Here is a 114,224-nt window from a genome sequence, read left to right on the forward strand (position 1 = left end):
TCAACGTGCACACGAAGGATCACCCTTCGGGGGAAATTCGCGGCCAGGTGCAGCCACCGAAGTGAACCTCGCGCTCAATACCCCGCAGTAGCACGCAAAGACGGCAGCCCGGCTTCGGCCGGGCATGATCGCGTGCCCTGTTCTCTCGTGCAGTTCGCCGCGGGCTACCCGGCGCTCCCCCTTCTCTTTGGCCGAATACCGCACCGTCAGGCGCTTCACATCCAGCGCGCGAACGACGTCCATGTTCCTGTTGAACACCGGGTCGGCCGATTCGTCGAATACCCCCGCTTATAGCGCGTCATGACGCGCCATAAGGCGCCTTAAGGTGTCATAAGGCGCTGCTCATGCGCCGCCCCTCTGCCTGCGCCGCGCATTTCGCCTCTCCCGCTCACGCTTGATACACGTCAACACCGCGCCTTGGCCGGCACGTCATTCTGCATTGGCCAATGAGCGGTCCATGCGTTGGGCGGGATATCTGACGCGAGGCGCGACTCCGTCGCGTAACGGTGCCCCGCCTTTTCCTTCGCAGCCGCGAACGCATGTCTGGAGGTCTCTATGTCGAACATCTCTGCCCGCGTACTCGCCGCGCTGCTTCTGTCATGCGTGTTCGCGAACACCTACGCCCTGGCGCAAACGGCACAAGCGGTGCCAGCGGCACCCACGCCGGTCGAGCGTAACGGCGTGACGTACATCACGGGAGGCATCGGCGAGGACGAAGTCCGCGCGTTCCGCGAAGTCGCGCCGAAGTACAACCTGCGCGTCACGCTCGCGTCGAAGGCTGGCCACTATCTTTCCGACATCAACGTGAGCATTGCTTCCGGCAAACGGGTGGTACTCGCCGTACACACGGAAGGCCCCTTTCTGTTCGCCCGCGTGCCGCCGGGAAGCTATCGGATCACGGCGCGTGACCGGCACGTAACGATCACGAAACAGGTGGTGGTGCCACGCCAGGGCGGCATCGACGTGCACTTTTACTGGGACGACCCCGACCGCCACGACGTCATGCTGATTTGCCAGCGCTGCCCGACGCCGGCACCGAAGTGATCGTCGCACCGTTGCGGATTCGTCCTGTGGATGTTGCGAATTAGATAGTCATGCCAACCATTTTGGCCGTGCCGTCGTGCTCACGCGAGTGCACCGGCGCGCGGTCGTGAATTACCGAAGGAGGCTGGTGATGGAAATGAAGCTTCGTTATGCGTCAGTTGCGTTGATCGCGCTTTCGGTGGCGGCCTGCACGCAGCCGCCCACCAAAGAGCAAGGCGGCATGCTGATCGGTGGAGCATTGGGCGGCGTGCTCGGCTCGCAGGTTGGCGGAGGAACCGGCAAGACCGTCGCGACCATCGTCGGCGTGCTGGCGGGCGCCGCGGTTGGCGGTGCCGTGGGACGGTCGATGGACGAAACCGACCGGCTCAAAACGGCGCAGACACTCGAAGGTGTTCGGACCGGAGTCCCCTCTACCTGGCGCAATCCGGACACCGGCAATCAATACACGGTCGTGCCCACGCGCACGTTCGATGCATCGACCGGGCCATGCCGGGAATTCACGGTTGATTCGGTCGTAGGCGGCAAACGCGACAAGGTTTATGGAACAGCGTGCCGTCAATCCGATGGCAGCTGGCGGGTGACCCAATAGGCGACGCGCTAGAGCACGCTCGCGAGTAGCGTCACCCCGCCCGCGGCGACAGCCAGCAGAACGATGGCGAGCCAGAGCGGTGCGCGCCGCGGCTCGCGAACATGCGCGGGCAATGACTTGTGCCCGTCGAGCATGGGGCGCACGAGATTCTGTCCGCACACGAAGGCATAGAGCGCGACGGCGCAGACGTGCAGCGCAACGGCCACAGCAAGCGCATCCCACAGTATCGAATGCAGGGCCGTGATGGTGTTGGAGACAACGGCCGGCACGACTTCGGAGAGCGGGCCTTCGTCGGCGACATCGTTGTAGACGTAGAGCCCCGTCAACGTCTCGGCTGCCAGCAGCGCGAGCAGCAGCAACACCATCCAGCCGCCCGCGGGGTTGTGGCCCGCCTGCATATCGGGCTCGCGGCGCGCCACTGCACGCAGATGCCGGAGCGCCGCGGCGGGCGCCGCCACGAAGCTGGTGAACCGCGCGGTCTGGCTTCCCAGAAGGCCCCACAGCAGGCGAAACACCACCAGCACGAGCAGCGCCTCGCCGATGCGCACGTGCCAGTCGATCCAGTTGAGGCGGACGGTCACGTAGGCCGCCGCCACGAGCGCCGCTGTCAGCCAGTGAAAGAGACGGACGGGCCAGTCCCAGATCAATACGGTGCGGGACGAAGACGCCGCAGCAGGCGAGGCAGCCGACGCATCGCGATGGTCAGGCGCCATGCGGGGCTCCGTGCGGAACACGCTGCGTCGCGAAACCGCTTCGCGCCCCGGGGTTCGCCGCATAGTTCGCCACGCCGTTCGCCACCCGCGACGGCACGCGGCACCCGCATGGGACATGGCACCCCAACGCCGGCACGCACGCGCTTCGTCGCGCGCCGGAGGTCATTGCGCCGCGGTGCTCGGAGCCGCGGCCGGCTGCTCCGCTTCAGAAGGCGGCTGTTGCGCGGCCGGTTGTTCCGCCGTTGCCGGCTCCTCCGGCTCCTCTTTGGCAGCCGCTTGCTGTGCCGGGCCGTGATTCTGCCCCTGCCTCTGCTTCTGCCGCTCGAGCGCCCGCGTGGCGCGCGTGACGTGCGAGGCTTCCACGCCCGGCCCCGGCGAGGCCGTACCGTCCAGCTCGTAGCGCGGCCCGCCCACGGCCACGTGCTCGTGATAGCGCGGATGATTCACGTGCAGCTTCAGCACGAGGGAAATGAGGGCCTTGTCGAGTTCGGGATGTTGGGCGCAGAGATCGTCGAGCACGCCGATCTTGAGCGGGAGCCAGTCGCGAAACGCAGGATGCTGCTCCCCGAAGCGCTTGCGCACGGCCCGCAATTGCTGATCCCGCTCGATACGCGCAGCCAGCACCGGGTCTGCGGGACGCCGGGGCGCGCCGCGATCCTTCGGTTTCTGTCCCCGCGAGCCCGGCCCCGGGTTCGGATTCGGACCGCGCGGCCCTTTGGCGGCGCTGTCGGGCTTCGGGCCGCCCCGCCGCGGATGCGGCGGCTTGCCGGGCTGGCCCGCCCGCCCCTGCGGCCCGCCCGGTCGCGCGTTCTGCGCGTTGGGCTTTTTCGTATCGGCTGGCCTCGACTGGCGAGGCGCTTCGGCCGCAGCGTGTGTGGCCTGCCCCTCGTCCTGCCGTTCGGGGTTCGACGCGAGCGCCTTCTTGATTTCCTGCAGGCCTTCGCGAAAGCTCAGTGCGCGGCGCGGTTGGGATGCGGTTTTCACGAAATCTCTCTGATCCAATAATCGCCGATATGATAACCAATCGCGTGCGTTGCTCGCTGACGCGCGTATTGCCCGTTTCGGCAAGCCGCGCCGCGTTCGCGAATACCCGAGCCCCATGGAGGCAAACGGAACGTATGGCAACCGGCACGGCAGACGATACTCCGCCCCTCGGCGAACGCCGCGTCCCATGGGTTCCGCGCCCGGACGAACCCGACGGCAGGCCTCACCGCACTTTCGCCTTCAGCGCCGACGGCGCGCATTTCCTGCTCGATGGCGAGCCATTCCAGATTCGCAGCGGCGAATTGCACCCGGCACGCATTCCCGTCGAATATTGGCAGCACCGCATTCGCATGGTCCGCGCGATGGGAATGAACTGTATCGCGCTTTACGTGATGTGGAATTATCACGAGACACAGCCCGGCGTGTTCGATTTCGAAACCGGTAATCGCGACATCGAAGCGTTCATTCGGCTGTGTCAGCGCGAGCGCATGTGGGTGCTGCTGCGCCCCGGCCCATATGTCTGCGCCGAGTGGGACCTGGGCGGCCTGCCGTGGTGGCTCTTGCGCTACCCCGACATCGTGCTGAGAACCGGGTCGGCTGGCGACGCGCGCTACATGGCTGCCGTGGCACGCTACGTCGCCGAACTGGCCGCGCGCGTGAAGCCGCTCATGATTGCGGCGGGCGGGCCCATCCTCATGGTCCAGATCGAGAACGAGTTCGGCTCTTACGCGCACAACCCGCCGTACCTCGAAGAAATCCGCGCGCTCTGGCTGCAAGGCGGAATCACGGGTCCGTTCTATACCGAAGACGGCCTGACGCAGCTCCAGCAAAATCGCAGCCACGTCGAGGGCGGCGCCATCGCGCTCAGCAACGGCGACGCGGCGCAGATCGCGGCGGCACGCGCGGCGTTTCCCGGCGTGCCTGTCATGGCCGGCGAGGTGTATCCCGGCTGGCTCACGCACTGGGGCGACGCGGCATTCCAGGGCACGGCTGTCGATATCGGCGAGAAGCTCGACACATTCATGCGCGAGCGGCTCTCGTTCAACCTCTACGTGATCCACGGCGGCACCAGCTTCGCCTTCTACGCCGGCGCCAATATCGACGACCGCACGGGCGCCTACCAGCCCGACATCACCAGCTACGACTACGCGGCACCTATCAACGAGCAAGGCGCGGCCACGCCGAAGTACGCGAAGTATCGCGAGATCATCGCGCGCTACCTGCCCTCGCCGTTACCCGAGGTGCCGCCGCCGCTTCCCGCGATCGAGCGGCTGGGCCGCGCCGCGCTGATGCCCGCGGCCTGCGCGTCGATCTGGGACAACCTGCCCGAGGCATTGCCTGCAGGCGACACCATCGATCCGCAGCCGTTCGAGATGGATGGCCAGGCGTTCGGCTTCGCGCTCTATCGCACGACGTTGCCCGCCGAAGCGATGCAGGCGGACAGCCGGCTGGAAACAGGCGGCGTCCACGATTACGCCACCGTATTCGTGGACGGCGAGTATGTGGGCGGCATCTCGCGAGCCCGCATGCCCGCGCACTCCGCGAAGCGATACGGCGTGGCGAACGAGACAGAGGCCCCGCTTATGCTGCCGGCGACCGCGGGTACGCAAAACGCCACGCGGCAGGCGCAGCGCTCATCGACGCAACTCGACATCCTCGTTGAAGGCATGGGCCGCGTGAACTACGGTCACGCGATGGTGGATCGCAAGGGGATGCCCGGGCCCGTCACGCTTCGGTATGCCAACGGTAAGGGCGAAACCCTGAGAGGCTGGGAAGTCTTTCTGTTGCCCATGGACGATGCGTTCATCGCGGCCTTGCGTCCCGTCTGCACCCATCCCCACCGGCCCGGTGTGTTCTTCAAGGCGACGTTGATGCTCGACGAGATCGGCGACACGTATCTCGACATGCGCCACTGGACCAAGGGCGTGGTGTGGGTCAACGGACACAACCTGGGCCGCTATTGGCATATCGGACCGCAAACGCGGCTCTATTGTCCGGCCCCGTGGCTCGTGCGCGGCGCAAACAACGTGCTGATCTTCGATCTTCATCAGACAGAGGCGAGGCCGGTCGATCTTGTGCGCACGCTTCCTTAGCGCAACTTGCCGCGCCTCACAGCGCGCCTACCGGACGACGAACCCGACTGTCAGCACCTCGAAAGGATCGAGCTCGAACGCGAGCGGGCGGTCGGCATCCACGATGGCCGCCATCGATCGTGTGTGGGAACAGCCCCATGGTGGCTCGTGCAGTTCGAAACGCGTTGCGGCGTCGTCGGGCAAGGCCAACGCGTCGCGCAGATCCAGCACGAAGCGCTGCATACGGCGATCAGGATTGCGTAGCGTCACGACAGCGCGCTGCGGGGACCACGCCGCCCAGCCATAGACTTCGAGCGCGTCGGGCACACCGCCAATCCAGTGCGAATCGCGCAAGACCTCTGCATTGCCGCGCGCCCATCGGGCGGCTTGCGCGAGCACGTCCCAGTCGCGCTCGGCAAGCAGCGACGGCGTGAGGTAAAGCTCCTGCAATTGCGTGCCGCTCGCGAAAAACGAGCGCACCTCGTGCACGAATGCTTCGCCCTGCGGGGCATCGAGCCCTCTGCAATGCTGCGCGCAGATGATCCCGTGCAACATCAGCGAGTTGAGCGGAAAGAGCGGACTGCGCACCACGACGTGCTGATAGGTCTGCGCGTCCCGATACGTGATCCAGCGCTCCCGGTCGCAGCCTTCGCCCGCGAAGCCGTGGTCCGCGCCGTCGCGCCAGATGGTGTCGGCGAAGCGCAACCAGAACGGCGAGGGATGCGTGCCGGTGGTCAGATTGATGAAGGTCTCGGGCTTCGCCGCGCGAATGTCTTCGATCAAATGAATCGCCGCGTCCCAGTCGCTGTCGAAGCGGCTGCCCGGCACGACGCGATCCGCATTGCCCGTACCGTCGAACTTGAAGTGATTGACGCCATGCTCGCCGAGCAGCGCCATCGCTACCTCGTAGAAACGCGCGTAGTAATTCGGCCCCGAAAGCGCAAAGCCGTGATCGACCACCTCGTACCCGCTCGCGGCGCCCCGCTCCACGCGAGCATCGCGCGGCGCGCAGTAGCCGCCCCAGGGCGAGAGCCACACGCCAGGCGCCGCACCGAAGCGCGCGGCGGCATCGCGTAGCGGCACGAAACCTTGCGGAAAATCGCGGCTGAAATGCCAGCTACCGCTCAGGTCATCCCAGCCGTCGTCGAACATGAAGGAATCGATGTGGACGCCGCGCTTCGCATGCAGTTCGCGCCCCACCGTTTCAATCCGCTCTACCGCCTGCCCTGCCGTGTACGGCGTCAGGTAGCCGATGTCGTACCAGCTGTTGTAGTGGAGAAACGGACGGGACGGATGCGCCCGCTCGCGTTCGACGTACGTCGCGAAATCACGTCGCATCTGCCCGCGGCGCGCCACGCCGGCAACGGCGCTGTACTCGACGGTCTTGCTCTTGCCGAGCGGCAGCGCACGCGAAACCTTGAGCATCACGGCGCCGTTGCGCACGCGATTTTGCGCGCGCGGCAGTTCGATGCCGAGATAGACGTCACCGGCAATGACGGGCACGCCGTCGAGCCCCTCGCCGGCCTCGGCAGCATCGCCCCCATCGATGGCATCGACGCAAAGCATGGCGACGTCCACCACGTGCTCGTCCTGCTTCTCCGCCGTCAGCCACACGCGTTCGCGCAGATACGGTGAACCCTCGCGTTGCTCGATACACCAGCGAATGAGAAAGCGTGCCGCGTCATCGGTGAAAGAAGCCACGACGCGTTTGCCGGCGATTCGCGTGGCGAGGCACGAGGCCGATGCATCCGCTTCAAGCGCCTCTTCGTGCGGCGGCGCGAGCAGCATGAGGTCTCGCATGTGGAGCACGCGACCATCGGCGAGCGTGAGCGCGAACGGCGTGCTCACAGACAGCGTGCGTGCATGCAAGCGGTCGGTGAGCACGAAGTCGCATAAGCGCCTACCCGTCACACGCCAGCCCATCGCAATCGCGGCGTTGCCGAACGTCTGCCGCTCGCCCTCGGCTTGAAACGCCGGCGTGCCAGCCCATGAAGACGACGGGGACGAGGTGGCGTTCGGTGGCATGGCGTAAGCGTCCTCCAGGGCATTGAGGCGTGGCGTAAGACCGCCCGCCGATGATATCGCCCAAGGCCGCCCGAAGTGAGGCTTGCAGCGGATCGCCGGGGTAAATCGTGCGATCCGTGTGCCTCATGCCATCAATGCCGCGTCCGACTCACCTCGCCGCGTTGCCCCTGCGACGGCGTCACCGCACAGTAAGCCGGTTGCGCAGCCTGTGCGCCAGGCGCGATCGCGCAGTAAGCGGGTTTCGCTTCCACGCTCGGGGTCACCGCGCAATACGCTGCCTGCGCCTCGGCGCCCGGCGCAATCGCACAGTACGCCGGTTGTGCCTGGGCACCCGGTGTCACCGCGCAATACGCGGCAGCCTGCGCCTGTGCCCCAGCGCCAAACGTACGCTCCATCAGCGCGCCGGTAGCGGACGCGAGTTCGAACAGGCGCGCCTCATCGTCCGCGCCATCGATTCCCACATACGGGTTGTGATGCAGCACGAACCCGAAGATGCGCTCGCAGTCGTCGACATAGCGCCTCGTGTCCAGAATGTGCGCGTGCCAGAACTGGTCCACTTCCTCGTTCGGCACGATCGCCGTGTCCGGGTACTGCGCCGCGAGCTTCAGGAACTGTCGGTAGCCCGCCTCGGCACGCGCCACTGTTTCGGGCGTCCACTGCCCGTTGCGCCGGTGCAGCAGCTTGGCCTTCATCCGCGCGAAGTCGAGTGCGTCGATCGCCAGCCACATCCGTGCTACGTCTGCCTCTTGCTCATGCATGGTCCCACTCCTTTCGTCAGTAAGACGCGCCTCGGCTTTCGCTTCAGGCGCGCCGGGATTGCAGCGGCCGCACCTCGGCGCGGTCGCGATCCTGCCAGCGTTTGAGGAACAACGTCATTTCGCTCGCGGGAATGGGGCGGCTGTAGAAGTAGCCCTGCACTTCATCGCAGCCTTCCTTGCGCAGGAATTCGACGTGCGCCTCGGTCTCCACGCCTTCGGCCACCACCTCGAGGCCAAGGCCGTGACCAAGCGCGATCACCGCGCTCGTGATCTGCGCGTCGCTCCTGCTTGCGGGTATGTCGTGAATGAACGAGCGGTCGATCTTGACCGTATCGATCGGAAAGCGGTTCAGGTAGGCCAGAGACGAGTAGCCGGTGCCGAAGTCGTCGATAGAGAGGCGCACGCCGGTGCGCTTGAGGTTGGAGAGCCACGCCGCGGCCTGCTCCGCGTGGCGCATTACCATGCTTTCGGTGAGTTCGAGTTCGAGCATTTCGCCCGGCAATTGCGCGTCTGAAAGCGCCGCCATGATCTCGCGATGCAGCTCCTTGTCCGCGAACTGGCGCGCCGAGAGGTTGACCGCGACGCGTACCGGCGCGAGGCCGCTGGCGAGCCACGTGGCGTTCTGCCGGCATGCTTCGCGCAGCACCCACGCGCCGATCTGCACGATCGCGCCCGTCTGCTCGGCGAGCGGAATGAAGGCCATCGGCGCCACGAGCCCGAGCGTGGGATGACGCCAGCGCACGAGCGCCTCAACGCCCGTGCAGCGGTTGGTGCGCAACGAAATGCGCGGCTGGTAATAAAGCACGAGTTCGCCGTTTTCCACCGCGCGGCGCAGATGCGATTCCATTTCGATGCGTTGCTGCAAAGACGTGCTCATCTGCCGCGCGTACAACTGCCAGGTGTTGCGGCCCTGCTCTTTCGCGCCGTACATGGCGATGTCGGCGTGCTTGAGCAGCGTCTGCACGTCGTCGCCGTCGCCCGGATACGAAGCGATGCCGATACTTGCTGTCACCGCGAGTTGCCGCCCGCTCACGGCAAAGGGCCGTTCGAGCGTGGCATGAATGGCATCGACCGTGCACCGGATGTCGAACGGTGTGCCGGGCGGCTCTTCCACCAGCATGACGAACTCGTCGCCGCCCAGGCGCGCGATGTCGCCAGGTGCGGCCACCTGCCCGCGCAGACGCTCGGCCACCGCACGCAACAGCAGGTCGCCGGCGTTGTGGCCGAGCAGATCGTTGACGTCCTTGAACTCGTCGAGGTCGATGAACAGCACGTGAAAAGCGGTCCCGTCGTGACGGGCACGCGCGAGCACTTCTTCCAGGCGCTCGCGGAACATCAGGCGGTTCGGCAGCCCGGTGAGGACATCATGCGTGGCGAGAAAACGCAGCGTGTCTTCGGCCTGGCGGCGCTGCAGGAAATGGCTCGTCTGGATCACCACGGAAGCCGCCATGGTCAGCGCATTCGACTCGGCGGGCCGCCGTTCGCGCGCATAGAATTCCGCCACGCCAAGCATGGTGGTGCCCGCGCGGATGCCGAAGGCGAACACCGTCGTCATGCCGCCGGCGGCGAGCCACGCCGCATGCGGCAGCCGCGAAAGCGCCTTCCTGCCGGAGCGCCAGCACGGCTGGCCGCCCTCCCAGGCGCTTTGCCACCGCAAGCCCGCGGGACGCGACAACAGCCACTGCCCGGCTTGCGCCTCGCGTACATGCAAAGCGACTGAAAGCGCGTGCGTTTGCCCCGAGGTGTCCGGCCAGAACGCAGCAGCGTCCCACTCCATGCCCTCGGCCAGGGTATCGACGATCTGCTGGATGATCACGGCTTCACTCGCGGCGGTGGCGAGCATCAACGAAATCGCGTGCTCCAGTTGCCGCGCGCGCTCGGCGAGCTTGCGCGGCGTGATTTCGAGCGCGGTGCCGCGCAGCGCGCGCCGTTCCTGCACCCCGCAAGGCCGGCCGATCAGTTGCAGCCAGCCACGCCGGCCGCGCACGGACCGGTAGCGGCATTCGAGTTCGAACGGCTCGCCCGTGCGCAGCGTTTTTCTCGCATGCACGACGAGTGCGGCGCGATCATGCGGGTCGATTGCCGCGAGCAGATCGTCGACGCCCGCGCTGCCGCCGCGCCAACCGATGAGACGCGCCATTTCGGTGGACAGATGAACGGCCGCGCCGTCAGTATCGACCCGCCAGTCGCCAAGATGGGCGATGCGCTGCGCCTCGGCGCGCGCCATTTCGCTCTCGCGCAGCGTGCCCGTGATGCGTTCGGCGAGCCTCACGGCACGCACGCGCGACGTAGCGAGCGAATACGCGAGGCCAGCCAGCAGCAGACTGATGACGACGCCCGCCAGCGCGGCAAACCGCGGCAGCATCCACTGCGTGCCGGCGAGCGCGACGGGATCGGCCGTGACGACGAGCAGCCAGCGGCGGCCGCCAAAAGGTTGCACGACGCTCGTCGTCCATTCGTGGTCGATTGCGTCCGGGTTCACACCCTCAATCGGGTTCGTTGCTGAAACCGTCGCGGCGGAAGCGCCAACACTCGTCTCGCCGCGCGCACCTGCATTGGCGCTGTCGAACAGCAGCGTGGCGCTGGACGGCAGCACGGCGGGTTCGTCGAGCTGGCCCGCTTCATAGATGCGCAGACGTATGGCCGCCGACGTGTTGGCCGCCAGCAACCCGGCCATCAGATCGTTGAGCCGGATGCCCGCGCCCACGGAGCCGATGTAGGCGCGCCGCCGCTCAGGCACGGTGTCGTGCGGCATGCCGCGGCGGTACACGGGCAAACGCAATGCAATGCCGATGTGCGGATGCGTACTCTGCGCGAAGATCAGACGCCCACTGCTGACGGGCTCCCCGGTATCACGCCCCCGCGCCAACGCCGCGAGTCGCCCCGGTTCGACGCCGAGATCGAGTCCCACCGACGGCAGATTGGCCTGCAGCGGCTCGACATAGGTCAGCACGAAATACGCGGGACGCCGCCCTGGCGGACGAATCGCAAAATCCATATGAGCTGCGCGCAGCATGGGGTCGATCCGCTGCCCGGCGATGAACTCCGCTGCATCTTCGTCGGGAATGTAGGCGGCGTAATTGAGCGTCTGAAAACCGGGGTAGCGGTCCGGCAAATTCAGGCCGTTGACGAAATCACGAAATTCAGTGCGTGAAATATCGTCGCTTGCGCTAAATAGGGCCTGCATCGTAACGAGCACATCGGAATACAAGCGAACACGCGTACTGATTTTCTGCTGGATATCCGCGGTGTCGGCACTGAAACGCAAATGCGCCTCCCGCTGAATCAGATCGACGCTGATCAGATAAACCACTGCTGTAATGCCAAGGCCGGCGAGCAGCATCCCGATGGAAAGACCCACCGCACCGGCTCGTTGAAGCGGACTAAAGTAACGACCCCATAATTCGCGCACATCGGCTCCCGCTCTTTCAGCACGAACGGTCGCTTCGCGGCGCGAAGCTGCTTTTCCGCAAGGCGCTTGCGCGGCTATGCGGGAATAGCGCTGAAACAACCGTATGAAATTCCGGCGGAAATGCCTGGATGGGGGTGTGTGCGTATCAGAAGCTGACCGCGGTCCGTCTATCTACTTTCTATTCAGCACGACGGCGACGCGGGCGGATAAAACTCCTGGAGTTCATGAAGCCCGCGGTCACGAAGCGTAACGGAAAATCATCGATTTACCACTTATCGAGAACCCGTATCAAGAAACACTGAAAGTGGCCGTAAAACGAGCGCCCTCTCGTTGGAGGGAGTTTATAACGCGCAGAAGACCCAGCATCATTTGATGTAAATCAGAAAACACGGGTTCTATGCGTTATGCCCTGCAATGTCGATTATCCCCTACGCCGCGCATGGTTTATTCGCATCATTCTTTTTAAGCGGTCGTTAAACGCGGCGGCTTTTGCAGCAACATTTCCCGATCGATTCAAACCCCGATTATGGACAGCCCCCTCGGCCGTATTCAACGCATGGCTCATAGGGTCCGGCCTTGCTTCATCTGCTCCAATGCAAGATGTTGCAGCAACATGATGGTCTTGCCGTCTACGATGCGGCCCCGCTCCACGTGCTCCAGTGCTGTGCGCAGCGGCATTTCCAGCACCTCCACGTCCTCGCCTTCGTGTTCAAGGCCGCCGCCTTCGCTCACGCGCATCGAGGCGTCGTACTCGCCCACGTAGAAGTGCAGCTTTTCCGTCACGGAGCCGGGGCTCATGAACGCTTCAAAAACTTGGCGGATGTTGTGGACGCGGTAGCCGGTCTCTTCCTCCGCCTCCGCACGAATGCGCTCTTCCGGCGTGGCGCTATCGAGCAGACCGGCCGCCGCCTCGATCAGCATGCCGTCATGGCCGCTCACGAATGCGGGCATCCTGAACTGGCGCGTCAGCACGATATTGCCGGTGGCAGGGTTGTGCAGCAGGATCGTCGCGCCGTTGCCGCGATCGTATGTTTCGCGGCTCTGGCGCTGCCATCTACCGTCGCGGCGAAGGAAGTCGAACGTGATTTTCTTCAGCACGTACCAGTCATTCGACAACACCGTGGTCTCGACAATGCGAACCCGGTCATTGCCTGCTCTATCGTTCATCGACGTCATGAGTGCCCCCATTCGACAGCGGATGAGTCTCATGGTAACGTGCAGTTTCGTGCAATATCAAGAAATTTCGTGCACTGCATTATTGTGCCGGCACTTTGCTGCACGTCCTTCCGGTTCATCTCATGCTGACGAGTCAACGCAAGAAAGCCATTCTCGACGCGCTCAAACGCGACGGCCAGGTTCTGGCAGGCGAGTTGAGCGCCGCCTTTGGCGTGTCCGAAGACACGGTGCGCCGCGACCTGCGTGAACTGGCCGCTGAAGGGCTGCTCCAGCGTGTGCACGGTGGCGCGCTGCCCGCCTCGCCGGCAACGGCGCCGTTTGCCCAGCGCGAGGAAATGGAGTCCGCCGCCAAGCGCCGTATTGCAAAACGCGCCGTGCAGATGATCGCGCCGCGCCAGGTCGTGATCGTGGACGGCGGCACCACGTCCGCGCTGCTGGTCCGTAGTCTTCCCGCAGACCTGGAAGCGACGGTGGTCACGCACAGCCCCAGCGTGGCCGTGGCGTTGGTGGAGCATCCGTCAGTGGAGGTGATCCTGATCGGCGGGCGGCTCTACAAGCATTCGATCGTGAGCGTAGGCGCCGCCGCGGCCGAAGCGATATCGCAGATACAGGCGGACATTTACTTCATGGGCGTGACCGGCGTTCATCCCACCGCCGGACTCACCACCGGCGACTTCGAAGAGGCGGCGATCAAGCGCGCGCTCGCCGCGCGGGCGGCGGAAACGGTCGTACTCGCGTCCGCGGCGAAGCTCAATGCGGCTTCGCCCTACCGGATTGGCGAAATCGGTCTTGCGCAATCGGTCATTGTCGAGGCCGCTACCGACGCGAAGCTCACCGAGCCGATCGAACAGGCCGGCGTGACGGTGATACGCGCCTGACGTCGTCCGGCAGCAGGGGTTGTGCCTCGCGTCGCGGTTAGAAGAAGCGGCTGAAAAAAACCGCGAGGCGGCAAATACCCGTGCACGGCGGCGTCGAACCCCAGCGCGCGCTCAACCCGACGTCTTCAACGTAAGCGTGGCAGCCAGCCCACCCCCGTCGGAACGATTGCGCAGCGCAAGCGTGGCATCCAGCGCCAACGTGAGCTGCCGCGCAATGGCGAGCCCGAGGCCCGTGCCGCCCGTATGGCGATTGCGCGAGCTTTCCACGCGATAGAACGGCTCGAACACCTGCTCGAGCAGCGCCTCCGGAATACCCGGACCGCGGTCGAGCACCGTGATGCTCACGGCACCCTCCGCGCTCCGCGCCACGTCGATCGAAGCCGAGCCGCCGAATTTCAGCGCGTTATCGACGAGGTTGCCGATAATGCGCCGCAGCGCCTCCGGACGCGCCACGACGGCCACCGGCAAACGTCGTTCGAGCACGACCGCTTGCCCGGCATCCACGTAGTCGCAGACCAGACTGTCGAGCAACGCATCCAGATCGATACGCCGCGCCGTCTCCGTCGCGCCATGCAGCGTGCGCGCGTAGACCACGCCCTCTTTCACGAGGCTCTCCATTTCGAGCAGGTCCTGGCGCATCTTCGCGGCCTGCTCGCTCTCGTCCATCACGTCCACGCGCAGACGCAGGCGCGTAATCGGCGTCTGCAAATCGTGCGAGATGGCGGCAAGAATCTGCATGCGCTCCGCGGTGTACGTGGCGATGCGTTTTTGCATCGCGTTGAACGCGCGCGCCGCGCGCGCCACTTCCGAGGGACCGTCCTCGGGCACGGGCACGGCCTTGAGGTCGGGGCCGAGCGCGTCGGCCGCCTCGGCCAGCTGCGCGAGCGGCCGCGCCGCGTGCCGCACGGCAAACCAGCAACCCGCGCCCAGCACCGCGAACTCCAGCACGAGCACTGCCGGCAGCCACTGCGACAGCGGCGTGCCGTACATGGGATGAAGGTCGATGGTCAACGGGCTGCCGTCGCTCAACCGGAGGTGGACCTGCAGGTGTTCGGACTCGCCCGGCAACGCATTGGCGGTGACGTGATACGACTTGCCGATGCCCGCGGTAATGGTCTGCTCGACGCGCGCCGAAAGACGCGCATTCACGGGCGCACCGCTCACGCCCGGGCCCAGCACGAACTGGTAGCTGCGGCGCGCGAGGCGAGGCAGCCATTGCTCGCGTTCTTCGGGCGAAAGATGGTCGAGCAGCGCGACGGAGCTGGCCACCTCGCGCTCGATGTAACCCATCATCATGTTCGTGGTGGACTCGTCGCGCTCGGTCATGGTGAGCCAGAACGAGAGCCCCTGCGCCAGTGCGAGACCCACGCAGAGAATCAGCGCGACGCGCGCGAACAGCGTGCGAGGCCAGTGCAGCAAGCGGTCGAACATCATGGCGCCCGATCTCATGAGCGCACTTCGACCACGGTCACCGCCGCGGAGAACACGTAGCCTTCGCTGCGCAGTGTCTTGATGTAGCGCGGCTCGCGCGCCTCGTCGCGCAGACGCTGGCGCAGCCGGCTCACGAGCAGGTCGATGGAACGGTCGAACGCATTGGCCTCGCGGCCCTGCGTGAGATTGAGCAACTGGTCGCGCGTCAGCACGCGCTGCGCATGATCCAGAAACACGCGCAGCAGACGGTACTCGCCGCCGCTCAGCGCCACCATCGTGCCTTCCGCGTCGAGCAGATGGCGCGCCGTGGTGTCGAGCCGCCAGTCGCCGAACGCGAGCATTTCGGCGGCCTCGGTCACCTGCATGCCTGGCGGCAGCATGCGCGTGCGGCGCAGCACGGAGCGGATGCGCGCGAGCAGTTCGCGCACCGCAAACGGCTTGGGCAGATAGTCGTCGGCGCCCATTTCGAGGCCGATAATCCGGTCCGTTTCCTCGTTGCGCGCGGTCAGCATCAGCACCGGCACCGTACGGAATTTGCCCGCACGCAGTTCGCGGCACAGCGTAAGCCCGTCCTCGCCCGGCATCATGAGATCGAGCACGATCAGATCCGGCACGCCGTATTCGAGCGCGGCGCGCATTTCGCGTCCGTTCGCCGCGAGCGACACGCGCATGGCGTTCTTCTCGAGGTAGGTGCCAACGAGTTCGCGAATGCCGCGGTCGTCGTCCACGATCAGAATGTGGTCGGGCTTTTCGGTCATGGCGTTGTCCTCATGTCCGGCTGTCTGTGTTTTGTTCGCGCTTGCGTTCGCGCGCGGCGCTCTGCATGCTCGGCGCCAGCAGCGAACAGTACACCGGATGCGCAACTTCCGTCGCAAAGCCCCCGGCCACAAAGAGGATCATCGCCATGACGCGTTTCATGCGTCCTCCACCATCGAAAGACTCGAGCCATCGGCGACCGAATATTCGAACGCATACGGATCCACGCCGTCCAGGCACCCCAGATTGACGCGCCAGCGCCGCGGATCGAGCCGCGTCTGATGAAACGGATAAATGCCGCAATGCCGGCAGAAGTAATGCTTCGCGACGCCCGTGTTGAATTCGTAGCGCGTGAGCGCATCCTCGCCTTGCAGAATCGTCAGCCGATCGGCGTCGAACGGCGGGCTCATCAGCGCGCCCCTGCGGCGGCACAGGCTGCAATTGCAGCGTACCGCCGGCGTGATGGCGGCCCGCACCTCGAATTTCACGGCGCCGCAGTGGCAGGCGCCCTTGTAGAGACGGTCGTTCATGTCGTGCTCCGCGTGGGTGGATAGGTCAATGAGTCAGGCAACGCGTGCTTTATAACGCAACCGCCACGCAAGCACCGGGGCGTTTTGTATCGCACTGTATCTGCGCCCTACACGGACACAAGACATTGCATTCAAGGCCGCCACGCGACACAAGCGCGATACGCGCAAGCGGTCCAATGGCGCCATGTCATCAACCTGAACGCCGACCATGCACGCCCCACTCGAACCGCTGTTCGCCCTGCTCGCCGGGCTCTTCACCATCGCGTCGCCCTGCGTACTGCCCGTGATGCCCATTCTGCTCGGCACCGCTGTCGAGCGGCCGGCGGGCGCACGGCCGCTCTTCGTAATCGCAGGCTTCGTGCTCAGCTTCGCGTCGTTCGCGCTGCTGCTGGGTGCCGTTTCCAGCACGGTCCACATCGCGCAGCAGGCGCTGCGCGATACCGCCATCGCCTTGCTCGCACTGTTCGGATTCCTGCGGTTGTGGCCTCGCCCGTTCGAATGGCTGATGGCTCGCATGACGTGGCTGCAGAGCGTAGGCAGCACTCACCACGCTGCGAGCGAAGCCGGCAGCAGCAACGCCGGCGGCTTCGTGCTCGGCATGTCGCTCGGTGCAGTATGGACGCCCTGCGCCGGCCCCGTGCTCGCCTCCATTCTGGTGCTGGTCGTGAAGGCTCAGAACCTTCAGTGGTCGGCACTGCTGCTCACGCTCTACGCCGCAGGCGCGGCCATTCCAATGCTCGGCATTCTCTATGGCGGGCAGTACGCACTGCGCCAGTCGCGAGCGATCGCGCGTCACGCGCAGCGTCTGCAGCAAGTATTCGGCGTGCTCGTGATCCTCACCGCCGCCGCCATCTATTTCCAGTACGACACCCTCGTCGTGGCTTATCTCTCCAGCTTCTTCCCTTCGTTGAAAGGACTCTGACATGCTCAACCGGATCAAAACTCTCACGGCCGCGGCCGTGCTCGCGACCCTTCCCCTGCTCGGCCATGCCGCCGCGGCGGCACCCACCGCGCCCGAATTCACAGGCCTCGACAAATGGCTCAACAGCCCGCCGCTCACGCTGCAGCAGTTGCGCGGCAAGGTCGTGCTGGTGGACTTCTGGACCTACACCTGCATCAACTGCATTCACACGCTGCCCTATGTGAAGCAGTGGAACGAGAAGTACCGCAATCAGGGCCTCTCCGTGATCGGTGTGCATACGCCCGAGTATCCGTTCGAGCGCGACACGGGCAACGTGAAGACCGCGATTGCCCGCTTCGGCATCTCGTATCCGGTCGCACAGGACAACGAGTACGCCACCTGGAACGCCTGGGGCAACCAGTACTGGCCGGCGTTCTATCTGCTCGATCGCAAAGGGCGCATCGTCTATTCGCATTTCGGTGAAGGGAACTACGCGCAGACCGAAGCCGCGATCCAGCACGCGCTGGCGGAAAAGGATTGAGCAGGCGTCCGGGGCGCGCAGCCCGGGGCACGCGGCCCGGGGCACGCAGCCCGGGCCACGCAAGCCCGGGGCACGGCGCCACTTATGACGGCGACGCAAGACTGTTTGTCCATGGCGGGTGTTCGAACTTCGCGGCCATGCGCCTAGATTGAGCACCCATCGGAGCCGCGCTCCGATCAGCTTTTCCGAATCCTCATCATTGGAGAACTCATCATGGCAACGCAGCAAAAAGTGGTCGTCGTGACCGGCGCATCGCAAGGCATCGGCTCGGAAATCGTCAAGGCTTTCCGCCAGCTCGACTATCGCGTGGTCGCAACCGCCCGCTCGATCCAACCGACGGACGATCCCAACCTCGCCGCCGTGCAAGGCGACATCGCCGACCCGCAAACGGCGCGCCGCGTGGTGGCCGAAGCGCTGGCCCGGTTCGGCCGCATCGATACGCTCGTGAACAACGCAGGCGTGTTCGTCGCGAAGCCCTTCACGCAATACACGGCGGAAGATTACGCGTCGGTGATGGGCGTGAACGTGGCCGGCTTCTTTCACATCACGCAGCTCGCCGTGGCGGAAATGGAAAAGCAAGGCAGCGGTCACGTGGTGAGCATCACGACGAGCCTCGTGGACCATGCCGTTCAAGGCGTGCCCTCGGTGCTGGCGTCGCTCACGAAGGGCGGCATCAACGCCGCCACGAAGTCGCTCGCCATCGAGTACGCGAAGAAAGGCATTCGCGCCAACGCGGTGTCGCCGGGCATCATCAAGTCGCCGATGCATGCACCCGAAACGCACGAAGCGCTCGGTGCGCTGCACCCGATGGGCCACATGGGCGAGATGCGCGACATCGTCGACGCGGTGCTGTTCCTCGATGCCGCGCCGTTCGTGACGGGCGAGATCCTGCACGTGGACGGCGGCCAGAGCGCAGGCCACTGAGCCCTTTTCAGCGCCTTTTCAGCGCCTTTGCAGCATCACAGTGCGCCGCCGTGCGCGGCGCCTGTAGTTGCCCCACCTGTGGTTGCCACATTTGTTCCTACACTTCAGGAGCCCGACATGCCCATCGTCACCATCCAGGTTACGCGCGAAGGCACGAAGCCAGGCCGCGAATCCGTCACCGCGGAAGAAAAGGCCCGCCTGATCCACGGCGTGAGTCACCTGCTGCTCGACGTGCTGAACAAGCCGCTCGAATCCACCTTCGTCGTGATCGAGGAAGTCGATACCGCGAACTGGGGCTGGGGCGGTTTGCCCGTGCAAGCGTATCGCAGGCAGCGTGCAGCGCAGCAGCCGTGACGCGTGCCGGTCCGCATCGTCCGCACCGTCGCTCTCTCGCGTTCGGCCTGATATTCTTGCCCGCACGCACGCCGTGGGAGAGTCGATGCAACGTCAATTCGAAGACCTGCTGCTCGGCAGCATCGAGCTGTTCTGTCTTGCAGCGGAACTGGAGAGCTTCACGTTAGCGGCGACGGCGGCGAGCGTCACGCCTGCCGCCGTGAGCCGGTCGGTGGCGCGGCTGGAGTCGCGCCTCGGCGTGCGGCTCTTCGTGCGCACGACGCGACAGATTCGCCTCACGGACGCGGGACGCCGCTACTTCGAACAATGCCGCGAAGCGCTGGCCCGTCTCGCCGAAGCCGAACGCGAAGTGACGGGCGAGCAGAGCTCGCCTGCCGGCGTGCTGCGCATCAGCATGCCGACGCCTTACGGCCACTACCGCGTGCTGCCGCTGCTCGCCGAATTCCGCGCCCGCTTTCCGGGCGTGACCGTGGAAACGCATCTGAGCAACCGCAACATCGATTTCGCCGACGAAGGTTTCGACCTCGCCATTCGCGGCCGCGCGCCCGACGACTCCGGCCTGATCGCCCGCAAGCTCGAAGATGCGGAACTCGTGGTGGTGGCGTCGCCCGCCTATCTGAAACGCGCGGGCCAACCCGCTACGCCCGACGATCTCGTCCATCACGAATGCATCCAGTACGCGCTGCCCAGCACGGGCCGCAACCTTCCGTGGCTCTTCAGGCGTCAAGACGAAAGCGAAGCCGCGGAGACAATGACGCGCGGCGGCTACAGCACAGCCGGCGACGTGCTCGCGGGCGTCACGCTGGCGCGCCACGGCGCCGGGCTTTTCCAGACTTATCGATTCGTGGCGGCAGAGGGCCTGGCAGACGGCACGCTGCGCGAGGTGCTCAAGGATTACGGCGGCGGCTCGCGGCCGTTCGTGCTGCTCTACCCGCACGCGTGGCATCTGTCGTCGCGCGTGCGGTGTTTCGTGGACTTTCTGATGGAAAAGCTGCGCGCGTAGCGAAGCATGGCAGCTCGCAGTCGATGGATCAGGTCACCGGCGCGGGGTTGAACAGCACCAGTGCATTGGCGAGCTTCCACTGCTCCGCCCACGTCTTCTTCCGGCCGCTCGCCACGTCCAGCATGAAGTGGAACAGTTCCCAGCCGAGGTCTTCGATGCTCGCCGCGCCCGTGGCGATGCGGCCCGCGTCGATGTCCATCAGATCGTGCCAGCGTCGCGCCAGGTCGCTGCGCGTGGCCACCTTGACCACCGGCACGGCGGCAAGGCCGTAAGGCGTGCCGCGGCCGGTCGTGAATACGTGCAGGTTCATGCCCGCGGCCAGTTGCAGCGTGCCGCAGACGAAGTCGCTCGCGGGCGTGGCCGCGTAGATCAAGCCCTTCTGGCGGACCTTTTCGCCGGGCGACAGCACGCCGGCAATCGGCGCGCTGCCCGACTTCGCGATGGAGCCCATCGCCTTTTCGACGATGTTCGACAAGCCGCCCTTCTTGTTGCCCGGCGTGGTGTTGGCGCTGCGGTCCACCTGCCCGCGTTGCAGGTAGCTGTCGTACCAGGCCATTTCGCGGACGATGGCCTGCGCCACGTCGGCATTCGCGGCGCGCGCCGTGAGTTGCGCGATGCCGTCGCGCACTTCGGTCACCTCGGAGAACATCACCGTAGCGCCCGCGCGCACCAGCAGGTCGGCTGCGAAGCCCAGTGCCGGATTCGCCGTGAGCCCGGAAAACGCGTCGCTGCCGCCGCATTGCATGCCGACCACGAGTTCCGATGCCGGCACCGTTTCGCGCCGCCGCGCATTGAGCCGTTCCAGATGCGCGACGGCCGTCCGCATGATGGCGTCGATCATCGACTGGAAGCCCACGTGCGCGGGCTCCTGCAGACAGACCACCGAACCGTTCGCGTCCTGCGCCGCACCGTCGCCTTCGCCGTTCGCAGATGAGGCCGCGATGGGAATCGTGCCCGGCGGCATCAGGCGCTCGGGCTGAAGCTTCTCGCAGCCAAGGCTCACCATCATCACTTCGCCGCCGAAGTTCGGGTTCAGGCTGATGTTGCGCAGCGTGCGGATGGGCACCACGGCGTCGGGCGCGTCGATAGCCACGCCGCAGCCATACGTGTGTTCGAGCCCGACGACGTCGTCCACGTTCGGGTAGCGCGGCAGCAGTTCGGCCTTGATCCGCTGCACCGCGTGTTCGACCACACCGGAAACGCACTGCACCGTCGTCGTGATGGCCAGCACGTTGCGCGTGCCCACCGAGCCATCGGCGTTGCGATAGCCCTCGAAGGTGTAGCCCTCGAGCGGCGGCAGCGCCTCGACTCGGGTAGCGATGGGAAGGTCCGTGAGACCGGGCGGCTCAGGCATGCGCATGGTGCGTTCGTTGACCCAGCTGCCGGCCGCGAGGTCGGTGAGCGCGTAGCCGATCACCGTGTTGTAGCGCAGCACCGGGTCGCCCGCCGCCAGGTCCACGAGCGCCACCTTGTGCCCTTGCGGCACGGCTTCGCGCAACGCGAGGCCGTCGGGGAAGACCGCGCCTGGCGGCAGGCCGCCGTCGTCCACCACGACGCCCACGTTGTCGTTCGGATGCACACGGATGTAGCGCCCCACGAGGTTCAACCGCTGATTCATTGCTGCAAGCTCCCGGCTCAAGTTGTTTGGCATCTTACAACATCGCCGACAAGATTTGGGACGTTCGCGACGCTTTTGCGTCCGCGCTACCACGTGCCGTCACGCCTTGGTCTGTCGACGGAAAACGGGGACACGAGCGGCTCTACGGCGTCATAAGGCCAAAGCGGACCCGGGCAATGGATCAGGGTAAGCACCAGGTGTCCCGCCCCCATGTCGCGCGGCTAGACTTGCCAACGTTGTTTTACAACATGAGCTAACTTTCGAAGTCGTCCGATAACCGCTTCACTACCTGCCACTGATTCATGGCAGACGGCCGCGACGGACCGAGACGCCGAGACCCCACGAGCACCAGGCGGCCCCACCGCCTTTCCGGAGACAGACGTGACCCACCCAGACCGTCATGCAGCAGGCGGCCGGCACGACAGCGTGTGCCGGCAGGCCGACACGCCGGTCGCGGCGGGCCCGGTCACGGCGAGCACACCAGGCCCCGTCTACGCGTTCAACGTCAACGCCATCACGCTCGCCAACGTGCTGATCGCGGGCACGACGTGGAACACGTCGATCGTCGATACACGCTGACGCCCCTTTTTTTCAAGCCGCATCAATCAAGCCGCAACCACTCAGGAAAGAGTCATCTCATGAAAGCAGTCAAGGGCATGCGCTGGTGGATGATCAGCCTCGTTACCGTGGGGCTCATCGTCAACTATCTCGCGCGCAATACGTTGTCGGTCTCCGCAGCGACCATCATGGAACAGTTGCACGTGACCACCCAGCAGTACTCGTATGTCGTGGTGGCCTGGCAGGTGTGCTACGCGCTCGTGCAGCCGGTGGCGGGCTACGTGCTCGATGCGCTCGGCACCAAGATCGGCTTCGCGATTTTCGCGGCGGCGTGGTCGCTTGCCTGTGCGGCCACGGCGCTCGCCACGGGCTGGCAGAGCCTTGCGCTCTTTCGCGGCATTCTCGGCGTGGCCGAAGCGGCCGGCATTCCGGGCGGCGTGAAGGCGTCGTCGGAATGGTTTCCGGCGAAGGAACGGTCGGTCGCGATCGGCTGGTTCAACATCGGCTCGTCGGTGGGCGCGCTGCTCGCGCCGCCGCTCGTCGTGTGGGCGATTTTGCGCGGCAGCTGGGAATGGGCGTTCGTGATCGTCGGCGTGCTGGGACTCGTATGGACCGTGCTATGGCTCGCGTTCTACAAGCATCCGAAGCAGCAGAAGCGCCTCTCAGCAGCCGAACGCGATTACATCGTCTCCGGCCAGGAAGATCAGGGCACGTCGAACGGCACCGCGAAAAAAGCGAGCTGGAAAGAGATCGTGGTCTCGCGCAATTTCTGGTCCATTGCGATTCCGCGCTTTCTTTCCGAGCCGGCATGGCAGACCTTCAACGCCTGGATTCCGCTCTACATGGCCACCGAGCGGCACATGAACCTCAAGGAGATCGCGCTGTTCGCGTGGCTGCCGTTCCTCGCCGCCGACGTGGGCTGCGTGCTGGGCGGCTACCTGAGTCCGCTCTTCCACAAGTACTGCAACGTGTCGCTCTTCGCCTCGCGCAAGATGGTGATGGTGTTCGGCTCGCTGTGCATGATCGGACCGGCCTGCATCGGGCTGGCAGTGAGCCCGTACACGGCGATTGCGCTCTTCTGCGTGGGCGGGTTCGCGCACCAGACGCTCTCCGGCGCGCTCTACTCGATTACGTCCGACATGTTCGACCGCAACGAAGTGGCCACGGCAACGGGTCTGGGCGGCATGAGCGGTTACCTGGGCGCGACGCTCTTCACGCTGCTGTTCGGCTTCCTCGTGACGCGCATCGGCTACAACCCGCTCTTCGTGCTGCTGGCGCTGTTCGATATCGTGGGCGCGCTCGTGCTGTGCTTCGTGGCGAAGGAACGCCGCGAAACGGCGATGCCCGTCGGCCAGCTTCAGACCTCGGTCTGAACGGTCTAAAAGATCTAGGCGGCCTGCCAGGCCCAGCTTCCCTCCACATCGATCACCGTCTTCACCGAGTTCGCGAGGAAGCATTCCTCGTGAGCCCGGTGGTGCAGATGGGCAAGCGCTTCGTCTGTGGGAGCTTTGGCACCGTGAAAAACGACGTGCGGCTTGAGCACCACGCGTGTCACCACTTCCTTGCCCGCCTCGTTCTTCGCCATCGTGCCTTCGGCTTCGTCACGGTACGAGGTGACTGCGTAGCCCTCGCCCGCGGCAATCGAAAGGAACCAGAGCATGTGGCAGCTCGAGAGCGCGGCCACGTAGGCTTCTTCCGGATCGACGCCCGCCGGGTCGGAGAACGGCACGCGCACCACGTGCGGCGAACTCGATGCGCTCACCACAGCGCCGCCGTCGAACGTCCAGTGATGCGCGCGGCTGTAGCGGTTGTCTGTGAATACGCTGCCGTTGCCGCTCCATTCGATCGTGGCCGTGTGCGTTGCCATGCATGCTCCTTTTCTTCTGGTCGACGAAAAAGTTTGCGGGCCCGCTGCTGCGAGCAGCGGCCCACGATTCAGATCGGCGTCAGCAGCGCCTCGCCTGCGAAGTGCCGCGCCGCGTTTTCGATGAAGTTGCGCACCGATGCCGCGATGGCCTCCGGCGAGCGGCCGCCCACGTGCGGCGTCAGCACCACGTTCTTCAGATGCAGCAGCGCGGCAGGCGGCTGCGGTTCGCCTTCGTAGACGTCGAGCCCCGCGCCTGCGAGGCTGCCCTGCTCCAGCGCCTCGGCCAGCGCCGCCGTATTCACGACGCTGCCGCGCGACACGTTGACGAGATAGCCGTGCGGCCCGAGCGCCTGCATCACGGCGGCGTCGATCATATGCTTCGTCGCGGCGCCGCCCGGCGTGGCCACCACGAGAAAATCGCTCCATTGCGCAAGCGCGAGCACGCTGTCGAAGTAGCGATACGGCACGCCCTCGCGCGGCTGACGGTTGTGATAGCCGACTTCGATAGCGAAGCCCTCGGCACGGCGCGCCACCTTGCGCCCGATATTGCCGAGCCCCACGATGCCGAGCCGTTTGCCCGAGACCGAAGGCGTGAGCGGCAGCGCATCGCGCCATACGCCGGCGCGACACGCGGCGTCGAGTTGAACGACGTCGCGCACGGTAGCCAGCAGCAGCGCGAACGCGTGGTCGGCCACGCAGTCGTCGTTGGTGCCTGCGCCGTTGACGAGCGTGATGCCGCGCGCGCGGGCATGGTCCAGCGCGATGTTCTCGTAGCCCGCGCCCAGCGCGCTCACGAATTCGAGCGCGGGCATGCAGTCGATCTCAGCGGCGGTGAGGCCCGTGGTGCCGTTGGTCAGCACCGCGCGCACGTGGGCCCCGTGCGATTCGATGGCCTGATTGCGCTGTGCATCGTCGGGTGCGTAGAGAACGTCGAGTGGAACGGGAGCGTGTGTGTCGAACGCGGCGGTGATTTCCGCGAGACTGGCTTCGGTGAGGGCAATCAGAACCAGCAGGGAAGGTTTCATGACCTGTTTGCGGGTTGGCCTGGGGTTGGCGCAGGGTGGGCACGGAGTTGGCACCGGGTTGGCGCAAGGTTGGTACGCAATGAACCCGGCGGCACGGGATTGAACGGCGACGAAACAACAGGGAAGCGACAGAGCAACGCCAGAGAAGCGGCGGACGAACGGCAAACAGGCGCCAGTTTAACAAGCCTTTGCCCGCCCCAAACGCAACAGGCTTTCGCGCCTCACGACGCGAAAGCCTGCATGCGGTAATGCGCTTCAATCAAGCCGGTGGACGCCGCGAACGGCTCAACCGGCCCGGGTCATGCAAAGCTCAAGGCCCGGAACTCAGAACGGCCACCAGCCCTTGCCTCCGCCCGAGCCTTCGTGGCTATCGTCACCGTCGCCATGCTGGCGCGGGAACTGGAACGAATCGAACAGGTCGCCCAGCGCCGGCGCGTTGACCGGCACGTACGGATGCGCGGCCATCTGGACCGGGTTCGGCAGGTTGTCGCGGCTGCGGTCCGTGATCGGCTTCAGGTGCCAGTTACGCTCGATAAACTTCACGATGGACACGTGATCCGAGTACTGGTGCACCACGCGGCCGCCGCGCGAGTACGGCGACACGACGATGAGCGGAATGCGCGGACCGTCGCCGAAGAAGTCGACCGGCTGGATGTAGCCCGAATCGTAGTAGCCGCCGCCTTCGTCCGTGGTAATGAAGATCGCCGTGGAGGCCCACAGCGCCGGGTTGCGCTGCACCGCGTCCACGAGCTTGTGCACGAAGGCTTCATACAGGCCGAACTTCGACGACTCCGGGTGCCCGTCCAGCAGACCGCCCGGCTTCACGAACGAGACCGCCGGCAGCGTGCCGTTGGTGATGTCCGAGTAGAGGTCGCTCGTGTCCTGCAGGTGCGCCTTGACGACCGCGGGGTTCGTCATGATCGCCTTCTCGTACAGGAACGGGTTGCAGATATTGCAGTACACGCTCGTCGACGGCGAACTCACGAACGTATTCCACCCTTCGCCGTAGTACTTCCACGAGATGCTCTTCTCGAGCAGCGTGTCGCCGATGGTGCGCACGGGCGACGGCGGAATCGTGAAGGTGCTCGTATTGACCGTGCCGTCCCCGTTGTAGCCCGGGTTGTAGTTGTTCAGCAGGTAATACGTGTTCGGCGCGCACTTCGCATCCGGCTTGTACGAGAGGCTGCTCAGGTAGTGACGCAGCGTGCCCACGCCCGGTTGATGCAGGTCCGAACAGTTGCTGTAGCTGCCGCCCGAGTAGCCGTCCTGCGTGTACCAGTTGTTGGTGCCCGCCATCGGCAGCGGGTTCTCGATCTGATTGACGGGCGGTTTGGCCGGGTTGCCGTTGCTGTCCGTGTAGTAGATCGCGTCGGCCGTGCCGATCATGATGCTGTTCGCGCCCGTGCCGCCCATCACCGGCTGGTGATAGTTGTCGCTGATCGTGAACTCGCGGGCGAGATGCGTGAAGTACGGCATGTCGCCCGTCGTCGTGTTGTAGTAGCCGAGCGCCGTGGAGCCTTCATGCGTGGTCTGGTCCGTGAACGGCGTGGGCTGGGCCTTGCCGTTCGCGCCCGCGCCCACCGACGTCTCCACCCAGGCGAACAGATCCATCTTGCAGCCGCTCGGGTTGTCGGGCGTGGCGTACGCCGTGCTGCAGTCCGCCTGCTGCCAGTTCTGGTAGAAGCGGTGCACCGGGCTGTTGATGTACTGGTCGTAGTCGGGGCCCACGCGCGAGATCTGGTACGGACCGTTCGGCAGGTTGAACGTGTTGGCGCCAAAGCGCGTGTCGGGCACGTCCTTGGGCAGGCCGCTCGCGCCCGTGGTGAGCTTCACGACGTCTTGCGGCTCGAGCACGCTGCCTTCCGCGGCCTGCGCGGCGGCGAGCGTCGCGAACGGCGGCGGGTTGGTGTCGCTCGGTGCGCTTGTGGTGCCGCCCGTGTTCGGTGCGGGCAGCACGGAATACGGTTGCTTGCCGCCGGGCGCCATCTCGAACAGGTTCGGGTTGGTAGCGCTCGCCGTGTATTGCGCAGCGGCGCTGAAATTCGGACCCGGCTGACCGTCGGCCGTGATGATGCCCTTCGTGAGCAGGTTCGAAACGGTCTGGCCGGCGCGCGGCTGATACGCGCCGAACACGTGATCGAACGTGCGGTTTTCACCGACGATCACGATGACGTGCTTGATGGGCGAAGCCGTCTTCAGCGACGGATCCTGGGCCGCGGCGTTCTGCTGGCTTTCCGCAACGGCGGGCCATACGGCAGACGCCACTGCGAGCGAAACAGCGGCGCATAACAGCGAACCTCGTAACAACGGGCTGCCGACTACCTGGGCAAATCGACTCATTAACGCCTCCATGACGTGATGCGTAAAAGCACGGGTGATGTGGCGTGTGGAATGGGGATGGCCGCGTCTTCGCGTGGAGGCGCAACCTTGTTATCAAGTCTTACGGCGGTAAGAAAGATAAAGATGCGCGGTGAAGATCTCGGGACGGCCGTGTGTCGGATGCGTGTACCGCTGCTGACGGAATGCTTGCCGTGCGCTTACGTTTCGCGCTGTTGCGTCAGGTGGGCAGATGCATGAGCATGCACAGGTCCGCCCGCACGGCGGCCCGGTCTGAGAATCTCTGCGAATCGTTCAATGGAGAGACGAAGCGATGTTTTCACACGTGTTCATCGGCATCACGGACTTCGGACGCGCGTTCACGTTCTACACCGCGCTCATGGACGAGCTGGGCCACGTGCTCAAGTTCAGGGAAGACGACGTGCCATGGGCGGGATGGATGGCAACGGACGCACCACGCCCGCTGCTATTGATCGGCCAGCCCTGGAACGGACTCGCGGCGAGCCCGGGCAACGGGCAGATGACGGCGTTTCTCGCGCCCACGCGTTCGATGGTGGACCGCATGCACGCCGCGGCGCTCGCGCACGGCGGCACCTGCGAAGGACCGCCCGGGCTCAGGCCGCAGTACCACGCGCACTATTACGGCGCGTACTTTCGCGACCCGGACGGCAACAAGCTCTGTGTGTGCTGTCATGAAGACGAGCGGCCCTGAGCGGGAGCGACCCGAAGCGGAGCCACGCTGAGCACCGCCCGGCACGCTCACAAGGTCACTGCTCGCACTGCACGTCCTGCTTGCGCACCACGATGATGGCGGGATACGTGCCGTGCTCCAGTTCCACGCGCGCCACCACGGACATCGTCGTGCTGTCGATGTCGTCGTAGACGCTCACGCGTTCGCGCCGCAGGTTCGTAACGCCGGTGCAGCCCGACGTGCGGCCTTCGTCCGAGACGCGACATTGAAGCGGGTTGTCCGCGAGGTAGCGGTATTTGTCGCGGTCCGGCGTGGCGAGGTACTCGCGCATGCTGGCCGCCGCCCCGCCGATACCGCTCACCACGCCAATGGCGCAAGGCGGCTGCGACGCATCGCTGCTGCCGGCGGTCTGGGCTTGGGTTTGAGCTTGCCCCGGCGCACTGGCGGCGATGGCGATAACGGTGGCGGCCACGCAAACGATGGCCCTGGAAGCGGATGCAGCGAAAACGTTCATGGTGCGATAGCGATGGCGGTGGCCGGGTCGAAGTGCTGGATTGTAATGGCATCGCCGCGCCTGAGAACGCGAGCCGCGCAGCGCGTGCGGCGAGCGCCGCATCGCGACTTCAACCCTCAAACCACCGTCACATACTGCGGCCCCGGCGGCGCCACGCGCTGCGGCGGCGCCGCGAAGGCGTCGCGCATGCGCCGCACTTCGTCGATCGGGCTCAAGCCGAAAAGACGCTTGAATTCGCGGCTGAACTGCGACGCGCTCTCGTAACCTACGCGCGCCGCGGCGGCGCTGACGTTGAGCCCGTCCTGCGCCATCAGCAAACGCGCGTGATGCAGCCGCGTAGTCTTCACGTACTGCATCGGCGAAGTCGACGTGACCTGCTTGAACTGCGCGTGAAACACGGCGAGGCTCATGCCGGCTTCGCGTGCGAGCGTCTCTACGTCGAGGTCGCCGCGATAGTCGGTGTGAATGCGCCGCAGCGCCTTCGCGATGCGCCCGAAGTGATGCTGATGCGTGAGCGCGGCGCGAATCGCGTCGCCCTGCTCGCCCGTGAGCACGCGATAGCAGATCTCGCGCACGATAGACGGCCCGAGAATGCGCGCGTCGAACGGCGACACCAGCGACTCCAATAGCCGCAGCACCGCGTCGCTGAGCGGCCGGTCGAGCGGCGTGGCGTAGATGCCGCGCGGCTCGCTGTGCACGGCGCCGCGCGTGTCGTTGAGCGCCATCAGCAACTCGGCCACGAGCGTCAGGTCCACGCGAATCGAAATGGCGAGCAACGGCTCAGCCGCGCTCGCCTCGGTCTCGCACTCGAAGGGCAGCGGCACGGAAAGCACGAGGTACTGCTGCGCGTCGTAGACGAACGACTGCTCGGCAAGAAAGCCGCGCTTGCGGCCCTGGCAGACGATCACGATGCACGGCTCGTACATCACGGGCTGACGCGGATGCGGCCGGTTCGCGCGCATGAACTTCACGCCTTCGAGCGTGGACTGGGTCATGCCCTCGGCGGGTGCGAGCGTGGCGAGCAGTTCGACCATGCGCCGCTGGGCCGGGCCGGCGCCCGCGGCAACCTGCGCGACGGCGGTGCCCGGCGCGGCGGCGTCCCGCAGGGTTTCAGGCGAGGTCTCAAGCGAGGCCTCAAGCAAGGTCTCAAGCGGATATAAGGGAACGGTAGTCATGACGGATGTATGACGGTTCGAGAGAATCAGGCTCGAAATCTAGCACCAAACCTGGCGTCCCGCTTGCCGCCAGGAGAATCAGGCAAATGTTCCGTAGCTTCAGGTATTCCCTGGGTGGGGCCCGATGCCTAGCATGTGAACCCTGACGTCATACCTTTTTGCAGGAGCGAACATGCCGACTACCTATGCATACGCAGCACGCAGCGCCGACACCCCTCTCACACCGTTCGAATTCCAGCGCCGCGCGCTGCGCGAACTCGACGTGCAGATCGAGGTGATGTACTGCGGCGTGTGCCATTCGGACCTGCACCAGGCGCGCAACGAATGGAAGAACTCGATCTATCCGGTGGTGCCGGGCCACGAAATCGTGGGCCGCGTCACCCACGTGGGGCGCGGCGTCACGCGTTTCAAGGCCGGCGACCTCGTGGGCGTGGGCTGTCTCGTCGATTCGTGCCGCACCTGCCCGAACTGTGCCGAAGGGCTCGAACAGTATTGCGAGAACGGTTTCGTCGGCACCTATAACGGCGTGGACCGCGTGAGCGGCGAGATCACCTACGGCGGCTACTCGACCAACCTCGTGGTGGACGAAGCCTTCGTGCTGCGCGTGCCCGACAACCTCGACCCGGCCGCCACCGCGCCGCTGCTGTGCGCGGGCATCACCACCTACTCGCCGCTGCGCCAGTGGGGCGCGGGGCCCGGCAAGAAAGTGGGCATCGTGGGCCTCGGCGGTCTGGGCCACATGGGCGTGAAGCTCGCCCGCGCAATGGGCGCGCACGTGGTGCTCTTCACCACCTCGCGTTCCAAGGTGGAAGACGCGAAGCGTCTGGGCGCACACGAAGTGGTGATCTCGAAGAGCCTCGATGAAATGCAGGCGCACGCGAACAGCTTCGATTTCATCCTCAACACCGTGGCCGCGCAGCACGACCTCAATCCGTTCATCGAGCTGCTCAAGCGCGACGGCACGATGACGCTGGTGGGCGCGCCCGAGCACGATCATCCGTCGCCGCAGGTCTTCGGGCTCATCATGAAGCGGCGGCGCCTCGCGGGTTCGCTGATCGGCGGCATCGCCGAAACGCAGGAAATGCTCGATTTCTGCGGCCAGCACGGCATCACGTCGGACATCGAACTGATTCCGATGCAGAAAATCAACGATGCCTATGAACGGATGTTGAAGAGCGACGTGAAGTATCGCTTCGTGGTGGATATCGACTCGCTGCGGCAGTAACGCGGTCAGGACCTTCAGGACTTACCCGCCCTTCGCTGCGCTGAAGGGCATCACGCTCCCCCTGACCCGCCGGGTCGCGCCGGGTTACATCTTCCCGGCCGGCCCCTGCCCTGCAACGCAGCCGGTACCGCTCGCATTCACCGCCCTCGGGTGAATAGAAGAAGGCTTCCGGCTGCGAGTCCCCCTCGCCCGCCACACGTGCGCCGCCATGCGTCCGACCGCATGACCGGCACGCTGAAGCCCCGCTGAAGCCCGTATGTCGCGGCGGTTCGCGCTGTCTTTCGCTGTTTTGCTTACACCCGGCTTCGTCCGGATGACTCTCTTTCGCACAGGAGATTGCCCGTGTTCGACCGAATTCAGGCGATGCGCACCTTCATTCGCATCGTCGATACCAACAGCTTCACCAAGGCCGCCGAATCGCTCGAGATTCCCCGCGCGAGCGCGACCACCATCGTGCAGAACCTCGAAGCGCTGCTCGGCACGCAACTGCTCGTGCGCACCACGCGACGCCTGAGCCTCACTGCGGAAGGCGCGGCTTACTACGAGCGCTGCGCGCAGATTCTCGCCGACATCGACGAAATGGAAGCGAGCCTGCGCAACAGCACCGACGCGCTGAGCGGCCGCCTGCGCGTCGAGATGCCGGGCGTGGTGGCCAATGCGATCGTGCTGCCCGCGCTCGCCGACTTCCACGCGCGGTATCCGAATCTCGACGTGGCCGTGGGTGTGACGTTGCGCAACGTGGACCTCGTGGGCGAGGCCGTGGACTGCAGCATCCAGTTCGGCGAGTTGCCGGACTCGGGGCTTGCGGCACGCCGTCTCGGCGCGCTCGAACACGTGACGTGCGCGAGTCCGGCCTACGTCGAGCGCTACGGCATGCCGGCCAGCCTCGACGACCTCGCGCAGCACGTTGCCGTGAATTGCCTCGCGCCCGTTGCGTCGCGCCCGGATGCGCTCGACTTCGAAGTGGACGGCGCCGCCGCCGCCGTGAAGATGAACGGCTTCGTGCGCGTGGGCGACGAGCAGGCGTACCTCACGTGCGGGCTGCAAGGCTACGGGCTGATCCAGCCTGCGCGGCTCACGGCGCAGCCTTACCTCGATACGGGACAGCTAGTGGAAGTGCTCCCGCAATGGAAGCCGCTGCCCATGCCGGTTTCGGCGGTGTTCGTGAAGAGCCGGCGCGTGTCGCCGCGCGTGCGCGCCTTCGTGGACTGGCTTGCCGAACTGTTCGAGGGTCACAGCTTGATGGACAGCCTGATGGACAGCGACCTCTCGCACGTGCATCAACTGCTGCGGGGGTTGCAGCCGGCTTGATTGTCGGGCGCCGGGGCATCCGCCTCACCCGCGCGGCGCGTGCGCTGGGCGCGGGCGCGTGCCTCGCCCGCCACGCGCGCGAGCGCCTTCGCGCTCATGCGCGCGGCCACGTCGCGTACGTAATCGTGGTGGCGCGCTTCGAGCGGCGCCCGAAGGCGCTCCGCCAACAGATAGCGGATCAAGGCGATGCGCCGATGACCGAGCGCGATGCTCTGCTCGAGCAGCGCGAGTGCGGCGTCGGGGTCGCCCGCTTCGCAGGCGAGTCTGACAAGACGCGACGTTTCCGGGCGCGGCATGACGGGGGTCCGCTCGCGTGGGGTTCAGACGGCGGCCGCGGCAGGTTCGATGCACGAGACGTGCGCAGACGCGCCCGCTGGCACGCCTACCGCGTCGGTCACGCCGCGCGCCTGCGGTTGTCCCGCTCGCGTCGCCGTCCGCGCGCACCGCGCCTCGTAATCGGCGCGCGTCCAGTCGAGTTCCACGCCGATGCGCCGCGTGCCCTCGCGAATCTTGGGCTTGTGCAACGCGAGCGTGAGCGCGGCCAGCGCGGGCCACTCGCGAAACGACAACTCCGCGAGATCCAGCGCGAGCGTTTCGAGCAAACGCGTATGCGGCCGCGTGTCGAGGAACTGCACGACGCGCGCGCAGTAACGCTCGTAGTCGATCATCGCTCCTGCCGCTGCTTCGCTCTCGCACGGTTCGCCCGCGTAGACTAGGCTCGCGTCGATCACCACGGGCTGCGGCTTGCCATGCTCGTGCGCGTGAATGCCGACGTGTGCCTCGACCACCAGTTCGTCGATAAACACGCGCCAGCCGCGACCCGTCTCGCGCGGCAGGTCGGATGGCAGGTCGGACGACAGGCGCTTCACAGCAAGAGCGGCGCCGCGGCGTCGAGCATGATGCGGCAGAAGTAATCGGCGAAGCTGCGTCGCACGATCACCTCGAACGTATCGGCCGCCGTGGGCACGAGCACGATGGACGCCTTGAAGTAGTGGCTCTGCGCGCACTGCCCCGGCGCGAAGAGGCGCGGATGCAGGTCGAGCGGACAGCCCCGCGCGATCACGTCGCGCACCTTCTCGCCCGCCAGTTCGATCACGGTGTAGCCGCTGCCCACGTCCACGGCGGACGCGAACTGGCCCGCAAGCGCCGCGGCGAGCCGCTTTTCCAGCACCGCAGCCTGCGCTTCGCGCGAACGCACGAGCCATTCGTCGGGCCCGAGCCAGAGCACTTCGCCGCCTTCGCCCTGCGCCGCCGTGTTGGGCGTTGTGGGCAGACGGCAGCCCAGCACGCTTGCCACGGCGCTTGCGAATGCAGGGTCGTCGGCGTCGCCGCGCAGGTTCACGAGGTCGATGAACGGCCGCTCCGTGAAGCGGAATTTCTTCTGCACGTTGGCGTGCTGCGCGCGCAGAACATCGGCCGCGCCGACGAGCGGCGATTCCTGCCACGGCCCGCGTGCGGCACCCGATGCACCGCCTGCGTCGCTCGCACTTTTAGCCGCGGTATTGCTTCGTGCCTCATTCCACATTTTGACGGGCTCCTTCGGTGTCGTAGAAAACCGGGCTCGCAATCTTCGCCCCGATCTGCCGGCCGTCCGCCAGCGGAATGTTGACCTTCTCGCCCATGCGCGACAGGCCGCCCTTGATCACGGCAAGCGCAATGGAGCGCTTCAGGATAGGGCTGTAGTAGCTCGACGTGACGTGGCCCAGCATCGGCGCCGTATCGCCCTGCACCGGTCCCGCCGTGATCTGGCTGCCCTCGGGAATCACGAACTGCGCGTCCTCGGAAAGCAGGCCGACGAACTGCTTGCGGCCATCCTTGGCGGTGTCCGACCGCGTGAGCGAACGCTTGCCGAGGAAGTCTTTCGACTTCGCCACGAGCCCGCCCATGCCCAGGTCGTACGGCGTGACGGAGCCGTCCGTGTCCTGGCCGACGATGATGTAGCCCTTCTCCGCCCGCAGCACGTGCATGGTTTCCGTGCCGTACGGCGTGATGTCGAACTCGGCGCCCGCGGCCATCAGTGCTTCCCACACCGAGCGGCCCAGGTTCGCGGGCACGTTGACCTCGTACGCGAGTTCGCCCGAGAAGCTGATGCGCATCACGCGCGCCGCCACGCCCGCCACCGTGCCTTCGCGGTACGTCATGAACGGGAACGCGGCGTTCGCGAAATCGATGTCGCCGCACACCTTCTGCAAGACCTGGCGGCTCTTCGGGCCCACCACGGCGAAGGTCGCCCAGTGGTCCGTGACGGAGGCGAGCCGCACCTTCATGTCGGGCCATTCCGTCTGCAGCCAGCGTTCGAGCCACGAGAGCACGCGCGCGGCGCCGCCCGTCGTCGTGGTCATGACGTAGTGCTGGTCGGCAAGGCGCACGGTCACGCCGTCGTCGAACACCATGCCGTTCTCGTCGAGCATCAGGCCATAGCGGCATTTGCCCACTTCGAGCTTGCTCCACGGGTTCGTGTAGACCCAGTTGAGCAGCTTCGCGGCGTCGGGACCCTGAATGTCGATCTTGCCGAGCGTGGAGGCATCCAGAATGCCCACGCTCTGGCGCACCGCCAGGCTCTCGCGCGCCACGGCGGCATGCAGGTCTTCGCCGGGCTTCGGGTAGTACCACGGGCGCTTCCAGTTGCCGACGTCCTCGAACGCGGCGCCGTGCTCCACGTGCCACTCGTGAATGCAGGTCTTGCGGATCGGGTCGAGCAGGTCGCCCAGTTCCCGGCCTGCCACCAGACCGAACGTGACCGGCGTGTAGTTGGGCCGGAACGTGGTGGTGCCCGTTTCGGGAATCGACTTGCCGAGCGCGCCGGCCAGAATCGCCATGCCGTTGATGTTGCCGAGCTTGCCCTGGTCCGTGCCGAAGCCCATCGACGTATAGCGCTTCACGTGCTCCACGGACTCGAAGCCTTCGCGCGCAGCGAGCAGGATGTCGGCCGCGGTCACGTCGTTCTGGAAATCGACGAACTGCTTGGCACCGCGCGAGGCCTGCTCGCGACTGCCCACGAGCCAGAGCGGTTCGAGCGGCTGGCTTGCGACGTCGGCCGCAACCGGCGCCTGCGGACGCGGCGCATCGAAGCCCGCCGCCTTCGCGGCTTCCACGCCGGCATCCACGGCAAGACGCAGGGCACTGGCGAAGCGAAACTCGCCCGCTGCCGCGCCCACGCTGCATTCGGGCTGCACGGCCTTACCCGGCACGAAGCACGCCTTCTCGTCGCTCCAGTGCGCCTTGCCGCCCGACTGCGCGAAGAGGTGCAGCACCGGGCTGAAGCCGCCCGACATCGCGACGAGGTCGCAGGGCATGTCGGTCTGTTGCGTGCTCACCTGGCCACCCACCTGGCCGTTGGCATACGACGCCACCTGCACCGAACTCACCTTGAACTTGCCGTGCGCCGCCGTGACCACCGCCTGGTTCAGCACCTTCACGCCCTGACGGCGCGCCGCCGCCGGCAACGCGCCGTTGCCCTGGACACGCGAATCCACCACCGTCACCTTCGCGCCGCACGCCTTGAGGTCGAGCGCGCACTGGTAGCCGTCGTCGTTGTTGGTGAACACCACGGCCTCGCGGCCCGGCAGCACGCCATAGCGATGGATGTAGCCCGATACCGCCGAAGCCATCATCACCCCCGGCAGGTCGTTGTTGCCGAACACGATGGGCCGCTCGTGCGCGCCTGTCGCGAGAATCACGCGCTTCGCGCGGATCTTCCAGAGCAGTTCGCGCGAACCCTTGCGCATCGAGACCGGCAGGTGGTCGGTCAGGCGCTGCGCCACCGTCACGAGGTTGTGGTCCTGATAACCAAACGCGGTGCTGCGCGTGAGAATCTTCACGTCGGGCATGTGTGCGAGTTCGGCTTCCACTTTCTCGACCCACTGCATGGCGGGCCGTCCGTCGATTTCCGCGCGGCCCGCCAGCAGGCTGCCGCCCAGTTCTCGCTGGTCGTCCACGAGGATCACGCGCGCCCCGGCCTTCCCGGCCGCATGAGCAGCCGCGAGGCCCGTGGGGCCGCCGCCCACCACGAGCACGTCGCAGTGCGCGAAGCACTTGTCGTAGCGGTCGGCGTCGGGCGTGTCGGGCGCCTTGCCCAGACCCGCGGCTTCGCGAATCTTCTCCTCGTACTTCGGCCACCATTTGCGCGGCCACATGAAGGTCTTGTAGTAGAAGCCCGCGGGCAAAAAGCGCGAGAACTTCTGGTTCACGGCGAGGCGGTCGTGCTCGAGGCTAGGCTCCGCGTTCACGCTTGTGGCGACCAGCCCCTGATACAACTCCACTTCCGTGGCACGCGCGTTGGGCACCGTGTAGGCACCGCGCTCCAGCTGCACGACGGCATTCGGTTCCTCGACGCCCGCCGTGACGATGCCGCGCGGCCGGTGGTACTTGAAGCTGCGCGCGACGAAATGCACGCCGTTGGCGAGCAGCGCCGAGGCGAGCGTGTCGCCCTGGTAGCCCTGATACGTGCGGCCGTTGAAGGTGAAGGTGAGCGGAATGGCGCGATTGATGCGCCCGCCCGTGCCGAGGCGATCTTTCTGGCTCATTGGCTGTTGCCCCCGTTTGCGGTGTTGGCCTTCGTGTATGCCTCGCTCTGCGCGGCGCTCCGTGCCTCGCTCACGCCCGACGCAGAGGCCGTCGGCTTGCCAAACTTCTCGAAGCCGAGGAACTGGTACGTCACGGTGTCGCGCGTCGCGATGAACCAGCGGCGGCAGCCTTGCGTATGCACCCATTGCTCGCGGTGCACGCCGCGCGGGTTCTTGCGCATGAACACGTAGTCGCCCCATTCGCGGTCGGACAGTTTTTCAGGTTCGGCTGGGCGCGCGATATCGGCTTCGCCGCCGCAGTTGAATTCGCTTTCGGCGCGCGGTCCGCACCACGGGCATTCGATCAGCAGCATGGGTTTCTCCCGTCAGAAGCGGTGGCTTGTTTAGTGAGCGACGGCGGCGGCGCCGTGCTCGTCGATCAGATGGCCCGTGTAGAAGCGGTCCAGCGCAAACGGCGCGTTGAGCGGATGCGGCTCGTCGCGTGCAATGGTGTGGGCAAACACCCAGCCCGAGCCCGGCGTGGCCTTGAAGCCGCCCGTTCCCCAGCCGCAGTTGAAGTAGAGGCCCTTCACGTCGGTCTTGCTGATGATGGGGCAGGCGTCCGGCGACACGTCCACGATGCCGCCCCACTGCCGGTTCATGCGCACGCGCGAGAACACCGGGAACATCTCCACGATGGCCTCCAGCGTGCCTTCGATCACCTGATAGCTGCCGCGCTGGCCGAAGCCCGAGTACTGGTCGATGCCGGCGCCGATCACGAGGTCGCCCTTGTCGGACTGGCTGATGTACGCGTGCACCGCGTTCGACATCACCACCGTGTTGACCACGGGCTTGATGGGCTCGGACACGAGCGCCTGCAACGGATGGCTTTCCAGCGGCAGCCGCACGCCGGCCATGTCCGCAAGCGTCGTCGTATTGCCCGCCGCCACCACCGCGACTTTCTTCGCCTTGATGAAGCCCTTCACCGTGTCCACGCCGACGACGGCGCCGCCCTCGCGGCGAATGCCCGTGACCTGGCAGTTCTGGATGATGTCCACGCCGGCCTGGTCCGCGCCGCGCGCGAAGCCCCAGGCCACCGCGTCGTGCCGGGCCACGCCGCCGCGCCGCTGGATGGAGGCGCCCAGCACCGGATAGCGTGCGTTGAGGTTGATGGTGGGCTCGATTTCCTTGATCTGCGCGGGCGTGAGGAATTCGGCATCCACGCCGTTGAGGCGGTTCGCGTTCACGCGGCGCTGCGTGTCGCGCACGTCCTGCAGCGTGTGCGCGAGGTTCATGACGCCGCGCTGGCTGAACATCACGTTGTAGTTGAGGTCCTGCGCGAGCCCTTCCCAGAGCTGCATCGCTTTTTCGTAGAGCGCCGCGGACTCGTCCCACAGATAGTTGGAACGCACGATCGTGGTGTTGCGCGCCGTGTTGCCGCCGCCTATCCAGCCCTTTTCGAGCACGGCCACGTTGCGCACGCCGTGCTCCTTCGCGAGGTAGTACGCGGTGGCAAGGCCGTGGCCCCCGCCGCCCACGATCACGACGTCGTATTCGCGCTTAGGCTCCGGGCTGCGCCACTGGCGCTCCCAGTTCTCGTGATACGACAGGCCGTTGCGGAACAGGCTGAATATCGAATAGCGGCTCATCTCTGCCTCTCGGGTTAGCACTCGATGACGTTCACGGCCAAACCGCCGCGCGACGTCTCCTTGTATTTCGTCTTCATGTCGGCGCCGGTCTCGCGCATGGTCTTGATCACGCTGTCGAGCGACACGTAATGCTGGCCATCGCCCTTGAGCGCCATGCGCGAGGCGTTGAGCGCCTTGATGGCGCCCATCGCGTTGCGTTCGATGCAGGGAATCTGCACGAGCCCGCCCACCGGGTCGCAGGTCATGCCGAGGTTGTGTTCCATGCCGATCTCGGCTGCGTTCTCCACCTGGGTCGCCGTGCCGCCCATCACCGCGGCGAGCGCGGCGGCGGCCATCGAGCAGGCCACGCCCACCTCGCCCTGGCAGCCCACTTCGGCGCCGGAGATGGAGGCCGTTTCCTTGTAGATGATGCCGATGGCCGCAGCCGTCAGAAGGAAGTCGACGATGCCGGCTTCGTTCGAACCGGGCACGAACTTCACGTAGTAATGGAGCACGGCGGGAATCACGCCGGCCGCGCCGTTGGTGGGCGCCGTGACGACGCGCCCGCCCGCGGCGTTCTCTTCGTTGACGGCCATCGCATAGAGATTGACCCAGTCGAGCATGGAAAGCGGATCGCGCAGCGACTCTTCGGAGCGCGCGCGCAGCTGCGCCGAGAGTTCGGCGGCGCGCCGCTTCACCTTCATGGGGCCGGGCAGTTCGCCGTTCACCTTGCAGCCGCGCTCCACGCAGGCCGCCATCGTGCGCCAGATGGCCGCGAGGCCCTCGCGCACTTCGCGGGCCACGTCGGCGTCGTCCTTGCCCGATGCCGCGCGCAGCGCGCATTCGTTGCGAAACGCGACCTGCGCGACGGAAAGACCGCTTTCGCGGCACACGCGCATCAGGTCTTCGCCCGTGCGAAACGGGTACGGCACCTCGCCGGCCGCACGCACGCCGTTCACGCGGTCGCCGTCGCGGTTCACCACGAAGCCGCCGCCCACGGAGTAATACTCTTTCTCCACGAGCAGTTGGCCGTTCTCGTCGAAGGCCTGAAAGCGCATGCCGTTGGGGTGGACGACACTCGTGCCGCCCATCAGGCGCCGGTAGAACGCGATGTGCTCCTTCTCGTCGAAGCGCACGGTCTGCTTGCCGAGCAGCGCGAGCGCGCGGTCGCCGCGGATCTGCGCGAGACGCGGCTCGATCATGTCGGGGTCGATCGATTCGGGCAGATGCCCTTCGAGGCCGAGCAGCACGGCCTTGCCGGTGCCGTGCCCTTTGCCGGTGGCGCCGAGCGAACCATAGAGCTCCACCTTCACGCGGCGCACGAAGGCGAGCAGGTTCGCGTCCTCGATGTGCGAGGCAAAGCGGCACGCGGCGATCATCGGGCCGACCGTGTGCGAGCTGGACGGGCCGATGCCGATCTTGAACAGATCGAAGACGCTGACGTTCATGGTGCGCGGGCTTCCGTTCGGGTGGGTGGGATGCCGGTGCCGCAGCGTTTTATACGGGCTTCGCGTGCGGTTCACCAGCGTGCCGCCAGTACACCAAAGCGTAAAATCCGGCGATAGAACAAAAACGGCATGGAAATGGGACGCCACCGCCAGCGGCCCCGCAAGACGGGGGCTCCGTTCGCTTCTGCGAAGATTGGCGACGGAAAAACGCAAGCCGGGCGCGTGGGGATGGGCGACGCTAGGGTCGGTTCAGTCGCGAACCCCACCTCGCTCGTGCGCCGCACCATGCCGTCTGCCGAGACAACGCCTGCAAGCGTTCGTGCCCACGCAAACCTGGGTGCCGAACCGCCTGCCCCTACCTGCGCAGCCGACCATGAACACCGCTGAACCGCTTCCGCTCTACTCCGTCGACAGCGCACCGAAGGAACGCATCCGCTTTGCCATCGTGCTGCTGCCGAACTTCACGCTGACGGCGTTCTCCGGTTTCGTGGACATGCTGCGGCTTTCCGCCGACGAAGGCGACTACAGCAAGCCGGTGCGCTGCTCGTGGAGCGTGGTGGGCGACACGCTCGCGCCCGTGCGTGCAAGCTGCGGCATCCAGATCACGCCATGGCAGACCTTCGCCGAGGCCGAACCGTTCGACTACCTCGTGGTGGTGGGCGGCCTGCTCCATTCGGGGCCGCAGGCCAACGAGGAAACGCTGCAGTTCATCCGCAGCGCGGCGCGCGCGAACGCGACGCTCGTGGGCATCTGCACGGGCGTGTTCGCGCTGATGCGCGCGGGCGTGCTGGAGGACCATCGCATCTGCGTGAGCTGGTTCCACTACTGGGACTTCGTAGAGCGCTTTCCGGCGGTGAACGCGGATAGCCTCGTTGCGGACCGCCTGTTCGTGATCGACCGGCGACGCATCACCTGCTCGGGCGGCCGAGCCTCCATCGACGTGGCCGCCGCCATTCTGCTGCGCCACTTCGAGCACGCCACGGTGCAAAAGGCGCTGCGCATCCTGCTGGTGGGCGAGATGCAGAAGGGCAACGCGCCGCAGCCGCATCCACCAGGACTCGCGCCCGCCACGCACCCGAAGGTGAAGCGTGCCATCCTCGTGATGGAACAGCACGTGGGCCGCACGCTGCCGCTCGAAGAGCTGGCGTGCAAGCTCGACCTCTCGCCGCGCCAGCTGGAGCGGCTCTTCAAGGCGGAAACGGGACGCAGCCCGCAGGCGTTCGCCAAGCAGGTGCGCCTGCGCACCGCGGCCTGGCTGCTCACGAGTTCGGACCGTACCGTGGCCGACATCGCATCGAGCTGCGGCTTTTCCGATGCCTCGCACCTGGGGCGCGAGTTTCGCAAGCAGTTCGGCGTGCCGCCCGTCGCGTTTCGCGAGCAGCGCGCGGGCACGCCGGACGCGGGCGCCGCGGCGCTGGACGAGACGTTTCCCGGGCGGGTCGACGTTTATTGATCGTTGTTGACCGAGCGGGCACGTTTTCCGCCACGTTTTCCGCCACGTTTTCCGCCACGTTTTCCGCCACGTTTTCCGCCACGTTTTCCGCCACGTTTTCCGCCACGTTTTCCGCCACGTTTTCCGCCACGTTTTCCGCCACGTTTTCGGACCGCGCTTCGGACTGCGCTTCTCGCCACGACCGCGCTTCGGACCGCGCTTTGGACCGCGTTTCGGATCACGCTTCTAGCCACGCTTCAGACCACGTTCGGACTGCGGCGTACCGCAACCAGGCCGCCTAGCTTCAAGACGAGCGCACGATTTGTCGCCTACTCGCCGCCTACCTGCCGCCTCAGATCATGGATCGCGCCACGCGGCACGCCGCCAGGTCCCACGCGGCGCAGCCGACGCTCTTGAGCATGACCGGCTGCCCGCCCTGCACGACGGCGCATGCGCCTGACGCACCGGCCGACTGGATCGCGTCGGCGAGACTCGACACGCTCGTCCAGTCCACGCCCGCCTGGATATAGTCGCCCGCCTCGTGCGCGGCGCCGGCGAGGTCGTCCACGTAACGCACGCTGCCCAGCACGGTACGCGCGCCGATCTCGACGGCGTCGGCGGTGAAGGCCCCCACGCCGATCACAAGCCGCGCGGCGCGCGGTGCTTCGTCGTAGACGGCCGTCTTGCTCGTGGTCGCCGTTATCACGAGGTCCACCGACTCGGGCACGCCCGCCTCCAGGAGCGGCACGAGGCCGCCCGGCACGTGGGCCGCATGGGCCTCGCAGAACGCCGCGGCGCGTGCCGGCGAACTGCCCTGCACGCGCACCTTGGCCGCCGGAAAGAGTTCGCCGATCGCCTCGACGTGATTGAGCGCCTGCGTGCCCGTGCCGATCACGAGCACGTCGCGCGGCGCGGCGCGGGCAAAGAGCCGGATGCCCAGCATCGAGACCGCCGCCGTGCGGCGCCCCGTCACCGTGGGACCGTCGAGCATGAAGAGCGGCACGCCGCTGTCCGCATCGCACGCCGTCACCTGGCCGTGAATGGTCGGCCAGCCGCGCGCGCGGTTGCCGGGACACACGTTGACGAGCTTGTGAATCGCGATGTCCGGCGCCGTGGCCGGCATGGAGAGCATCACGCCGCCGCTGTTGAGCGGCACGACGAGACGCTCGGGGCTCGCGATGCGCCCGTGCGCGTAGTCGACAGCGGCAATCTGGATCGCCTCGACGAGAGCCGCGTAAGGCAGGCGCCGGGCGGTCTCGGCCGCATCGAAAGCCGGTGGCGTGTGACTGGCGGTCATGGTGGTTTCCTGGTTCATGTGGTCGTCTATGTGACAGTGAGGCAGCGGCGCCAGGCGGCACTTCGCCTGCCCTTGTTCTGTACTGGCCCGGAATGTAGACCAGCTTGGGGCCAGCATCAACCTGTCAGGGCAACGGCCGGTAGTTTCGACCGCAGCGTGCGGCGATGAGGGAAACCAACGTGAGTGGCAATGCGGATGCTGCCTGTGTTGATGTCGGGCATGTCGGGCAGCGCATTTTGCGGGTGGGATGAGAGATGGGGGAGCGTCAGAGGGGCCGCTGAAGGCGGCATTGAAGTCGATGTCAGGCGACACGCCGGAATGCGCGCCGGTTTCGGATTGCCGATCCCCGGGATATCGGGCAATCGAAACCGGCGTTTCGAATAACACGGCTTGATTCAGCCGGGATGCCTCAGCCAATCAAATCTCAGCCGGCCACACCTCGCCGGCCGCACCTCAGCCGGCCGCACCTCAGCCGGCCGCACCTAGCCGGCCGCACCGCTCACCGAACGTTCATCGTCGGGTTGGTTGCCGTGATGAACGGATCGAACGTCATATGGACGTTGTTTTCCAGCAGCATGGAAATCGAATACTGCACGTTGTTTCCGGCGCTGTTTACGCGCCCGCCCCAGACCGTGCCGTCATATTGGGGATATCGCTGCGGATTCACCATATTGGGAATGGCTTGCCCGGTGAAACCGAGAATGGCGATGGCTTCGCCCGGATTAATGGAAACCGCCGACCAGACGATCGTGTCGCCGTTTTCGCACTTCGTCCGCAATTCGTTGGTGCCTTCCGAACCATCCCCGCTGTAGCCCGTCGAATCCACCATGAATACGTATTTCGGCAGATTGTTTTCGGCAATGGCCTTGGCGACATTGACCAGTACGTTGACGTAAATCGTTGCCATGACGACTCCTGTTTTATGAAAGAAGTACTGTTTTGCGGCCTCCTGCCCATTCTGGTGGAAGATGTCCCCGTCACCTTTGAAATAACATATTAATTCATGCGATTTCCGTTAAACCGAGAGACGTCTCTCGACAATGAGCCGGAAGAATGGCACGGCAATTGAATTAACCGTGCGAAGCGGAATATAGCAGTCAGGCTTTATAAGACAACCTGCCAGAAAAGATAGGAACGTGAAATAGCATTAAAATCGGCATAAATGCCACCTTTTGCAACAACCGAAAAACGTTGACGCAAGGCAGCATAAATGCAGATTGATTCGGTGCGGATTAATTCCCGGCGTTCTGGATAATCGAAACGCCGGAAAATACCGTGTTTCGCCGCTTTGCCGGTCGGCTTCAGGCGGCTTCCACGCCCGGCGCGCGTGTCGCATCGCCCGGCAACGGTGCGCCGCTCGCCGGCCGCGCAACCGTCATCCCTCGCCCGGCAAAGAAACGCGTCATCTGGTCGAACCGCAAATACGCGTCGGCCTGATGCGGCGCCACGCCCGACGGGTTGTGGAACCACACGCCCTGCGCATCGCGCCCGTGCAGCAGCACGAGATGCCCGCCCTGCCTTGCGTTGGGCCGCTCCGGGTAACGAATCTCCGGGCTGACCGAGGCGATGGCAAGCGTGTTCTCGTCGATGCACGCCGCCAGATCCGCCAGCGTCACGGTGCCCAGCACCTCCACGCGCAGGCCGAATGCGCGCTCCACCCACGTGCCGAAGGGTCGATAGATCAGCCCGTCGACGCCCCCGTCGTCGCGCAGACGGTAGACGTCGTGACGCAGTGCTTCGTCGAGCAGATGCGCACGCGAACCATGCGCGATGGCCCAATAGTCGAGCAGCGATTCCAGGCACGTGAGCCCGCACAGGCGTTTGGCCCAGAAGCGGTAGCGCTCGGGGTCGGTAAAGCCGCTGCGCGTCCAGTCGGGATCGGCGCAAGGGTCGGCGCCGTCTTCGACGATGGGCCGCACCCACTCGGGGCTGCCCCACTGCGCGTAGTACGGCACGCGCACATGGCGATAGACGTTCTTGTTCATGTCGTTTGTCTCGAATCTCGAGGAGGGCAAGGCAGGCGCTCGCAGCAACGCCCTCCACTCCCATCAAAGCCCTTCAAAGCCCCTCAACGCCGATCCACACGCCCAAGCGCCGCGGCCACGCGCTCGCGCAACGTGGGCAGCACCTCGGCGTCGAACCACGGATTGCGCTTGAACCACGCGACGTTGCGCGGCGACGGATGCGGCAACGGCATCACCTGCGGGCCGAACTCGCGCCAGCGTAGCAGCGTGTCCGTGAGCGTGGGGCCGAAGGCGTCGCCCAGACCGAAACGCTGCGCGTACTGACCGACGAGCAAGGTCAGCTTCACGTCGCGCAATTGGGCGAGCAGCGCGTCGTGCCAGCGCGCGGCGCATTCGGGACGCGGCGGCAGATCGCCGCTCGCGCCCCGCCCCGGAAAGCAGAAACCCATGGGCACGATCGCGAACTTCGTGGCGTCGTAGAACGTGGCGTCGTCCACACCGAGCCAGGCGCGCAGACGCGTGCCGCTTGCGTCGCTCCAGGGCACGCCGGACGCATGCACGCGCGCGCCGGGCGCCTGGCCGATCAACAGGATGCGCGCCTCGGCCGCCGCAGCCAGCACCGGACGCGGCGCGTGCGGCAGCACAGGCGCGCAGATCGTGCACGCGCGGATCTCGCGCAGCAACGTATCGAGCGAGCGGGACGGCGGGGACTGCTTCTTCGCGGTCATGGCGTCATGGGGTCAGGCGGGCCGGACGCACCGGTGAACGCCACGCTGGCGGATGGCAAGGCGCCCCCGGCATTACAGCATGCTCCGCGGCCGTTGCATCGTGCCGTCGAAGAAGCGCTGCAGCCGGAACGCCGAGAGATCGAGGGAAGGCTGACCGTCGCTAATCCACTCGGCCACCAGCCGCCCCACGATGGGCCCCATCGCGAAACCGTGTCCGCAAAAGCCCGTGGCGATGACGAGGCCGGGCGTTTGCGGTGGCGCGTCGATGACGGGAATGCCGTCGGGCAGCACATCGATCAAACCGGCCCATGCCTCAACCACCTGCGCGCCGGCCAGCGCAGGGAACAACGCGCGCAGCTTCGCGAGCGCACGCGGCGCGTGCCGCGCATTCGGCTGCGGCTGCGGATCGCGCGGATGGATCACGCGTTCGCCCGCCTTCACCACGCCGGGCAAACGCTCGTAGAGATCGCGTGCGAACGCGCCGTTCAGGTGAAAACGAAATGCCTCGTGCCGCGCCCAAAGCTCGGGCAAAAACCATTTGAGCGCACGCAGATGGCCGAGCGTGATGTCGACGTCCACCTGCATGTCGTCGGCCAGATTGATGGCGCCGTTGACGCGCTGACGGATGCCGAGGCCGTGACCCCAGAACGTGGACGCCGTCACGGCGGGCAGTGCGTTGGTTCGCATGCAGGTACCGCGCACGGCTTGCTGCGGGAGTTCCAGGCCGAGCGTGGCAAGCAGGCGCCAGCTCGTTGCGCCGGCCGCGCAGACGAAGCGGCGCGTGCGGATCGTGCCGCGCTCCGTCACCACGCCAGCGACGGCGCCCGCCTCGCGCTCCACGGCCACCACGCCGCAGCCTTCGATGAACCGCGCACCCGCTTCCACCGCGCGTGCGGCGAACGCGGGCGCCGCGCGACGCGGCTCGGCCTGGCCGTCGGTCGGCGTGTAGAGGCCGCCGTGTGCGGGGCCGTGCATCCCGCTCACATAGCGGTCGATCTCTTTGCGCGAGAGCACGCGCGTGTCGAGTCCGTACTGGCGCGCGACCTCCGTCCATTGCTGGAACGAGGCCCAGTCTTCGTCATTGCCCGCGACATAGAGGCAGCCGCCCTGGCGCCATTCGAGGTCGAAGCCGAGTTCCGCTTCCAGCTGTTCCCAGAGGCGGATGCCCGCCATCATGAGCGGCACCTCGGCTGCCTCGCGGCCCTGTTGACGCACAAAGCCCCACGCGCGCGTGGACTGCTGGCCTGCGATGCGCGACTTGTCGAGCACCACGGCCTTGAGCCCGCGCCGCGCGAGATAGTACGCAGCGGCGCAGCCCATGATGCCCGCGCCAGCGATGACGACGTCGGCGTGAGCGGGAAACGGTTCGTTGGAAGGCGAGAGGTTGGCGTGCAGCGGGTAGGTGGTCGTCATGGGCGAAGGGGGACGAATAAGCGCAACGTCTTGCGGTCGGACCGTGCATCTTCGCAGGCCCGTCGCCGCATGGCAAATGCGCAGAGTCCCTCTCGCGGCACTACGTCGAGCCGTCTATGCCGCCGTGCATGTCACCTTCGCCGCCCTCGCGGCCCGCCGATCAATGATGCTCGAAGAGCGAATGCGGAACGACGTAGTGCGGCAGTACGCCAGGCTGCCCAGACTGGGACACGCTCGACACGCCCGAGCCATAGCCCGTTGTTTCATTCGACGTCTGAGCCGATGCCATGTTGGCCGCGGGGCCATTCGCCGCGTTGTACGCGGGGTACTTCGTCTTGTCCTGATGCAGCGTGCCGTTCTGTTCGGCCTGGGCAATCTGTGCCTTCACGTCGCTGCGCATGAGCGGGCCAGTAGTGCCGGTAGTGCCGGTCTGAGCGAAGGACGCGACCGGAGCAATAAGCGCGACGGCGACCGCCAGCGTTGAAATAAAGGTCTTCATGGTGCTCTCCTTGTACCTGCTTCGTGTTTCCGCCCGGCCGATCCGGGCGAAGATGCCTCACGATGCACAAGGTCAGAATAGCCAGTACACCTTAACGGAGCCTTAGCCCTGGCACACCAAAAAGAAAGCCAAAAAAAAGAGCAATGTGTTGCCCGATGTGGACACTGAGGTGGACACCGAGGTGGTCACTCAGGTGGCCCCTCCAGCGCCACACCGGCACAGGGTCAGGTCGTCGTGACCGGTTCGACCGCCCGCAGGCCGCTCAATTTGACCGACAGTCCGCCTTGCGGCGAAACGTTGCCAAGCGAGAGCGTTGCGTGATGGCGGCCCGCAATGCGCGACACGATGGCAAGGCCCAGTCCGCTGCCCTGCCCCATGGCATGCTCGCCGCGATAGAAGCGGTCCAGCACGCGGCCGCGCTCGCTCTCGGGAATGCCGGGACCGGTATCGGCCACTTCCAGCGTCAGCTTGCCGCCGTCGCGCGTCAACATCACGTCGACTCGCCCGCCTGGGGGCGTGTAGCGGATTGCGTTATCCACGAGATTGGAGAGCAGCACCCCGAGCGAATTCGGCTCGGCGAGCGCCATGCAGGCATCGTCGTCCGCGGCGGCGCCGTTGCGAGACACGACGAGCCCCAGATCGATCGACTTCACTTCGGCAAGCAGCGAGAAGTCGCCCACCGTCTGCTCGCAGAGCCGCCTCAAGCTCACGGCCTTCATCGGCGCCGGCTGTTGGGCATCTTCGCGCGCGAGCGTGAGCAATTGATGCACGAGATGGATGATGCGATTGAGCCGCCCTTCCACGCGTTCGATGGTGGCCGCGTCGCCCTTCAGCGTGCCGTCGCGCACGGCGCCCTGAAGCTGCAGCTTGAGCGCCGTGAGCGGCGAGCGAAGTTCGTGGGCGGCGTCTGCGACGAAGGTGCGCTGCGCCTGCAAGGCCACGTTGAGCCGGTGCAGCAGGTCGTTGACCGCTTCCACGAGCGGCCGGATCTCGACCGGCACGTCGCGCCCGTCGAGTTGCAGCGGTTGAAGCGAATCGATGGAACGCGTGGCGAGCGCACGCGAGAGTCGGCCGATGGGCGCGAGTCCGCGTGCTACTGCAAACAGCACGAGCGCAATGGTGGGCGGGATCAGCACGCCGAGCGGCCAGAGCGTGCGCAACGCGAGCCGCAAGGCGAGGTCTTCGCGCACGTCGATGGGCTGCGCGACCTGCACGAAGCGCCCCGGCTGCTGCACGCCGAACACACGCCAGTGGTGCTCGGCGTGCTCGACGGTTCGCAGCCCTTCGGGATAGCGCGCGAGCGCCGGCGCGGACGACGAGCGGTAGACGAGCTGGCCCGCAGCGTCCCAGATGCCGATCACGATGCGTTCGTCGCCGATATTGCCGAACGCGGGGCCGCCGCTACGGTTTGTGCTACCGGCAGCGAGATTCGACGGCAGCGAGATCGCCACCACGCGAAGTTCGTAGTCGAAAAGCTCGCTGGCCTCGTGCTTCGCGCTATGGAAAATGCCGGCGCCCGCCGCGAGCGCCGCGACGGCAAGACCGAAGATGAGCCAGCCCAGCAGCCAGCGACGGATGGACCTCATTCGCAGCGCTTCAGCCGGTAGCCCACGCCGCGCACGGTCACGATCTGATCGGCGCCGATCTTGCGGCGCAAGCTGTGCACGTGCACTTCGATCGTATTGCTGCCCACTTCCTCGCCCCATCCATAAAGTTTCTCTTCCAGTTCCGCGCGCGTGAACACGCGCGAAGGCTCTTCGATCAGCACCTGCAGCAGCGCAAATTCCCGCGGCACGAGGGCCACGGGTTCGCCGTTCCTCGTTGCCTCGTGCGCGGCGGGATCGAGCGTGAGTTCGCCATGCGTGTACACGGGCTGCTTCTGCCCCGTGCGGCGCCTCAGCAGCGCGCGCACGCGGGCGGCCAGTTCGTCGAGATCGAACGGCTTGATGAGATAGTCGTCGGCACCGGCGTCGAGGCCGCGAATGCGGTCGTCCACGGCGTCGCGCGCGGTGAGGATGATAACGGGCGCCGCGCCCCCGTGATTGCGGTAGCCGCGCAGCACGTCGATGCCGTCCTTCTTCGGCAGCCCCAGATCGAGCAGCACCAGATCATAGACGCCGTTGCCGAGCGACAGCTCGGCCGCGCGGCCGTCCTGCGCCCAGTCGATGGCGTAGCCCGCCCGGCGCATCGCTTCCAGCACCGGCTCGGCAATCATGTCGTCGTCTTCGACCAGCAAAAGCCGCATTCCCTTCCCCCTCCCTTTGCGCTGCCGACCACCAAACGCCCATTGTGGCGAGCCGCAGCTTAACGCTTCCTGATGAATTGCTTAAATGCCCGAACTCCGGGCACGCTATTTCATCAGAGGATTAAATGCCTGTTCAGTTAATCGGTTACTTCGTAAAAATGCACGCTTCGTGCAGCATGCGATCCCATCAGCGAAAAATTCCATGCCTCGAAACACTTCATTACACGTTTTTTGCAATTTATGCGTTTAGAATAACGCCCGATCCGGCGCCGTTTAACACGGGGGTACGCGCGCCGGCACGTGAAGACGGCACGCCGCCTGGTGGGCGCACCGCTCCTTCGCGTAATCGCTGCTTCGTACTGCGTAGCCGGTCGGCTCGCGGGGCGGGCGCTGCCGAGACAGGCGCCCTTAAGCCGCATGACGTCCATCACCCCGATATAACCTCAATCGACGGACATCCACGCAGTATGGCCAACGTTTCACAATCACCCGACTCGCTTGCGGTCGCGGAACGTGTGCGCGAACTGATGAGCCGCCATGGCATCGGCAAGCGCCATCAAACCACCGAGTTGTGCCGCATTCTCGATCTGAGTTTTTCGCAGGGGCACCGCAAGCTGCGCGGCAATAGTCCCTGGACGCTTTCGCAAATCAAGAAAGTCGCCGAGGCATTCGGCGAGCCGGCGGCGCAGTTGTTCGGCGCGCAGTCGCTCGACCCCGGCATGGTGGGCGCGGTCGCCCACGAGGCCGTGTTCGCGGTGGCCGCCATCGAAATGCCTTGTACGGCGTGGGTGGGCGCGCCCATCGAGCCCGGCAGCCGGCCCGAATTCATCGCGTACTCGAAGCAGGGCCAGTGGCGCGTGGTGCGCCACGACGGCGCGCTCTACCAGAACGCGCACGAGGTTCACAAGATCGAGATCTACCCGCGCCGGCCCGAGAACGACCGGCCGCTCATCGCCGTGGTGGACGACGACCGCACCTCCGCGGACAACCTGCGCGATTACCTCGAACACAACGGCTTTGCGGCGCTCGCGCTGTACGGCCTCACGGCGTTTTCCGAGGCGCTGCAAAGCCAGGTCTTCGACGGCGTGGTGATCGACTGGCTGTTCGGCACGCAAACGTCCGCCGAGGCGATTCGCGCGGTGCGCGCCTCCGAAAACCCCGACGCGCCGATCCTGGTGCTCACGGGCGAACTGCTGACGGGCAAGGCGAGCGAATCGGAGATCGGCGAAATCATTCGCGCTTACGACGTGGCCTGCCACGAGAAGCCCGCGCGCATGGCGATCATCGCGGCGGACCTCTCGAAGCGGCTCAATCGCGGCTGAGGCTGGGGCTGAGGCTGGGGCTTCTGCGCGTCTGGTTCAGCGCTGCGCTTCGGTCAGACCGGAGCGCGGCCGCGAGCGGCCGGCGGCCAGCGCCCGCTGAAGCGCGGCCCGCAGTACGTCGTAATGGACGGGCTTGGTGAGGCTGTCGAAGAACGCTGCCGGGAACGCCTGCCCACCGCCGTCAGGGCCGCGCGCATCGAGGTCGGACATGTACGCGCTCACGGCAATCACGCGCGGCAGGCCGCCCGGGTAAGCGCCCGTGCCGACGCGCATGTCGAGATCGGCCATCAGCGAATAGCCGTCGCGGCCGGGCATGTGCAGATCGAGCAGCATCACGTCGCAGCGCTGGCTGTCGAGCCAGGCCAGGGCTTCTTCGACATCGGCCGCCGCGTGCACGCTGTAACCCATGTGCGCCACCATCTCGCAGAGCGATTCGCGTACGAGCGGGTTGTCGTCCACTACCAGCACCTGCGGCGGCGCGGCGCTGCGCGCATCCGTCGCGGCATGCGCGGCGGGGTTGCCCGGTACGGACCGCACCGGCAGGGTCACCGTGAAGGTCGTGCCCTCGCCCAGGCGGCTGTCGGTCTCGATCGTGCCGCCGAACAGATCCACCAGCCCCTTCACAATGGCGAGCCCCATGCCCGCGCCTTCGAAGCGCCGCGAGCGCGAGGCGTCGAGCTGCGTGAACTCCCTGAAAATCTGCGGAATCTGCGCGTGCGGCACGCCAGGCCCCGTATCACGGACCACGATGGAGAGCAGATCCGGCAACATCACGAACTCGAGATGAACCGAGCCGCGCTCCGTGTAGCGGATCGCGTTGGTGACAAGGTTGTTCGCAATCTGCCGGATGCGATGCGGGTCCGACACCACACGCCCGCCGCCGCGTTCGGCACGCGCCGCGCACTCGAACACAAGTCCTTTCGCACGCGCGGCAGCTTCATGCTGATCGGCAATGGAAGCGAGCAGTTCGCGCGGATCGAACTCCTCGTCGCGCAACTCCAGCTTGCCGGCGCCGAGCCGCGCGTAGTCGGTCAGGTCCTTCATCTGCGTTTCGAGCTGCCGCGCCGCGATTTCGAGCCGGCGGATCACCTTGCCATCCGCCTCCGAATGCGGCGTGAGCCCAAGCAGTTCGATCGACGACACGATGGCGTGCAGCGGCGTACGCAATTCGTGGCTGATCATGCCGAGAAACGCGTCTTTCGCGAGGCTCGCCTCGCGCGCCGCACGGCTTGCGTCGTGCTCGGCGGCGAGCAACGCCTTTTGCTGGTTGATGAGCCGCGTGCGCCGGAACCCGTTGAACACGAGCAACGCGGTGGCCGCCGCCGAAAGCAGCAGCAAACCGACACCTGCGGCAAACAGCATGCGGCGCTTCGCAAGAAAGTCGCGGCTCATTGCCTCGCGGTCTTCCACGTCGGCAAAGCGCCGGCTGAGCGCAAGTTCGTTGACGGTGTTCCAATGGCTGTGCAGCGCCGCGAAAACCTTGCCGGCGAGGTCGGGATTGGCTTCGAGCGCCGCGATTTGCGGATCGATTTCGGCCACGAGCGCATCGAGCGCCGCAAGCTCCGCTTGCTGGCGCCGCTGCAAGTCCGGCTGCGACGCGAGGTTCCGCGTGGACCCGGCCAGCACATGCAGCTTCGACTGCAGCACCGCGTAACGCAGTTGCAGCTTCGCGTAATCGCGATTGGCGCCGAAGCGGTACTGCAGCAGCTGGTTCTCCAGCCGGGCGTAGGCGATCTGCAACTGCGCGGCGTCCCAGTAATAGCCGTCGTAAGCGCCCGTGATGCGCTGCGTGGCGCGCGAATCGATCAGGTTCGCGTACAGCAGATAGCCCACCGCCGCGACCGGTGGCGCAATCGCCACGAGCCACACGAGGACGAGAACGAAGCGGCGTAACGGACGGCGCATCACTTGACGACGATCGACTTGATCTGCCACGCGAACTTCGAATCGCCGCCAGGCCCGCCCAGTTCCGATGGGAACGTGTCGCGCGGATAGATCAGAAAAAGCGGCCCGAAGTCGCTCATCTTCAGGCGCTGCCCGTTCATGCTGTAGGCGAGCACAACGCCGTAGCGACCGGCATCGGCCATGGGCACGACGCAGGTGTAGTCGTCGAAGGTATGGATTTCGAGTTGCGTGCCATTCGCGCCCACCGTCTTCAGCACGTCGGAGAGCAACGGGCCCGTGAACGTGGAGCGCGGCGTCCAGGTGGTGGACGTCGTGATGGCATGCACGGGCAGCGCGAGCAGTTGCGCTTCGCTGAAGTGATAGACGGTGTGCGTCGCGTCGTTCGTGTTGGCGATCTTGCCTTTCACGTCGAGCGACAGCGTGGCCGCAAGCGCGTGCGAAGCGATCAACGATGCCGCGCACACGAGCGCGGCCCCCACTCCCCCTAGCCTGCGCGACCGCCCCGCCCTACGCGAGGCCGAAGCCTGGTCTTCGTGCATTTCTTTCATGCCCCGTTATTCGTCCGCTTTGATCTGGCGCTGCGTTTGCCGCGCCGCCCTTGAGCCGGGGAGCGTGTTCACGCAGGCCCATGCATAATATCGTCAAATTCCAACCTGGCACGACGCCGTGCCCGCAGCCGCCGGGTCTCGCGCTCCGTCACGACATGAACAAGCCGATTCTTCCGCTCACGTACGAACAGCTCGGTCAGTGGATCGAGTCGCTGCAACCGGCGCTGCGCGCAGAAAACTTCGCGGTCATCGTGGGCATTCTGCGGGGCGGCGCGCCGCTCGCGCTGATGGCCTCGCATGTGACCGGCGCGCCGGTGGCGTTCCTGCGCTACGACCGCTCCACGCGCGCAGTCACGTGGGACTCCACGCTGCCGCTGCCCGAACCGGGTTCGCGCGTGCTGCTGTGCGAAGACATCGCGGGCCTGGGTTTCACGCTGACCGACTGCATCGCGTTCCTGCGCGAGCACGGCCTCACGGTGCGCACCTTGACAGGCGCCTACGACGACCTGAGCCGCCTGCGCCCCGACTATTCGATCGATGCCGACAGCTTCTTCACGCTCTTTCCGCAGGAACGCCAGAGCTACACCCAGCGCTACCGTTCCAGCTGGTCGCGCGAAGGCGCACAAACAGATGCACTGATCGCGACCGACCGCGAATACGCCACCTACGCCATCGACCTGGACGGCATCGTGCCGCCCGACACGCCGCTTGCCGCCGAAGACGATTTCGACGCCACGCTGGAGGAGCGCGAGGCGCTGCAGCCGTTCCGCAAGTTTTCGGGCGTGGAGATCGGACGCGTGCGGGCGGTCGTGACCGACCGTGCCGAAGCCGAGCGGGCGCGCGTGCAGAAGTGGCTCGAACGGCAGGGCTTCAACGGCGTGGAACTCATCATGCGCGAGGCCGGCCCGCACGACGCATCGCCGTCGGCGCAGGCCGCGCACAAGGCCGAAGCCGCGCAGCGCTGCGGCGTGACGTACTTCGTGGAAGGCGACCCGCTCGAAGCCATCCTGATCGCCCAGCAGGCCCCGCTGCTCCACGTGGTCTGGTGGAACGCGCACACGCAGAGCGGCACGCTGATCGGGGCGTCGGCCTGGCGCTAGGCGCTTAGCGCCGGCCTGGCTCCAGGCGGCTGGCGCGAGCGAGCGCCGCTTCAACCGATTCAACCGCTTCATTCCGCCGCTTCATTCAGGCACGCGCAATTGCCGCGCAGCGCGCTGCGATGCCACGAGAATCAGCTTCATGGTGGCCCGCGTCGCACCGACAAAGAGCTTGCGGGCAACACGCTCGTCGAGCGTTTCAAAATCGATTTCCGTGAAGATCACGCAAGGCGCGGCCTGCCCCTTGAAGCGATAGATCGACTCCAGCAGCACGTCGCCCTCGCGGTATTCGGGGTTGCCGAACAGGTCGTACTTGCCCGTGAAACTGCGCAGCCGGTGCGGGCCGAGATGGTCGAGCGCCGTGAGCGCCGAGCCCTCGCGGCCGCGAAACGACAGCACCACGATGTCCTGCCGGCGAAAGCCGAGCCCGAGCGCCTGCGTGATGGCGCGCTTGGTGGCGTCGACGATGCCTTCGGTCGCTTGCGGGCCGTCGTGATGGTCGTAGGTGGAGACCGCGACGTCGGACCCGTCGAACGGGCTGCCGGCCACAAGGCGCGCGGCGTCGTGCGACACCGGCCCCGCCACCTCGCGCACGTAGTCGAGGATGTCGCGCGGACTGCGGTAATTCGTCGATTCCCGCAGCACGGTCCAGCCATCGAGCGTCACGCTCTCGCGCATATAGAGGTTCTGCAGCGGGTCTTCGAGCCACCACCACGCGGCACCCGGCCGCAACAGCCGTTCGAGCGCCGCCACCCAGGGCTGCATGAAGTCCTGGCCTTCGTCGACGATCAACACGTCGAATTGCCAGCGCGCGTCGATGGGCGTCTGGGCGAAGGTCTGTTCGAGCTGGTCGAAGACGTCGGAGCGGCCGAAATCCGGCGCGCGTCCCGCGTCGCGTGCAATCCAGTCGCACAGCTGGTGATAGTTGGCCACCTTCACGCCGGGCGGCGCCACGCGCGCGATATGGTCGGCGAGCGGCCGGTTGAAGCACACGTAAAGCACGCGTTGATCGCGCGCCACCGCGTCTTTCATCACCTGCACCGCAAGCTGCGTCTTGCCCGAGCCCGCCGTGCCGATCACGCGCAGCCGGAACGGCGAGAATTCGAGCCGCCGCGCCCAGGTGGCAAGGCCGCCCGCAAGACGCGTGACGAGCGTGCCGGCCGCGCCCACGAGCGCGCTCGCGTCGGGCGTGAGCGCAAGTTCGTCGGCGAGAAAATGGTGAATCTTCGCGGCGCACGGCAGACGCGGCTCGTCGGCAGGCAGCGCTTCGCGCACGATGGCGGCGAGCCGGTCCTTGCGCGTGGCATCGACGATACGCGCCGGATTCACGCCGGCAATGGCCGCGTTCCTCACGACGTGATCCGGGCAGTACAGCAACTCTTCGATGAAATACGTGCCGGCCCCGAACGCCGCGGTAAAGCGCCGGTGCAGGCCTTCGATGGTCCGCGCGAGCGCGATGGCCACATTGCGCTCGGTCTGCAGATGGACCTTCACGAGGCCCTTCGGCGTCTCGCGCAGGAAGCCCGTCTTCTGCTCGACGATCATCACGCGGCCCGCCGGACTCACGATCACGAAGTCTGCCTCGCCGAATACCGAGAAGTTCTGGTTGAGCCGCGTCCAGTGCACGCCGTGGTAGACGGTGTAATCGGCCGGCAGCGCTTCTTCTAGCAGCGCAAGCGTTTCGCGCTCGCGCGCGGCCGCGCCGGTGGCGGCCAGATGCTTCCAGTCGTCGGGGACAATGCGGGCCATGCGGCGCCTCGTCGTGGTCGGTTGGGTGGGTTGCGGGCAGTGCGGGATGACCGGCGAATTTGCGGCTGCCGGTATTTTACGCACGCGGCCCCGCACCGCATCACGCCGGCCGTTTGCCGAAGCGCGCGAACCACGCGACGAACGACGGCGGACGATGGCAAATGGCGGCAAGCAGCGGCCAGCGTGCCGGAAGCCGCCTTGCGGATCGTGTATCGTTACTGGTTCATCGCGCGCGCCGTGCGTGCGCAATCTGTCTGCAAGCCTATTGAAGGAGAACCGGCCGGATGATCACGATCTGGGGACGCGCCAACTCGGCGAACGTGCAGAAACTTTTGTGGTGCTGCGACGAACTCGTGCTGCCGTACGACCGCATCGATGCGGGCTTGCAGTTCGGCCGCACCCACGACGCCGACTATCTCGCGCTGAATCCGAACGCCCGCGTGCCGACGCTCGTGGACGGCGAGTTCGTGCTGTGGGAATCGAACTCGATCCTGCGCTACCTCGTGATGCAATACGGCGCCTCCAGCCAGCTCTATCCGGCCGATCCGAAGGTGCGCGCGAGCATCGACCGCTGGCTCGACTGGTCGCTTTCCACGCTCGCGCCCACGGAGCGCCCGCTTTTCATGGCGCTCGTGCGCACGCCGCCGGAAAAGCGTGACGCCGCCGCGATCGAGGCCGACCGGCAGGCGGCCGCGGCGCTCTGGACGATCGTTGATCGCCATCTGCAAGGCCGCTTCTTTCTGGAGAACGACAAGTTCACGCTGGCCGACATCGTGATCGGCGCGTTCGCGAAGCGCTGGTTCGGCCTGGAAGGCATCGAGCGGCCGTCGCTGCCGAATCTCGAACGCTGGTATTCGCGGCTTGCCACCCGCCAGGGCTTCAAGAAGTACATCGATCTGCCGCTGACCTGACGCCGCACGGGCTCACACCAATCTCCTCGACATGACGTTGAACATCGCCGCGACGCTCGACGCGGCCCACCGGCACTTCGTCGCCGGCCGCCTCGACGAGGCGCGCCGCCTGCTGGAAGAAGCCGTCGATCAGGCGCCCGACCACGGCGAGGCACTGGAAGGTCTTGCTCACGTTGCCGCCCGGCAAGGCGACTACACGCGCGCCGCGGACTGCGCCACGCGCTTGCTGCAAAGCCGCGCCGAAGGAGCGGTTTCGCACGAGCAGTATTTTTGGGCCGCGCAGCTCTGCCAGCTCGCGCAGCGGCACGGCGAGGCGATCGACCTCTTCGAGCGCTGTCTTGCGCGGGCCCCTGATCATCCGGCGGTGCTGCATGGGCTCGCGATGTCGCTCGTACAGAACGGCGCGCACGAACGTGCGCTGGCAACCCTCGACCGCCTGAGCGCGCGCCATCCGCAGCGCCACGAAGCGCATTACAACCGGGGCAAGCTCCTCGGCACGCTGGGCCGCTACGACGAGGAAATGGCAGCCTACCGGCGCGCCATCGCCATCAAGCCGAACTTCACGCCGGCCTACGTGAACCTGGGCGTCGCCCTGCGCGATCTGCACCGCTTCGACGAAGCCCTCGCCCAGTTTCGCCAGGCGCTCGCTATCGACCCCAACGACGTGGGCGCCCGTACGAATCGCGCGCAGACCAACCTGCTGCTCGGCGAGTTCGAGCACGGCTGGCGCGAATACGAATGGCGCTGGCGCGACGGCACCGACACGCACGGCTTTCCCGACGCCACCTTGTGGAAAGGCCCGAAAGCGCAGCCCCCGGCGGGCCGGACGCTGTTCGTGCATCACGAACAGGGCCTCGGCGACACGCTGCAATTCGTCCGCTACGTCGACCTGCTGGCCGACGCCGGCGCGCGCGTCGTGCTGCGCGTTCAGGACACGTTGCTGCCGCTCCTGCGCGACTACCCGGGAACCGTGGCGGTCATCGGCGAACACGATCCGGTGCCGGCGTTCGACTGGCACTGTCCGTTGCTGAGCCTGCCCTTCGCGTTCGGCACGCGTGCCGCCGGCATTCCGGCGAAGACGCCGTACCTTGCGGCCGACGCCACCCGGCTCGCGCAATGGCACGACGTCATGGCCGCGGCAGGCGACCGGCCGCGCGTGGGCATTGCATGGTCGGGCAGCCGCACGCACGTGAACGACGCGAACCGTTCGATGCGCGCAGCCCAGCTCGCGCCGCTCTTCGATGCGCCGATGTGCTTCGTCTCGCTGCAGAAAGACGTACGCGACGAAGACCGGGCGTGCCTTGCCGAAACCCGGGCGCTGCTCGACGTTTCGCACCGGCTCGACACGTACGCCGACACGGCAGCGCTCGTGGCCCAGCTCGATCTCGTCATCAGCGTGGATACGTCGGTCGCCCATCTCGCCGGGGCGCTCGGCAAACCCGTATGGATCGCGCTGCCGTTCACGCCCGACTGGCGCTGGCAACTCGGGCGCACGGACAGCCCGTGGTATGGCGAAGCCCGATTGTTCCGCCAACCCGCGCGGGGCGACTGGGCTTCGGTGGTAGCGAACCTGCGGGCCGCGCTCGACGGTTTCACGCCCGCGAGCGCAGCCCGCGCAGCCTGAGCGGACGCGGCGCCGACAAGGCGCGCCGCCCGGCGTGCCTACAACGCCAGCCAATGCCAGCCGACGCCCGCCCGTATAATCGCCGCATGAAGATCGCAAAATCCTCGCCCGTCGACCGGAAACCGGCTGCTCGCCCAGCCGGTCATGCGCATGACCACGACGGCGGCCAGCACGACTCGCACACGGCGGGCGGCTCCCCGGGCGCTTCGCATGCTGGGACGCCCGCCTCGCAGGAAGAAGCGCTCGCCCTCGCCGACGCCTACTGCCGCGAGCGCGGCGAGAAGCTCACGCCGATTCGCCGCAAGGTGCTCGAACTGCTGCTCGCATCGGGCCGCGCCACCAAGGCGTATTCGCTGCTCGACGAAATGCGCGCGATCCATCCCGGCTCCGCGCCGCCCACGGTTTATCGCGCACTCGACTTCCTGCTCTCCGCGGGGCTCGTGCACCGGATCGAATCGATCAATGCGTTCACGGTCTGCCACGATCTCACGCAGTGCCGGCATGGCGTGCTCGTGGTGTGCCAGCAATGCGGCAACGTAACCGAACTGCATCAGCCCCCGCTGCGCGCAGCGCTCGTGGCGCAGATCGAAGAAGCGGGCTACCGGCTCGCGAGCGACGACATCGAACTCAAGGGTGTCTGCGCCAACTGCCAGGCGGCCGAACGCGCGGCCAAAGACGCGCCGGGCGCAAAAACGGTGAAGGCGGCGAAAGCGGAAGCGTAGGCCTACGCGCTGGAATGTTCCGCTGCGGTTGCCTGTCTTTGAATGCGACGCAGTGCTGGGTCGCGATCAGTCAGTGGGCCGATCTGCGGCGGACGCGGGCGTCTTTGCAGCCTGCACGGCCTTCACAGCGTTCGCAGCCTGCACGGTCTTCACGCGCCGGGTCCCCTTCGACGTATTCAGCAGCACGGCAGCACGAATCAGTGCCTTCAGCGCTTCCGCGTCGATTGCGTCGCCCTCGTGAAAATCGATGGCGCGCCGCGTATTTCCTTCGAGACTCGCGTTGAAGAGACCCGCCGGATCGTCCAGCGATGCGCCTTTTGCGAACGTCATCTTCACGGCGCTCTTGTAGGTCTCGCCTGTACAGATCAGCCCGCCGTGCGACCACACCGGCACGCCGCGCCACTTCCACTCTTCGACCACGTCCGGGTCGGCTTCCCTGACAAGCGCCCGTAGCCGCGCCAGTATTTCGCCGCGCCAGTCGCCCAGTTGCTGGATTTTTTCGTCGATGAGTGTGGAGGCAGAGGGGCCTTCCGGCGGTTCGCTCTTTTTCATGTTCTGCGTGTTGGGCATGTTCCCGACCCGGCTAAACCTGCCGGCTAAACCCGCGCGTCGATCGATTCGCGCAGCAGCGCGATGAGCTTGTCGGGCTGGGCCGGCTTGGTCATGAAGTGCTGGAACCCTTCGCCGATGCTGCGCAGCCGCCAGCTTTCGCCGGTGTGGCCGGTCAGCGCGATCGCGACGGAAGGCGTGTGATCGCAGCGTATTTCATGGTCGCGCAGGCGTTGAATGAGGTAAAACCCGTCCATGGCGGGAAGGTCGAGGTCGCATACCACGGCGTCGGGCAGCAGCCGAAGCGCCGCCTCCACGCCTTCTTCCGCGTCGGCTACCGCGACGACGCGCGCGCCCTCCGACTCCAGCAACGTTGTCAGCGACTCCCGGCTTTGCGGGTCGTCTTCGACAAGTACGATCGTTGCCTGATCGAGTCCTTGTAGTTCCTTCATGTACCTTGATGCAAAAAGACAGATTCAGGGGCCGCACGCGAGGACGATTCCCCTGCACGGCATGTCGTCGCATCGTGCCGGCCGTTGGCGTTGGCTGACGGGCGCACGCGGATACGACGCCTTTGGATACCCGGCTTTGGATACCCGCATTGCAGCGATGTTCCAGGGGACGGATGCAAAATACGTTCCAGTTTTCTGCACCGACCGACGCCAAGCTCACGCTACGTCGCGGTGCGGACGATAGCGCCGCAAAAAGACAGCCTTGTGAAAGGCGTTGCGGCCCCATCGACGATGCTTCGAGCGCTGTCTGAAATCATGGCCGAAGGTCTGTTCGCCGTCGTGGCCGGGCCCGGCGCCCGGGGATGTGCCGGCGATCGCACTGGCTTTTCGGCCGATGTCAGCCGCGCGCCGTGCGGCGCTATCATGGCGGACCCTTCCCTCCTTTTTCCGGACACGACGATGCAGGAACTCGACGCCGCCACTCTCGAAGCGCTCCGCCACGTCACCACGGCAACGCTCACCACGCAGTTGTTCAAGCGCGGACTGCGCAACACCTTCATGCAGGGCGTGAGTCCGCTCGCCGCGCATACGGGGCCGAACCTCGTCGGTCCGGCCTTCACGCTGCGCAACATTCCGTCGCGCGAAGACATCGACGTGCTCGAACTGTTCGCCGACCCGGAGTACGCGCAGCGCAAGTGCGTGGAGACGGCGCCCGCAGGCCACGTGCTGGTGCAGGATTGCCGCGGCGAGCGCGCCAGCGCTTCGTTCGGCTCCATCCTCACGCTTCGGCTCAAAGCGCGCGGCGTGGCAGGCATGGTGTCGGACGGTCCCGTGCGCGACAGCGCCACGATCGCCGAGCTTGGCCTGCCCGTGTTCTGCGCCGGCGCCAGCGCGCCGCCGAACCTGATCCGTCATCACGCGGTGGACTTCAATGTGCCGATCGGCTGCGGCGGCGTCGCGGTGTTTCCGGGCGACGTGATCGTAGGCGACGCGGACGGCGTCGTCGTGATTCCGCGTGGCATCGCCGCCGAGGTCGCCGCGGCCGCGGCGGAACAGGAACGGCTCGAAACGTTCCTCACCGAACGCATTCGCGAGGGCGCCACGCTGCCCGGTACGTATCCACCCAACGACGTGACGAAGGCCGCCTACGAGGCGTGGAAAAAGACGCACTGAAAGGGCGGGAACCCTCGGCCCGGCGCTTCAGTCCTGCGGCCCGACGCCATGCAGGAGCAGTGCTACGGCATGCCGGGCGATGGCCTGCGCACTAACCTGGCGACGCGCGGGCAGATCGCGCCATTGCTTCGACGTGGCAAACGGCAGCACCGTCAGCCCGAGCAGCGTCAGAAACACGAGCGAGGGTTCGAGTGCGCGGTTGAGCCGCCCTTCCCGCTGCCAGCGCCGGATTGCGACGAGCGCCGCCTTGCGGTTCGCGTTGCCGAAGCGTTCGTGCATGCGCTGGCGCAGCACGCCGCCTTCGCTGATCACCTCGCGCACCCAGAGTGGCGGGAACCAAGGGTTCTCATCGGCGACTTTGACGAACAGCAGCGCGAGGTCGGTGAGCGCCGCGACCGGATCGTCGGGATGGTTGCGGAACGGCTCGCCGAACTGCGCGCGAAGCGGCACGAAGAACTCGTCGATCAGCACGTCGATCAGCTGGTCGCGCGTGTTGAAGTAGTAATGGACCATCGCCGGCGTCACGCCGGCCTCGCGGGCAATGGCGCCCAGCGTGGTTTCGAGGATGCCCTGCCGCGCGAACAGCCCAAGCGCCACTTCGAGCAGTCTCTCGCGCTGCTGCGGCCCCCGGGCACTGCCCGACGGCCGGCCCGGGCGGCGCGGCGGGTCGTTGTCTCCCAACTTCTCGCCTCGCGCGGCCAGGGCCTGGGCGCCATCGCCCTCGTCGCGGGCATTGGCCCCGACGGTCCCGCGCGGCACGCGGTTTCTGACGTGCAGCGCGGCTTGCGCGCTTCCTGCTCGATCCTGTTTCGGTTCTGACATGCTGAATCTGGAATGGCGGCGCATGGTGCTGCGGGCGCCGGTTCGGTTCATCGCGCCCGGCACGGCGACACGGACACGGCGCGCCCGGCGAATTTACGCAGGGTAACAGAGTCCCGTTTGACGTTGACGCTCATCCGCAATATATTAATCTTCGTGTTAATTAATTCAACGTCAGGCACTTCCCATGGAACTACAAACCTCCGCGCAAGGCGAAGGGCGCCGTGAAGGGGCTGGCGGCATCGGTTCGCAGCCGCAGACACCAACGCAAGCACAGGGGCATCCGCCCATCCGTTTGCTGTTTCCGGCGCTCCTGCTCGTCATGCTGCTCGCCGCACTCGACCAGACCATCGTCTCCACGGCGCTGCCCACCATCGTCGGGGAACTGGGCGGCCTCGACCAGCTTTCGTGGGTCGTCACCGCCTACCTGCTCACGTCCACCATCGTCGTGCCGCTCTACGGCAAGCTGGGCGACCTGTTCGGCCGCAAGGTCGTGTTGCAGGCGGCCATCGCGCTGTTCCTCGCCGGCTCGGTGCTCTGCGGCATCGCGCAGAACATGCCGCAGCTGATCGTGCTGCGCGCGCTGCAAGGTCTCGGCGGCGGCGGGCTGCTCGTCATCACCATGGCCGCGATTGGGGACGTGGTGCCGCCCGCCGAACGCGGCCGCTACCAGGGCCTCTTCGGCGGCGTGTTCGGCCTCGCGACAGTGGTCGGTCCGCTGCTGGGCGGCTTTCTCGTCGAGCATCTGTCGTGGCGGTGGATCTTCTACATCAACGTGCCGCTCGGTGCGGTCGCACTCGTCGTGATCGGCGCCGTGTTCAAGCCGCGCACCGCGCACGTGAAGCACCAGATCGACTACATGGGCGCCGCGTTTCTGGCCGGCGCGCTCACGTGCATCATTCTCTTCACGAGCGAAGGCGGTTCGGTGCTGCCATGGTCGTCGGCGCAACTGTGGCTCACGCTCGTGCTGGGCCTCGTGTGCGTGGCGGGCTTCATTCACGAGCAAAAGCACGCGGCCGAACCCATCATGCCGCTCGAACTCTTTCGCGAACGCACGTTCTTGCTGGCGAGCCTGATCGGCTTCGTCGTGGGTGTATCGATGTTCGGCTGCGTCACGTTCCTGCCGCTCTACCTGCAGGTCGTGAAGGGCTCCACGCCATCCGAGGCCGGCGTGCAAATGCTGCCCATGATGGGCGGCCTGCTCGTCATGTCGATCGTGGTGGGACGGCTGATCAGCCGTATCGGACGCTACCGGATCTTTCCGATTGTGGGGTCACTGCTCGTGGGCGTCGCGATGGTGCTGCTCTCCACGCTGAAAATCGAAACGCCGATCCGCGTGATGTACCTCTACATGGGCCTGCTCGGCTGCGGCCTCGGCATGATCATGCAGGTACTCATTCTCGCCGTGCAGAACACGGTGGCGTTCCGGCACCTCGGCGTGGCCACGTCGGGCGCCACGCTGTTCCGCTCGATTGGCGGCTCCGTTGGCGTGGCGGCATTCGGCGCGGTGTTCTCGCACGGCCTCGAAGCGCGGCTCGACAAGATTCTGCCGCCCGACACGGGCCTGCCGCAGGGGCTCACGCCCACCGCGATCCAGCATCTGCCCGCGGCGCTCCACGACGACTATCTCCAGGCGTTCGCGGGCGCCCTGCACACGGTCTATGTCGTGGCCGCCGTGGTCGTGGTGCTGGCGTTCGCGCTCTCCTGGCTGCTTCAGGACGTACCGCTGCGCGAACATCACTGACGTGTATGCGGGGCCGGGTGGCGCGCGCTGTCTGGCCTGTCGACAATTCTGCGGAATAAGCGGTACTTCGGCCCTCTGCTCTCTTCTTTGATCCACCGCCCGCGCTGCTAGTCTGGTTGCCTACCCGATCCTCGATTCCCGCTGCCGGCGCACAACGCGCCGACAGCGAACTGACGGCAAGCTTTCGGTCACCATGACGTCCAACGCACTCAACTTTTCCGGCGGTCCCGGCGCCCTGCCCGAGTCCGTTCTCGAACAGACGCGCGAGGCCATCGTCGCGCTACCCGAGACGGGGCTCTCGGTGCTCGGCATGAGCCATCGTTCGGCCTGGTTCAAGGCGCTCGTGGACGAAGCCGAACAGAACCTGCGCGCGCTGCTCGGACTCACCGACGACTACGCCGTGACGTTCCAGCAAGGCGGCAGCAGCCTGCAGTTCGCCATGATCCCGATGAACTTCGCGCGCGGCGCAGGCTCTCCGCCCGAGTACGTGACCTCCGGATACTGGAGCGGCCGCGCGACGCAGGAAGCCGCCAAGGTGACGGCCCGCCGCGTGGCCTGGGATGGCCGCGCAACGGGCTACCGGCAACTGCCGGCGCTCGATGCGCTCGACGTCGCGCAAGACGCCGCGTACCTGCACTACGTTTCCAACGAAACCGTGGAAGGCCTGCAGTTCCCTGTCTTCGACAACACGCCGCCCGCCCCGCTGATCGCGGACATGTCGTCGGACTTTCTGTCGCAGCCCATTGCCTGCAACCGCTACGCGATGATCTACGCACACGCGCAGAAGAATCTGGGGCCCGCGGGCGTGACGGTCGCCGTGATCCACCGGTCGCTGCTCGAACGCATTCCCGACGGGCTGCCCGCCATTCTCGACTTTCGCACGCACGTTGCCCACGGCTCCAACTACAACACGCCGCCCGTGTTCGCCATTTACGTGCTCACGCTCGTCACGCGCTGGCTGCGCGACGAGATCGGTGGACTGGCCGCCATGCAGCGCATCAACGAACGCAAGGCGGCGCGTCTGTATGGCACGCTCGACGCGCTCGGCGACGCCGTGAGCATCCACGCACACACACCGTGGCGCTCGCAGATGAACGTGGCCTTCACGTTCGGCGACCGCCGGCTCGACGAGGCGTTCGTCGCGGCGGCGCGCGAACAGGGCATCGTGGGACTGGAAGGACATCGCTCGCTGGGCGGGCTGCGCGCCTCGCTCTACAACGCGGTAACGGAACAGGCTGTCGATACCCTCTGCGAGGCGCTGACCGAGTTCGCGCTGCAACGCGCATGAGCATGAGCGCCACGCCGAACGAGGCACGAAGCGCCATGCCGGAAGCCAACGCCAGTCCCGCCACCGCTCTCGCCGCGCCATGCGCTGAGGCCACGTCCGCGAGCGTGCCGGCAACGAACACTGCCGACACGCTGACGAGCCTCGCCCGCGCCCTCGACGCTGCGCCGCTCGACATGGACCTGCATCGCGCCATCCTTGCCGCCATGCGCGAAGCCGGCGACGAAAGCGGCTTCCTCGCGCACCGCATCGCCGTGGTGACGGCCGAAACCATCGCGGCGGGCGCACCCGATCTTGCGGCGATTCCGCTCTACAACCTCGCAACAACGTTCTACCTGCGCGGCGAGCCCGCGCGCGCGAAGCACTGGTACGCGCACGCGCTCGCCGTGAATCCGAACCTGGCGATCGCACACCAGAACCTCGCAGCGATCTACGACGAAGAAGGCCGCGCTGCGGACGCGCAACGGCACCGCTCGCGCGCCTACAGCCTGCAACGCGTGTTCGTGGAGCCCGTGGAGCGCCCGCAACGCCAGTTGCTGATCCTGTGCTCGGGCCATGCGTCGGGGAACGTGCCCTTCGATACGCTGCTCGACACGCAGGCCGCCTCGCGCATCAAATACGCCATCGACTATGCCGACGACGCCGAAGACACGCAGTTGCCCCCGTTCGATCTCGTCTTCAACGCAATCGGCGAGGCCGATATCGCCACGCCGCTCACGCCGCGCATCGAACGCTTCGCGGCGCGCTGCGGCAAGCCGCTCCTGAACCGTCCCGGCGCGGTCGCGAACACACAGCGCCACCGCATGCCGGCGCTGTTCGAAGCACTCGACGACGTCGTGACGGCGGCCTGCATCCGGCTCGACAGCGTGCCGCCGTCGCCCAACGTGCTCGAACGCTGCCTTGCCGTCGGCACGCTCGCGTTCCCGCTGCTGATGCGCCCGCTCGCCACGCACGGCGGCGACGGCCTGACCTTGCACGCGTCGATGGAGACGCTCTGGCCCGCGCTCGAAGCGCTCGCCGCGCCCTGCTATCTCACCGCGTTCCACGACGTGCGCAGCGCCGACGGCTACTTCCGCAAGTACCGCATGGTGTTCGTCGACGGCGAGCCGTTCCCCTACCACCTCGCCATCGCGCCGCACTGGATGGTCCACTACTACACGGCCGAAATGGATGCGGCGTGGAAGATCGCCGAAGAGCGGCGCTTCCTCGAAGACCCGGCCGCGACGCTCGGCAAACGCGCGATGCGGGCGATTGCCGCCATCGCGCAACGGCTCGACCTCGACTATGGCGGCATCGACTTCACGCTGCTGCCCGACGGCCGCGTCTTCGTGTTCGAAGCGAATGCCACGATGCTCGTGCACCGCGAACCGATGGACGGGCCGCTCGCGCACAAGAACGCGTTCGTGCAACGCATTGTCGATGCGTTCGAGCGGATGCAGATGGCGCGTCTTTCGGATGACGCGCCGGGCTCGCCTCGGCCGGCGTAGCGCAAAGTAGCGCAAAGCGCCGACAAGAGCCTGTCTTGCCACGGTGCCAACCAGTGCCAACCGGCGCCAAACGGTGCCAAAGCGCACCAGGGAACCCATTTTGTCCGCTTCAACGCGCCGCCGAATGCAGGTAAGGTGACGGCAAAACGCGCGGCGCGGCGCCGCGCCGTGCCTTGCCACATCGCCCGCCGCATACACGGCGGCCACACAGCGAAGCAGCCATGAGCGAACTCTCTCCCTCCGTTTCCCGTCACGGCGACGCCACCTTGCGCGACGCCACCGAGCAGGATCTGCCCGCCATCGCGGCCATCTATGCGCATCACGTGCAGCACAGCGTGGCTTCGTTCGAGGAAACGCCGCCCACCGTCGACGAATTTCGCACGCGCCTCGCCACGGTGCGCAGCCTGGGCCTGCCGTGGATGGTGGCCGAGATCGACGGCAAGGTGGCCGGCTACTGCTACGCGACGCCCTACCGCCCGCGCCCCGCATACCGACACACGGTGGAAGACTCGATCTACATCGACGACACCTTTCGCGGACGCGGCCTTGGCCGCGTGCTGCTGGCCGCGCTGATTGAGCGCTGCGAACAGGGGCCGTGGCGCCAGATGGTCGCGGTGATCGCCGACGGCGGACGCGGCGGATCGCTCTCGCTGCATCGCAGCCTTGGGTTCGAGTTGATCGGCACGCTGAAGTCGGTGGGCTTCAAACAGGGCCGATGGCTCGATACGACCTTGATGCAGCGCGTGCTCGGCAAAGGCGATGCGGTGCCGCCCGGCGCGTGATGTGGCGTTAAGCGTGGTCGAGCGTGGTTGAGCGCGGCGGCTCGCCAGCGATGTCCGCTGTACTCAAACGACACTCATGCGGCACTCATGCGGCACTCGAGCAGCGCTCAGCCCGCATTCGAGCGCAGCCCTTGAGCAGCCCATGCTCCACGCAGCCCCGGCGTCTCGCGAGACGACGCCGCGTTAGAATTCCGGCATGCCGAACACGCCCTCTCCCGCCGCGCCGTCCAACGAGCCGTCCGATCCGCCGCGCAACGAGTACACCGTCGACGAACTCGCACGCGTGGCCGACACCACCGTGCGCAACGTGCGCGCCTATCAGGACCGCGGCCTGCTCTCGCCGCCGGAAAAACGCGGGCGCGTGGGCGTCTATGACGACACGCACGTCTCGCGGCTCAAGCTCATCAATCACCTGCTCGCACGCGGCTACACGCTCGCCAACATTCAGGACCTCATCAAGGCCATCGACGAAGGCCACGACCTGCGCTCCATCCTCGGCCTCGAAAGCGCCATTGGCAGCCGCTGGTCGCACGAAAGACCCAGGAAGTATTCGCTCGTCGAACTCGGCAGGATGTTCGGCAGCAAAGCCTCACCCACCGTACTCGCGAAGGCGCTCGAACTCGGGCTGCTGGAACGCGACGGCCTCTCGTTCGTGGCGAAGAGCCCCGCGGCGCTCAACGCCGGCGCCGCCATGGCGCACGAAGGCATTCCTGCAGCGGACCTGCTCGACGCCGTGCGCGCCGCCCGCCCGCATTTCGGCGCGGTGGCAAAGGCGATGGTCGATCTCGTCGTGCGACAGTTGGACCGTTACGAGAGCGGCGACCTGCCGCCGCCTGCGGACGTCCCCGCGCTCGTGGAGGCGATCTGGCGCATCCGGCCGCTCGGCATGGTGCTCGTGGAAACCGAAATGAACCGCGCGCTCGAAGAGGCGTCTGGCGATTACCTCGGCGCGCGCGTGGCCGCGATCATGGAAAAGCTGGGGCGCGGCGAGGCGGGCACGGCAGACGGCAAAGCCGCCGCGACGAAACGGGCAACGGCGAAAAAAGCCGCATCTTATGCAACGGCCTCCAGAACCACGGGCCGCGGCTCCGCTGACAAGCCGGCCAGGGGCAACACGACCAAGGTCGGACGTGGCCGCACGTAGCGATTCGAGCGATCGGGTCGCCTGAGGCCGAGTGTTTCGTTCGCAGGCGCCGCGGTCCCCTCGCTTACCACCATCCACGGCTCTCCATACGCGCCCAAGGCGTCCCGCCATCTACGGCCCCGCGCGGCCGCACACCGCCCTCAGCCCAGGCGCCTCCATAGAGTCCCCTTTCTAACCCGCTCCTTGCGCCTTCCGTTTTCAGCCTCTATCGTTACATCCACCGATGTAACAGTTGACACTGAATAAAAAGGAGACGGATCGGATGAACGCGCGCACCCTGCCCGCCGAACGCGCCGCGCCCGCGGAGATCGACGTCGCGATCATCGGCTCGGGCTTTGCCGGGCTCGGCATGGCCATCCGCCTGCGCGAAGCGGGATTCACCGACTTCGCCATTGCCGAAAAAGCCGCCTCCGTGGGGGGCACCTGGCGCGACAACCACTACCCGGGCTGCGCCTGCGACGTGCAATCGCACGTCTACTCGTTCTCGTTCGCGCCGAATCCGCGCTGGACGCGCATGTTCGCGCCGCAGCCCGAAATCCGCGCGTACCTCGAAGACTGCGCGCAGCGTTTCGGCGTGACGCGCCATATCCGCTTCGGCCACGAGCTTGCGAACGCCACTTACGACGAAGCCACCCACCGCTGGCACCTGCGCTTCGTCAACGGCCAGCAATGGTCCGCGCGTGTGCTGATCTCGGGCATGGGTGGCCTCTCGCGCGCGGCGCTGCCTGACCTGCCGGGCCTCGAACGCTTCGCCGGCAAGACGTTTCACTCGCAGCAGTGGGACCACACGTACGACCTCGCGGGCAAGCGCATTGCCGTGATCGGCACCGGCGCGAGCGCCATTCAGTTCGTGCCGCAGATCGCGCCGCGCGTCGCGCATCTCGATCTCTTTCAACGCACGCCGCCGTGGATCATGCCGAAGCCCGATCGCGCCGTGCGCCCGTTCGAGCAGTGGCTGTTCCGCCGTCTGCCCTTCACGCAGAAGCTCATGCGTGCGGGGCTCTACTGCGTGCTCGAATCGCGCGCGCTCGGCTTCGCGATTCATCCGAAGCTCATGAAGACCGTGCAGAAGATCGCGCTGCGCCATCTGCGCCGCCAGGTGCCAGACCCGCAGCTGCGTGCGGTCTTGACACCGAACTACACGATTGGCTGCAAGCGCGTGCTGATTTCGAACGACTACTACCCGGCGCTTTCGCGCGACAACGTGAAGGTAGTGACGAGCGGCATCCAGCGTATCGAGGCCGACGCGGTGGTCACGCTCGACGGCGTGCGGCACCCCGCCGACTGCCTCATTTTCGGCACGGGCTTCCAGGTGGCGGACCCGTTTCCGCGCGGCGCGGTCATCGGACGCAACGGCATCGACATCGTGGACACCTGGCGCGACGGCGCGCACGCGTACCTCGGCACGACACTGCCTGGTTATCCGAATTTCTTCATGATCGTCGGACCGAACACGGGGCTTGGTCACAACTCGATGGTGTTCATGATCGAGTCGCAGGTCGAATACATCGTGCAGGCACTGCGCGCGATGAAGCGCGAGTTCGCCGACGCCATCGAGGTGCGCCCACACGTGGAGCGCGCCTACAACGAGCGCATCCAGCAGAAACTGGGCCCCACCATCTGGTCGACGGGCGGCTGCAAGAGCTGGTATCTCGATCCGCGCACGGGCAAGAACACGACACTGTGGCCCGGCTTCGCCTACCGGTTCCGCCAGGCCACGGCGACCTTCAACATGGCCGACTACTTCGCCTGGACCCAGCCGCCGGCCGTGCGTCCAGCCACACCGGCCGCAGTCACCGCACGCGCTGAAAACGGCAGCGGCAGCAGCACGCGCAACGTCGCAACTACGCCATGAGGCAATCAAAGGCCGCGAAGCACCTCTCATAACGACAAGGCAATGCAAAGCAACACCAGGCAACACCAGGGAGAACAGGAGAACCACGATGAAGCATTTCACCGACCGGGTTGCCGCCATCACGGGCGCGGGTTCGGGCATGGGCCGCTCGCTCGCGCTGGCGCTCGCCCGCGAAGGCTGCCACCTCGCACTCGCCGATCGCAATGCCGCCACGCTCACCGAAACGGCCAGGCTCGCGCGCGCCGCGGCACCCGACAGGATCGGCGCGCCGCTCACCGTCACGACCTGCGTGCTCGACGTCGCGGACCGCGCCGCCATGTACGCCTGGGCCGACGCAACCGTCGCCGCTCACGGCCGCGTGAACCTCGTGTTCAACAACGCGGGCGTGGCGCTCTCCAGCACCATCGAAGGCATGGAATACGCCGACCTCGAATGGATCGTCGGCATCAACTTCTGGGGCGTGGTGCATGGCACGAAGGCGTTTCTCCCGCATCTGAAAGCGGCGGGAGAAGGTCATATCGTCAATACGTCGAGCGTGTTCGGCCTCTTTGCGCAGCCCGGCATGAGCGGCTACAACGCGACGAAATACGCAGTGCGCGGCTTCACCGAAGCGTTGCGCGAGGAACTCGATCTGATGGGCTGCGGCGTGTCCGCCACCTGCGTGCACCCCGGTGGGATTCGTACCAACATCGCGCAGGCCAGCCGCATCGCGAAGAACATGGTCGGCTTCATGATCGAGGACGAACAGCAAGGCAAAGACGACTTCGAGAAGTTCTTCATCACGAGCGCCGACGATGCGGCCCGCACGATTCTCGCCGGCGTACGCCGCAACCGTCGGCGCATCTTGATCGGGCGCGATGCGCGCGCCGCCGACTGGCTCGCGCGCAGTCTGCCCGCCGCGTACCAGGCGCTCGTCGTGTGGCAGACGCGCCGCATGCGGCGCATCGCGCAACGCCGTGCGCGCGCTCATGCCGTGGAGCACGAAGCATGAACGACGCACGCGCCCCCATGCAAACCTCCACGCAACCTTCCGCGAAACCGACGCAACCCCGAGGAGAGATGGCCATGATGCCCGTGCGCCGCGACCTGCGTTTCGCCCTGCCGCCCGAGCGCGCCTGCACGTGGCACGCGAAGGGGCCGTACGTGACGCACTTTTTCAACGCGCTCTCGCTGCTCTTTCCAGCGGGCGAGCGCTTTTTCATGGACTCGGTGCGCCACTATCGCGACCGTATCGACGACCCGGTGCTCAAACAGCAGGTGCTCGGCTTCATCGGTCAGGAAGCCATGCATACGCGCGAACACATCGAATACAACGATCTGCTCGACGCCGCGGGCCTGCCCGCGCACAAGCTCGACCGTCGCCTCTGGTGGATGCTGGACCTGTTCCGCAAGACGCTGCCGCAGTCGTTCCAGCTTGCCATCACGGTGGCGCTCGAACACTACACGGCGATGCTCGCCAATATGCTGTTGTCCGACGCCACGCGCATCGAAGGTTCCGAGCCCGGCTACACGCGCATGTGGACGTGGCATGCGCTCGAAGAAACGGAGCACAAGGCCGTTTCGTTCGACGTCTGGAATACGGTGATGAAGCCCGGGCTGGGTCGCTATCTGCTGCGCACGGGCATCATGCTTTCGACCACGGTGCTGTTCTGGCTCATCGTGTTCGACTACCACGTGCGCCTGCTGATTGCGGACCGCAAGCGCGGCGGACATCTGCGCGGCCTGTGGCAGACCGTGAAGTTCCTGTATGGCCCGCGCCACGGCGTGTTTCCGGGCATTGCGGGCGAGTGGCTCAGCTTCTTCCGGCCGGGCTTTCACCCCTGGGACCACGACAATCGTGAGCATCTTGCCCGCATCGATTCGCTCGTCGCGGCGGTGGATGCTGCGAACGAGGCCAACCCCGACGCCGTGCGCAAGGCGACGCGTCGGCGCGTGCAGGCTGCGGCCTGAGCGTGATGACGGCCTGCGCGGCTGCCGTTCTCAATGCAACGGCAACGCGCGCCGTGCCGCCTATCGTTCGGCCGGGCGGCCGGGCGGCCCATCGTGCCGCCTGCTTTCAGCGCGGCGGCAAAGGCAACGGCGCAAGCCGCCGGAATAACGTCGGGTAGTCGATGACGATCCCGTCCTCGTCCACGGTGAGGTTCGCCGTGAAGTCGCGAAAGATGCCTTCGTAGCGATACTCGCGGTTCAGTTCGACGCACGAGTAGGCCTGCCCGGCACGCGTCACCTGCAGGTCGGGCGTGGAAATGTAGGCCACTGAAATGGGCTGACGCTCGCCCTGCGCGAGTTGCAGGCGGCGGATGGGCAGCGTGTTCGTGAACGGCGTGGCGGCAATGTCGATATCGATGCAGCCTTCGATGCCGCCCAGCCACTGACCGTGCCCGTCGTGCCAGTTGCCGGCGCCGTCGCCGAGCAGTTCCAGTTCGCCGCCGCCCGCGATCTTGAGGTACGCGCGCAGGGTGCGCCACTGCAGATCGCAGCGCACCTGGTAGAAGAGCCCGTACGGCTTGCCGTAGCGCTGCCCCACCACCACGCTCTCCACGTAGAAGCCGTCGTCGCGCGCGTCGAACGTCAGATGCTCGATGCCGTCGCCTTCCGCCGATGCCCATCGCACTTCGCGCATGTTCCTCTCCTGTTCGTGCTGTTCGTGCCGTCTGTTCTGTTCGTGATGCCGGAGACACAACGTCGCCGTCCGTCAACGCGTTGCCTCCTGCCTCCAGGCAGCCGCGCTCCATCGTAACGCCATTGCCGCATTCGGCGCGCTGCGCTTCCGAAGCGCCGTTCGACGCGCCCGCCCCCGCACTTCCCGTACCTGTTCCCGCCGTCGCCGCATGGTGCGGCGCGGTGTATTGACGCACTTTGCCGCACACCCGCGCGCAGGCTTCGTCGTGACGTGAAACAAAAAATTGATGCACCTCAACGATTTAGCCGCGTTTTCAGGATCTGCGTCATTGACGCCTGCGACGTGTTGGCACACCCCGCGTCGCAGCAAAGCCAGACGCATTGGCCTACGCTTACGCCGTCTGCCGAGGGGTCGTTCGACAACAATCCGGCAGCACTTCAGCAGCAATTGAGCAGCAGCAACTGAGCAGCATGAACTGACCAGCAACAAGCGCACCGGCATGAGCCGGCGCATCAAGTCAATCTGGCATCGGCATATGAACACCGCACTCTCGGCTTTCGATCTGGCCCGCATCCAGTTCGCCTTCACCGTCTCGTTTCACATCGTCTTTCCCGCGCTCAGCATCGGGCTCGCCAGCTTCATCGCCGTGCTCGAAGGCATGTGGCTCAAAACCGGCAAGGCGTACTACAAGGACCTTTGCCTCTTCTGGTCGAAGATCTTTGCAGTCGCCTTCGGCATGGGCGTCGTCTCCGGCGTCGTGATGAGCTACCAGTTCGGCACCAACTGGTCCGGCTTCTCGTCGTTCGCCGGTCCCGTCACCGGACCGCTCCTCATGTACGAGGTCATGACCGCGTTCTTTCTGGAAGCCGGCTTCCTCGGCATCATGCTGTTCGGCTGGAACCGCGTGAGCCCGCGCGCGCACTATGGCGCCACGCTGATGGTCGCCATCGGCACGCTGATCTCCACGTTCTGGATTCTCGCCTCCAACAGCTGGATGCAGACGCCGCAGGGCTTCGAGATCGTGGACGGCCACGTCGTGCCCACCGACTGGTTCAAGATCATCTTCAATCCGTCGTTCCCGTACCGGCTCGCGCACATGGCGATTGCGGCGTTCATCGTCGCGGCGCTCGTCGTGGCGGCAACGGGTGCATGGCATCTGCTCAAGGGGCGCCGCGACAAGGCGGTGACGAAGATGTTCTCGATGGCGCTCGGTCTGCTGCTCGTACTCGCCCCGCTGCAAGCCGTGGTGGGCGACCAGCACGGGCTCAATACGCGCGAGTATCAGCCGGCCAAGATCGCGGCCATTGAAGGTCTGTGGGATACCGAACAAGGCGGCACCGCGCTCAACCTGTTCGGCATTCCCGACATGAAGGCCGAAACCACGCGCTACGCCGTGTCGATTCCGCATCTGGGCAGCCTGATCCTCACGCACAGCTGGGACGGCGAGATTCGCGGCCTCAAGAGCTTCCCGCCGCAAGACCGCCCCGATTCGACGGTGGTGTTCTGGAGCTTTCGCGTGATGGTGGGCTTAGGCATCGCGATGATCGCGCTCGCCGTGGCGGCGTGGGTGCTGCAACGGCGCGGCCGGCTGCATGAGGCGCGCTGGTTCCACAAGCTCTGCATCGCGATGGGACCGAGCGGCTTCGTCACGCTGCTCGCGGGTTGGGTCACCACTGAAGCAGGCCGCCAGCCGTGGGTGGTATACGGCGTGATGCGCACCTCGCAGGCAGTGTCGCCGCTCACGGCGCAGCAGGTGAGCGTCTCGCTGATGGCCTTCGTGGTGGTCTACTTCCTCGTGTTCGGCACGGGCATCTACTACCTGCTCAAGCTGATGCGCTCCGGCCCCGCGCTGCCCGGCACCACGCCCAACGGCGTACCCGACCACGAACCGGCTCACACGGCACGCCGCCCGCTTTCGGCCGCGGACGGGCTGATCGACGCCTGAGGGCCACTGCGCACGCCTGAGCACCGCAACGAAAACTATCGGATCACCCCACGAGGACACAATGGACGTCACGACAATCTGGGCCGCCATCATCGCGCTCGGCCTTTTCATGTACGTGGTGCTGGACGGCTTCGATCTCGGCATCGGCATCATCTTTCCGTTCTTCCCGGACGAAGGCGAACGCGACCTCATGATGAACACGGTCGCGCCCGTCTGGGACGGCAACGAGACCTGGCTCGTGCTGGGCGGCGCGGGCCTCTTCGCGGTGTTCCCGGTGGTCTACTCGACCGTGCTCTCCGCGCTCTATCTCCCGCTCATCTTCATGCTGGCGTGCCTGATTTTCCGCGGCGTGTCGTTCGAGATTCGCGCGAAGGCCAACCGGACGAAGCATCTCTGGGACCTCGCGTTCATCGGCGGTTCGGCGGGCGCGGCGTTCTTCCAGGGCATTGCGCTGGGTGCGTTCCTGCAAGGCATTCCCATGGACGACGGCCGCTTCGCCGGCGACCCGTTCGGCTGGCTCTCACCGTTCAGCCTGCTCACGGGGCTCGGCCTCGTCGTGACCTACGCGCTGCTCGGCTGCTGCTGGCTCGTGGCGAAAACCGAAGGCGACCTGCAACGGCGGCTGCATCGCGTGGTGTGGCCGCTCACGGTGGTGCTGCTTGCGTTCATCGGGCTCGTGAGCCTGTGCACGCCGCTCCAGGACCCGAACATTGCCGCCCGCTGGTTCGACTCCGGCCTCTTCTGGCGGCTGCTGCCGGTGCCGTTCCTCGTGGCCGCGTGCGCGTTCTTCATGCGCCGCGCCGTGAAGCGGCGCGAGCACGTCACGCCGTTCGTGCTCGCGCTCGGGCTTGTGCTGCTCGGCTACGTGGGGCTGCTCGTGAGCCTCTGGCCGTACGCCATTCCGCAGAGCCTGACCGTATGGCAGGCGGCGGCGCCGCGCTCGAGCCAGATGTTCACGCTGGCGGGCACGGTGGTCATTCTGCCGATCATCATCGGCTACACGACGATGGGCTACTGGGTCTTTCGCGGCAAGGTGCGCCATGGCGACCAACATCACTATCACTGAGCAGGCGGCGGGAACGGGCGGCGGGTCGGGTTTGCGGAGTGTGTCGGACATGTCGGGCATCCCGGCCGTCGCGGGCACGAGAGGCATCGCCAGCGTCGCCACCGACACGACGCGCAATGCCGCAGTCTCCGGCGCGGCTGCCCGTGCGGCTGCCCATGCGGCAGCCGCACGGACACCTTCCGTCGGGTCGCCGAGCCGCCTGCCCGGCTGGTTCTGGTTCGTCGTACTCTGGTGCGGCGGCGTGGGCGCCGCCATGGGGCTCGGGTTCGCCTTCAAGGTGCTGATGAACCTCACACTGTTCGCCGTGAAGTGAGCGCCTGACCTGCCATTCGCCGGCCACTTGCCGGCCACTTGCCGGCCACTCGCCGGCCACTCGCCGCCCCTCTGGCTGGCGCTTCAAAAATTCCTCCCGCTTTCCGTCTTCGAAACAGGCCCCGGCGTAAGCGCCGCGGGGGCCTCGCTGCAGTGCGGACGCGAAGGCCCGTGGCCACACCACGAACCACGCGCTGCGTCGCAGACAGACCATAGAGCGCCGGCGCAGGGAACACGGCGCGCGGGGGGACCAATCTTTCATTCGCCGAAACCGTTGCAATCGTTCGCGAGCCGTGCGAACAATCACGCATCGCGCGAGAGGCAAGCGCGAGACGAAGCCGGCAAGGCACGGCAGGACATTGCAGCGTTCGCTGCAACATTCGCCGCCGCCATCGACGGGGAGCCGGCAGACGTCGCCGCACGGGGAGCGGCGCGCCTGCCGGCTGACGATGGACCGGCCGCGAGGCGCGACGAATGCAACGGATGCGGGGAACGGATGTCGAGAGCGATGGACAAGCGCGATGCAAACGAAGCGGCGCAGCGGGCACAACGTACCGGCAGCGGCGCAATCAACCGGCAGGGCCGGCACGCGGAGACACCATGAAGTTTCTTGTGGCCGACGACCATGAACTCATCCGCCAGGGCGTGAAGGGCCTGCTGCGCGGGCTCGACGCGGACGCACAATTCGACGAGGCCGACAGCTGGGAGACCCTCGTGGCCGCCGCGCGGCCCGATGCCGACCACGATCTGGCCATCGTCGATCTGCACATGCCGGGCATGAGCGGCGCGGCGTCGCTGGCGACGCTGCTCGCGGGCAATCCGGCGCTGCCGGTGGTGGTGCTCTCGGCGGAAGAGTCGCCCGACGAAATGCGCGCCGTGCTCGCCGCGGGCGCGCTCGGCTTCGTGCCGAAGCGGCAGCCGGCCAGCGTGATGCTGAAGGCGATCGAACTGGTGCTCTCGGGCGGCGCCTACGTGCCGATGGAGGCGCTAAGCCTGCTCGGCGCACGCGACGGCGCCCAGCGCGAAGCGGCGCCGTCCGCACCCTTCTACGAAGACTCCGGCGCAACGCGATCCGCCGGCAGCGCCGCGTCTATTGCCGCTTCTGCCTCCGATACACCCGCCACGACCTCGCTCCTGCAACCCCACCAGCGCCATCTGCTCGAAAACCTGTCGCCTCGGCAGCAGGACATCATGCGGCTCGTCCATCGCGGCTGGACCAACAAGATGATTGCCCGCGAGCTAGGCGTAGCCGAGGGAACCGTGAAGGTGCACCTCTCCGTGATTTTTCGCGCGCTCGGCGTGCACAACCGCTCCACGGCGATCGCCGTGATCAATGGATGGCTGGAGGCGGGCAAGACACTGTGAGCGTCGCGCTTGCCGTGTCCACCTCCTGGTGCTGCTGGTGCTGCTGCTCCTCGCGCTCCTGCCATAGCGTCTGCAGCGTGCGGCGCAGCCGCGCCGGCGTCACCGGCTTGTGCAGCACGGGAATGCCTTGCGCCGCGAGCGCATGCAGCTCCGACGACGCCATGTCCCCCGTAATCAGCAGCGTCACCGGGTCCATCACGCCCGCGCGATGCAGCGCGTCGCGCACCGCGGCGAGCGCCTGCGCGCCGGTGCGATGGTCGGCCAACTGGTAGTCGCAGAGCACCGCGTCCGGCGCGAAGCCGGCTTCGATCTGCCGCGCGGCCTCGTGTTCGTTGCGCACGCCGCGCACCTCGCAGCCCCAGCGCGCAAGCAGGCTTTCCAGCCCGGCCAGAATGGCGGGCTCGTCGTCGATGCACAGCACGCGCCGGCCTTCGGGCGCCGCGCCTGCAGTCACCGTATCGTCGAGGCTCGTCACGATGCGGCTTGCGTCGCCATTGGGCACCGCGAAGCGGAACACCGATCCCCGCTGCGGCGCCGAGCGCAATTGCAGTTCGCTGCCCAGCAGGTCGATCAACCGCTTCACCGTGGGTAGTCCAAGGCCATGCCCCTGGCGCGCGTCGCGTGCCGGATTCGCCACCTGGTAGAACTCGTCGAAGATGCGCTGCTGCTCTTCTGCCGCGATGCCGATGCCCGAGTCCCGCACCTCGATATAGCCGCCGTCCGGCCGTCCCCCGCGGCGAAAACCCATCCAGATGGCGCCCTCCTCCGTGTAGCGGATCGCGTTCGAGAGCAGGTTGCCGAGCACGCGCTCCAGCAGCACCGGGTCGTCGTAGAGCACGGCCTGCGTCGGCGCGATGCGCAGCGCGAGCCCCTTCGCCGCCGCCTGCGGCCAATATTGGTTGCCCACGCGCTCGAACAGCTCCGCGAGCCGGAAGTGCAGCCGGATCACCTGCGTCACGCCGCTTTCGAGGCGCGCGAGGTCGAGCACCTGGTTGAACAGCTGGTTCAACGCCTCGACGTTGTGGACGATGTGGCGCGCGGTCCGCTCGCGCTGCGCTGCGGCATCGGGGTTCGCGTCGGGGTTAGGGTTGGCGTTGGTGTCGGCCTGGGCGGCATCGCCCGTGCCAGAGCCCGCTTCGGTACCCGCATCGATACCCGCTTCACCGCCCTTGCCCCCACCCGCGCCCGGGGCCGCGGCGCCGCCGGGATCGTTCAATGACGCCGCCAGCAACCCGATGGCATGCAGCGGCTGGCGCAGATCATGGCTTGCGGCAGCGAAGAAGCGCGTCTTGGCGAGGCTCGCCTCTTCGACCAACAGCTTTTGCTGCGCGAGCGTCTCGGCGAGCCGCTGCTGATCGACGCGCGCTTCCACCACGCGGCGGAACAGCCGTCGGTAGCTCGCCGCGTAGACGTTGATCGCGCAGAAGAAGAACGCCAGCACGATGGCGAGAATCGTGCGGTCGAACGTGTGCGCGCTGAAGTGAAGCGCGATGGAAGGCAGCAGCAGGAACGGAATCGATGTCGAGAAGTTGAGGAAGTCGAAGCCGTTCGACATGAACACACCCGCCGCCAGCGTGACCAGCATGACGGTGTGCAGCACCGGCAGATCGGCCTGAGTACTATGAAACGCGAACCAGATGGACAGCCCCGGGGCGCTGTAGATGAACACGCCGCGCAGCGCGTGCAGCACGATCCAGCTGCGCGCGCTCAGCGCGCCTGCCGCGTACCGGTGCCATAGCCACAGCGCGAGCCCGGCCACGTTCGCGGCGCTGTAGAACGCCATCCATGCCGTGAAGAGATGCGAGTACGACGCCGACCAGTGCGGCCGCTCGGACCAGTAGATCGCCACGAGCGTGCCGAGCGAAAACCAGTGGGTGAAAAAGGCGATGGGGTCCTGCGCGTAGAGCACGCGGACCTGATCTTCGTCGATGGCCTGCTGGACGGGGTTGGCCCGCATCGCGCGGTCTCCTTGCCGGATAGAGGGTGCGGCTGCTTTGGCTTTGCTGGGCTTTGGCTTTGCTGGGCTGTGGCCCGCTGGCGCCCGGTTGCATTCGATTGCGTTCGGCTGCATTCACGTGCGCCGTTGGGCTGCGTCGGCAACGGTTGGCGCCGCCCTTTCAGCGGGCGCCGTTCCTGCCCCTGACGGTTTACCCGCGCAGTTTACCCACCAGCTATCACTTAATCCATATAGGCGAACGGAGGGCCAAAAACCATACTGCGTGCAACTTTCCGCGCGCCCCGCTTTCCCCGCGAACCTCGCGGACGCCCGCAGCACGGGCCTCCCCGCCGGCTTCCCACGTTTGTCGCGCGCAAGCCATTCCCCGATGGAGACCGCCATGAACGCCCTGACCACCGCGGCAAGCAGCCGGCCGACGCCAACGCCCACCCCCACTGCGCCCCGCCTTCCCGACGACGCCGTCCTGCCCGACCTCTGGCGCCGCCGCACCGCGCTTTCCGACGACGAAATGGCCTCGATGTACGACCTCGTGCGCCGCACGCTGCGCAGCTACCATCCGCACGAGCTCTACGCGCTGGGCGAAGACAAGGACGAACTCGTGTCCCAGTTCATCTACGCGCGGGTGCTGCGTCTCGCGCCTGGCCGCGAAGACACCGAAGCCTGCGCGGGCAGCGCGCCCTCCAACGGCTACGCGCTGTGCGCCTACTTTCGCCGCTACCTGATCGACTGCCTGCGCAGCGCGAGCCACCAGCGCAACGTTTCGATGGAGGAAGACGGCATCCTGCTCGACGTGGAGCGCCGCACTCACAGCATCGACGACCCGGTGCGCAGCGTGCTGCTCGACTACGGCCTCGACGAGTGCAGCGTGCGCGCCGCGGCCCGCACCTTCATTGCGAGCCTCGACGAACCGGAGCGCATCGTGCTGGCCGGCAGTCTCGGCTGGTGCTCCGAATACAAGGGTGGCCTCGCCGCGGTGGCCGCGGCGCACGGCGTGCCTTCGTATCACTACCGCGCCGTGAAACTCGGCGTCACCACGAAGAAGACGGGCAATGCCGCCGATTTTTCCACGACGAAAATCGGCCAGTGGCTCACGCAGGTGCTTCACATCGAGATCGAGCCCGACAATCGCGCGGCCATTCTGGTCGTGCTCAACCTGCTCGCGGCCGAATCGCGGGAATCACGGGATCCGCAGGAATCGTGCGATTCGCTCAATTCACGCGATGAACGTGGTGGACGCGATGAACGCGATGAACGCGATGAATTCGCCAATCGCGAAGAAAGCGCCGAGCCCGAATTCAACGAAGCCGCCGCATGATCGGACGCGCAGGCGTGCGCGGGTGCCGGGATCGCGACGGCACCGCACCCGCGAAAGACCGGCCTGCGCCGCGGCCCGGCTTTTCTTTCCGCCCACACCGTCTACGATGAATACGCGCAATACGCGTCCCGCCGTTTTCGCCGTCCGCTTGATTCCCGCCATTCCCGCAGCGCACAACACGTTCGGGCACGCCAGGGCACAGGTCCGTGGCCGCCCGGTCAACAACACGAGGTGACCGCATGGCCATGAATCGTCTGTCGAGCGCCATCGACGCGCTCAAGCCGCACTACGAAGTCGTCGTGATCGGGTCGGGCTACGGCGGCGCCATCGCCGCAAACCGCATGGCGCGCGCGAAGCGCAGCGTCTGCGTGCTGGAGCGGGGCCGCGAGTTCATGGCCGGCGAGTTCCCGGCCACGCCGCTTGAAGGGCTCACGCAGGTGCAGTACAACACGGCGGCCGGGCAGATCGGTTCGCCGCTCGCGCTCATCGAAGTGCACGTGAATCCCGAGGTCAACGTGGTGGTGGGCTGCGGGCTGGGCGGCACGTCGCTCATCAACGCGAATGTCGCGCTGCATCCCGAACCGCGGCTCTGGGACGACCCGCGCTGGCCCGCCGCGCTGCGCGAAGACCGCCTCGGCGTGGCCGAGGGTTACGAGCGCGCCACGGCCATGCTGCAACCTTCGCCCGTGCCCGCCGACTTCGCCCGCCTGCCCAAGCTCGACGCGCTGCAGCAGTCGGCCGCCGCGCTCGGCATGGAACAGTCGTTCTACCGGCCGCCCGTCACCGTGACCTTCACCACAGGCAAGAACGCGGCGGGCGTGGAGCAGACGCGCTGCATCGGCTGCGGCGACTGCAACTCGGGTTGCAACCACGGCGCGAAGAACTCGACGCACATGAACTACCTGCCCGACGCCGTCGCGCACGGCGCGCAGATCTTCACGGGCGTCTGCGTGCATTCGGTGGCACGCGACGACGAGACGCAGCCCTGGCAGGTGCGCTATCAGCTCGTGGACCTGGGACGCGAAAGCTACGGCGCGCCCGACCTCTTCCTGACCGCCGACGTGGTGATCCTCGGCGCCGGCACGCTCGGCTCCACGGCGATCCTGCTGCGCTCGCAGGCCGCGGGCCTGCCGCTCTCGCCGCTGGTGGGCCGGCACTTCACGGGCAACGGCGACGTGCTCGCCTTCGCCTTCAATACGGACCACGAAATCAACGGCGTGGGCTGGGGCGCGCAGGCGCCCGGCGTGGTGCCGCCCGTGGGACCGACCATCGCCGGCATCATCGACCAGCGCAACACGCCTGACGTGCGGGACGGCTACGTGATCGAGGAAGGGTCGCTCGCAGCGCCCATCGGCGAGGCGATGATGGGCGTGCTCGGCATCGCGTCCGCGGCCGAGGGGGTGCCGGTGGCCGATACGGCCGATACCGCTGATGCAGCCGACGCAGCCGATCCCGAATTGCGCGCCGCCGCCCGCCTCGCGCAAAGCGTGCTGCGCGGGCCGTACCACGGCGCCATGCGCAACACGCAGACCTACCTCGTGATGGCTCACGACGACGAGAGCGGCGAAATCCGCGTGGAAGACGGCCGCGCGCGCGTTGCCTGGCCCAACGCGGGCAAGCAGCCCGTCTACGCGGCCATCGAAAAAACGCTCGAAGCGGCCACGGCGGCGCTGGGCGGCGACTACGTGCGCAATCCGATCTCCACGGGCCTCTTCAACGACCGCACGGTCACCGTGCATCCGCTCGGCGGCTGCGCGATGGCCGACGACGCCGCGCACGGCGTGGTGGACGACGCGGGCCGCGTGTTCCGCGGCGCGAGCGGCGATGCGGTGCACGCGGGCCTCTACGTGATGGACGGCGCCACGATGCCGATGTCGCTCGGCGTGAATCCGCTGCTCACCATCTCCGCGCTCGCGGAGCGCAACTGCGCGAAGCTGGCCGCCGCGCACGGCTGGACCATCGACTACGCCGCGGCGGGCGATGCCGCGCCGCCGCCTGCGCCGCGCATCGGCCTGCGCTTCACGGAAACCATGGTGGGCACCTACACGCCCGCGGACCGCAACGCGCCGTCGCCCATGAGCTTCACGCTCACGGTGATGTCCGACGATCTGGACGCGATGCTCGCGAGCCCGCAGCACGAAGCGCGCATGGCGGGCACGCTCACCTGCCCGGCGCTTTCCGCACAGCCGCTCACCATCGCCGATGGCCGTTTCAACCTCTTCGTCACCGATGAAGAGAACGTGGACCGGCGCAACATGAACTACCACATGACGTTGGAGTCGGCGGAGGGCAGACGCTACGCGTTCTTCGGGCAAAAGATCGTCACGCATTCGTCGCTGCTGGAGCTGTGGCCGCAGACCAATACGCTTTATGTGGAAGTGCGCGACTGGCCGGCTGCGTCCGCCGAACCCACGCCCGAGGTGATCGGCCAGGCCACGCTCATCATCACGCCCGAAAACTTCCTCAAGCAGATGCGCACCATCGAAGTGACGAACGCGCCCGATCTCGAAACGCGGCTCGCCTGGACCCTGCGCTTCGGCCGCTTCTTCGCGGGCGTGCTGTTCACCGAATACGGCGGCGTGGCGGCGCCGTTGCAGTACGCGAGCAGTCTCGCGGGCGACCCCGTGCCGCAAACGCCGCGCGTGCGCCGCGTGCTGCGCGCGCCCGCGCCGCAACTCACGTTCTTTCCCACGGCGGACGGCAAGACGCTGCGCCTCACGCGCTATCAAGGCGGCGCGAAGGAACAGAAGGGCCCGGTGCTGCTGATCCACGGCTCGGGCGTATCGAGCCGCATTTTCTCGACGGATCTGATCGCGACCAACCTCGTGGAGTATCTGTGCGCGGCGGGCTACGACGTGTGGCTCATCGACCTGCGCGTGAGCATCGAATTGCCGGGCGCGGGCGACGCCACCACCGCCGACGCCATCGCCCGCGAGGACATTCCCGCCGCCGTTGCCAAGGTGCGCGAACTGACGGGCGCGGCGTCCATCCAGGTGGTCGCCCATTGCCTCGGCGCACTGGCGTTCACCATGTCGATGCTCGCGGGGCTCGAAGGCGTGCGTTCGGCCGTGCTCTCGCAGGTGTCGGCGCATCCCGTGCCGGGGCTGCTGCAAAAGATCAAGGCGGGCCTGCACACGCCGCAGATCCTCCAGCACCTCGGCGTGGAAGACCTGAGCGCCTACACGCGCGAAGCGTCGTGGCCGGGCAACCTGCTCGACGAAGCGCTGCGCTTTTTCCCCGTGGGCCACGACGAGGGCTGCAACAACGCCGTCTGTCATCGCGCGACGTTTCTCTATGGCCTGCTCTACGAACACATGCAACTCGACGAGCCGTTGCACGCGCATCTCGACGAGCTGTTTGGCATTCACGACGTCACGCTCTTCAACCAGCTTGCCGCGATGGTGCGTGCGGGCCATCTCGTGGATGCCGATGGCGAGGACGTCTATCTGCCGCACCTCGATCGCCTGCAACTGCCGCTCACGTTCCTGCACGGCGCGGAAAACCGCTGCTACGTGCCGGCGAGCACCGAAACCACCTTCGGCATGCTCGTGGACCGCTTCGGGCCCGGGCAGTACGAGCGGCACGTGATTCCGGGCTACGGTCATATCGACTGCATCTTCGGCAAACATGCGGCCACGGACGTGTACCCGCTGATCCGCGGCCATCTCGACGCGCACTGAGGATGCAAGATGCACTGACGAAGCGCGGTACGGGCCATGTTGTCATCGTCGTGCAGGCGGCCGCGCGCTACACTGCGGCCACCTGCAACGACGACGAACAACAACCATGGAACAGATGACCTTTCGGGACTGCGTGACGGGCAGCTGGGCGAGCGCGCGCCAGGCCATTGCGCAGATGTCCACGCTTTTCGCCGTGTGCGCCGCGGTGCTTGCCGTCGCGGCGTTCGTCTCCCTGCCGCACATGCCGATGGACGCACCTGAGGCCGGCCGCGCGATGCATATGGCAGGCCGCGCGTTGGCGTCGGTCGCCATGCTTGTCGTGCAGCTCGTGCTCTACGCCGTGCTGTCCATCAAGGTGCATCGCTTCGTGCTGCTCCGGGAGGGCGCCCAGCCGATGATTCCGCTCAACGGCAAGCCGCTCCTGCGGTATGTCGCGGCGGCCGTCGGCATGGGATTGGCCATCATCCTCGCGGCATTGCTGCTCACCCTGGTGCTGCGCCCGCAGCACGTGGGCGGCGCGGTCTTCCTCCTGATCGTGCTTTATCTGGCGTGGATCTACCTGATGGTGCGCTTGAGCCTCGTGTTTCCCGCCATCGCGCTGGGCGGCCCCATTGCGCTGCGAGCAACGTGGCATGACACCCGCGGGCATTTCTGGAGCATGACCGGCGTGACGGGCGTCGCTGTCCTGCCCGTCATCGTGATCGGCAGCGTACTGCTCGTGCTGATGTCGGCGGCCTTCTCGATGCCCGACGCGACGTGGCTGCGGCCCGTCGTCGCCATCGTGGAAGGCGTGATCAACGCGCTCTTCGTGGTGCTGACCGCGTCGTCGCTGTCGTGGCTTTATCGGCGGTATGCGGACGAGCTGCCGACGCCGGGCGCAGGAGAGGCCGGGCAAGAGCCCTATCCGTAAGAGCAGGCAAGCCCAGGGGCCTGGTCACACTGAAAACAGGCCCTAAACGTGTCCCGCCAGATGAAACCGTGACGCGGGGTGCCACAACTGCACCGACGTCGCAATGTCCTGGCCCACCCAGGTGCGACGCCACAGCAAGAGGCACGGCTCGCCGATCTCCATCAGCAAATGCCGGCGCACGTGAGCATCGGGCTTCTGCGCGTAGATGCGAAATTCGGCGCGCTGGATGGGCGCAAGCCGCACCATGTAGTGATTCGGCGTTTCCGCCGTGAAGTCCTGCTCGAGGTACTGCGGAAAGACGCGCGGATTGACGTAGCGGTCCTCGTACTGAATCGGCTCGCCCTCCTCGCTATGGACGATGCGCGAGTGGAACACCGGTCCCGAAGCAAGCCCCAGCGCGTCGCGGGCCAGGGCGTCGTCGCTGGCTTCTAGCGTCAGTACGCGAGCCGTATGCCGGTGCCCGCGCGCGGCGATTTCGTCGGCGATGTTGCGGATTTCGAGCACCGTGGATTCGTAGTGCCGCGGCGCGACGAACGTGCCCGAGCCCTGCACGCGCGTCAGCACCCGCTCGGTCGTGAGTTCGCGCAGCGCGCGCGACACGGTCATGCGCGCTACGCCGAATTCTTTCACGAGTTCGGCTTCGGAAGGAATCAGGCCACCCGGCTTCCACACGCCTTCGGCGATGTTCTTCACGACATAGCGCTTGATCTGCTCGTAGGCCGGCACAGCTTGCCGCGACACCGCGGCGCGCGGGGACGGCGTACTGATGGGGCTTTCCTCGTTCGTATTCACATGGGCCTCATGGATGGCGGGCGGAGCGCAACGCAACGGGTCTTCGCATGCGGGCGCGGGCAGCGGCAGAACCGGACCGCTGCCGCTGTCCGCGCGTACGCGGCACGGGCGCTGTTCAGCCGGCATGGGTAGCATGCGGGTCGTTGGCGGCCGGGTCTGACGGAGCGACGCCCGACGTAGCGACGCCCGACGTAGCCACACCATGCGCAGCAGCCTCACCGGTCGCAGCCGCTTCAAGCGCCGCCGTTTCCGAACCACTCTCGACCTTGCCCGGCTGCGGCCAGGTGGGCGGCGCTTCGTCGGCGATCAGGTGGAACGCCACGGCGATGTCGTCGGCGAGCGGCCGGTCGTCGCAGTACGCCGGCACCTTCGCCCGCACGCGCTGCCACAGCGCTTCCGTGAGCGCGGCACGCGGCGCGTCGGTGGGCTGAAGGTCGCAGGCCTGCGCCGTGGCCAGCAGTTCGATTGCCACGATCCGGCCGGCATTTTCCACGACTTCGAGCGCCTTGAGCGCAGCCGGCGTCGCGTGGCAGAGGTGATCTTCCTGGAGCCCCGAGGTGATGCCGCCGTCCAGACTCGCAGGCGCGGCGAGCCGCCGGTTCTGGGCCACGAGCGACGCCGCCGTGTACTGCGCGATCATGAAGCCCGAACAGGTGCCGCCCGGCTGCGCGAGAAACGCGGGCAGACCGCTCACGAGCGGATTCACGAGCCGGTCCAGACGCCGCTCGGCCATGGCGGCCACCTGGGCAATGGCGGGCGCGAGGCTGTCCATGGCGAGCGCAATCGATGCGCCTACCGCATGCGCCTGCGAGTAGACCTTCGGCGCGTCGGGCGTGCCGGCCACGATGGGGTTGTCCGTGATCGACGCCAGTTCGCGGTCCACCACGCGCGCCGTTTCCGCCAGCACGTCGCGCGCCGCGCCGTGCACGTGCGGAATGGTCCGCATGCTGAGCGGATCCTGCGTGCGTCGGCCCACGGCTGAGGCCAGCACGCCGCTATCCGCGAGCGCCGTGCGCAGCCGCTCGCCCACGGCGTTGAGGCCGGGCGACAGCCGTAGCGCGAGCGATTCGGCGTCGAACGCCGCCAGTTGTCCGCGCAGGTTCTCGAAGCTCATCGCGGCGACGGCGTCCACCCAGTCGAGCAGCCGTTCCGCGCGCGCCACTGCAACGGCCGCAAGCCCCGTCACGCAGGGCGTGCCGTTCACGAGGCTCAGGCCTTCCTTCGCCTGCAGCACGAGCGGTTCGAGCGCAAGGCGCCGGTGCGCTTCCCTCGCGCTGATACGTTCGCCTTCCGGAGGCCGGCCTTCGCCATGCATGCGCACATAGCCTTCGCCGATGCACGCGAGCGCAATGTGCGCCATATGGCTCAGATACCCGACGGACCCGAACGCGGGCACTTCGGGCAGGCAGTTCGCATCGAGCAGCGCGACGAGCCGTTCGACCACTTCCAGCCGCACGCCTGAATGACCGTGCGCGAAATTGTTGACGGCGGCGGCCATGATGGCGCGCGTCTGCACGGCGGAGAGCGGCGCACCTACGCCCACCGCGTGGCTCATGAGAATGTTGTGCGACAGCGCACGCTGCTCGCCGGGCGACACCACGACGTCGCAGAGCGCGCCCACGCCGGTGTTCACGCCATAGGCGCGAATGTTGCGCTCGACGATGCGCTCCACGAGCAGGCGCGCCGCCGCGATGCGCTCGCGCGTGCTCGCCGAGAGTTGCAGCGCTTCGCCCGCGGCGACGGCGGCGATGTCGCGCCAGTCGAGCGGACGGTCGGAACGGATCACGGTCATGGCAAGCCTCGCGAAACTCAGTGGGCGGTACGGTGCTGGTGGCTCGACACGAACTGGCGGAAGCGCTCCGAGCGCAGTTCGCCGAACACCTGGTCGGGCGTGCCGTCGTCTTCCACGCAGCCCTGATGGAGAAACACCACGCGGTTCGAGACGTGCCGCGCAAAGCCCATTTCATGCGTGACGACGAGCATGGTGCGGCCTTCCTGCGCGAGCGCGCGCATCACGCGCAGCACTTCGCCCACGAGTTCGGGGTCAAGCGCGGACGTGGGTTCGTCGAACAGCATGACCTTCGGATGCATGGCGAGCGCGCGGGCAATCGCCACGCGCTGCTGCTGCCCGCCCGAAAGATGCGCCGGATAGTGGCCACGTTTTTCCGCGAGCCCGACCTTCGCGAGCAGGGCTTCGGCTTCCTCGATCGCCTCGGCGCGCGGGCGCTTCAACACGCGCATCGGTCCTTCGATGCAGTTCTCGAGCACGGTCATGTGCGACCACAGGTTGAAGTTCTGGAACACCATGCCGAGCTGCGAGCGGATGCGATCCACCTGGCGCCGGTCGCCCGGCTGCAGCTTGCCGTCGCCGCGGCGCTTGAGCACGAGTTCTTCGCCCGCCACGGCGACGGAACCGTCGTCGGGCGTTTCGAGCAGATTGAGGCAGCGCAGGAACGTGCTCTTGCCCGAGCCGCTCGCGCCGAGAATCGAAATCACGTCGCCCTCGCGGGCATCGAGCGAGATGCCCTTCAGCACGTGATGCTCGCCGAACGACTTGTGGATGTTTTTCGCCGACAGCGCGACGGGCGCGGGTGCGTTCATGACTGTCTCCGCAGCGGTGAAGCTGGATAAAGAGGAATGAGGGTATGCAAAGGTGTGTCCGGGTCAGGCCTCACCGCGCGCCGCTTTGCGCGCTCGCCGTGGGCGGCAGCGTCTGGGACTGAAGGGGCGCCGCGCGCAGATGACGCGACAGCCGCCATTCGAGCCACCCGAGCAGCCTCACGACGATGAAATTGAGCAGCAGATAGATGAGCGCCGCGCAAATGAACACCTCGGTCGTGCGATAGGTCTGCTGGATGATCTGCTGCGCGACGCCCGTCACTTCCCAAACCGTGACGAGGCTCGCCAGCGCCGTCGATTTCACGAGCAGCACGGCTTCCGTCGAATACGCGGGCAGGCACTGCCGCAGCGCAATCGGACCGATCACGCGAAAGAGCAGCGTGAAGCCCGACATGCCGCAGGCGTAGCCCGCTTCGATCTGGCCCACCGGCACGGCCATCAGGCCGCCGCGAATGATCTCGGCCGTGTAGCCCGCCGTGCAGAGCGCAAGCGAGAGCACCGCGCAGGTGTACGGGTCGCGCAGCACGGGCCACACGAAGCTCTCGCGGATCACGCCGAACTGGCCGAGCCCGTAGTAGACGAGAAACATCTGGATCAAAAGCGGCGAGCCGCGAAACACGAGAATGTAGGCGCGCGCGAAGCGGTTCGGCAGCCAGTGCGGCGACACGCGCATCGCCACGATCACGAACGAAAGCAGCCCGCCCAGCACGAGCGAGCACGCGAAGAGACTCAGCGTGGTGGGCACGGCCGCGAGCAGCTGGCGCGTGGTGTCGAAGAGAAAGTCGAAGTCGATGGGCATGGCGGCGGTTCCCGTCAGTTGCGTGCGAAGTTGCGGCGAAAACTCTTGCCCACCTGCGCTTCGGCCTTGTTGAAAATACGATTCGAAATGCCCGTCATGACGAGATAGAGCGCACCGCCCGCCACGAAGAACGTGAAGTACTGGTGCGTAGAGTCGGCCGCGACCTGGCTCGTGCGCAACAACTCGGCGAGACCGGTGACGGAGATCAGCGCCGAGTCCTTGAGGCTCAGCTGCCACACGTTGCCGATGCCCGGCAGCGCGAAGCGCAGCACCTGCGGAATCAGGATGCGGCGAAACACGGTGAGCGGCGCCATGCCCATGGCGCGCGCCGCCTCCAGCTCGCCGCGCGAGACGGCGAGCACCGCGGCGCGATAGACCTCGGCCTGGTACGCGCCGGAGATCATGCCCACCGCGAGCGCACCGATCACGAACGGCGGCACGCCGATGAAGCCCTCCGCGCCGAACCATTGCCCCACCGTGGTCACGAGCGTGGAACCGCCGAAGTAGAAGAGATAGATGACGAGCAGTTCGGGCACGCCGCGAAACACGGTGGTGTACACGTCGCCCAGCACGCGCGCCACGCGAAAGCGCGACAGCTTCGCGGCCGCGATGGCCGCGCCCGTCACGGCGCCCACGGCGAGCGCCGCGAGCGTCAACACCACGGTCATCAGCGCCGCCAGCAACAGCACGCCGCCCCACCCTTGCGGGCCGAAGCCGAGCATCTCGATCAATTCCATTCGCCTGCTCCTCGCTCGATGCGAGTCATGAAGATGCGCGCATCGCACGAGGCGATGCGCGTGCCGCCAAAAACGGCGGGGGTGCTGTTCAGGTCGTTACGCTTAGGTCGCCACGCTCAGGTCGCCAGGTTTAAGTCGCCACGTTTAAGGCGTGACGTCCGTCTTGAACCACTTGGCGGCGAGTTTCTTCACCGTGCCGTCCGCGAGCGCCGCCGCGATGGCCGTGTCGAACTTCGCGCGCAGATCGGCGTCCTGCTTGCGGAACGCCAGACCCTCGCCTGGGCCCCAGATCGAGCCGCCAATCTTCGGCCCGGCCAGCACGATCGACGCGTTCTCCTTCTTGTCCATCAGCGCCGCGTAGTAGGTGACGTCGTCGAACGAGGCGTCGATGCGGCCCGCCACGAGGTCGAGATCGCGCTCGGGCGACGTCTTGTAGACACGGATGGTGGCCACGTCCTTGAAGCTGTCGTTAATGAACTTCGTGTAGACCGTACCCGACTGGATGCCGATGGTCTTGCCCTTCAGCTGCTTGCGCAGCGCGTCGACGGTGGGCTGGTCGGTCTTCGCTTCGCCGGTGAGCTTCACGACCGGCGCGCCGGCGGCGGCCTTCGGCAGCACCTTCGTGTCCGTGACGGCGAACGTGGCGGGCGTGGCCGCATACGGACGCGAGAACGCGATGATCTTCTCGCGCTCGGGGGTAATGGAGATCGCGTCCATCAGCACGTCGAACTTGCCCGCCTGCAGGCCCGGGATCATGCCGTCCCAGTCCTGCGCGACCATGTTGCACTGGATCTTGATGCGCGTGCAGAGATTGGCCAGCAGTTCGGGCTCGAAGCCGCCCAGCTTGCCGCCGGGCAACGTCAGGTTCCAGGGGGCATAGCCGCCTTCCAGCGCGACCGTGACCGACTTCCATTCCTTCGCCTGCACGGGCGCGGCGAGCACCGCCGCTACGCCGAGCACGGCGCCCATCCTTGCCACCCACGTCATGCGCTTGACCATCACGTCGAATCTCCTTTTCTCTGAGGGAACATCATTCAGCGGCCGGGCGCCCACTTGATCAGGTTGAGTGCCGAGGTTTAAAAATTTGTATAGACAAGCTTGCACAGTCAAAAACAGTTGCGCAAGTGCATCGGCATGGAAATGTGGCCGACCTCGGGTATGCCCTTATACCGGCGTGCCTTTCCGCGCCACACGGGGCGGGAACGACCGGCCAGCCCGGCGTGCCGTGCTTCGAAAACGGCCGTTTGCGTCCCTTGGGCGGTGCAAAAGCACGCCAGCACGGTGCGTTTTGTCTAGACAGGTTGACGTGAAAACGATGCTCGCTGGGTGGGCTTAGGCGGTGTGCGAGCGGCCCATACGGGCACGCGGGCGCGTCGGCGCAGTGACGCGCTCGCGCGGGCCGGCACGGTGCCGTCGTGCCGAAGAAAAGGAAGGAGACCGGGCCGGCGCCCGATCAAACGTTCATGCCGCGCCCTTGCACGCGCGCGTAGAGGGCGTCCAGATCCATGCCGGCGATGTCCAGCCCGAAGCGCTCGTGCAGACATTCGCCAAGTTCGGCCGCGCTGCCGATGGCGTGGTCGGTGCCGCGTCCGTCGCTGGCGCGCTCGGTGAGCCGGTCGTTGAAGAGCGTGGCGCGGCCGTGCGGCATCACGCGACACACCATCAGGTTGTGGGTGAAGATGGATTCGGGCCAGGTGGAGGTGTACCAGTTCGCCACTTCGTAGTCGATCCACTCGGCAGGCCGCAGATCGAAACGGTAGACCTTGATCCAGTTGCTATCGGCGGCGGATTGCGCGGTGTCTTGCGAAGCTTCCTGCGAAGTTTCCTGGGAAATTTCCTGGCGAGGCGCCTGGATTTCGAAGTCGAATGCGCCGTCTGCGGCTTCGGTGAGACGGCACGCTTCCAGCGGCGTCTGCTGCACGCCGCCCGCCGCGAGACGCAGCGGCGCGGTCAACGTGACCCCGCCGAAGCCGACGTCCGCGATCCAGGGACCGTCGTCCAGATCGACGCGCAGCAGCATGTGCGAGCGCGCCGTTACGGCGTCCGGTCCGCGGCCCCAGAGCACGCGCGCGATCAGCGGCGTCACGCGAAAGCCTAGTTGCATGAGCACGTGCGCAAACAGCGTGTTGTGCTCGAAGCAGTAACCGCCGCGACGGCTCTCCACGAGCTTCTCAGCGATGGCGGGCAGCGTCAGCACGACACGGCGGCCCGCGAGCGGGTCGAGGTTCTCGAACGGAATGGCATGCGGATGCAGCCGATGCAGCTCCGTCAGCACGTCGAGCGTCGGCACGCGGGCGCCGCGGTAGCCGATGCGGGCGAAATATCGGTCGGGATCGAAGGGCATGGGCAGTGATCGCTCCGGGAGCGAAGGGTGACGGGCGGTGTTTCGTGGGGCGGCGAACCGTCGGGTCGGGTCCCGCTTGGGTCATGTCCCGCCAGGTCGTGCCCCGCTTGGGTCATATCCCGCTGGGTCGTGCCCAATCAACCGCCGCACGCGTCATGATAGGCCGGCCCGCCCGCTTGGGGCGCTTCGGGCTGAAACCCAAAACCCGCCCCCTCACCACTCACTTCCCTCGCCGCTCACTGCGGCAGCACCTCACCCTTCGTTTCCGGCGCGAACGGAATGATGAAGAGACCCGCGACGAACACAATGGCCGTCAATGCAACCGGCACGCCGAGCGTGTGCATGTTGAGCACCGCGGCGCCCAGCAGGAAGTTCACGCCCGCCCCGACGAAGCGCCCAAACGACGTGCAGAACGCAAACGCCGTGGCACGCACACGCGTCTCGAACTGCTCGGGCAGCCACAGGCTGAAGAGCGCGAAGTTGCCGCCGAAGAAGCCGAGCACGAAGAGCCAGGCGATGAACGGCGCGAGCCCGTTGGGCAGATAGAACGCCCAGCCGAAGCTGCCCGCAATCGCCACGGCCATGCCCGAGAAGTACACCGCGAGCGTGCGTTTGCGGCCGATACGTTCGGCCATGGGCGGCAGCGCAAGGCAACCCAGGATGGTGCCGATCGAAAGCAGCCCCGTGGCGAGCGACGCCGTCTTGATGGCATCGGCCTTCGCCATGCCCGACTTCAGCGCGAGCTGGATGACGGCGGAGGGCTCGTACACGGCGCCGGCCCACAGCCCGATGATCGCGATGGTCAGGAGCGCACAGGCCACCCACGTGCGGCGGCGGTAAGCCGGTCCGAGAATCTCATGCAGCGGACGCGTGCGCACCACCTTGGCCTCGGCCTTCTGCCACTTCTCCGATTCCTTCACGCGCGTGAGGATCAGGATGGCGACCAGGACCGGCACCGCGCCCGTCAGGAACATCGCGCGCCAGCCGAAGTGCACGCCCACCGTGTAGTTCAGCGCGGCGGCAAGGAAGAAGCCCGCGTAGTAGCCGGTCTGCAGGTAGCCCGCGCCCATCTTGCGGCGGTCCTCCGGCCATGATTCGGCCACGTAGGTCCCGGCCAGCGCCCATTCGCCGCCAATGCCCACGCCCGCGAGAAAGCGGTACACGCCCAGTTCCCAGACGCTGTGGGACGTTGCCGCAAGCCCGGTGAAAATGGCGAACATGAAAATGGTGCCAGCCAGCACCTTGGTGCGGCCAAAGCGATCGGCGAGCGGCCCCCAGATGAACGAGAGCCCCCAGCCGACGAGGAACAGCGCAAAGAGAATCGAGCCCGCCAGGCCGACGTTGCCCGGCGTGGCGGCATAGCCCGAGCGCGGCAGCAGTTCGGTGAGCGCGGGCGTGAGCACGAGCGCGTAGATGAACGAGTCCATCCCGTCGAGCGTCCAGCCCGCCCAGGCGCCCCAGAATCCCGCAATCTGCGAGCGGTTGAGCGGCGTGCGCGCCGCGCGTGGCGCGCCCTGCGCGCGGTCCGTGATTGAATTCGACATGCTCCTGTCTCCGGGGGATACGGTTGGAATGCAGTAGAAAAAAGGCCTCGGGGCAGTACAACCCTGGGGCCGATCCTGACTGGAATTTGGTTGTTTTTATATATAATATGCAATCCCATGAATGACGCAACGAATGGTTTTCCCCTGGATCGCACCGCCACGCCTCGCCTTGGGGTCGCGGTCGCGCCTCGTGCAAGCACCTCGCGGGTGATTGCCGACGCGCTTCGCACGGCGATCGTGGATGGCACGCTCGCGCCCGGCGCCCCGCTGCGTCAGGACACGATCGCGCGCCACTTTTCGGTGAGTGCGATTCCCGTGCGCGAAGCGCTGCGCCAGCTGGAAAGCGAGGGCTGGGTCAACGTCGAGATGAACAAGGGCGCCACGGTCGCGCCGCTCTCGGCGGACGAGGCGCGCGAGATCTACGAGATCCGCTCGGCGCTCGAAAGCCTCGCGCTCGGGCTCGCCATTCCGCATCACACGCCCGAAACGCTGGCCTGCGCCCGCGCGCTGTGCGATGCCGCCGAAGGCGAGCCGGACCCGTCGCTCTACGTCACGCGCAACGAGGCGTTTCATATGTGCCTCTACGAACCGTCGGGCCGGCCGCGCCTCATCGAGATGATCGCCGCGCTGCACCGGCGCGGCGAACGCTATCTGCGGCTCAAGTTCGGGTTGCCCGAGTACAAGGGCGAATCCGACGCCGAGCACCGCGCCATAGTCGATGCCGTCGTGCGCAGCGACACGGCGGCGGCACAGTCGCTCGTGGCCGCGCATCTGCTCGGCACGGGCGAACTGATCCATCGTTTTCTTACCGACCGCGCGCGTGCCGATGCCGCCGCAGGAGTAGGAACACGGACACCCCGCGCGCGTGGCCGTCGCCCGCGCGCTCAAAACGGGAGTTGAACCTGCCGATGAAGCCCCCAGCCGAGATGCTCTCCCCGTTGCCGAGCCACGCCGCAGGCTCCGCTTCTCCGACCGCGGGCGCCGCGCGTTCGTGGACCACGCTGCGCGACGAAAAGGCCCGGCGCCTTGCCGCTGTCGCACCGTGGCTCGAAGACGGCGTGCTGCCGCGCGAACGTATCGTCGATGCGCTCGAACAGCTCGTGCGCCCAGGCGACCGCGTGGCGCTCGAAGGCGACAACCAGAAGCAGGCCGACTTCCTCTCGCGCTCGCTCGCAAAGGTGGACCCGGAACGCGTGCACGACGTGCATCTGCTCATTTCGAGCATCAGCCGCCCCGAGCATCTCGCGCTGTTCGAACGCGGCATTGCGCATCGCGTGGACTTCTCGTTCGCGGGGCCGCAGAGCCTGCGCGTGGCGCAACTGCTCGAAGACGGCCAGCTCGAAGTGGGCGCGATCCACACCTACGTGGAGCTGTACGCGCGCATGTTCGTGGACCTCACACCGCAGGTGGCCCTGCTGTGTGCGGAAAAAGCCGACCGCCACGGCAACCTCTACACCGGCCCGAATACCGAAGACACGCCCACCATCGCCGAAGCCGCGGCGTTCCGGCATGGCATCGTGATCGTGCAGGTCAACGAGATCGTCGATACGCTGCCGCGCGTGGACATTCCGGGCTCGTGGGTGGACCTCGTCGTGCAAGCGGACCGCCCCTTCGCCGTGGAGCCGCTCTTCACGCGCGACCCGCGGCACATCGGCGACCTACAGGTGCTCACGGCGATGATGGTGATCAAGGGCATCTACGCGCCCTACGGCATCAGTTCGCTCAATCACGGCATCGGCTTCGACACCGCCGCCATCGAACTCTTGCTGCCCACCTACGGCGAAAGCCTCGGGCTCAAGGGCAAGATCTGCCGCAACTGGACGCTCAACCCGCACCCCACGCTGATTCCCGCCATCGAATCGGGCTGGGTGGAGAGCGTGCATTGTTTCGGCAGCGAAGTGGGCATGGAGGCGTACATCGCCGCGCGCCCCGACGTCTTCTTCACGGGCAGCGACGGCAGCCTGCGGTCGAACCGCGTGCTGTGCCAGTTGGCGGGCCAGTACGGCGTGGATCTCTTCATCGGCTCCACACTGCAGATCGATGCCGACGCCAACTCGTCCACCGTGACGCGCGGGCGCCTGGCGGGCTTCGGCGGCGCGCCGAACATGGGCCACGACCCGCGCGGCCGGCGCCACGCGAGCGAAGCGTGGCTCAAGCTGCTGAAGGACCAGGGGCCGGTCTCGCGCGGACACAAGCTCGTCGTGCAACTGGCCGAGACATGGAAGAAAGGCGGCGAGCCCACCTTTGTCGAAGAACTCGACGCGGTGGCCGTGGGCGAGAAAAGCGGTATGCCCGTGGCGCCCGTGATGATCTACGGCGACGACGTGAGCCACGTGGTGACCGAGGAAGGCATCGCGCATCTGCACAAGGCCGAAGGCGTCGAGGAACGGCGCGCCGCGCTCGCCGCGGTGGCGGGCGTCACGCCCATTGGCCTCACGGCAAAACGCGAGAAGACCGACGAGCTGCGCCGGCGCGGCGTCGTCGCTTTCCCCGAGGATCTCGGCATTCGCCGTGGCGATGCGAAGCGCTCGCTGCTGGCGGCGCGCAGCATCGACGACCTCGTGACCTGGTCGGGCGGACTCTACGCGCCGCCGGCCCGCTTTCGCAGCTGGTGAGCGCGATGCCTCCTCAGTGCGCGACGCGGGATTCAGCGGCCCTTGGCTACGGCTGCGCGGAAACGTCCGGGATGGCAGTCGATGCCGCGGCGGGCAACGAACTCGCCCGCGCGCAAGCGCTCGCCGCTGCGTCCCTGCCACGCGAAACCGACGCCCTGCTCGCGCGGCTCGCCGTCGAAGCGCTCGTGGACGAAGCACTGCTTACACCGAAGCCCGCGCTCGTGGACACACGCGGCAGTGGCGCACATCGCGATCTGAATCTCGCCACGATGCTGCGTTCCGCGCACACGCTCACGCCGACGTTCGCAGCGCTCGCGCGCGCGGCGCTCGCGCACGGCGAGCCCTCGGCAGCGATGCGCACGGAACTCGCACGCATCGGACGCCACGGTGAAGCCGAGATGCTGCGCGCCACGGGCGGCAGCAACGCGCATCGCGGGGCGATCTGGATTGTGGGTCTGCTCGTGGCGGGCGCGGCAATCGACTCGCCTGGTGCTGCTGTTGCAAACGCAGCCGCCGTTGCCTCGCATGCGTGGCCGAACGCGGCGCCGGAAAGCTGTGCGTTCGCTGCAAGCGGCACCCACCGCGATTTCAGCGACGTCGCGCGCTGTCTGGGCAGCGCCCCAGAGCATAAGCACGACGACCACCACGCCCGCGCCGCCCGCATCGGCTCGCTCGCCGCGCAGATCGCCGCCTTCCCCGACCTTCACGCCGCCCCCACCCACAGCAACGGCGAGCGCGTGCGCGCCCGCTTCCAGGTAGGCGGCGCGCGGCGCGAAGCGCAAGACGGCTTTCCACATGTGATCAAGATCGGCCTGCCCGCGCTCTGCACGGCACGCGCGCGCGGCATCGGCGAAACCGCGGCGCGGCTCGATACGCTGCTCGCCATCATGGCCTCGCTCGACGACACCTGCCTGCTGCATCGCGCGGGTCTGGCGGGACTCGAAGCCGGCCGCGGCGGCGCGCAGCGCGTGCTCGATCTGGGCGGCAGCGCCACGCCCGCGGGCCGCGCGGCGCTCGCCGCACTGGAGCGGCGCCTGCTCGACCTGAACGCCTCGCCGGGCGGCGCCGCGGACCTGCTCGCCGCCACCCTTTTCATCGACAGACTGGTTCGACACCGCGCTCGCGGAAGGACAAGCTCATGGAACAACTGACTTTCGACTACCCGGCGCACCGCGCATTGACGGCGCGTGCGCACGTGGGCGTGGTGGGCTCGGGCGACCTCGAAGTGCTGCTCTCGCCCGCGGGCGCGATGAGCGCGCACGTCGTAGTGCGCACGAGCGTGGACGGCTACGGCCACATCTGGAAAAGCGTGCTGGACCGCTTCTTCTCGCGCTACGACGGCGCCGCGAGCATCGAAATCAACGACTTTGGCGCCACGCCCGGCGTCGTCGCGCTGCGTCTCGCGGAAGCGGTGGAAGCTGCCGAAGCTACCGGGTCCGCAGAAAGCAACAACGAGGGAGGCCGCCCATGAGCGAAGCCGGCGTACAAACCGCAGCGGCTCAGGCACCGCTGCTGCGCGACAGCTTCATCGAGCTTTCGGCGCGCGAACGCGCGCGCGCCCTGCTCGACGCGGGCTCGTTCCGCGAACTGCTGGGTCCGTTCGACCACATCGAATCGCCGTGGCTGCCGCTGCAAGGCGTCGTCTGCCAGGCGGACGACGGCGTGGTGATCGCGCGCGGCAGCATCGACGGCGAACCGGCCGTGGTCGCCGCCATCGAGTCCGCGTTTCAGGGCGGCAGCATCGGCGAAGTCTCGGGCAGCAAGATAGCCGCGGCGCTCGAACTCGCGCTGGCGGACTGCGAGCGCGGCCGCATCGTACGTCCCGTCGTGCTGTTCGAGACGGGCGGCGTGCGGCTGCAGGAAGCGAACCTCGGGCTCGCCGTGATCTCGGAGATCCAGTCGGCCATCGTCGCGCTGCGCCGCCACGTGCCCGTGGTGGGCGTGATCGCGGGCATGGTGGGGTGCTTCGGCGGCATGTCGCTTGCGGCAGCGCTGTGCTCGTCGCTCGTCATCACGAAACAGGGGCGGCTCGGCATGAACGGCCCTGAAGTGATCGAACAGGAAGCGGGCATCGAAGAACTCGATTCGAGCGACCGCCGCCACGTGTGGCAATTGATCGGCGGCGCGCAGCGCGCGGCCACGGGTCTCGCGGATGCGCTCGTGGACGACGACGCCCACGCCATGCGCGACGCCGTGCGCGCGGCCTTCGCGCGCGGCCTCGATGGCACGCCGCGCAGCGCGCAGGTGGAAGCTTATCTGGCTCGCCTCGCGCAGATCGACCCGGCCACGGTGACGCCCGAATCCATGCGTGCGGTATTTCGCGGTGGGGAACCTGCACACGCTGGCGACGCTCCGGCTCAAACGCCCCAGGCGGCTCAGACAACCGAACCCGACACGCGCGGCGCACGCTGGTTTCGCGCGCTCGCGGGCGAGAGCGCGACGTCTGCGCCCGTCTGGAGCGCCGACGCACCGCTCGGCGACGAACGCGCGCGCTTCATCGCCGTCGTGCCCGATGCCGGCAACCGCTTCCCGCGCGCCACGACCAACGTGGTCGGCCTCGAACAGGGCTGGCGCCTTGCCCAGGCCGTTCGCGAAGCGATTGCCGAAGACGCCGCGCGCGACGTGCGCCGGCCCATCGTCGCCGTGGTGGATGTGAAGAGCCAGGCGTACGGCTATCGCGAGGAAATGCTCGGCATTCACCTCGCGTGCGCCGCCGCCGTGGACGCCTACGCGTCGGCGCGCCAGGCCGGGCATCCCGTGGTCGCGCTGATCGTCGGGCCAGCGATGTCGGGCGCGTTCCTCGCGCACGGTTATCAGGCCAACCGTATCGTCGCGCTCGACGCGCCGGGCACCATGGTCCACGCCATGGGCAAAGAGGCCGCGGCGCGCGTGACGCGCCGCACCGTGGAAGCGCTCGATGCGCTCGGCGAGACCATCGTGCCGATGTCGTATTCGATGGCGTCGTTCGCGAAGCTCGGTCTGCTGGACCGGCTCATCGACGGCGTGGACGCCGACGCCCCCAACGACACGCAGATCGAACGCGTGCGCAGCGTGCTGGTGGAGATGGTGCGCGAGGTCCGCGAGGTGGGCGCCGGTTCGCGCGATCTCTCGCATCGCTTGCAGTCCGAGACTGCGAAGAAGACGCGCGCCGCGTCCATCGAAGTGCGCCGGCGGCTGGCCGAACAGTGGAACGAGGCGTAATGCGCGCGTGTGCGCCACCGCCGTTTGCAGTCGCGGAGGCGGGCGCGAAGGCCGGCGTCAGGCCTGCTGACGAATTCGCTGATGGAGTCGGCCATGCAAACGCCGACACTGCTCACGCGAAGGCCGCCGCTGAGCTCACAACCGACCTCGCAACCGACCTCACAACCGACGCACGCTGGCGCGCGCACGACCTGCTGCGCCTCGCGCGCCTGCCCGCCTATGAAAACGAGCCGCCTTGGGTGCGCGAGGCCTGGGCGCGCGCGCCGTTCGTCGTGGTGCGGCGAGCGCTTGCGGCAACGGGCTTCGTCGCTGTCGGCGTGCGCGGCAGCGCGCGTGCGCAGCGCTATGGCACGTGGGCCGAAACGGCGGACATCGAAGCGTCGATTGCCCCCGAAGACCTTCTCCACGTAGCGCCTGTGCCCACCCGCCGCGCGTTGCCCGCCATGCGCGCGCTCGTAGCGCTGCGCAGCGCGGCGTCGCCGCTCGCATCGTTCGTTTGGGGTCCTACCGGAAGCAGCGGATTCGAACTCGCGACAGGCATGCCCTGCGTAACCGAAGCGAGCGACCTCGATCTACTGGTCCGCACGCCCCAGCGGCTTGCGTGCGCCACCGCGCGCGACCTGCAAGCCGCCCTCGCAGAGTACGCCACGCACGCGGGCCTGCGCATCGACGTGCAGCTCGAAACGCCCATGGGCGGCGTCGCACTGGCCGAACTCGCCATGGGCAAGCCGCGCGTGCTCGTGCGCGATCCCGCGGGGGCACGTCTCGTGGCGGACCCGTGGGCGTTGCCAGCGGAGACAGCGTGATGCTCGCGCTGCTCTTTCCCGGCCAGGGCGCGCAAAGCGCAGGGTTTCTGCATCGTTTGCCGGAGCATGCGGCGGTGCGCGAAACGCTCGCCGAAGCATCCGGTGTGCTGAACCAGGACGTGCTCGCCCTCGACACCGCCGACGCGCTGCACTCCACCGTAGCCGTGCAGATCGCGCTCATGGTGGCCGGCGTGGCCGTGTGGCGGGCGCTGGAACGCGAAGGGCTGCATGCGCAGATCTGCGCGGGGCTCTCGGTGGGCGCCTATCCTGCCGCGGTGAGCTGCGGCGCCGTCGCGTTCGCTGACGCATTGAAGATGGTGCTCCGTCGCGCCGAGCTGATGGAAGGCGCGTACCCGTCGGGCTACGGCCTCGCCGCCATTTCGGGTCTCAACGAAGCACAATGCGAGCGGCTTGCCGAAGAGCACGCGCGCGACGGTTATCCGCGCGTCTACGTCGGCAACGTCAATGCGCCGCGCCAGATCGTGATGGCGGGCGCGAACGCGGCGCTCGACACGTTCATCGAACGCGCACTCGCGGCGGGCGCGCGCAAGGCGACGCGCCTCGACGTGAGCGTGCCGTCGCATTGCGCGCTGCTGGCCCACGCCGCCGATGCACTCGGCGCCTGGTCGCGCGACCTTCCCTTCCGCGCGCCGCAGCGCACCTACGTCGGCAATCGCGGCGGCAGGCCGCTCTACACCGGCGAGGCGATTCGCACAGACCTCGCGAGCAACATGCGCTATACCGTGCGCTGGTTCGACGCGCTCACGGTCATGGTGGAAATGGGCGCGACGGTGCTCGCCGAGGCACCTCCGGGCCAAGTGCTGACCGACATCGCGCGCGAGGCGTATCCCGACGTCACGGCGCTCGCGGCCTCCACGTTGCCGTTCGATCGCTTCGCCGCCACGTTGCGGCGGCGGCTCGGCACGGGCGGCACGGGCGGCACGGGCGGCGAATAGAAACGGCGCGCACGGCGTACCGCAATCGGCTCAATACCGCGCCGCCAGCGTACTCACTTCCCGCTCCGCCGATACCTGCTTCACGGACTGCGCACCGATCACGTACATCGGTCCCTTCACCTGCTGCTTCACGTTGATCTCGTAGGTGTACAGCACCTGGTTCGTCCAGCTCGCGGGCGACTCCAGCACGCGCGCCATCTCGCCCTGGATACGCGCAATCTCTTTCTTGTCTTCGTCGCTGTGCGGCCGGCCGCTTTCGTCGTAGAGACGCAGCACGTTGCGATACGCGTTGATTTCCGCGCCTGCTTCGGGCGTCATGCGCTGGCGCTCGCCATGAATCTGGTTGCCGTGGCCGCTGTTGAGCTTCACTTTCGTGAGGTACTCGTTGACCTGCTGCTGGCCGTGTTCGGCGGATGCGCTCCAGTCGGCGTTGCGGCTGTCGATGTATTGCAGGTAGTGATCGACGTTCGTGAATTCGGTGTCGCGGAACGTGCGCTCCGGCACCACGTTGCCGTCCTCCTCGGCAATGCGCAGTGCCGCGCCGGTGGCCGACTGCAGGACCGACACGCCAATGCCGAACGCGGGCGTGCTCGGCAGCGAAGACGAGCCGAACGGACTGCCGGTCGAATACGGGCTGGGCGCCGGCGCTGCAACCAGCGACGCGCTGCCGTTCACGCCGGCCGTGCGCCCCTTCACCGCGGTCTCGACAGTCTGCATGCCGGTGGCGTCTTCGCGATGCATCGTGTTGCCGCTCACACGCCCTTCCGCCGTCGCATACGGACCGAACTTGTAGCCGTCCGGGTTCACGTAGCGCGCGCCTGCCGTACCGGAGACAGACACGTAGTTCGTTGCCGAGTTGTTCTCGAGCCAGTTGATGGAGAGGTCCGGGTCCTTGTAGAACTCTTCGGCAAGGCCGTCCCACATCTCCGTCTGCGAGCGCGGCGCCTGCGCGCCAGGCCCGGACCGATAGATGTTGCGCACCACCGACTGCAGTTTGTCGCGCCACGCTTCGGGTTCCCCTGCGGGATCTTCCGTGCCTCTCACGCGTGCGCGAAACATCACGCCGCGCGGCTTGCTCGTGTCGCGCCCCGCTACGGCGCTACCGTAGCCGCTCGCCATGAGCCGGCCGCCCAGCAACGACCAGCCGATAAAGCCGCCCATGCCCGCGTGCATCGACACGCGCTTGTCCGTGCCGATGAAAAGCTGGCCGTTGTGCGCCGACGAACCCACCTCGACGACGGAATGCCGCCCGCGCAGAAGCGCCACGTCGGGCGCAATGGCCGCCGCGGGCAGCCCGACGATGCCGAGCGCCGTCGCCAGGTTATCCGAAATGTTTGCGTTGACGCCGTAGACACCGCCGCTCGAAAGCTGCATCTGCCACGTGCGCGGCATGTTGCCGATCACGTAGCAGAGCGAATCGCCGATGCCCTCCACGCTGCTGCTCGCCTGCGGGTCCGGTTCGTAGAGCACGACCTTCATGCGTTCGATGTTCTGGCGCAGCGTGCGGTCTCTCGTATCGGGCACGACGTCGTCCATGGCCGCGCCGGATTCCTCGGCCCAGGTGGCGAGTTCGTCGGCCGTCATCTGCCTGGGCAGGTCCTTGAACGCCTGGCTTTCGCGTACCGTCTTGCGATCCACGTGCAGCATCTTCGCGACTTCGCGCTCGATGATGCCGCGCTGCGTGCGTCCAAAGCCAATGCCCCGGCGCAGCTTGCCCTTCGCGCCGATCGCCTGCTGCCACTGACCGAGCGCGACCGCGCGCACCGCATTCTGCACGAGCTGGGGGTCCGGCTGCTGCCCGTACGGCGTGACGGGCGCAGCCACGATGCTGTTGTTGAGCTGCTTCATGACGACGTCGATGGAAAGCACCGTGCTGAAGTCGTCTTCGGGATGCTGAAGCAGGCCGCCTGCTGTGCCGAGATTCAGTGCGTCGTGCGCCGAATTATTGGTGCCGACGGTGTGCTGCGCGGCCTGCGCCATGCGCCTCGGACTCTTCATGAAATTGGCGGCGCGACGCAGCCACGAGCCGGTTTGCGCGTTCCGCGCGGTGCGCTGCGCCTGCGTGACCATGTGGTACATGCGCGACTGCACCTGCCCGAGCTTCTCTTCGCTGATGTGATTGCGAAACGCGAGATACGCCGAGCGAAAGCGCGTTTCGGGATTCGCCCGCGGATCGTCGATGAGCGCTGCGCCGCAGATCAGCGCCTTGGCAGCGAGCGGTTCGCTGCCAAGCGCCTTCGCGACCGTATCGGGCGCGTCGCTCGCCAGCCCTGGGTGACGGTCGGCGCGCGGCAGTACGGTGTTGGCGGCCACCAGCATCTCGCCGATGTCGCGCGGACGCGGTTCGTTCGGCGGCCAGTGCTTGAGCAGCCTGTCGGCGGCACGCCGGGTTTCGCGATTCGCGTCGTTGTGAATCTTGTTCTCGGTCTTGCTGAACGAAGAGGACTGCAGTTGCGTGAGTTCGTGCGGCGCGACGATGGAGAGCGCCTCGAAGCTGAGCGGCGCACGGGACAGCGCGCACGTCAGCGCGAAGAGATCGCGGCGCTCGTCGTCGGAGCGCGGCACGGACGAATCGCGCAACTGGTCGAGCAGTGTGTTCGCACGGCCCACGTCGCCGCCCGACACCTCCGCGAGCGCGCGGCCGAGCATCAAGGCGAGCGTGTGAGGCGGCTCGCCGCGTTTGTCCGCGGGAATGGCATCGCGGATTTTTTCGCCGAGCGCCGCCCGCTCGTCTCGCGCGGTGGGATGCGTGCCGAGCGTGAAGCCCGACGCAATGCGCTGCGCCGCGGGGCCGGCGTGATTGAGTTCGAAGCTGGCTTGCGAACGCGTGCGGTCGGTCTTGCCCGTCACCCTCTTCACGTCCTTGTTGCGCAGGCGTTCGACCGAGGCCGGCGCAGTCGCCTTCGGGTCGGGCGTGCGCACCTGGCGCTTGTGAAGCTGGACGTCAGGCTGGGCCGGCATGGCGTCGACGGCATTCTTCGTGTAGCCAGGCAGTACCGGAAGGGAACGCGTGCCCGGGCGGAACTTGCGACCCACGTCGCCCTTCAGGTCCGTCCGCATCACGGCTTTTTCATCCGGTTGCGCGGGCTGGCCACGCACCGCCTGGTTGAGTGCGCGCAGCGGCTCGAGCTGGGTGCCGGCCGGGCGCGTCTGGGCAACCGGCTTGACCGCCGCGGGCTCGTTCGGGGTGGCCGGCGTGGGCTGCTGCGGCGCGGAGGGCAGCAAATGGTTCTTTAGCCAGTTTCCAATCGTCGTCACATCGCCTCTCCAATGAGGGACTCGCCCGCCAGACGGCAGGCACAGCCACAGCCACAGCCACAGCCACAGCCACAGCCACAGCCACAGCCACAGCAAGGCGACTATAGGTCCTGATCGCGATCCTTACGGCCGCCCTGCGAACCGGGAGACGAACGGGCGAAGCTGAATCGCACGACCGTGTCATACGTGTGACGAAACGCTATCTGGCGATGTGCGCGTATCCGGTTTTTATGCGCATAAAGTTTTTTTCGCGTTCGTGCGAGAGAACCGCACGAGAGACAACACTCCGCTGGGCGAAATTTGGAAAATTGAGCGGTATTGAAAGACGTTGAGCAATATTTGTAATCAATACAACGCATTTCCCTTTACGCCGCGCTTTTGACACCCTTTTTACGCGCCGCCACCTACTCTTCCCGTCAGCGACCGGAGGGCAACGGCGAAAGGCGGTTCCAGCACGCTGTCCCCCTCTTCGGCCGGTGAAATTCACTCCCCCATCCACAAGGAAGGACCTGTCATGCTGAAGCTGCTGGTTCCCGTGGGCCGTTCGAAACGGTCGTTGCAGGCCGTGCGGCACGCGGCGTTTCTCTACCACGAGCGATGCGTGTCCGAAGTCGTGCTGCTAAACGTGCAGCCGCCGCTCGAATCGACGCGGCTCGAAGCGTTCTACCCGCTCGAAGAACTGCGCGCCATGGAAGCCGCTGCCGCAAACGAGGCGCTGGAGCGCGCCGCCCGCATTCTCGACGACGCCCACGCGCGCTATTCGCTAGCGGTGCAGGTAGGTCCCCTCGCCCCGACGATCGCCCATTGCGCCGACGAGCAGCGCTGCGACGAGATCGTGGTCGCAGCCCCGCCCAGGGGCGTGCTGCATGCAATCCGGCACATCGCCCGGCAAAGCGTGCTCGACCGGCTCGTGCGCATTGCGCGCGTGCCCGTCACAGCGGTGCGTTGATGCAAGCCGACTTCACTCGCGCTCGTCGCGCTCAGTGGACCTTCAACGCCGCGGCGTCACCCAACGAAACGTGAGATTCACGCGTTCGCCGCGTACGTCTGGCGCTTTCGGCACGCGGTGCCGCCATTCGGCCTGCGTCCTGCCGCGCATCACGAGCAGGCTGCCACCCTTCAACTGGAACGAGCGCACCACGCCCGTCGCGTTGTGCCGCAAATCGAAGCGTCGCGTCGCGCCCAGACTGACCGATGCGATGACCGGTTCCGGCCCGAGTTCAGGCTCGCGGTCGGCGTGCCAGCCCATGCTGTCCGTGCCGCTGCGGTAGCGGTTGAGCAGCACGCTGTTGAAGCGCACGCCGCACACCGCTTCGGCCGCCGCTTTCAACGCAGCCACGGCCGGCACCCACGGCTGCGGCACATTGCGAATGCCGGAATACACGTAGACCGCGTCGGGCTCGCCTTGCCATGCCGTCAGGCGCGGCAGCGGCACGCGCCCGGCGGGCGTGCCGATGGTGTCCTGCTGCCATGCGGTCTGCGCGATCACGTCGTCGAGCGCGCGCGACGCCTCGGCGGGCGTGAGCCAGTCGGGATACCAGGCGACATCGGGTTGCGCAGCGTCGTCGAACAGATCGAACATGGCAGAGCGTGTAGCTGGACGTAACAAAAAAGGTTCGGGCAAACCGGGGGTGCGCGGATAAAAACGCCCGCGTCGATCGTTATTATGGCGCTTGAAAAGCACGTGCCTTCCCGCGCCTTGCTGTGTCGTTCGCGTGCGAGCCTGCATCCGGTCGCGGTCCTTCCACCTCCACGTCAAGAGGTTCCGATCATGATTCTTTCCGACGACACGCTCGACCAGTTGTTTCGCAAAGCGCGCACCCACAGCGTGTGGCGCGACGAACCTGTGGACGACGCGTTGCTGCATCGCATCGTCGAACTCGCGTTGCTTGGACCGACGTCGGCCAACTCGAGCCCCGGCCGCTTCGTGTTCGTGAAATCGCGCGAGGCGAAAGAGAGGCTGCGGCCCGCGCTCGCCCCGGGCAATGTGGACAAGACGATGGCGGCGCCGGTTACGGTGATCGTCGGCATGGACATGGCCTTTTACGAGCACCTGCCGAAGCTGTTCCCGCATGCCGACGCGCGCAGCTGGTTCGCCGGCAACGATGCGGCCATTGCCGACACCGCGTTTCGCAACGCCTCGCTGCAGGGCGCGTACCTGATCGTGGCGGCGCGGGCATTTGGCCTGGATGCAGGGCCGATGTCCGGCTTCGACAAGGCGAAGGTGGACGCGGCGTTCTTCGCCGGTACGACCGTGAAGTCGAACTTCCTCATCAACCTGGGCCACGGCGACGCATCGGCGCTGCATCCGCGCAACCCCAGACTCTCGTTCGACGAAGCCGCGCAGATCGTTTAGCGGCGGTCGTTTAGTGCCCGCTCACGCGAACAGCGCGATGTAGAACACCACCGCGCCCACCAGCGCGCCGAGAAAGCAGAACCCCTCGGGCGGCTCGTCGGTGCTCGTGCGCAGCCAGGCGGCCGCGACACCGAAGAGCCCCGCGATGCCGAGCGCCACGAACACCATCACGGCGTCGAAGAGCGCGGTGCGTCCCAGCTCCGAGAAGGCGATGTGCCGCACGCCGTACCAGACGCCCAACGCCATCAGCGAAAGCACGACGAGCGGCAGCATCACATGACTGCCTTCGTGCCCGAGATGGTGCGTCGAGTGCGCGTGATGACCGTGGTGAACCAGCCTTGTCATTCTCATGGTTGTCTCCCCCGCCGCCGTCCGACGGCGATCGAACGCGCTGCCGGCCGAAAAACGTGCGCAGGACGGTGGTCCGCGCTTTAGGAGCTTGAAGAAGCTCGAGACCCGAGGCGGCAGGGTTCCATTCGAGAATAGTCGATGGCGGGTCTGTTTCAAAGCCTGCTTAATTCGGACCCCAACATAGATTTCGGCGACGCGGGGTGCTGTCGCGCCGGGGCTCTCCAAGGCGTCAGCCCGCTCCGATACTGCTCTGATGCCGCACCGCACCCAACCCGCACGCAGCCGCGTGCGCCCGCGCCATCCCGCCGTTTTTGCGTAGCCGGCAGCCTGTAGCGACTCTGGGTAGAATCATTGCAGCCAACGCTTTCGCGGACGCTGCCGCGTGCTTCGCGGCGGCGTCCAGGCTGTGCACTTGCGCGACCGGCCCTGCCGCCGCATGCCGCACCGCCTCCCCTGCAAGGCGCCCCTTCCCCCTCCGTTCACCGCCCGTATGCGACGCTTCTCCTCGTTTTTCATCCGTTTCATCGTCATCGGCGTGCTACTGCACGTGTATGTCGGCTTCCGGCTGATTCCGGACCTGGCCGTCTCGCCCACCGGCAAGTGGCTCGCCGGGCTGTACCTCGTGCTCTCGTGCCTGCTGATTCCGCCCGGCATGCTGGCGCGCATGATCGAGCGCCAGCCGCTCGCGGACCGCCTCGCCTGGATCGGCCTTTCCGCAATGGGCTTCTTCTCGTCGCTGCTGGTCGCCACCTTCCTGCGCGACGTGCTGCTCGCCTCCTTGCTGACCATCGACGCCATCTGGCCGCACGTGCTCGCGCGCTGGCGCACCGACACGGCCGCGTTCGCCGTCGCGCTCGCCGTGGCGTTCTCGGTCATCGGCCTCGTCAATGCGCGGCGCCGCGCGCGCGTGGTGACTATCGACGTGCCCATCGAGCAACTGCCCGAGGCGCTGGAAGGCTTCACCATCGTCCAGATCAGCGACATCCACGTGGGCCCCACCATCAAGAACGACTACGTGAATGCGATCGTCGACGAAGTGAACCGCCTTGAGCCCGACCTGATTGCCGTGACCGGCGACGTGGTGGATGGCAGCGTGGACCAACTCGCCGACCACACGCGACCGCTCGGCCGCCTCGCCGCGCGGCACGGCGCCTACTTCGTGACGGGCAACCACGAGTACTACTCGGGCGCCCATGCGTGGATCGACGAGTTCCAGCGTCTCGGCCTGCACGTGCTGCTCAACCAGCACGCGGTGGTGGAGCACGAAAGCGCGCGCGTGGTGGTGGCCGGCGTGACCGATTATTCGGCGGAGCAATTCGACCCCGAACATCGCAGCGACCCCGCGGCCGCCCTGCACGGCGCGCCGCCCGATGCCCGCGTGAAGATTCTGCTCGCGCATCAACCGCGTACCGCGCTCGCCGCCGCGCAGGCGGGCTACACGCTGCAGCTTTCCGGCCACACCCACGGCGGCCAGTTCTTCCCCTGGAATTTCTTCGTGCGCCTGCAGCAGCCTTTCACGGCGGGCCTCGCGCGCCTCGACGGGCTGTGGGTTTACACGAGCCGGGGCACCGGCTACTGGGGGCCGCCGAAAAGATTGGGCGCGCCGTCGGAAATTACCCGGCTGCGGCTGGTCAAAGGGCTGGTAGCGGCTTTGTAAGCTGACCGTATACTTCCTGCATCCCTTTTTCGACCGGTTCGCCGCGCTGGCCCGTTACGGCTGTTATGTCCGTTACGGCCCGCGCGGCGAGCACCGCTCCCGCCCATGGACAACAAGAAGAACCTGAACCAGACGTCGTTTCACCTGTTGCTGCTCGCGGTCTCCATCGCGCTGTGCCTGATTCTGCTGCCCTTCTTCAGCACGATTCTGTGGGCTGCAATCCTCGCCATGATCTTTCAGCCCGTGCAACGCCGGCTGCTTGCGCGGCTCGGCCGGCGCCGCAACCTGGCGGCGCTCGTGTCGCTGCTGACCTGCGTGGTGCTGGTGATCCTGCCGTTGATGCTGGTGGCGGGCACCCTCGTGCAGGAAGTGGTCACGGCCTATACGGCCATGAAGTCGGGCGGGTTGAACTTCGGCGAGTACTTCAACCAGATGGTGCACATGGCGCCCGCGTGGCTGCAACGGCTGCTCGACCGGCTGGGCGTGTTCGACCTGCATGGCCTGCAGCAGAAGCTCACCGCGGGCGCAGCGCAGATCAGCCAGTTTGTCGCCACGCAGGCGCTCTCCATCGGGCAGAACACGCTGCAATTCCTGGTGAGCTTCGGCGTGATGCTGTACCTGTTCTTCTTTCTCGTGCGCGACGGTCAGACCATCTCGCGCATCGTGCGCGACGCGATTCCGCTCGACCGCGACCGCAAGCAATATCTGCTGCGCAAGTTCACCACCGTCATTCGCGCGACGGTGAAGGGCAACGTGGTGGTGGCGCTCGTGCAAGGCACGCTGGGCGGCCTCGCGTTCTGGGTGATCGGCATTCAGGGCGCGCTGCTGTGGGGCGCGCTGATGGCGCTGCTTTCGCTGCTGCCCGCTATCGGCGCGGCGCTCGTCTGGGCGCCGGTCGCGATCTATTTCGTGCTGACCGGCGCGCTCGCGAAGGGCATCGGGCTCTTTCTTTTCTGCGCGCTCGTGATCGGCACCGTCGATAACGTGCTGCGGCCCGTGCTGGTGGGCAAGGACACGCGCATGCCCGACTGGGTGATCCTGATCTCGACGTTGGGCGGCATGTCGCTCATCGGCATCAACGGGTTCGTGATCGGCCCGCTCGTCGCGGCCCTCTTCATCGCCTGCTGGGACCTGTTCGCTCGCGACAAGCGCGAAGCGGACAACGAATGAGCGGGCTCGCTCGATACACGTAAGGTCGAACGCACCGGCTTGAACGCACCGGCTTGAACGCACAGCTCGAACGCACAGTTCGAACGCGTCAGACAGCCACGCGTGCAACGCACCCGCTCAAGTCGACGCGCGAGCCGGCAACGTGGTGCGCCCCGCGCGCCGCGGCTGCGCGGGTTCGCTCGACGGCGCCGGTTGCGCGCCGCCGCCGGCCGCCACTGAAAAGCCGAACGTGTTGATGCCGCCTTCGCTGCGCACAAACACGCTGCCGTTGTGCATCTCGGCCACGGCCTTCACGATGGAGAGCCCCAGACCGTGGTTTTCGCGGCTATTCGAGCGCGCTTCCTGCAAACGGTAGAAGCGGTCGAAGATGTGCTCGCGCGCCTCCGCGTCGATAGGCTCGCCCGGATTCGACACGGCAATCTCCACATGCTCGCGCTGCTGCACGATGGCGACGTGCAGCATGGTGCCCGCCGGCGAATGCTGGAGGGCGTTCACGAGCAGGTTGCTCATGGCGCGGCCGAAAAGCGACGTATTGACGGGCGCACGCGCGTCGCCGTGCATCGTGACGTGCAGTTGCGCCTCTTCGAGCGGAATCTCCAGGAACTCCAGCATGCGCGCCACCTCGCCTGCGAGCGAGACTTCGATCAGGCCGCTCGCGCGTTCGCCGCGATCGCAACGCGAGAGGAACAGCATGTCGTTGACGATCACCTTCAGCCGCTCGAATTCCTCGAGGTTCGATTGCAACGTCTGGCGCAACTGCATGACGGAGCGGTCGCGCGTGAGGGCCACCTGGGTCTGGCCGATCAGGATGCTCACGGGCGTGCGCAGTTCGTGGGCAACGTCGGCGTTGAACGATTCGAGCCGTTCGTAGGCGCGGTCCAGACGTTCCAGCGCGCCGTTGAACGACGTAGCCAGTTCGTGCAGTTCTTCGGGCAACGCGTCGGAATGCAAACGCTGCCGGCGATTCACGGGGCTCAGTTGCGTGGCCTCTCTCGACAGACGCGTGAGCGGCGCAAGGCCGAAGCGCGTAACGGCCCGGCTCAGCAGCAGCACGACGAGCGTCGCGAGCGCGATCAGCAGGCCGAGCGCCACGCCGATGCGATGCAGCATGCGTTCGGTGCGTTCGCAGTCGCTTGCCACCACGAGCTTGAGGTTGGGACGCTCGCCGGCGCCCGGTATGTCGTAAGTGGCCGTGATGACGTCGTAGGGATGGCCCGGCAGACGGATCTTCGCGTAACGGCCTTCGGGCGCCGCAGTCAGCGTGCCCTTGATCGGCGTGCCGAACGTGAAGCGCGGGTCGGGGCTCTCGATGTAATAGCTCGTGTGACTGTCCGGCGTGGAAAGATCAGCGAGCTTTTCTTGCACGAAATGCCATTTCGCGGCGAGCGGCGAATGCGAGACGATGACCGTCGCCACGCGCGAACGCGTGTCGAGCGTGGCGCGCAGCTCGTTGAAGAGTTGCCGCTGCATCATCACGAAGAGCCCCACGCCGACGAGCGTGAAAACGATTAGCGAGACCACCGCGAACATTGCGGAAAGCCGCATGGAAATGGAGCGCTTCATGTTTGCCCTCCCTCTTCGCGGACTTCGAGCACGTAGCCCATGCCGCGGATGGTGTGCAGCAGCTTGGCGGAATGCGGGCCGTCCAGCTTCGCGCGCAGCCGCTTGATGGCGGTCTCCACCACGTTCGCGTTGCTTTCGAAGTTGACGTCCCACACGAGTTCGGTGATCAGCGTCTTCGAGAGAATCTCGCCGCGCCGCCGCGCGAGCACGGAAAGCAGCTGGAACTCCTTCGCCGTGAGATCGAGCCGCACGCCGTCGCGCATGGCACGTCGGCTGATGAGATCCACCTGCAGATCGCCCACCGAAATGACCGTGGATTCCTGCGCCCGCGCACGCCGCGTCAGCGCGCGCAGGCGCTCAACGAGCTCGAGGAACGAGAACGGCTTGGTGAGATAGTCGTCGGCGCCGTCGCGCAAACCGTGCACGCGGTCATCCACGCGGTCGCGCGCCGTGAGCATGATGACGGGCGTCTGCTTGTGCGCGCGCAGCGTGCGCAGCACGCCGAAGCCGTCGAGCTTCGGCAGCATCACGTCGAGAATGATCACGTCGAAGTCGTATTCGATCGCCATCCACGCGCCTTCCTCGCCGTCCATCGCCACGTCGACGATCCAGCCCTGTTCCGTCAGGCCACTGTGCAGATAGTCGACGACCTTGCGTTCATCTTCGATCACCAATACTTTCATATCCCCTTCCTTACGCTTGCGCTCCGCGGTGTGCCGTGCGGGCCGCAGCATGGCGCGTTCACGAAGGCGAGCGCCATGGCACGGGCTGACCGCTTCAGCCGCCGCGCTTGCCTCGGTTGTCTGCGGCTGGACTCACCGCTTGATTTGCGGCTTGATCTGCCGCTTGATTCACCGCTTGATTCACCGCTTGATCTGCCGCTTGATCTGCCGCTTGATCTGCCGCTTGATCTGCCGCTTGATTCGCCGCTTGATTCGCCGCCCCGCCCGTCTCGCCACCCGCTCCATCGTGCCCCATGTTGCCCGCGACGTGCGCCGTCGCGTCGTCCGCACTCCAGCCACCGCCCAGCGCCTTCGCAAGAAACACCACGAGCGCCGCGCGCTGCCCTTCGATCTGCACTTCCTGGCGCTCGCTCGTGAGCAGTTGCTGCTCGGCGCTGATCACGTCGATGAACGCCGCGAGGCCGCCCTGGTAACGTGCCTCGGCGAGGTCCACGAGCTGGCGCGCATCCACCACCGCCGCGTGCGCCTCCCGCGCGGCTTCTTCGAGCACCGAAAGCCCCGTGACCGCATTCTGCACCTCCTGGAACGCCGTGAGCACGGTCTGCCGATAGTTCGCTTCGGCCGAGGCGTAGCCCGCCTGGGCGAACGCGACGCCTGCCGCACGCTGGCCGCCGTCGAAGAGCACCTGGCTTGCGGACGCACCCACGGACCACACGAGGCTCGGCAAGCTGAAGAGGCTCGCGAAGCGCGTGCTTTCCCAGCCGATGCCCGGCGTGAGCGTGAGGTCCGGAAAATACGCGGCACGCGCCACGCCGATCTGCGCGTTGGCCGCCGCCATGGCGCGCTCGGCGGACGCGACGT

Annotated in this window: 99 protein-coding genes and 3 pseudogenes (2 of these 102 only partly in view); 49 read left to right on the forward strand and 53 right to left on the reverse strand. The window is 66.7% G+C overall.

Annotated elements, in window-relative coordinates:
• From PKKP23_RS15075 to PKKP23_RS15085, 3 genes are all read left to right on the forward strand, one after another.
• On the forward strand, positions 1–65 hold the final stretch of the coding sequence (locus PKKP23_RS15075; RefSeq protein ID WP_026121228.1) for a CHRD domain-containing protein. The gene continues 391 nt to the left of window position 1, outside the view; only the last 65 of its 456 coding nucleotides appear in the window; its start codon lies off the left edge, out of view; its stop codon occupies positions 63–65.
• A gap of 490 nt (positions 66–555) precedes the next feature.
• Positions 556–1,044, forward strand: a complete 489-nt coding sequence (locus tag PKKP23_RS15080; protein ID WP_126877494.1) for a carboxypeptidase regulatory-like domain-containing protein — start codon at positions 556–558, stop codon at positions 1,042–1,044.
• A 130-nt stretch (positions 1,045–1,174) separates the two neighbouring features.
• Entirely contained in the window at positions 1,175–1,633 is a 459-nt protein-coding gene (locus tag PKKP23_RS15085) for an RT0821/Lpp0805 family surface protein (RefSeq protein WP_017773721.1), read from the forward strand.
• Positions 1,634–1,641: 8 nt separating this feature from the next.
• Here the strand turns inward: PKKP23_RS15085 and PKKP23_RS15090 are convergent, their stop codons facing one another.
• Complete coding sequence (locus tag PKKP23_RS15090; protein WP_126877495.1) at positions 1,642–2,346, reverse strand: cytochrome b/b6 domain-containing protein; 705 nt, start codon at positions 2,344–2,346, stop codon at positions 1,642–1,644.
• Between the two features lie 162 nt (positions 2,347–2,508).
• On the reverse strand, positions 2,509–3,330 hold the full coding sequence (locus tag PKKP23_RS15095) for a ProQ/FINO family protein (RefSeq protein WP_126877496.1): 822 nt from the start codon (positions 3,328–3,330) through the stop codon (positions 2,509–2,511).
• A gap of 134 nt (positions 3,331–3,464) precedes the next feature.
• Here PKKP23_RS15095 and PKKP23_RS15100 point away from each other — a divergent pair, with 134 nt between their 5' ends.
• Positions 3,465–5,423 (forward strand): beta-galactosidase, encoded by a 1,959-nt coding sequence (locus PKKP23_RS15100; RefSeq protein ID WP_126877497.1) that lies wholly within the window; start codon positions 3,465–3,467, stop codon positions 5,421–5,423.
• Between the two features lie 27 nt (positions 5,424–5,450).
• Here PKKP23_RS15100 and PKKP23_RS15105 read toward each other — a convergent pair whose 3' ends face one another.
• The 4 genes from PKKP23_RS15105 to PKKP23_RS15120 form a co-directional block, all read right to left on the reverse strand.
• Complete coding sequence (locus tag PKKP23_RS15105) at positions 5,451–7,427, reverse strand: alpha-galactosidase (protein WP_126877498.1); 1,977 nt, start codon at positions 7,425–7,427, stop codon at positions 5,451–5,453.
• 131 nt (positions 7,428–7,558) lie between these two features.
• Entirely contained in the window at positions 7,559–8,185 is a 627-nt protein-coding gene (locus PKKP23_RS15110) for a glycine-rich domain-containing protein (protein WP_240659024.1), read from the reverse strand.
• Positions 8,186–8,228: 43 nt separating this feature from the next.
• On the reverse strand, positions 8,229–11,546 hold the full coding sequence (locus PKKP23_RS15115; protein ID WP_240659026.1) for a bifunctional diguanylate cyclase/phosphodiesterase: 3,318 nt from the start codon (positions 11,544–11,546) through the stop codon (positions 8,229–8,231).
• Between the two features lie 612 nt (positions 11,547–12,158).
• Entirely contained in the window at positions 12,159–12,773 is a 615-nt protein-coding gene (locus tag PKKP23_RS15120; RefSeq protein ID WP_126877499.1) for an NUDIX hydrolase, read from the reverse strand.
• Between the two features lie 122 nt (positions 12,774–12,895).
• Here PKKP23_RS15120 and PKKP23_RS15125 point away from each other — a divergent pair, with 122 nt between their 5' ends.
• Positions 12,896–13,651 carry a DeoR/GlpR family DNA-binding transcription regulator gene (locus tag PKKP23_RS15125; RefSeq protein ID WP_026121227.1) on the forward strand — a complete coding sequence of 252 codons (756 nt, stop codon included), beginning with the start codon at positions 12,896–12,898 and terminating at the stop codon, positions 13,649–13,651.
• 111 nt (positions 13,652–13,762) lie between these two features.
• Here the strand turns inward: PKKP23_RS15125 and PKKP23_RS15130 are convergent, their stop codons facing one another.
• Genes PKKP23_RS15130 through PKKP23_RS15140 form a run of 4 tightly spaced genes read right to left on the reverse strand, consistent with a single transcriptional unit; the run spans position 13,763 to position 16,368 of the window.
• Positions 13,763–15,085 (reverse strand): ATP-binding protein, encoded by a 1,323-nt coding sequence (locus tag PKKP23_RS15130; RefSeq protein ID WP_017773712.1) that lies wholly within the window; start codon positions 15,083–15,085, stop codon positions 13,763–13,765.
• 11 nt (positions 15,086–15,096) lie between these two features.
• On the reverse strand, positions 15,097–15,840 hold the full coding sequence (locus tag PKKP23_RS15135) for a response regulator (RefSeq protein ID WP_126877500.1): 744 nt from the start codon (positions 15,838–15,840) through the stop codon (positions 15,097–15,099).
• A 10-nt stretch (positions 15,841–15,850) separates the two neighbouring features.
• Complete coding sequence (locus PKKP23_RS34125) at positions 15,851–16,000, reverse strand: hypothetical protein (protein ID WP_017773710.1); 150 nt, start codon at positions 15,998–16,000, stop codon at positions 15,851–15,853.
• Positions 15,997–16,368 carry a GFA family protein gene (locus PKKP23_RS15140; RefSeq protein WP_126877501.1) on the reverse strand — a complete coding sequence of 124 codons (372 nt, stop codon included), beginning with the start codon at positions 16,366–16,368 and terminating at the stop codon, positions 15,997–15,999. Before PKKP23_RS15140 ends, PKKP23_RS34125 begins: the two co-directional genes overlap by 4 nt.
• A 208-nt stretch (positions 16,369–16,576) precedes the next feature.
• Here PKKP23_RS15140 and PKKP23_RS15145 point away from each other — a divergent pair, with 208 nt between their 5' ends.
• The 5 genes from PKKP23_RS15145 (at position 16,577) to PKKP23_RS15165 (ending at position 20,091) form a co-directional block, all read left to right on the forward strand.
• On the forward strand, positions 16,577–17,290 hold the full coding sequence (locus PKKP23_RS15145) for a cytochrome c biogenesis CcdA family protein (RefSeq protein ID WP_126877502.1): 714 nt from the start codon (positions 16,577–16,579) through the stop codon (positions 17,288–17,290).
• A 1-nt stretch (position 17,291) separates the two neighbouring features.
• Positions 17,292–17,810, forward strand: a complete 519-nt coding sequence (locus PKKP23_RS15150) for a thioredoxin family protein (protein WP_126877503.1) — start codon at positions 17,292–17,294, stop codon at positions 17,808–17,810.
• Between the two features lie 213 nt (positions 17,811–18,023).
• The gene (locus PKKP23_RS15155; RefSeq protein ID WP_126877504.1) at positions 18,024–18,734 is read left to right on the forward strand and encodes an SDR family NAD(P)-dependent oxidoreductase; all 711 of its coding nucleotides are present in this window, start codon (positions 18,024–18,026) and stop codon (positions 18,732–18,734) included.
• Positions 18,735–18,851: 117 nt separating this feature from the next.
• Positions 18,852–19,088: a tautomerase family protein gene (locus PKKP23_RS15160; protein WP_017773705.1), complete on the forward strand. Its 237-nt coding sequence runs from the start codon at positions 18,852–18,854 to the stop codon at positions 19,086–19,088.
• An 85-nt stretch (positions 19,089–19,173) separates the two neighbouring features.
• Positions 19,174–20,091, forward strand: coding sequence for a LysR family transcriptional regulator (locus PKKP23_RS15165; RefSeq protein WP_126877505.1), 918 nt, complete (start codon positions 19,174–19,176; stop codon positions 20,089–20,091).
• A 28-nt stretch (positions 20,092–20,119) separates the two neighbouring features.
• Here the strand turns inward: PKKP23_RS15165 and garD are convergent, their stop codons facing one another.
• A complete protein-coding gene (gene garD, locus PKKP23_RS15170) occupies positions 20,120–21,709 on the reverse strand; it encodes a galactarate dehydratase (protein WP_126877506.1) in 1,590 nt (529 codons plus the stop codon).
• A gap of 381 nt (positions 21,710–22,090) precedes the next feature.
• Here garD and PKKP23_RS15175 point away from each other — a divergent pair, with 381 nt between their 5' ends.
• Both PKKP23_RS15175 and PKKP23_RS15180 read left to right on the forward strand, forming a co-directional pair.
• A complete protein-coding gene (locus PKKP23_RS15175; protein ID WP_420873228.1) occupies positions 22,091–22,288 on the forward strand; it encodes a glycoside hydrolase family 28 in 198 nt (65 codons plus the stop codon).
• 59 nt (positions 22,289–22,347) lie between these two features.
• The gene (locus tag PKKP23_RS15180) at positions 22,348–23,640 is read left to right on the forward strand and encodes an MFS transporter (RefSeq protein WP_042302198.1); all 1,293 of its coding nucleotides are present in this window, start codon (positions 22,348–22,350) and stop codon (positions 23,638–23,640) included.
• A gap of 14 nt (positions 23,641–23,654) precedes the next feature.
• On the opposite strand, the gene PKKP23_RS15185 is transcribed toward PKKP23_RS15180, so the two are convergent.
• The 3 genes from PKKP23_RS15185 to PKKP23_RS15195 all read right to left on the reverse strand — a co-directional run bounded on the left by PKKP23_RS15185 (position 23,655) and on the right by PKKP23_RS15195 (position 27,499).
• Positions 23,655–24,134 (reverse strand): OsmC family protein, encoded by a 480-nt coding sequence (locus PKKP23_RS15185; RefSeq protein WP_126877507.1) that lies wholly within the window; start codon positions 24,132–24,134, stop codon positions 23,655–23,657.
• A gap of 68 nt (positions 24,135–24,202) precedes the next feature.
• Positions 24,203–25,159, reverse strand: coding sequence for a 2-hydroxyacid dehydrogenase (locus PKKP23_RS15190; RefSeq protein ID WP_126877508.1), 957 nt, complete (start codon positions 25,157–25,159; stop codon positions 24,203–24,205).
• 324 nt (positions 25,160–25,483) lie between these two features.
• On the reverse strand, positions 25,484–27,499 hold the full coding sequence (locus PKKP23_RS15195; RefSeq protein ID WP_240659027.1) for an alkaline phosphatase family protein: 2,016 nt from the start codon (positions 27,497–27,499) through the stop codon (positions 25,484–25,486).
• Positions 27,500–27,809: 310 nt separating this feature from the next.
• On the opposite strand from PKKP23_RS15195, the gene PKKP23_RS15200 reads away from it, so the two are divergent.
• Positions 27,810–28,208, forward strand: a complete 399-nt coding sequence (locus PKKP23_RS15200) for a VOC family protein (protein WP_126877509.1) — start codon at positions 27,810–27,812, stop codon at positions 28,206–28,208.
• A gap of 55 nt (positions 28,209–28,263) precedes the next feature.
• Here the strand turns inward: PKKP23_RS15200 and PKKP23_RS15205 are convergent, their stop codons facing one another.
• Together PKKP23_RS15205 and PKKP23_RS15210 are read right to left on the reverse strand one after the other, a co-directional pair.
• A complete protein-coding gene (locus PKKP23_RS15205) occupies positions 28,264–28,701 on the reverse strand; it encodes a hypothetical protein (protein ID WP_420873229.1) in 438 nt (145 codons plus the stop codon).
• A gap of 116 nt (positions 28,702–28,817) precedes the next feature.
• A complete protein-coding gene (locus tag PKKP23_RS15210; RefSeq protein WP_138721038.1) occupies positions 28,818–29,735 on the reverse strand; it encodes an AraC family transcriptional regulator in 918 nt (305 codons plus the stop codon).
• Positions 29,736–30,048: 313 nt separating this feature from the next.
• Here PKKP23_RS15210 and PKKP23_RS15215 point away from each other — a divergent pair, with 313 nt between their 5' ends.
• Together PKKP23_RS15215 and PKKP23_RS15220 are read left to right on the forward strand one after the other, a co-directional pair.
• Complete coding sequence (locus PKKP23_RS15215; RefSeq protein WP_126877510.1) at positions 30,049–31,101, forward strand: NAD(P)-dependent alcohol dehydrogenase; 1,053 nt, start codon at positions 30,049–30,051, stop codon at positions 31,099–31,101.
• 342 nt (positions 31,102–31,443) lie between these two features.
• Positions 31,444–32,412 carry a LysR family transcriptional regulator gene (locus PKKP23_RS15220; RefSeq protein ID WP_126877511.1) on the forward strand — a complete coding sequence of 323 codons (969 nt, stop codon included), beginning with the start codon at positions 31,444–31,446 and terminating at the stop codon, positions 32,410–32,412.
• Between the two features lie 50 nt (positions 32,413–32,462).
• Here PKKP23_RS15220 and PKKP23_RS15225 read toward each other — a convergent pair.
• The 7 genes and pseudogenes from PKKP23_RS15225 to PKKP23_RS15255 form a co-directional block, all read right to left on the reverse strand.
• A pseudogene (locus tag PKKP23_RS15225) lies at positions 32,463–32,708 on the reverse strand (hypothetical protein); the annotation flags it as partial.
• A gap of 24 nt (positions 32,709–32,732) precedes the next feature.
• A complete protein-coding gene (locus tag PKKP23_RS34545) occupies positions 32,733–33,272 on the reverse strand; it encodes a dihydroneopterin aldolase (RefSeq protein ID WP_420873231.1) in 540 nt (179 codons plus the stop codon).
• A 5-nt stretch (positions 33,273–33,277) separates the two neighbouring features.
• Positions 33,278–33,937 carry a sarcosine oxidase subunit gamma gene (locus tag PKKP23_RS34550; RefSeq protein ID WP_126877514.1) on the reverse strand — a complete coding sequence of 220 codons (660 nt, stop codon included), beginning with the start codon at positions 33,935–33,937 and terminating at the stop codon, positions 33,278–33,280.
• Positions 33,927–36,938 (reverse strand): sarcosine oxidase subunit alpha family protein, encoded by a 3,012-nt coding sequence (locus PKKP23_RS15240; RefSeq protein ID WP_126877515.1) that lies wholly within the window; start codon positions 36,936–36,938, stop codon positions 33,927–33,929. The genes PKKP23_RS34550 and PKKP23_RS15240 overlap by 11 nt, the downstream gene beginning before the upstream one ends.
• Entirely contained in the window at positions 36,935–37,291 is a 357-nt protein-coding gene (locus PKKP23_RS15245; RefSeq protein WP_126877516.1) for a sarcosine oxidase subunit delta, read from the reverse strand. The genes PKKP23_RS15240 and PKKP23_RS15245 overlap by 4 nt, the downstream gene beginning before the upstream one ends.
• Before the next feature lie 30 nt (positions 37,292–37,321).
• Positions 37,322–38,566: a sarcosine oxidase subunit beta family protein gene (locus PKKP23_RS15250; protein ID WP_126877517.1), complete on the reverse strand. Its 1,245-nt coding sequence runs from the start codon at positions 38,564–38,566 to the stop codon at positions 37,322–37,324.
• 14 nt (positions 38,567–38,580) lie between these two features.
• Positions 38,581–39,993 carry an L-serine ammonia-lyase gene (locus PKKP23_RS15255; RefSeq protein ID WP_126877518.1) on the reverse strand — a complete coding sequence of 471 codons (1,413 nt, stop codon included), beginning with the start codon at positions 39,991–39,993 and terminating at the stop codon, positions 38,581–38,583.
• A gap of 373 nt (positions 39,994–40,366) precedes the next feature.
• On the opposite strand from PKKP23_RS15255, the gene PKKP23_RS15260 reads away from it, so the two are divergent.
• Positions 40,367–41,446 (forward strand): GlxA family transcriptional regulator, encoded by a 1,080-nt coding sequence (locus PKKP23_RS15260; RefSeq protein WP_017773685.1) that lies wholly within the window; start codon positions 40,367–40,369, stop codon positions 41,444–41,446.
• Between the two features lie 331 nt (positions 41,447–41,777).
• On the opposite strand, the gene lhpI is transcribed toward PKKP23_RS15260, so the two are convergent.
• The 8 genes from lhpI to PKKP23_RS15305 all read right to left on the reverse strand — a co-directional run bounded on the left by lhpI (position 41,778) and on the right by PKKP23_RS15305 (position 49,571).
• Positions 41,778–42,722 (reverse strand): bifunctional Delta(1)-pyrroline-2-carboxylate/Delta(1)-piperideine-2-carboxylate reductase, encoded by a 945-nt coding sequence (gene lhpI / locus PKKP23_RS15270; protein ID WP_233411772.1) that lies wholly within the window; start codon positions 42,720–42,722, stop codon positions 41,778–41,780.
• 499 nt (positions 42,723–43,221) lie between these two features.
• Positions 43,222–43,629 carry a hypothetical protein gene (locus tag PKKP23_RS15275; RefSeq protein ID WP_017773682.1) on the reverse strand — a complete coding sequence of 136 codons (408 nt, stop codon included), beginning with the start codon at positions 43,627–43,629 and terminating at the stop codon, positions 43,222–43,224.
• A 394-nt stretch (positions 43,630–44,023) separates the two neighbouring features.
• The gene (locus PKKP23_RS15280; RefSeq protein WP_126877521.1) at positions 44,024–44,707 is read right to left on the reverse strand and encodes a C39 family peptidase; all 684 of its coding nucleotides are present in this window, start codon (positions 44,705–44,707) and stop codon (positions 44,024–44,026) included.
• Between the two features lie 83 nt (positions 44,708–44,790).
• Positions 44,791–45,414, reverse strand: coding sequence for a uracil-DNA glycosylase family protein (locus PKKP23_RS15285; RefSeq protein WP_126877522.1), 624 nt, complete (start codon positions 45,412–45,414; stop codon positions 44,791–44,793).
• A 72-nt stretch (positions 45,415–45,486) separates the two neighbouring features.
• On the reverse strand, positions 45,487–46,827 hold the full coding sequence (locus PKKP23_RS15290) for an NAD(P)/FAD-dependent oxidoreductase (RefSeq protein ID WP_126877523.1): 1,341 nt from the start codon (positions 46,825–46,827) through the stop codon (positions 45,487–45,489).
• Positions 46,828–46,987: 160 nt separating this feature from the next.
• Complete coding sequence (locus tag PKKP23_RS15295; protein ID WP_017773678.1) at positions 46,988–47,326, reverse strand: DUF4148 domain-containing protein; 339 nt, start codon at positions 47,324–47,326, stop codon at positions 46,988–46,990.
• Positions 47,327–47,550: 224 nt separating this feature from the next.
• Positions 47,551–48,912, reverse strand: coding sequence for an ATP-binding protein (locus PKKP23_RS15300; RefSeq protein ID WP_017773677.1), 1,362 nt, complete (start codon positions 48,910–48,912; stop codon positions 47,551–47,553).
• Complete coding sequence (locus PKKP23_RS15305; RefSeq protein WP_126877524.1) at positions 48,909–49,571, reverse strand: response regulator; 663 nt, start codon at positions 49,569–49,571, stop codon at positions 48,909–48,911. The genes PKKP23_RS15300 and PKKP23_RS15305 overlap by 4 nt, the downstream gene beginning before the upstream one ends.
• Before the next feature lie 467 nt (positions 49,572–50,038).
• On the opposite strand from PKKP23_RS15305, the gene PKKP23_RS15310 reads away from it, so the two are divergent.
• Positions 50,039–50,893: a helix-turn-helix domain-containing protein gene (locus PKKP23_RS15310; RefSeq protein ID WP_017773675.1), complete on the forward strand. Its 855-nt coding sequence runs from the start codon at positions 50,039–50,041 to the stop codon at positions 50,891–50,893.
• Between the two features lie 36 nt (positions 50,894–50,929).
• On the opposite strand, the gene PKKP23_RS15315 is transcribed toward PKKP23_RS15310, so the two are convergent.
• Together PKKP23_RS15315 and PKKP23_RS15320 are read right to left on the reverse strand one after the other, a co-directional pair.
• Positions 50,930–52,798 carry an ATP-binding protein gene (locus tag PKKP23_RS15315; protein ID WP_126877577.1) on the reverse strand — a complete coding sequence of 623 codons (1,869 nt, stop codon included), beginning with the start codon at positions 52,796–52,798 and terminating at the stop codon, positions 50,930–50,932.
• Positions 52,798–53,277, reverse strand: coding sequence for a putative pterin-binding protein (locus PKKP23_RS15320; RefSeq protein ID WP_017773673.1), 480 nt, complete (start codon positions 53,275–53,277; stop codon positions 52,798–52,800). The genes PKKP23_RS15315 and PKKP23_RS15320 overlap by 1 nt, the downstream gene beginning before the upstream one ends.
• A gap of 224 nt (positions 53,278–53,501) precedes the next feature.
• Here PKKP23_RS15320 and PKKP23_RS15325 point away from each other — a divergent pair, with 224 nt between their 5' ends.
• A complete protein-coding gene (locus PKKP23_RS15325; protein WP_126877578.1) occupies positions 53,502–54,446 on the forward strand; it encodes a phosphoribosyltransferase in 945 nt (314 codons plus the stop codon).
• An 81-nt stretch (positions 54,447–54,527) separates the two neighbouring features.
• Here the strand turns inward: PKKP23_RS15325 and PKKP23_RS15330 are convergent, their stop codons facing one another.
• The gene (locus PKKP23_RS15330; protein WP_017773671.1) at positions 54,528–56,192 is read right to left on the reverse strand and encodes an ATP-binding domain-containing protein; all 1,665 of its coding nucleotides are present in this window, start codon (positions 56,190–56,192) and stop codon (positions 54,528–54,530) included.
• Positions 56,193–56,476: 284 nt separating this feature from the next.
• Here PKKP23_RS15330 and PKKP23_RS15335 point away from each other — a divergent pair, with 284 nt between their 5' ends.
• The 3 genes from PKKP23_RS15335 (at position 56,477) to PKKP23_RS15345 (ending at position 59,449) form a co-directional block, all read left to right on the forward strand.
• Complete coding sequence (locus PKKP23_RS15335) at positions 56,477–57,103, forward strand: glutathione S-transferase family protein (RefSeq protein ID WP_126877525.1); 627 nt, start codon at positions 56,477–56,479, stop codon at positions 57,101–57,103.
• 31 nt (positions 57,104–57,134) lie between these two features.
• The gene (locus tag PKKP23_RS15340; RefSeq protein WP_126877526.1) at positions 57,135–58,727 is read left to right on the forward strand and encodes a tetratricopeptide repeat protein; all 1,593 of its coding nucleotides are present in this window, start codon (positions 57,135–57,137) and stop codon (positions 58,725–58,727) included.
• 86 nt (positions 58,728–58,813) lie between these two features.
• Positions 58,814–59,449, forward strand: a complete 636-nt coding sequence (locus tag PKKP23_RS15345) for a Fur family transcriptional regulator (RefSeq protein WP_240659028.1) — start codon at positions 58,814–58,816, stop codon at positions 59,447–59,449.
• A 66-nt stretch (positions 59,450–59,515) separates the two neighbouring features.
• On the opposite strand, the gene PKKP23_RS15350 is transcribed toward PKKP23_RS15345, so the two are convergent.
• Both PKKP23_RS15350 and PKKP23_RS15355 read right to left on the reverse strand, forming a co-directional pair.
• The gene (locus PKKP23_RS15350; protein WP_126877528.1) at positions 59,516–60,001 is read right to left on the reverse strand and encodes a DUF1801 domain-containing protein; all 486 of its coding nucleotides are present in this window, start codon (positions 59,999–60,001) and stop codon (positions 59,516–59,518) included.
• A gap of 44 nt (positions 60,002–60,045) precedes the next feature.
• Positions 60,046–60,450 (reverse strand): response regulator, encoded by a 405-nt coding sequence (locus PKKP23_RS15355; protein ID WP_017773666.1) that lies wholly within the window; start codon positions 60,448–60,450, stop codon positions 60,046–60,048.
• Between the two features lie 423 nt (positions 60,451–60,873).
• Here PKKP23_RS15355 and PKKP23_RS15360 point away from each other — a divergent pair, with 423 nt between their 5' ends.
• Entirely contained in the window at positions 60,874–61,623 is a 750-nt protein-coding gene (locus tag PKKP23_RS15360; RefSeq protein WP_168724570.1) for a ribonuclease activity regulator RraA, read from the forward strand.
• A 27-nt stretch (positions 61,624–61,650) separates the two neighbouring features.
• On the opposite strand, the gene PKKP23_RS15365 is transcribed toward PKKP23_RS15360, so the two are convergent.
• Complete coding sequence (locus PKKP23_RS15365; RefSeq protein ID WP_420873230.1) at positions 61,651–62,508, reverse strand: TetR/AcrR family transcriptional regulator; 858 nt, start codon at positions 62,506–62,508, stop codon at positions 61,651–61,653.
• Between the two features lie 121 nt (positions 62,509–62,629).
• Between PKKP23_RS15365 and PKKP23_RS15370 the strand changes: the two genes are divergently transcribed.
• The 8 genes from PKKP23_RS15370 (at position 62,630) to PKKP23_RS15405 (ending at position 72,689) form a co-directional block, all read left to right on the forward strand.
• On the forward strand, positions 62,630–64,186 hold the full coding sequence (locus PKKP23_RS15370) for an MDR family MFS transporter (protein WP_240659029.1): 1,557 nt from the start codon (positions 62,630–62,632) through the stop codon (positions 64,184–64,186).
• A gap of 193 nt (positions 64,187–64,379) precedes the next feature.
• On the forward strand, positions 64,380–65,474 hold the full coding sequence (locus tag PKKP23_RS15375; RefSeq protein ID WP_126877529.1) for a phosphoserine transaminase: 1,095 nt from the start codon (positions 64,380–64,382) through the stop codon (positions 65,472–65,474).
• A 2-nt stretch (positions 65,475–65,476) separates the two neighbouring features.
• Entirely contained in the window at positions 65,477–66,958 is a 1,482-nt protein-coding gene (locus tag PKKP23_RS15380) for a tetratricopeptide repeat protein (RefSeq protein ID WP_126877530.1), read from the forward strand.
• A gap of 221 nt (positions 66,959–67,179) precedes the next feature.
• Complete coding sequence (locus tag PKKP23_RS15385; RefSeq protein WP_017773660.1) at positions 67,180–67,740, forward strand: GNAT family N-acetyltransferase; 561 nt, start codon at positions 67,180–67,182, stop codon at positions 67,738–67,740.
• A 196-nt stretch (positions 67,741–67,936) separates the two neighbouring features.
• Positions 67,937–68,884, forward strand: a complete 948-nt coding sequence (locus tag PKKP23_RS15390) for a MerR family transcriptional regulator (RefSeq protein ID WP_126877531.1) — start codon at positions 67,937–67,939, stop codon at positions 68,882–68,884.
• A 262-nt stretch (positions 68,885–69,146) separates the two neighbouring features.
• Positions 69,147–70,739: a flavin-containing monooxygenase gene (locus PKKP23_RS15395; protein WP_126877532.1), complete on the forward strand. Its 1,593-nt coding sequence runs from the start codon at positions 69,147–69,149 to the stop codon at positions 70,737–70,739.
• Between the two features lie 88 nt (positions 70,740–70,827).
• Positions 70,828–71,730 carry an SDR family NAD(P)-dependent oxidoreductase gene (locus PKKP23_RS15400; protein WP_017773657.1) on the forward strand — a complete coding sequence of 301 codons (903 nt, stop codon included), beginning with the start codon at positions 70,828–70,830 and terminating at the stop codon, positions 71,728–71,730.
• Between the two features lie 74 nt (positions 71,731–71,804).
• Positions 71,805–72,689: a metal-dependent hydrolase gene (locus PKKP23_RS15405; protein ID WP_126877533.1), complete on the forward strand. Its 885-nt coding sequence runs from the start codon at positions 71,805–71,807 to the stop codon at positions 72,687–72,689.
• A 106-nt stretch (positions 72,690–72,795) separates the two neighbouring features.
• Here the strand turns inward: PKKP23_RS15405 and PKKP23_RS15410 are convergent, their stop codons facing one another.
• A complete protein-coding gene (locus PKKP23_RS15410; RefSeq protein WP_126877534.1) occupies positions 72,796–73,362 on the reverse strand; it encodes a putative glycolipid-binding domain-containing protein in 567 nt (188 codons plus the stop codon).
• Between the two features lie 535 nt (positions 73,363–73,897).
• Between PKKP23_RS15410 and PKKP23_RS15415 the strand changes: the two genes are divergently transcribed.
• The 4 genes from PKKP23_RS15415 to PKKP23_RS15430 all read left to right on the forward strand — a co-directional run bounded on the left by PKKP23_RS15415 (position 73,898) and on the right by PKKP23_RS15430 (position 78,050).
• On the forward strand, positions 73,898–75,307 hold the full coding sequence (locus tag PKKP23_RS15415) for a cytochrome ubiquinol oxidase subunit I (protein ID WP_026121216.1): 1,410 nt from the start codon (positions 73,898–73,900) through the stop codon (positions 75,305–75,307).
• Between the two features lie 61 nt (positions 75,308–75,368).
• Complete coding sequence (gene cydB / locus PKKP23_RS15420) at positions 75,369–76,373, forward strand: cytochrome d ubiquinol oxidase subunit II (RefSeq protein ID WP_126877535.1); 1,005 nt, start codon at positions 75,369–75,371, stop codon at positions 76,371–76,373.
• 49 nt (positions 76,374–76,422) lie between these two features.
• Positions 76,423–76,686 carry a hypothetical protein gene (locus tag PKKP23_RS34130; protein ID WP_138721037.1) on the forward strand — a complete coding sequence of 88 codons (264 nt, stop codon included), beginning with the start codon at positions 76,423–76,425 and terminating at the stop codon, positions 76,684–76,686.
• 599 nt (positions 76,687–77,285) lie between these two features.
• Positions 77,286–78,050 (forward strand): response regulator transcription factor, encoded by a 765-nt coding sequence (locus tag PKKP23_RS15430; protein WP_126877537.1) that lies wholly within the window; start codon positions 77,286–77,288, stop codon positions 78,048–78,050.
• Here the strand turns inward: PKKP23_RS15430 and PKKP23_RS15435 are convergent.
• The gene (locus PKKP23_RS15435) at positions 78,016–80,007 is read right to left on the reverse strand and encodes an ATP-binding response regulator (protein ID WP_126877538.1); all 1,992 of its coding nucleotides are present in this window, start codon (positions 80,005–80,007) and stop codon (positions 78,016–78,018) included. The two genes, PKKP23_RS15430 and PKKP23_RS15435, sit on opposite strands and share 35 nt — an antisense overlap.
• A 379-nt stretch (positions 80,008–80,386) precedes the next feature.
• Here PKKP23_RS15435 and PKKP23_RS15440 point away from each other — a divergent pair, with 379 nt between their 5' ends.
• The 3 genes from PKKP23_RS15440 to PKKP23_RS15450 all read left to right on the forward strand — a co-directional run bounded on the left by PKKP23_RS15440 (position 80,387) and on the right by PKKP23_RS15450 (position 85,912).
• Positions 80,387–81,322 (forward strand): hypothetical protein, encoded by a 936-nt coding sequence (locus PKKP23_RS15440; RefSeq protein ID WP_126877539.1) that lies wholly within the window; start codon positions 80,387–80,389, stop codon positions 81,320–81,322.
• A 245-nt stretch (positions 81,323–81,567) separates the two neighbouring features.
• A complete protein-coding gene (locus PKKP23_RS15445; RefSeq protein ID WP_126877582.1) occupies positions 81,568–85,002 on the forward strand; it encodes a GMC family oxidoreductase N-terminal domain-containing protein in 3,435 nt (1,144 codons plus the stop codon).
• Positions 85,003–85,108: 106 nt separating this feature from the next.
• On the forward strand, positions 85,109–85,912 hold the full coding sequence (locus tag PKKP23_RS15450) for a hypothetical protein (protein WP_126877540.1): 804 nt from the start codon (positions 85,109–85,111) through the stop codon (positions 85,910–85,912).
• A gap of 42 nt (positions 85,913–85,954) precedes the next feature.
• Here the strand turns inward: PKKP23_RS15450 and hutC are convergent, their stop codons facing one another.
• From hutC to PKKP23_RS15490, 8 genes are all read right to left on the reverse strand, one after another.
• Complete coding sequence (gene hutC, locus PKKP23_RS15455; protein WP_126877541.1) at positions 85,955–86,839, reverse strand: histidine utilization repressor; 885 nt, start codon at positions 86,837–86,839, stop codon at positions 85,955–85,957.
• Positions 86,820–88,496 (reverse strand): HAL/PAL/TAL family ammonia-lyase, encoded by a 1,677-nt coding sequence (locus PKKP23_RS15460; RefSeq protein ID WP_126877542.1) that lies wholly within the window; start codon positions 88,494–88,496, stop codon positions 86,820–86,822. The genes hutC and PKKP23_RS15460 overlap by 20 nt, the downstream gene beginning before the upstream one ends.
• 17 nt (positions 88,497–88,513) lie before the next feature.
• Positions 88,514–89,305 (reverse strand): ABC transporter ATP-binding protein, encoded by a 792-nt coding sequence (locus PKKP23_RS15465; protein ID WP_017773643.1) that lies wholly within the window; start codon positions 89,303–89,305, stop codon positions 88,514–88,516.
• Between the two features lie 70 nt (positions 89,306–89,375).
• Positions 89,376–90,122: an ABC transporter permease gene (locus PKKP23_RS15470; protein ID WP_126877543.1), complete on the reverse strand. Its 747-nt coding sequence runs from the start codon at positions 90,120–90,122 to the stop codon at positions 89,376–89,378.
• A 14-nt stretch (positions 90,123–90,136) separates the two neighbouring features.
• Positions 90,137–90,859, reverse strand: coding sequence for an ABC transporter permease (locus PKKP23_RS15475; protein WP_126877544.1), 723 nt, complete (start codon positions 90,857–90,859; stop codon positions 90,137–90,139).
• A 144-nt stretch (positions 90,860–91,003) separates the two neighbouring features.
• The gene (locus PKKP23_RS15480) at positions 91,004–91,858 is read right to left on the reverse strand and encodes a transporter substrate-binding domain-containing protein (RefSeq protein WP_017773640.1); all 855 of its coding nucleotides are present in this window, start codon (positions 91,856–91,858) and stop codon (positions 91,004–91,006) included.
• A 454-nt stretch (positions 91,859–92,312) separates the two neighbouring features.
• On the reverse strand, positions 92,313–93,203 hold the full coding sequence (locus PKKP23_RS15485) for an arylamine N-acetyltransferase family protein (RefSeq protein WP_126877545.1): 891 nt from the start codon (positions 93,201–93,203) through the stop codon (positions 92,313–92,315).
• Between the two features lie 236 nt (positions 93,204–93,439).
• Entirely contained in the window at positions 93,440–94,747 is a 1,308-nt protein-coding gene (locus PKKP23_RS15490; RefSeq protein WP_017773638.1) for an MFS transporter, read from the reverse strand.
• Positions 94,748–94,864: 117 nt separating this feature from the next.
• On the opposite strand from PKKP23_RS15490, the gene PKKP23_RS15495 reads away from it, so the two are divergent.
• The 8 genes and pseudogenes from PKKP23_RS15495 (at position 94,865) to mdcH (ending at position 102,325) form a co-directional block, all read left to right on the forward strand.
• Complete coding sequence (locus PKKP23_RS15495) at positions 94,865–95,647, forward strand: GntR family transcriptional regulator (protein WP_126877546.1); 783 nt, start codon at positions 94,865–94,867, stop codon at positions 95,645–95,647.
• Positions 95,648–95,673: 26 nt separating this feature from the next.
• Positions 95,674–97,362 carry a malonate decarboxylase subunit alpha gene (gene mdcA / locus PKKP23_RS15500; protein ID WP_017773636.1) on the forward strand — a complete coding sequence of 563 codons (1,689 nt, stop codon included), beginning with the start codon at positions 95,674–95,676 and terminating at the stop codon, positions 97,360–97,362.
• A 71-nt stretch (positions 97,363–97,433) separates the two neighbouring features.
• Complete coding sequence (locus PKKP23_RS15505; RefSeq protein ID WP_240659030.1) at positions 97,434–98,513, forward strand: triphosphoribosyl-dephospho-CoA synthase; 1,080 nt, start codon at positions 97,434–97,436, stop codon at positions 98,511–98,513.
• A complete protein-coding gene (locus PKKP23_RS15510) occupies positions 98,501–98,833 on the forward strand; it encodes a malonate decarboxylase subunit delta (RefSeq protein WP_026121211.1) in 333 nt (110 codons plus the stop codon). The genes PKKP23_RS15505 and PKKP23_RS15510 overlap by 13 nt, the downstream gene beginning before the upstream one ends.
• Positions 98,830–99,681: pseudogene (locus PKKP23_RS34555) on the forward strand (biotin-independent malonate decarboxylase subunit beta); the annotation flags it as partial. The gene PKKP23_RS15510 and the pseudogene PKKP23_RS34555, both read left to right, overlap by 4 nt.
• Before the next feature lie 75 nt (positions 99,682–99,756).
• A pseudogene (gene mdcE, locus PKKP23_RS34560) lies at positions 99,757–100,563 on the forward strand (biotin-independent malonate decarboxylase subunit gamma); the annotation flags it as partial.
• Positions 100,563–101,369: a malonate decarboxylase holo-ACP synthase gene (locus tag PKKP23_RS15520; protein ID WP_126877549.1), complete on the forward strand. Its 807-nt coding sequence runs from the start codon at positions 100,563–100,565 to the stop codon at positions 101,367–101,369. The pseudogene mdcE and the gene PKKP23_RS15520, both read left to right, overlap by 1 nt.
• Positions 101,369–102,325 carry a malonate decarboxylase subunit epsilon gene (mdcH, locus tag PKKP23_RS15525; RefSeq protein WP_126877550.1) on the forward strand — a complete coding sequence of 319 codons (957 nt, stop codon included), beginning with the start codon at positions 101,369–101,371 and terminating at the stop codon, positions 102,323–102,325. Before PKKP23_RS15520 ends, mdcH begins: the two co-directional genes overlap by 1 nt.
• A gap of 30 nt (positions 102,326–102,355) precedes the next feature.
• Here the strand turns inward: mdcH and PKKP23_RS15530 are convergent, their stop codons facing one another.
• On the reverse strand, positions 102,356–105,583 hold the full coding sequence (locus PKKP23_RS15530; protein ID WP_126877551.1) for a hypothetical protein: 3,228 nt from the start codon (positions 105,581–105,583) through the stop codon (positions 102,356–102,358).
• A 514-nt stretch (positions 105,584–106,097) separates the two neighbouring features.
• On the opposite strand from PKKP23_RS15530, the gene PKKP23_RS15535 reads away from it, so the two are divergent.
• On the forward strand, positions 106,098–106,532 hold the full coding sequence (locus PKKP23_RS15535; RefSeq protein WP_126877552.1) for a universal stress protein: 435 nt from the start codon (positions 106,098–106,100) through the stop codon (positions 106,530–106,532).
• A 42-nt stretch (positions 106,533–106,574) separates the two neighbouring features.
• Here PKKP23_RS15535 and PKKP23_RS15540 read toward each other — a convergent pair whose 3' ends face one another.
• The gene (locus PKKP23_RS15540) at positions 106,575–107,165 is read right to left on the reverse strand and encodes an alpha-ketoglutarate-dependent dioxygenase AlkB family protein (RefSeq protein WP_126877553.1); all 591 of its coding nucleotides are present in this window, start codon (positions 107,163–107,165) and stop codon (positions 106,575–106,577) included.
• A 189-nt stretch (positions 107,166–107,354) separates the two neighbouring features.
• On the opposite strand from PKKP23_RS15540, the gene PKKP23_RS15545 reads away from it, so the two are divergent.
• On the forward strand, positions 107,355–107,939 hold the full coding sequence (locus PKKP23_RS15545) for a malonic semialdehyde reductase (RefSeq protein WP_126877554.1): 585 nt from the start codon (positions 107,355–107,357) through the stop codon (positions 107,937–107,939).
• A gap of 21 nt (positions 107,940–107,960) precedes the next feature.
• Here the strand turns inward: PKKP23_RS15545 and PKKP23_RS15550 are convergent, their stop codons facing one another.
• The gene (locus PKKP23_RS15550) at positions 107,961–108,290 is read right to left on the reverse strand and encodes a hypothetical protein (RefSeq protein WP_026121209.1); all 330 of its coding nucleotides are present in this window, start codon (positions 108,288–108,290) and stop codon (positions 107,961–107,963) included.
• A gap of 490 nt (positions 108,291–108,780) precedes the next feature.
• Here PKKP23_RS15550 and PKKP23_RS15555 point away from each other — a divergent pair, with 490 nt between their 5' ends.
• Positions 108,781–109,947 carry a metallophosphoesterase gene (locus PKKP23_RS15555; protein ID WP_126877555.1) on the forward strand — a complete coding sequence of 389 codons (1,167 nt, stop codon included), beginning with the start codon at positions 108,781–108,783 and terminating at the stop codon, positions 109,945–109,947.
• A 105-nt stretch (positions 109,948–110,052) separates the two neighbouring features.
• Positions 110,053–111,117, forward strand: a complete 1,065-nt coding sequence (locus PKKP23_RS15560) for an AI-2E family transporter (RefSeq protein ID WP_126877556.1) — start codon at positions 110,053–110,055, stop codon at positions 111,115–111,117.
• Positions 111,118–111,234: 117 nt separating this feature from the next.
• Here the strand turns inward: PKKP23_RS15560 and PKKP23_RS15565 are convergent, their stop codons facing one another.
• The 3 genes from PKKP23_RS15565 to PKKP23_RS15575 all read right to left on the reverse strand — a co-directional run.
• Entirely contained in the window at positions 111,235–112,680 is a 1,446-nt protein-coding gene (locus tag PKKP23_RS15565) for a heavy metal sensor histidine kinase (protein ID WP_126877557.1), read from the reverse strand.
• On the reverse strand, positions 112,677–113,363 hold the full coding sequence (locus PKKP23_RS15570; RefSeq protein ID WP_126877558.1) for a heavy metal response regulator transcription factor: 687 nt from the start codon (positions 113,361–113,363) through the stop codon (positions 112,677–112,679). The genes PKKP23_RS15565 and PKKP23_RS15570 overlap by 4 nt, the downstream gene beginning before the upstream one ends.
• A gap of 94 nt (positions 113,364–113,457) precedes the next feature.
• Positions 113,458–114,224: the 3' end of an efflux transporter outer membrane subunit gene (locus tag PKKP23_RS15575; protein ID WP_168724571.1), read on the reverse strand. It continues 877 nt past the right edge of the window; the window shows 767 of its 1,644 coding nt (coding positions 878–1,644); its start codon lies off the right edge, out of view; its stop codon occupies positions 113,458–113,460.

The organism is Paraburkholderia kururiensis JCM 10599 = LMG 19447 (assembly GCF_003986935.1).
Classification (GTDB): Bacteria; Pseudomonadota; Gammaproteobacteria; order Burkholderiales; family Burkholderiaceae; genus Paraburkholderia; species Paraburkholderia kururiensis.

Coding starts and splice junctions, on each gene's coding strand:
- PKKP23_RS15080 (WP_126877494.1), top strand. CDS start 556: ATGTCGAACATCTCTGCCCGCGTACTCGCCGCGCTGCTTCTGTCATGC.
- PKKP23_RS15085 (WP_017773721.1), top strand. CDS start 1,175: ATGGAAATGAAGCTTCGTTATGCGTCAGTTGCGTTGATCGCGCTTTCG.
- PKKP23_RS15090 (WP_126877495.1), bottom strand. CDS start 2,346: ATGGCGCCTGACCATCGCGATGCGTCGGCTGCCTCGCCTGCTGCGGCG.
- PKKP23_RS15100 (WP_126877497.1), top strand. CDS start 3,465: ATGGCAACCGGCACGGCAGACGATACTCCGCCCCTCGGCGAACGCCGC.
- PKKP23_RS15105 (WP_126877498.1), bottom strand. CDS start 7,427: ATGCCACCGAACGCCACCTCGTCCCCGTCGTCTTCATGGGCTGGCACG.
- PKKP23_RS15110 (WP_240659024.1), bottom strand. CDS start 8,185: ATGCATGAGCAAGAGGCAGACGTAGCACGGATGTGGCTGGCGATCGAC.
- PKKP23_RS15120 (WP_126877499.1), bottom strand. CDS start 12,773: ATGACGTCGATGAACGATAGAGCAGGCAATGACCGGGTTCGCATTGTC.
- PKKP23_RS15125 (WP_026121227.1), top strand. CDS start 12,896: ATGCTGACGAGTCAACGCAAGAAAGCCATTCTCGACGCGCTCAAACGC.
- PKKP23_RS15130 (WP_017773712.1), bottom strand. CDS start 15,085: ATGATGTTCGACCGCTTGCTGCACTGGCCTCGCACGCTGTTCGCGCGC.
- PKKP23_RS15135 (WP_126877500.1), bottom strand. CDS start 15,840: ATGACCGAAAAGCCCGACCACATTCTGATCGTGGACGACGACCGCGGC.
- PKKP23_RS34125 (WP_017773710.1), bottom strand. CDS start 16,000: ATGAAACGCGTCATGGCGATGATCCTCTTTGTGGCCGGGGGCTTTGCG.
- PKKP23_RS15140 (WP_126877501.1), bottom strand. CDS start 16,368: ATGAACGACCGTCTCTACAAGGGCGCCTGCCACTGCGGCGCCGTGAAA.
- PKKP23_RS15145 (WP_126877502.1), top strand. CDS start 16,577: ATGCACGCCCCACTCGAACCGCTGTTCGCCCTGCTCGCCGGGCTCTTC.
- PKKP23_RS15150 (WP_126877503.1), top strand. CDS start 17,292: ATGCTCAACCGGATCAAAACTCTCACGGCCGCGGCCGTGCTCGCGACC.
- PKKP23_RS15155 (WP_126877504.1), top strand. CDS start 18,024: ATGGCAACGCAGCAAAAAGTGGTCGTCGTGACCGGCGCATCGCAAGGC.
- PKKP23_RS15160 (WP_017773705.1), top strand. CDS start 18,852: ATGCCCATCGTCACCATCCAGGTTACGCGCGAAGGCACGAAGCCAGGC.
- PKKP23_RS15165 (WP_126877505.1), top strand. CDS start 19,174: ATGCAACGTCAATTCGAAGACCTGCTGCTCGGCAGCATCGAGCTGTTC.
- garD (WP_126877506.1), bottom strand. CDS start 21,709: ATGAATCAGCGGTTGAACCTCGTGGGGCGCTACATCCGTGTGCATCCG.
- PKKP23_RS15180 (WP_042302198.1), top strand. CDS start 22,348: ATGAAAGCAGTCAAGGGCATGCGCTGGTGGATGATCAGCCTCGTTACC.
- PKKP23_RS15185 (WP_126877507.1), bottom strand. CDS start 24,134: ATGGCAACGCACACGGCCACGATCGAATGGAGCGGCAACGGCAGCGTA.
- PKKP23_RS15190 (WP_126877508.1), bottom strand. CDS start 25,159: ATGAAACCTTCCCTGCTGGTTCTGATTGCCCTCACCGAAGCCAGTCTC.
- PKKP23_RS15195 (WP_240659027.1), bottom strand. CDS start 27,499: ATGAGTCGATTTGCCCAGGTAGTCGGCAGCCCGTTGTTACGAGGTTCG.
- PKKP23_RS15200 (WP_126877509.1), top strand. CDS start 27,810: ATGTTTTCACACGTGTTCATCGGCATCACGGACTTCGGACGCGCGTTC.
- PKKP23_RS15205 (WP_420873229.1), bottom strand. CDS start 28,701: ATGAACGTTTTCGCTGCATCCGCTTCCAGGGCCATCGTTTGCGTGGCC.
- PKKP23_RS15210 (WP_138721038.1), bottom strand. CDS start 29,735: ATGGTCGAACTGCTCGCCACGCTCGCACCCGCCGAGGGCATGACCCAG.
- PKKP23_RS15215 (WP_126877510.1), top strand. CDS start 30,049: ATGCCGACTACCTATGCATACGCAGCACGCAGCGCCGACACCCCTCTC.
- PKKP23_RS34550 (WP_126877514.1), bottom strand. CDS start 33,937: ATGTGGAATGAGGCACGAAGCAATACCGCGGCTAAAAGTGCGAGCGAC.
- PKKP23_RS15240 (WP_126877515.1), bottom strand. CDS start 36,938: ATGAGCCAGAAAGATCGCCTCGGCACGGGCGGGCGCATCAATCGCGCC.
- PKKP23_RS15245 (WP_126877516.1), bottom strand. CDS start 37,291: ATGCTGCTGATCGAATGCCCGTGGTGCGGACCGCGCGCCGAAAGCGAA.
- PKKP23_RS15250 (WP_126877517.1), bottom strand. CDS start 38,566: ATGAGCCGCTATTCGATATTCAGCCTGTTCCGCAACGGCCTGTCGTAT.
- PKKP23_RS15255 (WP_126877518.1), bottom strand. CDS start 39,993: ATGAACGTCAGCGTCTTCGATCTGTTCAAGATCGGCATCGGCCCGTCC.
- PKKP23_RS15260 (WP_017773685.1), top strand. CDS start 40,367: ATGAACACCGCTGAACCGCTTCCGCTCTACTCCGTCGACAGCGCACCG.
- lhpI (WP_233411772.1), bottom strand. CDS start 42,722: ATGACCGCCAGTCACACGCCACCGGCTTTCGATGCGGCCGAGACCGCC.
- PKKP23_RS15275 (WP_017773682.1), bottom strand. CDS start 43,629: ATGGCAACGATTTACGTCAACGTACTGGTCAATGTCGCCAAGGCCATT.
- PKKP23_RS15280 (WP_126877521.1), bottom strand. CDS start 44,707: ATGAACAAGAACGTCTATCGCCATGTGCGCGTGCCGTACTACGCGCAG.
- PKKP23_RS15285 (WP_126877522.1), bottom strand. CDS start 45,414: ATGACCGCGAAGAAGCAGTCCCCGCCGTCCCGCTCGCTCGATACGTTG.
- PKKP23_RS15290 (WP_126877523.1), bottom strand. CDS start 46,827: ATGACGACCACCTACCCGCTGCACGCCAACCTCTCGCCTTCCAACGAA.
- PKKP23_RS15295 (WP_017773678.1), bottom strand. CDS start 47,326: ATGAAGACCTTTATTTCAACGCTGGCGGTCGCCGTCGCGCTTATTGCT.
- PKKP23_RS15300 (WP_017773677.1), bottom strand. CDS start 48,912: ATGAGGTCCATCCGTCGCTGGCTGCTGGGCTGGCTCATCTTCGGTCTT.
- PKKP23_RS15305 (WP_126877524.1), bottom strand. CDS start 49,571: ATGCGGCTTTTGCTGGTCGAAGACGACGACATGATTGCCGAGCCGGTG.
- PKKP23_RS15310 (WP_017773675.1), top strand. CDS start 50,039: ATGGCCAACGTTTCACAATCACCCGACTCGCTTGCGGTCGCGGAACGT.
- PKKP23_RS15315 (WP_126877577.1), bottom strand. CDS start 52,798: ATGCGCCGTCCGTTACGCCGCTTCGTTCTCGTCCTCGTGTGGCTCGTG.
- PKKP23_RS15325 (WP_126877578.1), top strand. CDS start 53,502: ATGAACAAGCCGATTCTTCCGCTCACGTACGAACAGCTCGGTCAGTGG.
- PKKP23_RS15330 (WP_017773671.1), bottom strand. CDS start 56,192: ATGGCCCGCATTGTCCCCGACGACTGGAAGCATCTGGCCGCCACCGGC.
- PKKP23_RS15335 (WP_126877525.1), top strand. CDS start 56,477: ATGATCACGATCTGGGGACGCGCCAACTCGGCGAACGTGCAGAAACTT.
- PKKP23_RS15340 (WP_126877526.1), top strand. CDS start 57,135: ATGACGTTGAACATCGCCGCGACGCTCGACGCGGCCCACCGGCACTTC.
- PKKP23_RS15345 (WP_240659028.1), top strand. CDS start 58,814: ATGAAGATCGCAAAATCCTCGCCCGTCGACCGGAAACCGGCTGCTCGC.
- PKKP23_RS15350 (WP_126877528.1), bottom strand. CDS start 60,001: ATGAAAAAGAGCGAACCGCCGGAAGGCCCCTCTGCCTCCACACTCATC.
- PKKP23_RS15355 (WP_017773666.1), bottom strand. CDS start 60,450: ATGAAGGAACTACAAGGACTCGATCAGGCAACGATCGTACTTGTCGAA.
- PKKP23_RS15360 (WP_168724570.1), top strand. CDS start 60,874: ATGGCGGACCCTTCCCTCCTTTTTCCGGACACGACGATGCAGGAACTC.
- PKKP23_RS15370 (WP_240659029.1), top strand. CDS start 62,630: ATGGAACTACAAACCTCCGCGCAAGGCGAAGGGCGCCGTGAAGGGGCT.
- PKKP23_RS15375 (WP_126877529.1), top strand. CDS start 64,380: ATGACGTCCAACGCACTCAACTTTTCCGGCGGTCCCGGCGCCCTGCCC.
- PKKP23_RS15380 (WP_126877530.1), top strand. CDS start 65,477: ATGAGCGCCACGCCGAACGAGGCACGAAGCGCCATGCCGGAAGCCAAC.
- PKKP23_RS15385 (WP_017773660.1), top strand. CDS start 67,180: ATGAGCGAACTCTCTCCCTCCGTTTCCCGTCACGGCGACGCCACCTTG.
- PKKP23_RS15390 (WP_126877531.1), top strand. CDS start 67,937: ATGCCGAACACGCCCTCTCCCGCCGCGCCGTCCAACGAGCCGTCCGAT.
- PKKP23_RS15395 (WP_126877532.1), top strand. CDS start 69,147: ATGAACGCGCGCACCCTGCCCGCCGAACGCGCCGCGCCCGCGGAGATC.
- PKKP23_RS15400 (WP_017773657.1), top strand. CDS start 70,828: ATGAAGCATTTCACCGACCGGGTTGCCGCCATCACGGGCGCGGGTTCG.
- PKKP23_RS15405 (WP_126877533.1), top strand. CDS start 71,805: ATGATGCCCGTGCGCCGCGACCTGCGTTTCGCCCTGCCGCCCGAGCGC.
- PKKP23_RS15410 (WP_126877534.1), bottom strand. CDS start 73,362: ATGCGCGAAGTGCGATGGGCATCGGCGGAAGGCGACGGCATCGAGCAT.
- PKKP23_RS15415 (WP_026121216.1), top strand. CDS start 73,898: ATGAACACCGCACTCTCGGCTTTCGATCTGGCCCGCATCCAGTTCGCC.
- cydB (WP_126877535.1), top strand. CDS start 75,369: ATGGACGTCACGACAATCTGGGCCGCCATCATCGCGCTCGGCCTTTTC.
- PKKP23_RS34130 (WP_138721037.1), top strand. CDS start 76,423: ATGTCGGGCATCCCGGCCGTCGCGGGCACGAGAGGCATCGCCAGCGTC.
- PKKP23_RS15430 (WP_126877537.1), top strand. CDS start 77,286: ATGAAGTTTCTTGTGGCCGACGACCATGAACTCATCCGCCAGGGCGTG.
- PKKP23_RS15435 (WP_126877538.1), bottom strand. CDS start 80,007: ATGCGGGCCAACCCCGTCCAGCAGGCCATCGACGAAGATCAGGTCCGC.
- PKKP23_RS15440 (WP_126877539.1), top strand. CDS start 80,387: ATGAACGCCCTGACCACCGCGGCAAGCAGCCGGCCGACGCCAACGCCC.
- PKKP23_RS15445 (WP_126877582.1), top strand. CDS start 81,568: ATGAATCGTCTGTCGAGCGCCATCGACGCGCTCAAGCCGCACTACGAA.
- PKKP23_RS15450 (WP_126877540.1), top strand. CDS start 85,109: ATGGAACAGATGACCTTTCGGGACTGCGTGACGGGCAGCTGGGCGAGC.
- hutC (WP_126877541.1), bottom strand. CDS start 86,839: ATGCTACCCATGCCGGCTGAACAGCGCCCGTGCCGCGTACGCGCGGAC.
- PKKP23_RS15460 (WP_126877542.1), bottom strand. CDS start 88,496: ATGACCGTGATCCGTTCCGACCGTCCGCTCGACTGGCGCGACATCGCC.
- PKKP23_RS15465 (WP_017773643.1), bottom strand. CDS start 89,305: ATGAACGCACCCGCGCCCGTCGCGCTGTCGGCGAAAAACATCCACAAG.
- PKKP23_RS15470 (WP_126877543.1), bottom strand. CDS start 90,122: ATGCCCATCGACTTCGACTTTCTCTTCGACACCACGCGCCAGCTGCTC.
- PKKP23_RS15475 (WP_126877544.1), bottom strand. CDS start 90,859: ATGGAATTGATCGAGATGCTCGGCTTCGGCCCGCAAGGGTGGGGCGGC.
- PKKP23_RS15480 (WP_017773640.1), bottom strand. CDS start 91,858: ATGGTCAAGCGCATGACGTGGGTGGCAAGGATGGGCGCCGTGCTCGGC.
- PKKP23_RS15485 (WP_126877545.1), bottom strand. CDS start 93,203: ATGCCCTTCGATCCCGACCGATATTTCGCCCGCATCGGCTACCGCGGC.
- PKKP23_RS15490 (WP_017773638.1), bottom strand. CDS start 94,747: ATGTCGAATTCAATCACGGACCGCGCGCAGGGCGCGCCACGCGCGGCG.
- PKKP23_RS15495 (WP_126877546.1), top strand. CDS start 94,865: ATGAATGACGCAACGAATGGTTTTCCCCTGGATCGCACCGCCACGCCT.
- mdcA (WP_017773636.1), top strand. CDS start 95,674: ATGCTCTCCCCGTTGCCGAGCCACGCCGCAGGCTCCGCTTCTCCGACC.
- PKKP23_RS15505 (WP_240659030.1), top strand. CDS start 97,434: ATGGCAGTCGATGCCGCGGCGGGCAACGAACTCGCCCGCGCGCAAGCG.
- PKKP23_RS15510 (WP_026121211.1), top strand. CDS start 98,501: ATGGAACAACTGACTTTCGACTACCCGGCGCACCGCGCATTGACGGCG.
- PKKP23_RS15520 (WP_126877549.1), top strand. CDS start 100,563: ATGCGCGCGTGTGCGCCACCGCCGTTTGCAGTCGCGGAGGCGGGCGCG.
- mdcH (WP_126877550.1), top strand. CDS start 101,369: ATGCTCGCGCTGCTCTTTCCCGGCCAGGGCGCGCAAAGCGCAGGGTTT.
- PKKP23_RS15535 (WP_126877552.1), top strand. CDS start 106,098: ATGCTGAAGCTGCTGGTTCCCGTGGGCCGTTCGAAACGGTCGTTGCAG.
- PKKP23_RS15540 (WP_126877553.1), bottom strand. CDS start 107,165: ATGTTCGATCTGTTCGACGACGCTGCGCAACCCGATGTCGCCTGGTAT.
- PKKP23_RS15545 (WP_126877554.1), top strand. CDS start 107,355: ATGATTCTTTCCGACGACACGCTCGACCAGTTGTTTCGCAAAGCGCGC.
- PKKP23_RS15550 (WP_026121209.1), bottom strand. CDS start 108,290: ATGAGAATGACAAGGCTGGTTCACCACGGTCATCACGCGCACTCGACG.
- PKKP23_RS15555 (WP_126877555.1), top strand. CDS start 108,781: ATGCGACGCTTCTCCTCGTTTTTCATCCGTTTCATCGTCATCGGCGTG.
- PKKP23_RS15560 (WP_126877556.1), top strand. CDS start 110,053: ATGGACAACAAGAAGAACCTGAACCAGACGTCGTTTCACCTGTTGCTG.
- PKKP23_RS15565 (WP_126877557.1), bottom strand. CDS start 112,680: ATGAAGCGCTCCATTTCCATGCGGCTTTCCGCAATGTTCGCGGTGGTC.
- PKKP23_RS15570 (WP_126877558.1), bottom strand. CDS start 113,363: ATGAAAGTATTGGTGATCGAAGATGAACGCAAGGTCGTCGACTATCTG.